General features: G+C 37.0%; 101 protein-coding genes, 2 rRNA genes and 1 pseudogene (1 of these 104 running past the window's edge). 65 read left to right on the plus strand and 39 right to left on the minus strand.

The annotated features are described in order from the left end of the window. A 23S ribosomal RNA gene (locus GWJ01_RS04660) occupies positions 1 to 1,676 on the plus strand; the annotation flags it as partial. Positions 1,677 to 1,793: 117 nt separating this feature from the next. Further along, positions 1,794 to 1,909, plus strand: a 5S ribosomal RNA gene (gene rrf / locus GWJ01_RS04665). Between the two features lie 123 nt (positions 1,910 to 2,032). Here the strand turns inward: rrf and idi are convergent. Beyond that, complete coding sequence (gene idi, locus GWJ01_RS04670) at positions 2,033 to 2,569, minus strand: isopentenyl-diphosphate Delta-isomerase (protein ID WP_109394766.1); 537 nt, start codon at positions 2,567 to 2,569, stop codon at positions 2,033 to 2,035. A gap of 134 nt (positions 2,570 to 2,703) precedes the next feature. After that, positions 2,704 to 3,348, minus strand: a complete 645-nt coding sequence (locus GWJ01_RS04675; RefSeq protein WP_161710753.1) for an epoxyqueuosine reductase QueH — start codon at positions 3,346 to 3,348, stop codon at positions 2,704 to 2,706. A 252-nt stretch (positions 3,349 to 3,600) separates the two neighbouring features. Between GWJ01_RS04675 and GWJ01_RS04680 the strand changes: the two genes are divergently transcribed. Continuing rightward, a complete protein-coding gene (locus GWJ01_RS04680) occupies positions 3,601 to 4,704 on the plus strand; it encodes a glycerol dehydrogenase (RefSeq protein ID WP_109394770.1) in 1,104 nt (367 codons plus the stop codon). A gap of 55 nt (positions 4,705 to 4,759) precedes the next feature. Here GWJ01_RS04680 and metA read toward each other — a convergent pair whose 3' ends face one another. Beyond that, positions 4,760 to 5,689: a homoserine O-acetyltransferase MetA gene (metA, locus tag GWJ01_RS04685; RefSeq protein ID WP_109402793.1), complete on the minus strand. Its 930-nt coding sequence runs from the start codon at positions 5,687 to 5,689 to the stop codon at positions 4,760 to 4,762. 340 nt (positions 5,690 to 6,029) lie between these two features. Here metA and aceB point away from each other — a divergent pair, with 340 nt between their 5' ends. The 3 genes from aceB (at position 6,030) to aceK (ending at position 10,779) form a co-directional block, all read left to right on the plus strand. After that, positions 6,030 to 7,622: a malate synthase A gene (aceB, locus tag GWJ01_RS04690; protein ID WP_161710754.1), complete on the plus strand. Its 1,593-nt coding sequence runs from the start codon at positions 6,030 to 6,032 to the stop codon at positions 7,620 to 7,622. Between the two features lie 68 nt (positions 7,623 to 7,690). Further along, positions 7,691 to 8,998, plus strand: coding sequence for an isocitrate lyase (gene aceA / locus GWJ01_RS04695; protein WP_109394776.1), 1,308 nt, complete (start codon positions 7,691 to 7,693; stop codon positions 8,996 to 8,998). A gap of 71 nt (positions 8,999 to 9,069) precedes the next feature. Continuing rightward, complete coding sequence (gene aceK, locus GWJ01_RS04700; protein ID WP_375804077.1) at positions 9,070 to 10,779, plus strand: bifunctional isocitrate dehydrogenase kinase/phosphatase; 1,710 nt, start codon at positions 9,070 to 9,072, stop codon at positions 10,777 to 10,779. Between the two features lie 89 nt (positions 10,780 to 10,868). Here aceK and GWJ01_RS04705 read toward each other — a convergent pair whose 3' ends face one another. From GWJ01_RS04705 to iclR, 3 genes are all read right to left on the minus strand, one after another. Then, entirely contained in the window at positions 10,869 to 11,510 is a 642-nt protein-coding gene (locus tag GWJ01_RS04705) for a bifunctional 4-hydroxy-2-oxoglutarate aldolase/2-dehydro-3-deoxy-phosphogluconate aldolase (protein WP_075673078.1), read from the minus strand. 78 nt (positions 11,511 to 11,588) lie between these two features. After that, on the minus strand, positions 11,589 to 13,445 hold the full coding sequence (gene edd, locus GWJ01_RS04710; RefSeq protein ID WP_109394780.1) for a phosphogluconate dehydratase: 1,857 nt from the start codon (positions 13,443 to 13,445) through the stop codon (positions 11,589 to 11,591). Between the two features lie 305 nt (positions 13,446 to 13,750). Next, positions 13,751 to 14,587 carry a glyoxylate bypass operon transcriptional repressor IclR gene (gene iclR / locus GWJ01_RS04715; RefSeq protein ID WP_075673076.1) on the minus strand — a complete coding sequence of 279 codons (837 nt, stop codon included), beginning with the start codon at positions 14,585 to 14,587 and terminating at the stop codon, positions 13,751 to 13,753. A 255-nt stretch (positions 14,588 to 14,842) separates the two neighbouring features. Here iclR and metH point away from each other — a divergent pair, with 255 nt between their 5' ends. After that, positions 14,843 to 18,520: a methionine synthase gene (metH, locus tag GWJ01_RS04720; RefSeq protein WP_109402795.1), complete on the plus strand. Its 3,678-nt coding sequence runs from the start codon at positions 14,843 to 14,845 to the stop codon at positions 18,518 to 18,520. A 133-nt stretch (positions 18,521 to 18,653) separates the two neighbouring features. Beyond that, positions 18,654 to 19,232: a hypothetical protein gene (locus GWJ01_RS04725; protein ID WP_202611101.1), complete on the plus strand. Its 579-nt coding sequence runs from the start codon at positions 18,654 to 18,656 to the stop codon at positions 19,230 to 19,232. 76 nt (positions 19,233 to 19,308) lie between these two features. Here GWJ01_RS04725 and GWJ01_RS04730 read toward each other — a convergent pair whose 3' ends face one another. Together GWJ01_RS04730 and lysC are read right to left on the minus strand one after the other, a co-directional pair. After that, a complete protein-coding gene (locus tag GWJ01_RS04730; protein ID WP_161710755.1) occupies positions 19,309 to 20,124 on the minus strand; it encodes a hypothetical protein in 816 nt (271 codons plus the stop codon). Positions 20,125 to 20,273: 149 nt separating this feature from the next. Then, positions 20,274 to 21,653, minus strand: a complete 1,380-nt coding sequence (gene lysC / locus GWJ01_RS04735; protein ID WP_161710756.1) for a lysine-sensitive aspartokinase 3 — start codon at positions 21,651 to 21,653, stop codon at positions 20,274 to 20,276. A 265-nt stretch (positions 21,654 to 21,918) separates the two neighbouring features. On the opposite strand from lysC, the gene pgi reads away from it, so the two are divergent. From pgi to ubiA, 3 genes are all read left to right on the plus strand, one after another. After that, positions 21,919 to 23,565 carry a glucose-6-phosphate isomerase gene (gene pgi / locus GWJ01_RS04740; RefSeq protein ID WP_161710757.1) on the plus strand — a complete coding sequence of 549 codons (1,647 nt, stop codon included), beginning with the start codon at positions 21,919 to 21,921 and terminating at the stop codon, positions 23,563 to 23,565. Between the two features lie 221 nt (positions 23,566 to 23,786). Continuing rightward, on the plus strand, positions 23,787 to 24,296 hold the full coding sequence (gene ubiC, locus GWJ01_RS04745; RefSeq protein ID WP_109394793.1) for a chorismate lyase: 510 nt from the start codon (positions 23,787 to 23,789) through the stop codon (positions 24,294 to 24,296). A 28-nt stretch (positions 24,297 to 24,324) separates the two neighbouring features. Next, entirely contained in the window at positions 24,325 to 25,179 is an 855-nt protein-coding gene (ubiA, locus tag GWJ01_RS04750; protein WP_088494414.1) for a 4-hydroxybenzoate octaprenyltransferase, read from the plus strand. A 102-nt stretch (positions 25,180 to 25,281) separates the two neighbouring features. Here ubiA and plsB read toward each other — a convergent pair whose 3' ends face one another. After that, on the minus strand, positions 25,282 to 27,765 hold the full coding sequence (gene plsB, locus GWJ01_RS04755) for a glycerol-3-phosphate 1-O-acyltransferase PlsB (RefSeq protein ID WP_109402797.1): 2,484 nt from the start codon (positions 27,763 to 27,765) through the stop codon (positions 25,282 to 25,284). A 130-nt stretch (positions 27,766 to 27,895) separates the two neighbouring features. Here plsB and GWJ01_RS04760 point away from each other — a divergent pair, with 130 nt between their 5' ends. Together GWJ01_RS04760 and lexA are read left to right on the plus strand one after the other, a co-directional pair. Beyond that, entirely contained in the window at positions 27,896 to 28,267 is a 372-nt protein-coding gene (locus GWJ01_RS04760) for a diacylglycerol kinase (protein ID WP_006536373.1), read from the plus strand. 127 nt (positions 28,268 to 28,394) lie between these two features. Beyond that, a complete protein-coding gene (gene lexA / locus GWJ01_RS04765) occupies positions 28,395 to 29,006 on the plus strand; it encodes a transcriptional repressor LexA (protein ID WP_069368330.1) in 612 nt (203 codons plus the stop codon). Positions 29,007 to 29,208: 202 nt separating this feature from the next. On the opposite strand, the gene zur is transcribed toward lexA, so the two are convergent. Both zur and ssb1 read right to left on the minus strand, forming a co-directional pair. Then, entirely contained in the window at positions 29,209 to 29,739 is a 531-nt protein-coding gene (gene zur / locus GWJ01_RS04770) for a zinc uptake transcriptional repressor Zur (RefSeq protein ID WP_088494416.1), read from the minus strand. Between the two features lie 358 nt (positions 29,740 to 30,097). Then, positions 30,098 to 30,625 carry a single-stranded DNA-binding protein SSB1 gene (gene ssb1, locus GWJ01_RS04775; protein ID WP_109394797.1) on the minus strand — a complete coding sequence of 176 codons (528 nt, stop codon included), beginning with the start codon at positions 30,623 to 30,625 and terminating at the stop codon, positions 30,098 to 30,100. Positions 30,626 to 30,877: 252 nt separating this feature from the next. On the opposite strand from ssb1, the gene uvrA reads away from it, so the two are divergent. The 3 genes from uvrA to GWJ01_RS04790 all read left to right on the plus strand — a co-directional run bounded on the left by uvrA (position 30,878) and on the right by GWJ01_RS04790 (position 37,127). Continuing rightward, positions 30,878 to 33,712, plus strand: coding sequence for an excinuclease ABC subunit UvrA (gene uvrA, locus GWJ01_RS04780; protein ID WP_075673065.1), 2,835 nt, complete (start codon positions 30,878 to 30,880; stop codon positions 33,710 to 33,712). 669 nt (positions 33,713 to 34,381) lie between these two features. Next, positions 34,382 to 35,713 carry an amino acid permease gene (locus tag GWJ01_RS04785; RefSeq protein WP_075673064.1) on the plus strand — a complete coding sequence of 444 codons (1,332 nt, stop codon included), beginning with the start codon at positions 34,382 to 34,384 and terminating at the stop codon, positions 35,711 to 35,713. A gap of 64 nt (positions 35,714 to 35,777) precedes the next feature. After that, on the plus strand, positions 35,778 to 37,127 hold the full coding sequence (locus tag GWJ01_RS04790; RefSeq protein ID WP_099660506.1) for an L-cysteine desulfidase family protein: 1,350 nt from the start codon (positions 35,778 to 35,780) through the stop codon (positions 37,125 to 37,127). A gap of 104 nt (positions 37,128 to 37,231) precedes the next feature. Here GWJ01_RS04790 and GWJ01_RS04795 read toward each other — a convergent pair whose 3' ends face one another. The 3 genes from GWJ01_RS04795 to dnaB are packed head-to-tail and all read right to left on the minus strand — an operon-like array spanning position 37,232 to position 41,022. Beyond that, positions 37,232 to 38,428 (minus strand): amino acid aminotransferase, encoded by a 1,197-nt coding sequence (locus GWJ01_RS04795; protein WP_109394802.1) that lies wholly within the window; start codon positions 38,426 to 38,428, stop codon positions 37,232 to 37,234. A 52-nt stretch (positions 38,429 to 38,480) separates the two neighbouring features. Then, positions 38,481 to 39,572: an alanine racemase gene (alr, locus tag GWJ01_RS04800; RefSeq protein WP_109402800.1), complete on the minus strand. Its 1,092-nt coding sequence runs from the start codon at positions 39,570 to 39,572 to the stop codon at positions 38,481 to 38,483. A 40-nt stretch (positions 39,573 to 39,612) separates the two neighbouring features. Next, positions 39,613 to 41,022: a replicative DNA helicase gene (gene dnaB, locus GWJ01_RS04805; protein WP_023583065.1), complete on the minus strand. Its 1,410-nt coding sequence runs from the start codon at positions 41,020 to 41,022 to the stop codon at positions 39,613 to 39,615. Between the two features lie 153 nt (positions 41,023 to 41,175). Between dnaB and GWJ01_RS04810 the strand changes: the two genes are divergently transcribed. Next, positions 41,176 to 42,159: a quinone oxidoreductase gene (locus tag GWJ01_RS04810; protein ID WP_161710758.1), complete on the plus strand. Its 984-nt coding sequence runs from the start codon at positions 41,176 to 41,178 to the stop codon at positions 42,157 to 42,159. 67 nt (positions 42,160 to 42,226) lie between these two features. Here GWJ01_RS04810 and dusA read toward each other — a convergent pair whose 3' ends face one another. Beyond that, positions 42,227 to 43,261: a tRNA dihydrouridine(20/20a) synthase DusA gene (dusA, locus tag GWJ01_RS04815; RefSeq protein WP_075673059.1), complete on the minus strand. Its 1,035-nt coding sequence runs from the start codon at positions 43,259 to 43,261 to the stop codon at positions 42,227 to 42,229. A gap of 169 nt (positions 43,262 to 43,430) precedes the next feature. Between dusA and cbrC the strand changes: the two genes are divergently transcribed. The 6 genes from cbrC (at position 43,431) to potD (ending at position 49,900) form a co-directional block, all read left to right on the plus strand. Then, complete coding sequence (gene cbrC, locus GWJ01_RS04820) at positions 43,431 to 44,018, plus strand: PF03691 family colicin E2 tolerance protein CbrC (protein WP_109394808.1); 588 nt, start codon at positions 43,431 to 43,433, stop codon at positions 44,016 to 44,018. Positions 44,019 to 44,178: 160 nt separating this feature from the next. Next, positions 44,179 to 45,465 (plus strand): S8 family peptidase, encoded by a 1,287-nt coding sequence (locus GWJ01_RS04825; protein WP_109402448.1) that lies wholly within the window; start codon positions 44,179 to 44,181, stop codon positions 45,463 to 45,465. 544 nt (positions 45,466 to 46,009) lie between these two features. Further along, positions 46,010 to 47,125, plus strand: coding sequence for a spermidine/putrescine ABC transporter ATP-binding protein PotA (gene potA, locus GWJ01_RS04830; protein WP_075673056.1), 1,116 nt, complete (start codon positions 46,010 to 46,012; stop codon positions 47,123 to 47,125). Beyond that, positions 47,109 to 47,969: a spermidine/putrescine ABC transporter permease PotB gene (gene potB, locus GWJ01_RS04835; RefSeq protein WP_023583058.1), complete on the plus strand. Its 861-nt coding sequence runs from the start codon at positions 47,109 to 47,111 to the stop codon at positions 47,967 to 47,969. Before potA ends, potB begins: the two co-directional genes overlap by 17 nt. Further along, the gene (gene potC, locus GWJ01_RS04840; RefSeq protein WP_161710759.1) at positions 47,966 to 48,745 is read left to right on the plus strand and encodes a spermidine/putrescine ABC transporter permease PotC; all 780 of its coding nucleotides are present in this window, start codon (positions 47,966 to 47,968) and stop codon (positions 48,743 to 48,745) included. Before potB ends, potC begins: the two co-directional genes overlap by 4 nt. 111 nt (positions 48,746 to 48,856) lie before the next feature. Next, on the plus strand, positions 48,857 to 49,900 hold the full coding sequence (potD, locus tag GWJ01_RS04845; protein ID WP_075673054.1) for a spermidine/putrescine ABC transporter substrate-binding protein PotD: 1,044 nt from the start codon (positions 48,857 to 48,859) through the stop codon (positions 49,898 to 49,900). A gap of 136 nt (positions 49,901 to 50,036) precedes the next feature. Here potD and GWJ01_RS04850 read toward each other — a convergent pair whose 3' ends face one another. The 7 genes and pseudogenes from GWJ01_RS04850 to GWJ01_RS04880 all read right to left on the minus strand — a co-directional run bounded on the left by GWJ01_RS04850 (position 50,037) and on the right by GWJ01_RS04880 (position 55,858). After that, a complete protein-coding gene (locus GWJ01_RS04850; protein ID WP_075673053.1) occupies positions 50,037 to 50,348 on the minus strand; it encodes a helix-turn-helix domain-containing protein in 312 nt (103 codons plus the stop codon). A gap of 25 nt (positions 50,349 to 50,373) precedes the next feature. Further along, entirely contained in the window at positions 50,374 to 51,447 is a 1,074-nt protein-coding gene (locus GWJ01_RS04855; RefSeq protein WP_075673052.1) for a fimbrial protein, read from the minus strand. Further along, positions 51,447 to 51,965, minus strand: coding sequence for a fimbrial protein (locus GWJ01_RS04860; protein WP_075673051.1), 519 nt, complete (start codon positions 51,963 to 51,965; stop codon positions 51,447 to 51,449). The genes GWJ01_RS04855 and GWJ01_RS04860 overlap by 1 nt, the downstream gene beginning before the upstream one ends. Next, complete coding sequence (locus tag GWJ01_RS18785) at positions 51,965 to 52,267, minus strand: FimD/PapC C-terminal domain-containing protein (protein WP_337247764.1); 303 nt, start codon at positions 52,265 to 52,267, stop codon at positions 51,965 to 51,967. The genes GWJ01_RS04860 and GWJ01_RS18785 overlap by 1 nt, the downstream gene beginning before the upstream one ends. Then, positions 52,244 to 54,484: pseudogene (locus GWJ01_RS18675) on the minus strand (fimbria/pilus outer membrane usher protein); the annotation flags it as partial. The gene GWJ01_RS18785 and the pseudogene GWJ01_RS18675, both read right to left, overlap by 24 nt. Positions 54,485 to 54,520: 36 nt before the next feature. Continuing rightward, positions 54,521 to 55,201: a fimbrial biogenesis chaperone gene (locus tag GWJ01_RS04875; RefSeq protein ID WP_075673049.1), complete on the minus strand. Its 681-nt coding sequence runs from the start codon at positions 55,199 to 55,201 to the stop codon at positions 54,521 to 54,523. Between the two features lie 96 nt (positions 55,202 to 55,297). Further along, positions 55,298 to 55,858, minus strand: coding sequence for a fimbrial protein (locus GWJ01_RS04880; RefSeq protein WP_075673048.1), 561 nt, complete (start codon positions 55,856 to 55,858; stop codon positions 55,298 to 55,300). Positions 55,859 to 56,735: 877 nt separating this feature from the next. Here GWJ01_RS04880 and yddG point away from each other — a divergent pair. The 19 genes from yddG (at position 56,736) to GWJ01_RS04975 (ending at position 74,317) form a co-directional block, all read left to right on the plus strand. Further along, positions 56,736 to 57,650, plus strand: a complete 915-nt coding sequence (yddG, locus tag GWJ01_RS04885; protein ID WP_109402445.1) for an aromatic amino acid DMT transporter YddG — start codon at positions 56,736 to 56,738, stop codon at positions 57,648 to 57,650. A 263-nt stretch (positions 57,651 to 57,913) separates the two neighbouring features. After that, positions 57,914 to 59,188 carry a bifunctional O-acetylhomoserine aminocarboxypropyltransferase/cysteine synthase gene (locus tag GWJ01_RS04890; RefSeq protein ID WP_161710762.1) on the plus strand — a complete coding sequence of 425 codons (1,275 nt, stop codon included), beginning with the start codon at positions 57,914 to 57,916 and terminating at the stop codon, positions 59,186 to 59,188. A gap of 126 nt (positions 59,189 to 59,314) precedes the next feature. After that, a complete protein-coding gene (locus GWJ01_RS04895) occupies positions 59,315 to 59,917 on the plus strand; it encodes a hypothetical protein (RefSeq protein ID WP_161710763.1) in 603 nt (200 codons plus the stop codon). A 371-nt stretch (positions 59,918 to 60,288) separates the two neighbouring features. After that, positions 60,289 to 60,876, plus strand: coding sequence for a TetR/AcrR family transcriptional regulator (locus GWJ01_RS04900; protein WP_036934524.1), 588 nt, complete (start codon positions 60,289 to 60,291; stop codon positions 60,874 to 60,876). 26 nt (positions 60,877 to 60,902) lie between these two features. Beyond that, the gene (locus GWJ01_RS04905; RefSeq protein ID WP_161710764.1) at positions 60,903 to 61,757 is read left to right on the plus strand and encodes a transcriptional regulator; all 855 of its coding nucleotides are present in this window, start codon (positions 60,903 to 60,905) and stop codon (positions 61,755 to 61,757) included. Next, positions 61,757 to 62,275: a FidL-like protein gene (locus GWJ01_RS04910; RefSeq protein WP_006536331.1), complete on the plus strand. Its 519-nt coding sequence runs from the start codon at positions 61,757 to 61,759 to the stop codon at positions 62,273 to 62,275. Before GWJ01_RS04905 ends, GWJ01_RS04910 begins: the two co-directional genes overlap by 1 nt. Positions 62,276 to 62,951: 676 nt before the next feature. After that, positions 62,952 to 63,230, plus strand: coding sequence for a BMC domain-containing protein (locus GWJ01_RS04915; RefSeq protein WP_004249182.1), 279 nt, complete (start codon positions 62,952 to 62,954; stop codon positions 63,228 to 63,230). A gap of 20 nt (positions 63,231 to 63,250) precedes the next feature. Continuing rightward, positions 63,251 to 63,535, plus strand: a complete 285-nt coding sequence (locus GWJ01_RS04920) for a BMC domain-containing protein (protein ID WP_006536329.1) — start codon at positions 63,251 to 63,253, stop codon at positions 63,533 to 63,535. Positions 63,536 to 63,549: 14 nt separating this feature from the next. After that, the gene (locus tag GWJ01_RS04925) at positions 63,550 to 63,828 is read left to right on the plus strand and encodes a BMC domain-containing protein (RefSeq protein WP_006536328.1); all 279 of its coding nucleotides are present in this window, start codon (positions 63,550 to 63,552) and stop codon (positions 63,826 to 63,828) included. A 73-nt stretch (positions 63,829 to 63,901) separates the two neighbouring features. Then, complete coding sequence (locus tag GWJ01_RS04930) at positions 63,902 to 65,569, plus strand: acetaldehyde dehydrogenase (acetylating) (protein ID WP_109402443.1); 1,668 nt, start codon at positions 63,902 to 63,904, stop codon at positions 65,567 to 65,569. A 26-nt stretch (positions 65,570 to 65,595) separates the two neighbouring features. Next, a complete protein-coding gene (locus tag GWJ01_RS04935; RefSeq protein WP_099660496.1) occupies positions 65,596 to 65,859 on the plus strand; it encodes a EutN/CcmL family microcompartment protein in 264 nt (87 codons plus the stop codon). Positions 65,860 to 65,866: 7 nt separating this feature from the next. Continuing rightward, a complete protein-coding gene (locus GWJ01_RS04940) occupies positions 65,867 to 67,015 on the plus strand; it encodes a 1-propanol dehydrogenase PduQ (RefSeq protein WP_161710765.1) in 1,149 nt (382 codons plus the stop codon). A gap of 56 nt (positions 67,016 to 67,071) precedes the next feature. Beyond that, positions 67,072 to 70,500 carry a choline trimethylamine-lyase gene (gene cutC / locus GWJ01_RS04945; RefSeq protein WP_161710766.1) on the plus strand — a complete coding sequence of 1,143 codons (3,429 nt, stop codon included), beginning with the start codon at positions 67,072 to 67,074 and terminating at the stop codon, positions 70,498 to 70,500. Between the two features lie 100 nt (positions 70,501 to 70,600). Then, positions 70,601 to 71,551: a choline TMA-lyase-activating enzyme gene (cutD, locus tag GWJ01_RS04950; RefSeq protein ID WP_109394840.1), complete on the plus strand. Its 951-nt coding sequence runs from the start codon at positions 70,601 to 70,603 to the stop codon at positions 71,549 to 71,551. Between the two features lie 13 nt (positions 71,552 to 71,564). Next, on the plus strand, positions 71,565 to 72,092 hold the full coding sequence (locus GWJ01_RS04955) for a BMC domain-containing protein (RefSeq protein WP_109394842.1): 528 nt from the start codon (positions 71,565 to 71,567) through the stop codon (positions 72,090 to 72,092). A gap of 56 nt (positions 72,093 to 72,148) precedes the next feature. Continuing rightward, entirely contained in the window at positions 72,149 to 72,736 is a 588-nt protein-coding gene (locus GWJ01_RS04960) for a phosphate propanoyltransferase (protein ID WP_375804073.1), read from the plus strand. Between the two features lie 17 nt (positions 72,737 to 72,753). Beyond that, positions 72,754 to 73,458 (plus strand): hypothetical protein, encoded by a 705-nt coding sequence (locus GWJ01_RS04965; protein WP_109402439.1) that lies wholly within the window; start codon positions 72,754 to 72,756, stop codon positions 73,456 to 73,458. A 35-nt stretch (positions 73,459 to 73,493) separates the two neighbouring features. Further along, complete coding sequence (locus tag GWJ01_RS04970) at positions 73,494 to 73,910, plus strand: DMT family transporter (protein ID WP_109402438.1); 417 nt, start codon at positions 73,494 to 73,496, stop codon at positions 73,908 to 73,910. Positions 73,911 to 73,990: 80 nt separating this feature from the next. Further along, positions 73,991 to 74,317, plus strand: a complete 327-nt coding sequence (locus tag GWJ01_RS04975) for a DMT family transporter (protein WP_004245856.1) — start codon at positions 73,991 to 73,993, stop codon at positions 74,315 to 74,317. Between the two features lie 231 nt (positions 74,318 to 74,548). Here the strand turns inward: GWJ01_RS04975 and GWJ01_RS04980 are convergent, their stop codons facing one another. The 3 genes from GWJ01_RS04980 to GWJ01_RS04990 are packed head-to-tail and all read right to left on the minus strand — an operon-like array spanning position 74,549 to position 79,210. Beyond that, positions 74,549 to 77,626: a MexW/MexI family multidrug efflux RND transporter permease subunit gene (locus GWJ01_RS04980; RefSeq protein WP_109394849.1), complete on the minus strand. Its 3,078-nt coding sequence runs from the start codon at positions 77,624 to 77,626 to the stop codon at positions 74,549 to 74,551. A gap of 12 nt (positions 77,627 to 77,638) precedes the next feature. Beyond that, on the minus strand, positions 77,639 to 78,742 hold the full coding sequence (locus GWJ01_RS04985) for an efflux RND transporter periplasmic adaptor subunit (RefSeq protein ID WP_109394851.1): 1,104 nt from the start codon (positions 78,740 to 78,742) through the stop codon (positions 77,639 to 77,641). 45 nt (positions 78,743 to 78,787) lie between these two features. Continuing rightward, positions 78,788 to 79,210 (minus strand): DoxX family protein, encoded by a 423-nt coding sequence (locus GWJ01_RS04990; RefSeq protein ID WP_109402435.1) that lies wholly within the window; start codon positions 79,208 to 79,210, stop codon positions 78,788 to 78,790. 117 nt (positions 79,211 to 79,327) lie between these two features. On the opposite strand from GWJ01_RS04990, the gene soxR reads away from it, so the two are divergent. Beyond that, a complete protein-coding gene (soxR, locus tag GWJ01_RS04995) occupies positions 79,328 to 79,777 on the plus strand; it encodes a redox-sensitive transcriptional activator SoxR (RefSeq protein WP_006536309.1) in 450 nt (149 codons plus the stop codon). On the opposite strand, the gene GWJ01_RS05000 is transcribed toward soxR, so the two are convergent. From GWJ01_RS05000 to GWJ01_RS05030, 7 genes are read right to left on the minus strand one after another with little or no spacing between them, the layout of a single operon-like run. Beyond that, positions 79,778 to 80,212, minus strand: a complete 435-nt coding sequence (locus tag GWJ01_RS05000) for a hypothetical protein (RefSeq protein WP_227003172.1) — start codon at positions 80,210 to 80,212, stop codon at positions 79,778 to 79,780. It abuts the gene before it with no gap. Next, positions 80,199 to 80,894 (minus strand): type III secretion protein, encoded by a 696-nt coding sequence (locus tag GWJ01_RS05005; RefSeq protein WP_161710767.1) that lies wholly within the window; start codon positions 80,892 to 80,894, stop codon positions 80,199 to 80,201. The genes GWJ01_RS05000 and GWJ01_RS05005 overlap by 14 nt, the downstream gene beginning before the upstream one ends. Then, positions 80,875 to 81,438 (minus strand): type III secretion protein, encoded by a 564-nt coding sequence (locus tag GWJ01_RS05010; protein WP_161710768.1) that lies wholly within the window; start codon positions 81,436 to 81,438, stop codon positions 80,875 to 80,877. Before GWJ01_RS05010 ends, GWJ01_RS05005 begins: the two co-directional genes overlap by 20 nt. Further along, on the minus strand, positions 81,419 to 82,180 hold the full coding sequence (gene sctJ, locus GWJ01_RS05015; protein ID WP_109402431.1) for a type III secretion system inner membrane ring lipoprotein SctJ: 762 nt from the start codon (positions 82,178 to 82,180) through the stop codon (positions 81,419 to 81,421). The genes GWJ01_RS05010 and sctJ overlap by 20 nt, the downstream gene beginning before the upstream one ends. 2 nt (positions 82,181 to 82,182) lie before the next feature. Further along, positions 82,183 to 82,467, minus strand: a complete 285-nt coding sequence (gene sctI / locus GWJ01_RS05020) for a type III secretion system inner rod subunit SctI (RefSeq protein WP_109402430.1) — start codon at positions 82,465 to 82,467, stop codon at positions 82,183 to 82,185. A 24-nt stretch (positions 82,468 to 82,491) separates the two neighbouring features. Further along, entirely contained in the window at positions 82,492 to 82,746 is a 255-nt protein-coding gene (locus GWJ01_RS05025; RefSeq protein ID WP_109402429.1) for an EscF/YscF/HrpA family type III secretion system needle major subunit, read from the minus strand. Positions 82,747 to 82,797: 51 nt separating this feature from the next. Further along, positions 82,798 to 83,874 carry a hypothetical protein gene (locus GWJ01_RS05030; RefSeq protein ID WP_161710769.1) on the minus strand — a complete coding sequence of 359 codons (1,077 nt, stop codon included), beginning with the start codon at positions 83,872 to 83,874 and terminating at the stop codon, positions 82,798 to 82,800. 295 nt (positions 83,875 to 84,169) lie between these two features. Here GWJ01_RS05030 and GWJ01_RS05035 point away from each other — a divergent pair, with 295 nt between their 5' ends. The 18 genes from GWJ01_RS05035 (at position 84,170) to GWJ01_RS05120 (ending at position 102,989) form a co-directional block, all read left to right on the plus strand. Further along, positions 84,170 to 84,925 carry a helix-turn-helix domain-containing protein gene (locus tag GWJ01_RS05035; protein ID WP_161710770.1) on the plus strand — a complete coding sequence of 252 codons (756 nt, stop codon included), beginning with the start codon at positions 84,170 to 84,172 and terminating at the stop codon, positions 84,923 to 84,925. Continuing rightward, the gene (gene sctC / locus GWJ01_RS05040) at positions 84,909 to 86,621 is read left to right on the plus strand and encodes a type III secretion system outer membrane ring subunit SctC (protein WP_161710771.1); all 1,713 of its coding nucleotides are present in this window, start codon (positions 84,909 to 84,911) and stop codon (positions 86,619 to 86,621) included. The genes GWJ01_RS05035 and sctC overlap by 17 nt, the downstream gene beginning before the upstream one ends. A 4-nt stretch (positions 86,622 to 86,625) precedes the next feature. Then, a complete protein-coding gene (gene sctW / locus GWJ01_RS05045) occupies positions 86,626 to 87,702 on the plus strand; it encodes a type III secretion system gatekeeper subunit SctW (protein WP_161710772.1) in 1,077 nt (358 codons plus the stop codon). A 16-nt stretch (positions 87,703 to 87,718) separates the two neighbouring features. Then, a complete protein-coding gene (locus GWJ01_RS05050; protein WP_161710773.1) occupies positions 87,719 to 89,824 on the plus strand; it encodes an EscV/YscV/HrcV family type III secretion system export apparatus protein in 2,106 nt (701 codons plus the stop codon). A gap of 8 nt (positions 89,825 to 89,832) precedes the next feature. Beyond that, positions 89,833 to 90,246 (plus strand): type III secretion protein, encoded by a 414-nt coding sequence (locus GWJ01_RS05055; RefSeq protein ID WP_109402423.1) that lies wholly within the window; start codon positions 89,833 to 89,835, stop codon positions 90,244 to 90,246. A gap of 3 nt (positions 90,247 to 90,249) precedes the next feature. After that, positions 90,250 to 91,551: a type III secretion system ATPase SctN gene (gene sctN, locus GWJ01_RS05060; RefSeq protein WP_109402422.1), complete on the plus strand. Its 1,302-nt coding sequence runs from the start codon at positions 90,250 to 90,252 to the stop codon at positions 91,549 to 91,551. Continuing rightward, the gene (locus GWJ01_RS05065) at positions 91,535 to 91,999 is read left to right on the plus strand and encodes a type III secretion protein (protein WP_109402421.1); all 465 of its coding nucleotides are present in this window, start codon (positions 91,535 to 91,537) and stop codon (positions 91,997 to 91,999) included. The genes sctN and GWJ01_RS05065 overlap by 17 nt, the downstream gene beginning before the upstream one ends. After that, positions 91,977 to 93,185, plus strand: a complete 1,209-nt coding sequence (locus GWJ01_RS05070) for a hypothetical protein (protein ID WP_109402420.1) — start codon at positions 91,977 to 91,979, stop codon at positions 93,183 to 93,185. The genes GWJ01_RS05065 and GWJ01_RS05070 overlap by 23 nt, the downstream gene beginning before the upstream one ends. Further along, a complete protein-coding gene (locus tag GWJ01_RS05075) occupies positions 93,182 to 94,099 on the plus strand; it encodes a FliM/FliN family flagellar motor switch protein (RefSeq protein WP_109402419.1) in 918 nt (305 codons plus the stop codon). Before GWJ01_RS05070 ends, GWJ01_RS05075 begins: the two co-directional genes overlap by 4 nt. A gap of 4 nt (positions 94,100 to 94,103) precedes the next feature. Beyond that, positions 94,104 to 94,763: an EscR/YscR/HrcR family type III secretion system export apparatus protein gene (locus tag GWJ01_RS05080; RefSeq protein WP_109402418.1), complete on the plus strand. Its 660-nt coding sequence runs from the start codon at positions 94,104 to 94,106 to the stop codon at positions 94,761 to 94,763. Beyond that, entirely contained in the window at positions 94,763 to 95,017 is a 255-nt protein-coding gene (gene sctS / locus GWJ01_RS05085; RefSeq protein ID WP_036934456.1) for a type III secretion system export apparatus subunit SctS, read from the plus strand. Before GWJ01_RS05080 ends, sctS begins: the two co-directional genes overlap by 1 nt. A 5-nt stretch (positions 95,018 to 95,022) precedes the next feature. Beyond that, on the plus strand, positions 95,023 to 95,796 hold the full coding sequence (sctT, locus tag GWJ01_RS05090; protein WP_109402417.1) for a type III secretion system export apparatus subunit SctT: 774 nt from the start codon (positions 95,023 to 95,025) through the stop codon (positions 95,794 to 95,796). Then, entirely contained in the window at positions 95,789 to 96,853 is a 1,065-nt protein-coding gene (locus GWJ01_RS05095) for an EscU/YscU/HrcU family type III secretion system export apparatus switch protein (RefSeq protein WP_109402416.1), read from the plus strand. Before sctT ends, GWJ01_RS05095 begins: the two co-directional genes overlap by 8 nt. A 146-nt stretch (positions 96,854 to 96,999) precedes the next feature. Then, positions 97,000 to 97,506, plus strand: a complete 507-nt coding sequence (locus tag GWJ01_RS05100) for a SycD/LcrH family type III secretion system chaperone (protein WP_161710774.1) — start codon at positions 97,000 to 97,002, stop codon at positions 97,504 to 97,506. 1 nt (position 97,507) lies between these two features. Further along, a complete protein-coding gene (sctE, locus tag GWJ01_RS05105) occupies positions 97,508 to 99,706 on the plus strand; it encodes a type III secretion system translocon subunit SctE (RefSeq protein WP_109402414.1) in 2,199 nt (732 codons plus the stop codon). Positions 99,707 to 99,733: 27 nt separating this feature from the next. After that, complete coding sequence (locus GWJ01_RS05110) at positions 99,734 to 100,558, plus strand: type III secretion protein (RefSeq protein ID WP_161710775.1); 825 nt, start codon at positions 99,734 to 99,736, stop codon at positions 100,556 to 100,558. A 12-nt stretch (positions 100,559 to 100,570) separates the two neighbouring features. Then, a complete protein-coding gene (locus tag GWJ01_RS05115; RefSeq protein ID WP_161710776.1) occupies positions 100,571 to 101,818 on the plus strand; it encodes an IpaD/SipD/SspD family type III secretion system needle tip protein in 1,248 nt (415 codons plus the stop codon). A 130-nt stretch (positions 101,819 to 101,948) separates the two neighbouring features. Further along, entirely contained in the window at positions 101,949 to 102,989 is a 1,041-nt protein-coding gene (locus tag GWJ01_RS05120) for an IpaD/SipD/SspD family type III secretion system needle tip protein (protein ID WP_109402410.1), read from the plus strand. Between the two features lie 103 nt (positions 102,990 to 103,092). Here the strand turns inward: GWJ01_RS05120 and GWJ01_RS05125 are convergent, their stop codons facing one another. The 6 genes from GWJ01_RS05125 to GWJ01_RS05150 all read right to left on the minus strand — a co-directional run bounded on the left by GWJ01_RS05125 (position 103,093) and on the right by GWJ01_RS05150 (position 109,794). Next, positions 103,093 to 105,045, minus strand: coding sequence for a TonB-dependent receptor plug domain-containing protein (locus GWJ01_RS05125; RefSeq protein WP_109402451.1), 1,953 nt, complete (start codon positions 105,043 to 105,045; stop codon positions 103,093 to 103,095). Positions 105,046 to 105,320: 275 nt separating this feature from the next. Continuing rightward, positions 105,321 to 106,169 (minus strand): ModD protein, encoded by an 849-nt coding sequence (gene modD / locus GWJ01_RS05130; RefSeq protein WP_109402409.1) that lies wholly within the window; start codon positions 106,167 to 106,169, stop codon positions 105,321 to 105,323. Beyond that, the gene (locus GWJ01_RS05135; protein WP_109402408.1) at positions 106,166 to 106,990 is read right to left on the minus strand and encodes a class I SAM-dependent methyltransferase; all 825 of its coding nucleotides are present in this window, start codon (positions 106,988 to 106,990) and stop codon (positions 106,166 to 106,168) included. The genes modD and GWJ01_RS05135 overlap by 4 nt, the downstream gene beginning before the upstream one ends. Beyond that, the gene (locus GWJ01_RS05140) at positions 106,977 to 107,771 is read right to left on the minus strand and encodes an ABC transporter ATP-binding protein (RefSeq protein WP_109402407.1); all 795 of its coding nucleotides are present in this window, start codon (positions 107,769 to 107,771) and stop codon (positions 106,977 to 106,979) included. Before GWJ01_RS05140 ends, GWJ01_RS05135 begins: the two co-directional genes overlap by 14 nt. Next, positions 107,771 to 108,766 (minus strand): FecCD family ABC transporter permease, encoded by a 996-nt coding sequence (locus GWJ01_RS05145; protein ID WP_109402406.1) that lies wholly within the window; start codon positions 108,764 to 108,766, stop codon positions 107,771 to 107,773. The genes GWJ01_RS05140 and GWJ01_RS05145 overlap by 1 nt, the downstream gene beginning before the upstream one ends. Next, positions 108,763 to 109,794: an iron ABC transporter substrate-binding protein gene (locus GWJ01_RS05150; RefSeq protein ID WP_109402405.1), complete on the minus strand. Its 1,032-nt coding sequence runs from the start codon at positions 109,792 to 109,794 to the stop codon at positions 108,763 to 108,765. The genes GWJ01_RS05145 and GWJ01_RS05150 overlap by 4 nt, the downstream gene beginning before the upstream one ends. Before the next feature lie 231 nt (positions 109,795 to 110,025). Here GWJ01_RS05150 and gntR point away from each other — a divergent pair, with 231 nt between their 5' ends. The 4 genes from gntR (at position 110,026) to GWJ01_RS05170 (ending at position 114,322) form a co-directional block, all read left to right on the plus strand. Continuing rightward, positions 110,026 to 111,021, plus strand: coding sequence for a gluconate operon transcriptional repressor GntR (gene gntR / locus GWJ01_RS05155; protein WP_161710777.1), 996 nt, complete (start codon positions 110,026 to 110,028; stop codon positions 111,019 to 111,021). A 323-nt stretch (positions 111,022 to 111,344) separates the two neighbouring features. Then, positions 111,345 to 111,899 carry a gluconokinase gene (gene gntK, locus GWJ01_RS05160; RefSeq protein ID WP_109402403.1) on the plus strand — a complete coding sequence of 185 codons (555 nt, stop codon included), beginning with the start codon at positions 111,345 to 111,347 and terminating at the stop codon, positions 111,897 to 111,899. Then, positions 111,896 to 113,233 carry a gluconate transporter gene (gene gntU / locus GWJ01_RS05165; RefSeq protein WP_109394911.1) on the plus strand — a complete coding sequence of 446 codons (1,338 nt, stop codon included), beginning with the start codon at positions 111,896 to 111,898 and terminating at the stop codon, positions 113,231 to 113,233. The genes gntK and gntU overlap by 4 nt, the downstream gene beginning before the upstream one ends. 150 nt (positions 113,234 to 113,383) lie before the next feature. Further along, positions 113,384 to 114,322 carry a methyl-accepting chemotaxis protein gene (locus tag GWJ01_RS05170; RefSeq protein ID WP_109402402.1) on the plus strand — a complete coding sequence of 313 codons (939 nt, stop codon included), beginning with the start codon at positions 113,384 to 113,386 and terminating at the stop codon, positions 114,320 to 114,322. Positions 114,323 to 114,391: 69 nt separating this feature from the next. On the opposite strand, the gene GWJ01_RS05175 is transcribed toward GWJ01_RS05170, so the two are convergent. After that, positions 114,392 to 115,343: the 3' portion of an SGNH/GDSL hydrolase family protein gene (locus GWJ01_RS05175; protein WP_161710778.1), read on the minus strand. It continues 281 nt past the right edge of the window; only the last 952 of its 1,233 coding nucleotides appear in the window; the start codon falls outside the window, past its right edge; it ends in the stop codon at positions 114,392 to 114,394.

The following is a 115,343-nucleotide window of genomic DNA, read 5'->3' on the forward strand; positions in this document are numbered from 1 at the left end:
ATGCTGGAGGTATCAGAAGTGCGAATGCTGACATAAGTAACGATAATGCGGGTGAAAAACCCGCACGCCGGAAGACCAAGGGTTCCTGTCCAACGTTAATCGGGGCAGGGTGAGTCGACCCCTAAGGCGAGGCTGAAAAGCGTAGTCGATGGGAAACGGGTTAATATTCCCGTACTGGTGGTAACTGCGATGGGGGAACGGAGAAGGCTAGGTTGTCCGGGCGACGGTCGTCCCGGTTCAAGCATGTAGGCAGAGTGATTAGGCAAATCCGGTCACTTAATGCTGAGGTGTGATGACGAACCACTAAGGTGGTGAAGCAATTGATGCCCTGCTTCCAGGAAAAGCCTCTAAGCTTCAGGTTACCAACAATCGTACCCCAAACCGACACAGGTGGTCAGGTAGAGAATACTCAGGCGCTTGAGAGAACTCGGGTGAAGGAACTAGGCAAAATGGTGCCGTAACTTCGGGAGAAGGCACGCTGGCGGTAAGTGAAGTCCCTCGCGGACGGAGCCGAAGCCAGTCGAAGATACCAGCTGGCTGCAACTGTTTATTAAAAACACAGCACTGTGCAAACACGAAAGTGGACGTATACGGTGTGACGCCTGCCCGGTGCTGGAAGGTTAATTGATGGGGTTATCCTTAGGGAGAAGCTCTTGATCGAAGCCCCAGTAAACGGCGGCCGTAACTATAACGGTCCTAAGGTAGCGAAATTCCTTGTCGGGTAAGTTCCGACCTGCACGAATGGCGTAATGATGGCCAGGCTGTCTCCACCCGAGACTCAGTGAAATTGAACTCGCTGTGAAGATGCAGTGTACCCGCGGCAAGACGGAAAGACCCCGTGAACCTTTACTATAGCTTGACACTGAACATTGAGCCTTGATGTGTAGGATAGGTGGGAGACTATGAAGTGTGGACGCCAGTCTGCATGGAGTCAACCTTGAAATACCACCCTTTAACGTTTGATGTTCTAACCTAGGTCCATAATCTGGATCGGGGACCGTGTCTGGTGGGTAGTTTGACTGGGGCGGTCTCCTCCTAAAGAGTAACGGAGGAGCACGAAGGTTGGCTAAGCATGGTCGGACATCATGCGGTTAGTGCAAAGGCATAAGCCAGCTTGACTGTGAGAGTGACGGCTCGAGCAGGTACGAAAGTAGGTCTTAGTGATCCGGTGGTTCTGAATGGAAGGGCCATCGCTCAACGGATAAAAGGTACTCCGGGGATAACAGGCTGATACCGCCCAAGAGTTCATATCGACGGCGGTGTTTGGCACCTCGATGTCGGCTCATCACATCCTGGGGCTGAAGTAGGTCCCAAGGGTATGGCTGTTCGCCATTTAAAGTGGTACGCGAGCTGGGTTTAGAACGTCGTGAGACAGTTCGGTCCCTATCTGCCGTGGGCGTTGGAAGATTGAGAGGGGTTGCTCCTAGTACGAGAGGACCGGAGTGAACGCACCACTGGTGTTCGGGTTGTCATGCCAATGGCATTGCCCGGTAGCTAAGTGCGGAAGAGATAACCGCTGAAAGCATCTAAGCGGGAAACTTGCCTCGAGATGAGTCTTCCCTGTCACCTTGAGTGACCTAAAGGAACGTTTAAGACTAAGACGTTGATAGGCTGGGTGTGTAAGCGTAGCGATACGTTGAGCTAACCAGTACTAATGAACCGTGAGGCTTAACCTGACAACACCGAAGGTGTTTTGTCTGAGAGACAAAGAGTAGATGAAGTAAGCTTGTTTAAGATTGAAAATTGCTGGTTATGAAGAGAAATCGAAGTAACGGGTAATTAAACAGAATTTGCTTGGCGGCCATAGCGCAGCGGACCCACCTGAATCCATGCCGAACTCAGAAGTGAAACGTTGTAGCGCCGATGGTAGTGTGGGGCCTCCCCATGTGAGAGTAGGGAACTGCCAGGCATTAAATAAGACGAGAAAGCCAACCCAATGGGTTGGCTTTTTTGCGTTTGGGGTTTTATATAACTTAAAAGTCTAAAAACACGAGTTGCTTGTTTTATATTGAGGTTGTTAATAAGATAATTGCTAAATAATACCTTGGCTCCAACGAGAAAATTGCTCAATCCCCATCCTGTTCAATATATAACGAAACCAAACACTGTAATTTTGTGCATTCTCTTCAATATCTTGATAAAGAGAATCAAGAGAGATCCAGCGATAATTCAGTACTTCATCTGGATTGCTATGTGGTAATTCGTTACTAAATCCAAGAAATAGGTGATCAAATTCATGCTCTATCAGATCATCTGTCACTTTTTCGTTATACAGAATAGTTCCAATAGATTGCATATCACACTTCATACCTAATTCTTCATCTAGACGACGATGAATAGCATCTGAAAGTAATTCGTTTGGAAGCGGGTGACTACAACATGTATTTGCCCATAAACCACCAGAGTGATATTTAGATATCGCACGTTGCTGAATAAGTAACTGCTGTTTTGAATTAAAAATAAATATTGAAAAGGCTCGATGTAAGGCGCCTACAATATGAGCTTCAAGCTTTGGCATTGTTCCCAGCTCATTATCATTTTTATCTACGAGAATGACAGCGTCTTCCACAAGAAATCACCTTAATAAAATAATATATTGTTATAGCGTGAATATAACATGACTGTATATCAAATAACGATTTATTGTGTTGTTCTTTTTATGGCATCACAGGAATGATGCCTAGAATAAAAGGAAAGGAAGAGCTAAGGAGTATAATATTGAATACCAATCTTAATAAGTTCTCTGCCTTGTGATTTTCGATGCTTATTTGTATCTCTTAATGAATAAATACAGCCACAATATTCTTGTTGGTAGAATTGTTCACGTTTACTTATTTCGATCATTCTGGCTGAGCCTCCTTTTTTACGCCAATTATAATCCCAATAAACCATATTAGGATAAGGTGCTACTGCTCTTTCACCACAGCCATTTATCTGTTTCATATCTTTCCAACGTGAGATCCCAAGTGAACTGGAAATAACGGAAAAGCCATTTTCAGAGGCATAAAGGGCTGTTCTTTCAAAGCGCATATCAAAACACATTGTGCATCGAATACCACGCTCAGGCTCTTTTTCCATTCCTTTAGCTCTTTCAAACCAATTATTTGTATCATAATCAGCATCAACAAAAGGAATATTATGTTTTTTAGCAAAACGAATATTCTCTTCCTTACGAATTAAATACTCTTTTTGGGGATGAATATTGGGATTATAGAAAAAGATAGTGTAATCAATACCTGAAGCTTGTAATGCTTCCATGACTTCACCAGAACAAGGAGCACAGCAAGAGTGTAGTAAAAGCTTATTTGCATTTGCAGGTAATGTGAGCTTTTCTCGTATAAGAGTCATAGATGATCCTAAATAACATTATTTTAGTTGTAAAATGATGCCTTTATTATAGTGATAAATACGTAGGCAATCTGCTTTTTTAAAATTATTTAAAAATAACCACTTGTTTTATATAAATTAAAAATGATGAACGAAAATGATTTAGGTAATGACTATCAGAGAGTTTACTAGATTCATATTATGATGAGAGGTAAGATGAAATACTAATTCTGCTACTGTTTGTAGCAAAATCTAAAATAAAGGAATTTAGTTATGTCATCTATATTACCTCGCTCTGTAACCTCGCCAAAAAAATTCTTTATTGGTAGCCAATTACTGTCTTCTGTCGGTAAATATGTAAAAGATTTTGGTGATAATGCATTTATTATTAGTGATGAGTTTTTTTTAGAAAAAGTAACTAAAGAAGCAGTTCCTTCTCTAAAAGAAAATGGCATTGTTTCACTGGTTGAAAAATTTAATTATGAATGTACTGAGGCAGAAGTTAATCGCTTAGGTAAAATTGCCGTTGAAAATAAAGCGAACGTTATTATTGGTATTGGGGGTGGTAAGACATTAGATGTGTCTAAAGCAGTTGCTTATTATCAGCACATCCCTGTTATTTTATTCCCAACAATCGCTTCAACGGATGCACCTTGTACTGCATTGTCTGTGCTATATAAAGAAAATGGTGAGTTTGATAAATATTTATTCTTACCACAAAACCCTGATGTTGTTATCGCAGACACCGCTATTATCGCATCAGCTCCACAACGCTTTTTCTCAGCGGGTGTTGGTGATGCGCTAGCAACTTACTTCGAAGCTCGTGCTTGTTATCAAGCTGACGGCTTAAATTTAGTTAATCAACGTCCATCACGTACAGGCCTTGGTTTAGCGCAACTTTGCTTTGAAATGCTAAGTGAAAATATTGATAAAGCAATGGATGCGATTCGCCATAAAATTACCACTCCTGCATTAGAGCAAACTATTGAAGCAACAATCTACCTTAGTGGTGTTGGTGCTGAAGCAGGTGGCTTAGCAGCTGCTCACGCAGTAAATAATGGTATGTCTGCAGTTGAGTCTTTACACCGTGTTCAACATGGTGAAAAAGTAGTATTTGGTTTATTAACTCAACTAGTGTTAGAAAATGCACCACAAGAAGAAATTGATGAAGTGATCCGTATTATCAAAGCGGCGGAATTACCACTGACACTTGAAGATATGGGTATGAAAGAATTCATCGAAAGTGAATGGCGTACTGTTGCTAAAATTGCCTGTGCTGAAGGCGACACAATGGGTAATATGCCAATGAGAGTGACAGAAGAAGATGTTTATAATGCAATGATTGCAGCTAACGCATTGGCTCATCGCTATAAATAATTCTTAGCTTGGCAAATGATTATCTTAAAACCCCAAATTAAGTTTGGGGTTTTTTTTAGTCTAATGTTGGGTTCATTTGGGCAAGATCGAACGGTGTTATCTGATAAACATAGTAGTTCAACCAATTTGCAAACAATAAATGTCCATGACTACGCCAAGAAGCGATAGGTTTTTTGTTCGGATCATTATTAGGAAAATAGTTTTCTGGTAATTGAGGATCTAACCCTGCTTTAACATCACGGTGATATTCATCTGCGAGTGTATTAGGATCGTATTCAGGATGCCCTGTTGCAAAAACAACTCGTTTATCTTTTGATGCAAATAAATAAGCGCCTGCTTCTTCCGAAGTTGCAAGGATCTCCAAATCAGTATTATTTTGAATAAAGTCGATAGGAAAACCTGCATAACGAGAATGGGGAGCAAAGAAAGTCTCATCAAATCCGCGCGTTAACAGTGCATATGGTGAGCAAGTATTATGGGTATATACGCCTGAAATTTTTTGTTCTAGCGTATATTTAGGAAGGTCATATAAGATATTCAACCCAGCTTGAGCCGCCCAACAAATAAAGAGTGTAGAAGTAACATGCTCTTTAGCCCATGTAATCACCTCTTTTATTTCATCCCAATAAGCTACATCTTCAAATTCAACTAACCCTAATGGCGCGCCCGTGACAATAAGGCCATCAAAATTTTGCTCTTTAATTTGGTCAAAATCGCAATAGAAAGTATCGAGATGCTCTACAGGTGTATTTTTAGGAATACGAGAGTCAATACGCAATAATTGAATATCAATTTGAAGAGGGCTATTAGAAAGCAATCGCAGAAATTGATTTTCTGTTTCTATTTTCTTTGGCATTAAATTAAGGATAAGCACTTTTAAAGGGCGAATATCTTGAATACTCGCTCTACTGGATGTCATAACAAAGACATTCTCTTTTTGTAAACAACTGACTGCGGGTAGCTCATCGGGTACTCTAATTGGCATTTCAATAACCTCTAAAAACTTCTAGACATCTAGAGGCCTAAATTTAGCTAATAACCTTTTGAATGTCGAGGTCTTCATGTTGTGTATGAAGAATATTCATATAAGAAAAAGCTATATAGCTAAAATCATCAAGCATTAACCATTCCTTTTCTCTGTTTATTATCGATCTCTTCCAGATCCCTCGAGTTATTTTTGAAATTCTGATTTTTGTACAATAAAAAAACACCGATGTAATCACATTGTTAAAAATTATTTAAATAAAAATGGAATTCATTTTTGATTTTTGTAAAAACTGCATTAGTCTTAATCAGGTGTGCAAAAGCTTTTAGGGGAATGCAGAATGTCACAATCATTAACTACAGAAGAATTAAATTTTACGCAATCTTTTGGCGATCAGGAAAAAGAGATATTAAATCATGATGTTAAATTATTTCTGACTGATTTGGTAAGTCACTTTTCAGATAGACTCCATGCTTTATTAGCTGAAAGGGATAGCTGGAAACATAGAGTTGATAATGGCGAGCTTCCTGATTTTATTTCGGAATCTGATTCCATTATAAAATCAGAATGGAAAGTTAATCCTATACCAAAAGATCTTCAAGACCGTCGTGTTGAAATAACGGGACCTGTTGATCGCAAAATGGTCATTAATGCATTAAATGCTAATGTAAAAGTCTTTATGGCTGATTTTGAAGATTCCTTAGCGCCTACATGGGACAAAGTGATTGATGGTCAAATCAATTTGCGTGACGCCGTCAAAGGCACCATTTCCTATACCAATGAACAAGGCAAATGTTATCAGCTTAAAGCGTCACCTGCGGTATTGATTGCCAGAGTAAGAGGTCTTCACCTTCCTGAGAAGCATGTGTTATGGCAAGGCAAGCCTATTGCAGGGGGATTATTTGATTTTGCTCTGTATTTTTACCATAACCACAAAGCCTTATTAGAAAAAGGGAGTGGCCCTTATTTTTACATTCCTAAATTGCAAACATGGCAAGAGGCTAAATGGTGGAGTGATGTTTTTCATTTCACAGAGAAACGCTTTGGTTTAGCAACAGGAACCATTAAAGCCACGGTATTAATTGAAACCTTACCTGCTGTTTTCCAAATGGAAGAAATTCTATTCCATATGAAAGAGCATATCGTTGGGCTTAACTGTGGTCGTTGGGATTATATTTTTAGTTATATCAAGACATTAAAAAATTATCCTGATCGTGTATTGCCCGATAGACAAGGGATCACGATGACTCAACCTTTCTTAAGTGCTTATTCGCGTTTACTGATCCAGACTTGCCATAAACGTGGTGCTTTTGCGATGGGTGGAATGTCTGCGTTTATTCCAAGTCGAGACCCAGAGCAAAACGGCATTATTTTGAAAAAAGTATTTGATGATAAAGAGTTTGAAGCAACAAATGGCCATGATGGTACTTGGATTGCTCATCCAGGCCTTGCTGAAACAGTATTGTCTGCTTTTGATGCCGTATTAGGGGCTCGCTCAAATCAACTCGATGTGCAACGTAATGAAAAGATAACAGCAGAAATGTTATTGGCACCTTGTACAGGTGAGCGTACAGAAAAGGGTATGAGAGCTAATATCCGCGTTGCTGTGCAATATATCGAAGCTTGGATTTCGGGTAATGGTTGCGTACCTATCTATGGATTAATGGAAGATGCGGCAACAGCAGAAATATCGCGTACCTCTATTTGGCAATGGATCCGCCACCAAAAAACACTGTCTGATGGGCAAGTCGTGACTAAAGATCTCTTTCGTAAAATGCTGAAAGAAGAGCTTGAAGTCATACACCAAGAAGTCGGTGACACTCGTTTTGAAGAAGGGCGTTTTAAAGAAGCGGCTTCTTTGATGGATAAGATTACAACCCAAGATGAATTAGTCGATTTTCTGACTTTACCGGGTTACCAACTTTTAAATTAAAAAAGATACGTCAAACGTATTTATAAACTGCAAACATCATCACTACCGTATTTATAGGAGCTGTTTTTATGACTATTAGTAGATCAGAGCAAATCGCCCAATTAGAGAAAGAGTGGGAACAACCTCGCTGGAAAGGCATTACCCGTCCTTATAGCGCTGAAGATGTCATTAAATTAAGAGGTTCGGTTAACCCAGAACATACCTTAGCAAGACGCGGCGCTCAAAGGCTTTGGTCATCATTAAATGGAAAATCAAAAAAGGGTTATGTTAATGCACTAGGTGCTTTAACGGGTGGACAAGCATTGCAACAAGCAAAAGCAGGGTTAGAAGCTGTTTATCTTTCAGGGTGGCAAGTAGCAGCTGATGCTAACACAGCTGGAAGTATGTATCCTGACCAGTCTTTATATCCGGTTGATTCTGTTCCTAATGTTGTTCAGCGTATCAATAATACGTTTAGACGAGCTGATCAAATTCAGTGGTCAAATGGTATTGGTCCTCAACATAAAGATTATATTGATTTTTTCCTTCCCATTGTGGCTGATGCTGAAGCCGGTTTTGGTGGCGTATTAAATGCCTTTGAATTAATGAAAGCGATGATTGAAGCTGGAGCGGCGGGCGTTCACTTTGAAGATCAGCTAGCTGCGGTAAAAAAATGCGGACATATGGGAGGAAAAGTATTAGTTCCAACTCAAGAAGCGGTACAAAAGCTGGTCGCTGCGCGTTTAGCTGCGGATGTGTCTGATGTGCCTACATTACTTGTTGCGAGAACAGATGCCGATGCTGCCGATCTTTTAACTTCAGATTGCGATCCTTATGATAGCTCGTTCTTAACTGGAGAACGTACGCCTGAAGGTTTCTTCTGTACTCACGCGGGAATTGATCAGGCTATTAGTCGTGGTCTTGCTTATGCGCCTTATGCCGATCTGGTGTGGTGTGAAACATCACTTCCTGATCTGAAAATGGCTGCTAAATTTGCAGAAGCTATTCATGATAAATATCCCGGAAAAATGCTGGCTTATAACTGTTCGCCTTCCTTTAACTGGAAAAAGAATCTCGATGATCGCACGATTGCACATTTCCAAGATGAGCTTTCTGCGATGGGCTATAAATTCCAATTTATTACTTTAGCTGGAATTCACAGCATGTGGTTCAACATGTTCGATCTAGCACATGATTATGCCAAGGGCGAAGGTATGAAACATTATGTTGAGAAGGTACAAGAAAAAGAGTTTGCGGCACTTAATCAAGGCTATACCTTCTCATCGCATCAACAAGAGGTGGGAACCGGATATTTCGATAAAGTAACGACGATTATTCAAGGTGGTATGTCTTCTGTAACAGCATTAACAGGCTCGACAGAAGAGCAACAATTCTAAAATCCCAAAATATCATTATCTGTTTTTTGTGGTGATAATTCAGGAGCAGGATGCTCCTCTTTTTCGTGAGGTTGTTAATGACGCCAGAAGATTTGATTGCTCAAACAATTTTACAAGGCTTTGATGCACAATATGGCCGCTTTCTTGAGATAACGTCAGGGGCACAATATCGTTTTGAGCAAGCAGATTGGCATGGTGTCCAAATTGCGATGAAAGAGCGCATCCGTTTATACGACAATCATGTTGGATTAGTGGTTGAGCAACTAAAATGTATTCGACATGATATTGACAAAGAAAGTCTTTTTCTACAAAAGGTGAAAGAGAATTATACGCAATTATTGCCCAATTACCCTCGATTCGAGATTGCCGAAAGTTTTTTTAATTCTGTTTATTGTCGTCTGTTCTACCATCGTGAATTGAGTAAAAAGAATCTTTTTGTTTTCTCATCACAACCGGCTTATCGCTTTACACAAGCGCCTCGACCATTATCAAAGCAGTTTGTTATTCAGAGTGATTTACCGACATTAGTGCAAGATATTTTATCGCGCTTACCTTTGCGGTTACCGTGGCAAAATAAACAACGCGATATTCACTCTATTTGTAATGTACTTACTGCTCAGTTCTCTTTTGAACAATTGCACAATGCGGTATTTCATATTGCAAACGAACTCTTTTATCGTAATAAAGCGGCTTGGTTGATAGGAAAAATAGTGATTAATGATCAATATATTCCATTCTTATTACCCATTCATAATATTGAGCAACAGTTATTGATTGATACTTGCCTTATCTCTGCGGATGAAGCGAGTATTGTCTTTGGTTTTGCTCGTTCTTATTTTATGGTTTATGCCCCATTTCCTGCGGCATTAGTTGCTTGGCTAAGAGATATATTACCGGGTAAATCTATCGCTGAGCTTTATATGTCTATTGGATGCCAAAAGCATGGTAAAACAGAATATTACCGCGAATATCTTGCCTTTATGAATTTTTCATCAGAGCAATTTATTGAAGCTCCTGGGGTAAAAGGTATGGTTATGTTGGTCTTTACATTACCAACGTATGATCGCGTTTTTAAAGTGATTAAAGATAAATTTGCACCACAAAAAACGATCACTGCAGAGCGAGTAAAAGAGTGCTATCAATTGGTTAAAGAGCATGATCGTGTTGGACGAATGGCGGATACTCAAGAATTTGAAAATTTTGTGATCGATAAGAAAAGAATTAGCCCTGAATTAATGGCGATCCTTGAACAAGAGATCTCCAATAAGTTGGAAGATCTGGGTGATAAAATACTGATCCGCCATCTTTATATGGAACGTAGAATGATACCGCTCAATATCTATATGGAGCAGTGCAATGAAAATCAACTTAAAGCGGTTGTTGAAGATTATGGGCAAGCGTTGAAAGAGCTTATTGCAGCGAATATTTTTCCCGGCGACATGCTGTTTAAAAATTTTGGTGTGACTCGCCACCATCGTGTGATTTTCTATGATTACGATGAAATTAGTTATATGACAGATATGAATTTTCGTGCTATCCCGCCAGCCCGTTATCCTGAAGATGAATTAGCGAGCGAGCCTTGGTATAGCGTTGCGCTCAATGATGTATTTCCTGAAGAATTTCGCTATTTTTTATGTAGTGATAAGCAAGTTTGCCACTATTTTGAAGCTCAACATCGTGAGCTTTTATCCCCAGAATATTGGCAACAACAACAGCAAAAAATTAAAGAAGGGTATATCGAAGATGTTTATGCCTATTCTCAATCTAAGCGATTTACTTAATAAATAGTCCTGAGAAAAGATAAAAATAAAGGTAGATACAAGGGGATACCTACCTTTATTGGATAAAACCTATTTTTATACAGAGATAATTAACGCTGAGTGCCAGCAACGGCTTCTTTAGCTAATTCAGTAATACGTTGGAAATCACCTGCTTTCACTGCATCATTAGGCACTAACCAAGAGCCACCAATGCAAAGCACACTCTCAAGTGCAAGGTAATTACGGTAGTTTTCTGGCGAAATACCGCCTGTTGGGCAGAAGCGGACTTTTGAGAATGGTCCTGCAATTGCTTTTAATGCCTTCACACCACCATTAGCTTCAGCTGGGAAAAATTTAAATTCATTTAACCCGTAGCTCATTCCCAGCATTAATTCAGACACTGTCGAAATACCCGGAATTAAAGGAATAGTTCCCGCAACGGCTGATTTGAGTAACGCTTCTGTTAATCCTGGGCTGATAGCAAATTGAGCACCTGCTTCAGTGACTTGCGCTAATTGTTGAGGATTAATTACTGTGCCTGCGCCCACAATAGCTTCAGGAACTTCTTTGGCAATACGGCGGATTGCCTCAATTGCGCATTCTGTACGTAATGTCACTTCTAAAACTTTTACACCACCGGCGACTAAAGCTTTTGCAACAGGGACGGCATCATCAATATGGTTGATAACAATAACAGGAACAACAGGCCCTGATTTTAGTACAGACTCTGCACTTGTATTCCAATGATCCATGATTGTATTTCCTAATCAGAAAGTGGTGAGCAAATGAATTTAATCTGCTCCTCGTTAAGCCTCAAAAACTTGCCTACATTAAAAATCAATGCAACAAGCACCTTGTTCAGCACCTGATAAATGACGGCGTAAATTAACGAATAACTCACGACCACAGCCTGTATTATTGGCACTTAAATCAGGAATTTCATCTTGGCGAGCATTTAATGTTTGCTCATCAATAAGCAACGTTAACTCACCTGTTTTACCATTAACGCGAATGATATCACCATCACGTACTTTGGATAGTAAACCACCATTTACAGCTTCTGGAGTAACATGAATTGCAGCAGGTACTTTACCTGAAGCCCCTGAAAGTCGACCATCTGTAACTAATGCTACTTTATAGCCTTTATCCATTAATACACCTAAAGGCGGCATAAGTTTATGTAATTCAGGCATACCATTCGCTTGTGGTCCTTGATAACGTACAACGACCACACAATCTTTATTTAGCTCACCAGCTTCAAACTTAGCAGCAATATCATGTTGGCTATTAAACACAACAGCAGGCGCTTCGATGATTTTATTTTCATCAGGTACTGCAGAGGTTTTCATTACGGCTCTACCTAAATTACCTTGCATCACTTGTGTGCCACCATGTGATGAGAATGGGGTATTAATATCCGCAATCACATCTTTATCTAAAGAGCTTATAGCGCCTTCACGCCAATCAAGTTTACCGTTATTTAACCAAGGCTCTAGGGTATAACGCTCAATGCCAAATCCTGCAACAGTGTTCACATCTCGATGGATTAAACCTTTTTTCAGTAGCTCACGAATGATCAGTGCAATACCGCCGGCTGCTTGAAATTGGTTAATATCGGCAGGACCATTAGGATAAATGCGTGCAATAAGAGGAACAACTCGTGATAGTTCAGAAAAATCATCCCAATTAATAATTATACCCGCCGCGCGTGCCATTGCGACTAAGTGCATGGTTAGATTAGTTGAACCACCTGTTGTTAGTAGCGCAACAATGCCGTTTACAATGACTTTCTCATCAACTAATTGGCCGATAGGAAGATAATTACCTGAATTTTCGGTTAGTCGTACAATCTGATTTGCCGCCGCATCAGTTAATGCATCACGTAGTGGTGTATCTGGATGGACAAAGGAAGCGCCGGGTAAATGTAATCCCATCATTTCCATGACCATTTGATTAGAGTTTGCGGTGCCATAAAAAGTACAGGTTCCAATGCTATGATAAGACGCTGCTTCGGCTTCTAATAAAGCATTACGATCAACCTTACCTTCAGCATAAAGTTGACGAATACGAACTTTCTCTTTGTTTGGCAAACCGCTAGTCATAGGGCCTGCTGGAACAAAAATAGCAGGAAGATGACCAAAAGAGAGAGCAGCCATAGTCAGCCCAGGAACAATTTTATCGCAGATCCCTAAATAGAGTGCGCCATCAAACATATTATGAGACAAACCAACCGCAGCAGACATTGCGATAATATCACGACTAAGGAGCGATAACTCCATGCCATCTTGACCCTGAGTAACACCATCGCACATTGCAGGAACACCGCCGGCTACTTGCCCTACTGCACCAACAGCATGTAATGCTGTTTTAATTTTTTGAGGATAATCTTCATACGGCTTATGAGCCGATAACATATCATTGTAAGCAGTGATAATGGCAATATCATTATGAACCATATTTTTCAGACGATTTTTATCTTCTGCCTGACAAGCTGCGAAACCATGAGCCAAATTACCGCAAGCCAATTGAGCACGATGCACGGTTTGGCTTTTTTCTGTTTCAATTTTGTTCAGATAAGCACGACGAGTCGCTTGTGAACGAGCAATAATACGCTCAGTCACTTGTTTTACTGTCTCGTTAAGGGGGACAAAGTCGTTCTGAATTGGGTCATGATTTTTAGGGTTCATAATGATGCTTCCTTTATTCACACAAGGGTGATGAGCGTTACTATTAGCTTTAGAAAAAGAATATTTAAATTCGCTATAGTATTTGTTACCGGTAACATTGTTACGGGTAACAAGAAGAGTTGCAATACTCTTAATAGGTCTTAAACAACATCTGTGATCGACATCAATTTTTTAAAGTGATAAGTAACAGTTTTTTAATATTTGATGGGAATAAAGAGGGAAAAGTCGACTTTTTACCAAGCTGAATCGTTTTATTTTGGAAAATACCTTCCTTGTTGTTGATGACAAGGAAGGTAAAAATTGGATTAACTTTTTACGCCACCGTATTCACGGCTAATTTGTTTTGCCGCTTTGATAACCATCGCACCTAATTCAGTAATGCGTGAATCTGTCATTCTAGAAACTGGACCTGAAAGTGAAATAGCCGCAAAAGGCTGGTGGTGTTCATCATAAATACAAGCACCAATACAGCGAAGACCTAAAGCATGTTCTTCATCATCGAAAGAAAAACCTTGTTTACGAGCTTGCTCTAAGTTTTCTTTTAGAGATGAAGGGAGTGTTCGGGTGTGAGGTGTATAAGCCATTAAGCCTTTTTTCTGGAGCAAAGGCAGTAATTTATTTTCTGGCAAAGTAGAAAGGAATGCTTTACCTGCACCAGATGCATGCATTGGTAATTTACCGCCAATAGGGGCTGACATTCTCATTAGAGCATTACATTGCACTTGATCGACAATCACCGCATCAAATTCAATTTGGTCAAGAATAGCCAGATTAACGGTTTCGCCAGAATCTTCCATTAATTGACGCAAAATAGGATGCACCATTACCAAAAGATTACGGGTTTGTAGAAAACTACTACCAACAATAAAGGCGTGTGTTCCCACAACCCATAAGCCTAAATCCCCGACTTGGCGGACAAAACCATGCTGTTGAAGTGTAGTGAGTAGGCGGTGTGTTGTGGAATTAGGTAATCCAGCTTGAAAGGCGAGATCTGTTAGGGCGATACCACCCGGAGATTCGGAAATATATTCCAATAATGTCAGTCCACGACTTAACGACTGAACAGGGCCTCCTTGTGCGGTGCTTTGAGTGGCAGTTGTTTTCGTCTTACGCACTTTTTTATTTGTAGGGGAAACTGTCATGCATACACTCCAGAAATGCTATCCATATTAATATCTATTATGAACTATCTGGTGTAATAAAACTCCTCCGATCACTGCATTTTTCAAAACAAAATGTGTGATAAGAAATATTTATTAAAAGCGTTTATCACTGAGTGAAAATCTCTCATCTTCGTCTTAGAAATCTTTGCAAAAAGATGTGGTAGGATAAAAAAACAACGAAATAACAATAAAGAAAAACAAGTACAAAAACATTCTCGATTAAGAGGAAACAACGTGGCAAACATAAAACAACAACTGGTCGAAGCATTAGGAAAACGTATCTTAGTACTAGATGGCGCAATGGGTACGATGATCCAGCAATATCAACTTACAGAAGCTGATTATCGAGGTGAGCGTTTTGCTGATTGGGGTTGTGATGTTAAAGGGAATAATGATCTTTTAGTCTTAACACAACCTCAGATTATTGCAGATATACATGATGCTTATTTTCAAGCAGGTGCTGATATTGTTGAAACTAACACTTTTAACTCAACGTCCATTGCGATGGCTGATTATCAGATGGAGTCGCTCTGTTTTGAGCTGAACGAAGAGGCGGCAAAATTAGCGAAAGCCTGTGCAGATAAATGGAGTGCCTTAACACCGGATAAACCTCGCTATGTAGCGGGCGTTTTGGGGCCAACAAATAGAACAGCATCCATATCTCCTGACGTTAATGACCCCGCTTTTCGTAATATTTCATTTGATAAGCTGGTGGAAGCTTATCGAGAAGCAACGCGCGGATTAATTAAAGGCGGTGCTGATTTAATTATGGTCGAAACTATTTTCGACACACTAAATGCGAAAGCAGCTATTTTTGCGATTAAATGTGAATTTGAAGCGCTGAATATTGAATTACCTGTGATGATCTCTGGCACCATTACAGATGCTTCAGGAAGAACTTTAACGGGTCAAACAACAGAAGCGTTTTACCACTCTTTACGTCATGCAGATGCGCTCTCATTTGGTTTAAACTGCGCGTTAGGCCCTAAAGAATTACGCCAATATATTCAAACACTCTCACAAATTTCTGAAACTTATGTCAGTGCTCACCCTAATGCGGGTTTGCCTAACGCATTTGGAGGCTATGATTTAGATGCCCAAGAAATGGCAGAGCAAATTAGAGAGTGGGCACAAGCGGGTTTTCTCAATATTGTCGGTGGATGCTGTGGAACAACCCCTGCGCATATTCTCGCTATTTCACAAGCAGTAGAAGGTATTGCACCAAGAGTATTACCTTCCTTGAAAAAAGCATGTCGTCTTTCAGGTCTTGAACCATTAATCATTGATGAGAATTCACTGTTTGTGAATGTGGGAGAACGTACTAATGTTACTGGCTCTGCTAAGTTTAAGCGCTTGATAAAAGAAGGTAATTATCAAGAAGCGTTAGATGTTGCGCGCCAGCAAGTTGAAAATGGCGCTCAAATCATCGATATCAACATGGACGAAGGCATGTTAGATGCTGTTGAAGCCATGACGCGTTTTCTTAACCTTATTGCTGGTGAGCCTGATATTGCTAAAGTTCCGGTGATGATTGACTCCTCTAAATGGGAAGTGATTGAAGAAGGCTTAAAATGCATTCAAGGCAAAGGAATTGTTAACTCCATTTCGATGAAAGAAGGCGAAATACCGTTTCTTGAACATGCTAAATTGGTACGTAAATACGGTGCTGCTGTTGTCGTTATGGCGTTTGATGAAGTCGGACAAGCTGATACTCGAGAGCGTAAAATTGAAATTTGTCGTCGAGCTTATCAATTATTAACAGAGCAAGCGGGTTTTCCACCTGAAGATATTATTTTTGATCCTAATATATTTGCTGTCGCAACAGGAATTGCAGAGCATAACAATTATGCTGTTGATTTTATTGAAGTCTGTGCAGATATTAAATCTCAACTACCTTATGCCTTAATTTCTGGTGGGGTATCTAACGTTTCCTTCTCATTTCGGGGTAATGATCCTGTTCGTGAAGCAATTCACTCTGTTTTTCTTTATTACGCTGTAAAAAATGGCATGGATATGGGGATTGTAAATGCAGGGCAACTTGCTATTTACGATTCATTACCAGATGAACTGCGTAATGCGGTTGAGGACGTTATTTTAAATCGTCATGAAGAAAGTACAGACAATTTACTCGCGTTGGCAGAGCGTTATCGCGGAACAAAAAGTGATGAACAAAACCATCAATTGGCTGAATGGCGACAATGGGATGTAGAGAAACGTCTAGAGTATGCTTTAGTTAAAGGGATCACCGAATTTATTGTTGAAGATACAGAAGCTTGTCGCCAACAAGCATCAAGCCCCATTGAAGTGATTGAAGGGCCATTGATGAATGGCATGAATATTGTGGGTGATTTATTTGGCGAAGGTAAAATGTTTTTGCCTCAAGTTGTGAAATCAGCAAGAGTGATGAAACAAGCCGTAGCTTACCTTGAACCTTATATTCAAGCGACAAAACAAACAGGCACTTCTGCAGGTAAAATTTTACTGGCTACCGTAAAAGGGGATGTTCACGATATTGGTAAAAATATTGTGGGTGTTGTTTTGCAGTGTAATAACTATGAGATTATCGATCTTGGCGTAATGGTGCCTTGCGATAAGATCCTACAAACAGCGATTGATGAAAAAGTCGATATTATTGGTCTTTCAGGATTGATCACGCCATCACTTGATGAGATGGTGAATGTTGCCAAAGAGATGGAAAGGCGCGGTTTTTCTTTACCCTTAATGATTGGTGGAGCAACAACCTCTAAAGCGCATACCGCAGTAAAAATAGAGCCAAATTACAGCCATCCTACCGTTTATGTACAAAATGCATCGAGAACTGTAGGTGTTGTTGCGGCACTATTATCTGAAACACAAAAAGCCGATTTTGTTGCTAAAACACGTCGTGAATATGAAGTCGTACGCCAGCAATACGCCAGAAAAAAACCTCGTACACCGCCTGTTTCTTTAGAGGTTGCGCGAAAAAATGCGCTACACATTGATTGGCAAAATTATACCCCCCCAAAACCCAATCAATTAGGCGTGCAGGAGATCACTGCAAGTATTGAAAGCTTGCGTGAATATATCGACTGGACGCCTTTCTTTATGACGTGGTCTTTAGCAGGTAAATATCCTCGAATTTTAGAAGATGACGTGGTCGGTGAAGAAGCGAAACGGGTATTCGCTGATGCGAACACGATGCTGGATAAGCTAAGTCGTGAAAAATTATTAACACCTAAAGGAATAATGGGGATCTTCCCTGCTAATCGTTTGGGTGATGATATTATTATTTATCAAGATGAAAGCCGACAGCATGAGTTATTGCACAGCTGCCATTTGCGCCAGCAAACAGAGAAAAAAGAGTTTCCTAACTACTGTTTAGCTGATTTTATTGCGCCAGTGGAAAGTGGTATCCCTGACTATTTTGGTGCTTTTGCAGTCACAGGCGGATTAGAAGAAGATGCCCTCGCGAATGCTTATGATCGTGCTCATGATGATTACAATAAAATTATGGTAAAAGCGTTATCAGATAGATTAGCAGAGGCCTTTGCGGAATATCTTCACCAATTGGTCAGAACAAAGATTTGGGGTTATAGCCCTGATGAGAACCTCTCTAATGACGAACTGATTCGAGAAAAATATCAAGGAACGCGACCTGCGCCGGGATATCCGGCCTGTCCTGAACATACAGAAAAAGCAAAAATTTGGCAATTACTTGATGTTGAAAATCGCATTGGCATGAAACTGACAGATGCTTATGCCATGTGGCCCGGCGCTTCGGTATCGGGTTGGTATTTTAGTCATCCTGAAAGTAAATATTTCGCTGTTGCTCAAATTCAAAAAGATCAGGTTGAAGATTACGCAAAACGCAGAGAAATGAGCGTAAGTGAAGTTGAACGTTGGTTAGCGCCTAATTTAGGATATGAGTCTTAGTTTATTTTTATTTTCAGATCTCAATAATGTAATAAATAGTGAGGGGATAGTAATATCCCCTTGTTATTTTCACTGGTCGATCCCATTAAAGATGTTTAAGCTGTGAACCTGTATCAGAAAAAAGGACATTACAATGAACTATACTTTGTACCTTCAGAAAACCCCACCTGCTGGCGCTGAGGTGCCGTTTCCTTCTTTAGCAAAAGGAAATTATCCATTAAGTGAAGTTTTAATTAATGCTTTTTTAAATCTGATGCAATTAACAGGAAGCTTAGATACTGATGTTATTTTAGATGAAAAAGCCTTTGATAAAATTTGGCTGAAAGCCGAAATGACCCCTGCCCGCATTGAAGAAGTGGGAGACTATATTTATCATAAAATTCCTACCTCTCCAGAACCTGTTGAAGAAGAAATAGAATTATTTAAACAGGCAATGAAAGAAGAAGAAGCGTTATTAGCCAAAGAGAGTGGAAAAGAAGGAAATCTTCCTATCCATAAATTTGCTACTAATGATGGTTGGATTGTCACGCCGAAAGAGTGTGAGATTATTGCTTCTACACTTACCGCTAAACTGCTAGAAGATAACCGCGTTTTTGTCGAAAAAATTGCGAAGATGTCTCATTTATCGCATAAGACTTTAGAGATTGCCTTAATTGATTTCGGTAAATTTAATCAATTTGCGAAAAAATATAACGGTTATCGGGTGTATTAAATTATTAAGAAATAGGCTTCTTATTAGAAGAAGCCTATTAGAAAATTTTAATTTTGTTTTATTTAAAATTAAAGGGTTAATTAATTTGTAAATTCATTTCTTTTAATTTACCTACATGATAATCTACCATTTTTAAAATTTTATCATCAGATAATTTAAAATATTTGTCGCTAAGTATATCTAATTCATTTTTATATCTGTGAGTGATGTTTTTTGCGCTTTCAATAAATTTATCTAGATTATTATCATATTGTTGAAGTTCTTTTATATACTGTCTAAGTTCAGTTGAATCCATTTCTTTTTCATTTTTAATTTCATGGCCATTTATTTTATCAAGAATTTGGTATTTGTATTTGTTATATTCATTTATTTTTTCAGGGATGTTTTTATCATCAATGTTTTCAATTTTTTTTGTTATTTTCTGAAAGTATTGATAATGTATATCAATGAGTTCTTTTATTTTCTCGTTGGGTTCTTTTATTCTATTAAATAGATCTTCTTTAATTTTTAAAAGCGTTTCTTTTTTACTTGTTTCACTTTCTTGACTTATTTTTTTTATATTTTCTTTTTCAAGTTTATTTATTATTTTGTTGTATTGCCATATTGCAAAAATATCTTTATTTTTACACATGTTATTTATTTTCATTATTGATTCAAAACATTGTTTATCTAATGAAGCATTATCTTTTATATCATTAGAATAAATCTTATTTAGCTCAACGTTTTTTAATATAGAGAGTGTATTTTTCTCTGCTGCTGTATAACTTTGATTTGAGTTTTCGATCGAGAAAAGTAGATTTTTTATTTTTTTTAAAACAGCATCTGCGTTAGAATATGTTACTTTTTCTGCATTGTTTTTTATATAATTGCAAAGATTATCATAAACTTTCATTTTTTATTACTCCATTAATAAAGTTAGATTTTGATTCTAATTATTATTAAATGAAGTTCTTTAAAGCTTACACCCTTTCAGCAATAAAGGTTGAATTTTGAGAGAGATAAAATTTTATCTCTCTTTTATATATTGGAATTTGTTATTAATTAAAACAGAGTATCATGCAACTTACGCACAATATTATCTGCATCTTTGCCATCAACTAATAAACATAAATTATGAGTACTTGCACCGTGGCTAATCATACGAATATTGTAATTTTCTAATGTGCCGAAAATCTTAATACCTAAACCATTTACCTGTGAAAGAGAGTTACCAATCACGGCAACTAACGCCAGATCTTCTTCTACTTCAACACGGCATAATGCAGAAAGCTCGGTTAATAAGGCATTCGTTAATAAACTGCCTGATGAATTTGTTGTACCCGTTGTATCGAGGGTTAAAGCAATACTGACTTCAGATGTTGTTATCACATCAACTGAAATATGATGGCGCGATAAAATGGTGAAAATTTCAGCCAAGAAACCACGCGCATGAAGCATTTTCAGGCTATGTAACGTGAGCAATGTTTGCTTTCTACGCAGTGCGATCGCACGGAATACAGGTGGATTTTCTGTTTGTGCACAAACTAAAGTGCCGCCTTCTTCAGGGGCTTTACTTGAGCCAACAAAAACAGGAATACCGCTACGAACTGCAGGCAATAATGTCGCAGGGTGTAATATTTTAGCCCCAAAGGTTGCCATTTCAGCCGCTTCATCAAAGGCGATTTGATCAATACGATGCGCCTCTGGCACTATTCTTGGGTCGGTGCTGTAAATACCGGGTACATCTGTCCAGATATCTACACGGGACATGCCTAGTGCTTCACCAATCAGAGCGGCAGTATAGTCACTTCCACCACGCCCTAGTGTTGTCGTTCTCCCTTTTGGCTCTTGACCAATAAAACCTTGCGTTACGATAACCGTTTCTTCTAGGCGAGGTTGAATAAGGCTTTGTGTGAGTTCAGTAAGCTGCACCATATCGGGTTCGGCGTGACAAAATAGATCATTCGTTTTCATCACTTTTCTGACATCAAACCAATCTGCTTGTATACCTTTTTCACGCAATAACTCAACGAAAAGCAAAGTTGACATTAATTCGCCATGACTGACAAGCTCATCAGTTAATGCGTCAGAAGTTGCTAACGCTGCTGCTTCAGAAAGCATCTCAATATTTTCAAGCAGGCGGTTTATTTCTTGGGAAATAATTTCTGGTTGAGAAAGCTGGTTGATAATCGCGTATTCAATATCACGAACTTGTGAGAGTAAAGCTTCTCGTTGTGAAGGTTCAGTACCTGCTGCAAGTTCAATCAATAAATTAGTAATTCCCGCAGATGCCGAAAGAACGACGACACGAACAGACTTTCGTTTAAGAATAATATCTGCACATTTTTCCATTGCTGAAAAGTTAGCAACACTAGTACCACCAAATTTAGCGATAGTGTATGGCGATGATGAAGATGAAGGCGTAGCAGTATTATCAGTCATTGTCGTATTCCTTTAGGCAAAAATGAGATGTTGGACACACTTAGGAATATCGGTTATTAAGTAGAGAGTCAATGCAGAGTGAAGAATAATCAATTTAATTAATAATCAGCTCCGCATTATCGGTTTTACCTATGTAAGTAATTAGTACTAGATTTGTTGAATGGTTTTGACCAATATCATTAAATGAGAAAGAATTGACTGTAACTATTAAATGTCAGGCTACAATCTGAGAATATTAGATTGTAATCTTAAGAGAGTATTGTGAATGAAAAATGTAAACCCAACCCAAACCTTAGCCTGGAAGGCATTAGAAAACCATTTTTCGGTTATCAAAGATACCGAGATGAAAACACTGTTTGCTCAGGAACCATCACGCTTTGAGCAATTCTCAAAGACGTTTTCAGACCAAATTTTAGTGGATTTTTCAAAAAACCGTATTACGAAAGAAACATTAGAAAAATTGCAGGCTTTGGCTAAGGAATGTGATGTTGAAGGTGCGATAAATAGCATGTTTACGGGTGAAAAAATCAACCGTACTGAAGATCGTGCTGTATTACATACCGCATTACGTAATCGTAGCAATGCTCCCGTTATTGTTGATGGCAAGGATGTCATGCCAGAAGTTAACGCTGTGCTGAATAAAATGAAGAAATTCAGTGAGCGTATTATTAGTGGTGAGTGGAAAGGTTATACAGGTAAGGCGATTACTGATGTTGTAAATATTGGTATTGGTGGTTCTGATCTTGGCCCTTATATGGTGACAGAAGCATTACGCCCGTATAAAAATCATCTTACTATGCATTTTGTTTCTAATGTCGATGGTACGCATATCGCAGAAACGCTGAAAAAATGTGATCCTGAAACAACGTTATTCCTTATCGCATCAAAAACATTTACCACACAAGAAACCATGACAAATGCACATTCAGCAAGAGATTGGTTCTTAGCCTCTGCGAAAGAGAATGCATTTGTTGCTAAACACTTTGTCGCGTTATCGACTAACAGCACCGAAGTGGCAAAATTTGGTATTGATACTGCCAATATGTTTGAATTCTGGGATTGGGTTGGTGGTCGTTATTCATTATGGTCAGCAATTGGTTTATCGATCGCATTATCTGTTGGTTATGACAACTTTGAGCAATTGCTGGAAGGTGCTCATGCTATGGATAACCACTTTAGAACAACAGATGCTGAAAATAACATCCCAATAATCCTCGCTCTTATTGGCATTTGGTATAACAATTTTTTTGGCACAGAAACTGAAGCGATTCTGCCATACGATCAATACATGCATCGTTTTGCTGCTTACTTCCAACAAGGTAATATGGAATCTAATGGTAAGTATATTGATCGTGATGGAAACAAAGTTAATTATCAAACAGGTCCTATCATTTGGGGTGAGCCGGGTACAAATGGTCAACATGCGTTTTACCAACTGATCCACCAAGGAACCAAAATCATCCCTTGTGATTTTATTGCTCCAGCAATTAGCCATAATCCATTATCAGATCATCATGCAAAACTGATGTCTAACTTCTTTGCTCAAACAGAAGCGCTTGCTTTTGGTAAAACACGTGAGCAAGTTGATACTGAATTTGCCGCAGCAGGTAAAGATCCTAAAACCATGGGCTATGTTGCACCTTTCAAAGTGTTCGAAGGTAATCGTCCAACTAACTCTATTCTATTAAAAGAAATTACGCCTTATTCATTAGGTGCATTGATTGCAATGTATGAACATAAGATCTTTGTACAAGGTGTTATTTTCAACATCTTCACCTTTGACCAATGGGGTGTTGAATTAGGTAAACAACTGGCTAATCGTATCCTTCCTGAATTAAAAGGTAAGGAAAGTGTTAACAGCCATGATAGCTCAACAAATAATCTGATTAATCGTTACAAAGCATGGCGTTAATCGAATAAACTGAATATAAGTAGTTGGTTAGATACAAAGGAGGTTTTTATAACCTCCTTTGTTTTTTGATTGTTTTGTGCTCAATCTGATTTTCTTTTAACGCTTTTTTAGATTATTTATGCGAAATGTTATCAGCTTTTAACTTCCATTAGTCACATCATGATATCCTTATGCATCATGACTCACACAAGCTAGGATCATCAAAGCGTGATGATGAATAAATGTTCAAAAAATCAATAATTACCTCTGCACCTATCCATTGGCTACCCAGTGAGGAACATGCAACTATTCAAGAAAGTACATTAAGTTGGTTAATGGAATTAGGCTCAATGACACGGCGATTTGAACAATATTGCCAGAAAGTTACTGTAATGCCTTATCAAGAAGGATTTATTGAGGTTATTGAATCAACTGACGAAAGCGCGTGTTTACCCAAAAGTCAGCGTTATTGGTTAAGAGAAGTGGTATTGTGTGGTGACGATATTCCTTGGTTATTAGGGCGGACGTTAGTACCAGAAGAGACATTGACAGGCGAAGATAGAAAACTAGTCAATCTAAGAACCGTTCCACTTGGGCGTTATCTGTTTCAGGAAACAACCTTAAGTCGCGATTTTATTCATATCGGGCAACAAAATGGGTATTGGCTACGCCGTTCTCGTTTCCAGCTTTCAGATAAACCTTTATTATTAACCGAGATGTTTCTACCTGCATCACCAGTGTATAAGAAGTAATTAGGGGGAGCTAAAATTGGAGGGAAGTATGACGCAAAGTAAATGGCAAGCATATAGCCGTTTAATGCGTATAGATAAACCTATCGGAGCGCTATTATTACTTTGGCCAACTTATTGGGCTTTATGGATTGCTGCTAAAGGCTTTCCAGATTGGCATATTCTGATTGTCTTTACTATTGGCGTGTTCTCTATGCGTGCCGCTGGGTGTGTAATAAACGACTTTGCTGACCGAAAAATTGATGGCAGTGTTGAACGAACTAAAAATCGACCATTACCTAGTGGGGCTGTGACAGAAAAAGAGAGCAAAATTTTATTTATCGTATTGGTGCTCTTGTCCTTTGCATTAGTCCTAACACTTAATACCATGACTATTTGGCTTTCTGTTGCAGGGCTTGCGCTGGCATGGTTTTATCCTTTCGTTAAACGGTTTAGTAATTTACCTCAGCTTATTTTAGGTATGGCTTTTGGCTGGTCAATCCCTATGGGATTTGCTGCCGTTTCTGAAAGCTTGCCGTTAGTGTGTTGGCTATTATTCCTTGTGAATATTGTCTGGTCTGTTGTTTACGATACGCAATATGCAATGGTTGATCGCAATGATGATATAAAAATTGGGGTTAAATCTACCGCTATTCTATTTGGTCGTTATGACAAAATTATTATCGGTATTTTACAACTGGTGATGTTGGCTTTATTAGTGGGTATCGGTATTTTGCTGAATCTGAAAGGTATCTACTACTGGTCGCTATTGTTAGTAACAGCACTGTTTATTTATCAACAGAAGCTTATTGCAGAGCGTGAAAGAGCACCGTGTTTCCAAGCTTTTATGAACAATAACTATGTTGGCTTTGTTTTATTTGCGGGTATTTTATTTAGTTATTTTTAAGATAAGTAAGCGCTGAAGTATTCTCTATTACTGAGTAGAAACAAAAAGGGATAAGCAATGAGCTTATCCCTTTTCTATTTAGGTCATTACACTATTTACTGATTACTCATCAGATTCAGACTCACTTTTTTCATCAGTAGCTTGTACTGAATTGTTATCTTCAGTGATCCCCACGCTTTCAATGGTCAAGCGAATTTCTGGTGACATTAATTTTGCAATCACTTGGTAAAGGGCAGATGCATCTGCTTTTAGGATATCTTCATTATCATTGAGATAGCCTTCTTCACGTAGCGTTGAAACTAAGGTAGAGAATACCGCTTTATCAAAGAATTCAGGTGCGTTGATACCATGTAAGACAGAAAGACGTTGTGCCAAGATACGGCTCTCTTTTTCCAATAATGCACGGCTAATTTCAGGAGCAAAATTGAGTAAGGAAAGCGTAATCCCATAGCGTTGCAATGTTTCTCTGACGCTGGCGGCTAAAAGTTGTAATGGACGAATACGCGCTGGATTAATACGTAGTAAGCCATCACTATCACAACAAATCAGGCGCTGACGGCACAGTTCTGTAATCAAAGTATTAATGACTTCAGGGAGCTCTTCTTTCTCATAACGAATAAATAGTTCCGCTTTAATAAGAGGGAAGATTAGCTCAACTTGTTTCATTAAATCATCACGATGAATTTTTTCATGATGTAAGACGATGCTTGCAATTAATGATGGAGTGATCATTAAGTGGATTGTGTTGTTGCGGTAGTAAGTCATTAATACCGCACTTTCACGAGGGAGCACCACAATATCGCCTAGACTGTCTTTTTCGACTTGGAATTTATCTGATTGCAACGCGTGTTCTAATAAGGCTTCAGCATTTTTATCAGACACAATCATGTCTGTCGAATAAGGCACATTGCGTAATAATTGCAGATAACAATCGACTTGCTCTAACAGTTGCTCTCTAGTGAGAGCACGTTGACGTGATGCCAACAAGGCTGTTGAAACAAGGTTGATTGCATTAATAGACGCCGCATTATTGATATGAACCATAATGTTATCAGCCAGTGTGCTTACTGTTGGGTTTAACCAACTTGGGCGTTGTGGTTCAATTGGGTCAATATCATCACGCCATTGTGGAACAGCCTGATTTAAGTATTGGACAACAGAAATCGGCTCACCAAAGTTCACATAGCCTTGGCCAAGATTACGTAATTTACGTAATCCTCGGACCATCTGCATAAAGCCTTCTTTCTCTTTTGTTGCGCCACGTAACTCTTTGGCATAGGTTGCCACTTCCATAACGTGTTCATATCCAATGTAAATTGGAACAACAGAGATAGGGCGTGTTTCACCGCGTAACATGGCTTGTACTGTCATTGAAAGTGTTCCTGTTTTAGGATCTAACAATCGACCTGTACGAGAACGTCCACCTTCAACGAAATATTCAATCGAGTAACCGCGTGTAAATAGCTCACCTAAATATTCGCGGAAAATGGTGGAGTAAAGCTTGTTACCTTTAAAGGTTCTTCGGATAAAGAAAGCCCCTAAACGGCGGAAAATAGGCCCTGCTGGCCAGAAATTAAGGTTAATACCTGCCGCAATATGTGGCGGTACTAAACCTTGGTGATAAAGCACATAAGAAAGTAGTAAGTAGTCCATGTGGCTACGGTGACAAGGAACATAAACGATTTCATGCCCATCTTGTGCGAGTTTACGTACTCGCTCGGCATTATAAACGTTGATACCTTGGTAGAGCTTATTCCATGTCCAGCTTAATACGCGATCACTAATACGCACCGCTTCATATGAGAAATTAGCTGCAATTTCTTCCATGATATCTGTGGCATTTTTACGCGCTTTATCGAGCGAAATTTTCTTCGCTTTTGATTCATCTTCAATCGCTTTTTCGATGGCTTTCGAGGAAAGCAATTTATTGAAGAGATCTTGGCGTGCTGGCAATTTCGGGCCAACAGCCGCTAAACGCTGACGTGAAAAGTGGATACGCGCAACACGCGCGAGTTTACGGGCTATACTGGTGTCAGTACCGTGTTCGTTCGCCATTTCTCGCATTGAAACCGTAGGTGAAAAGCGAACAAAGCTATCACGACCTAGCCAGAGGATAGCGATAAATTTTTGGATACCGTTAAGCACACGTAAATGTGGAACGCCATTATGGCCTTCACGACCAGGAGAGCGTCCAAACATCACGGAAACCGGCAACATCTCGATATCAAGATGTGGGTTATTACGATGTGCATCAAGATAAGCGTGGAATGTCTTCACGGAATCTTTACGAGGATCGGGCGAGTAGTAACGGAATACTCTTGGGCCGTCATCAATAAAGACATATGCAGGAAGCTTAGTTCCACCGATCTCAATAGGTTGCAGCGGATCAGGCAATCCTAAAGAGAGACACTGCTGTCGTAATGTCAGTAAGTCCGCCTTTGAATGATAGGGCAGAACATAAAGGAAAGATCGCGACGTATCTAACCCTAATTCAGCGATAGGATCAGTCGGAACTCGTTTGCTTTTTACCAATAATTTTAGTGGTAAATTCAATGTGTTATAATATAGTTTACGCCAAGCTGACATAAATAGTTGTAGCCTCTTATTAGCAATACTTCGAAAGCATAACAGAAAGTCTTTCGTAGATCTGTGGTGCTGTGACAATATTAATAGAGAAAAGTGGCAAAATAATCGTTTGTTTTCGATAGAGTTTATTATGGCTAATCAAAATAAAGGTCTTACCCGAATCATCAAAGCTGGTGGCTATTCATACAAAGGCATTCGTGCCGCTTGGATTAATGAAGCCGCTTTTAGACAAGAAGCAATTGTGACCTTGGTTGCAATTATCCTTTCATTTTTCATCGATGTCAGTGGTCTAGAGCGCATTTTACTCATTGGTTCCGTTGTATTGGTTGTGATCTTGGAACTAGTAAATAGTGCAATAGAAGCCGTTGTCGATCGAATTGGATCTGAATACCACGAATTATCCGGACGTGCAAAAGATATGGGTTCTGCCGCCGTTCTGATCGCTATTATATTGGGATTATTTACTTGGGTAACCATTCTTTGGGGGCATTTCTTCGCATAAAGTTAAAAAATTCTATTTTTGTCGAAAAATAATCCAAAGATGCGTGTTTTATATTCATTTAAGGTTTCAAATCGTCATATACCTGTATATACTCACAGTCTGACTGTATAAACAAACAGGGGGCGGAATGAAAGCATTAACTGCAAGGCAGCAGCAGGTTTACGATTTGGTTCGTGATCACATTTCGCAAACGGGTATGCCACCAACACGGGCTGAAATAGCTTCCCAACTTGGGTTTCGCTCACCAAATGCGGCAGAAGAGCACTTAAAAGCTCTTGCTCGTAAAGGCGTGATAGAAATTGTCTCTGGTGCATCCAGAGGTATCCGTTTGCTAATGGAAGAAGAGCCAGAAGGACTGCCATTAATTGGGCGAGTCGCTGCTGGTGAACCACTTTTAGCGCAAGAGCATATTGAAAGCCACTATCAAGTTGACCCAATGCTATTTAAACCAAGTGCAGATTTTTTATTGCGCGTTAATGGCATGTCAATGAAAGATATTGGTATTATGGATGGTGATTTGCTTGCTGTGCATAAAACGCAAGATGTTCACAACGGGCAAGTTATTGTGGCTCGCATCGAAGATGAAGTGACAGTAAAGCGCTTTAAGAAAAGCGGTAATAAAATTGAACTTCATGCAGAAAACCCAGAATTTTCACCTATTATCGTCGATTTACGCGAACAAAACTTTACTGTGGAAGGTTTAGCAGTAGGGGTTATTCGTAACGGCGAATGGCTGTAATTTGTACCAAAGTAAGTCAATACAACTTATTTTATAAAGATGCAGATGATGTGTAAGACCACAAAATCATCTGCATTTTTTATTTCTAATTTGTATAAAAAACACCGTCGCACTACAAATGTAATTACAATATGATGTGTTTTAATTGCGGAAGTGCTTATGACAACGATACAAGTCACCTGGCTTTTTGTATTTTATAAGCTTAACGAGGCTTATAGTCGCCGGTTTTTTTCTGCTTAAGGTTATCATCCATGCTGTGATCATGATGACAACCTTCAGGATGTGTACATTCTTGTGCTTCGTGGCACTGTGAACATAATCCATGAATTTCGATGACGCTATGTCGTAAATGAAATCCACTCTCTTTTGCTAGTAATGAAATTGCATCTTCAATTTTATGGCTATTCTTTTCAGTGACAGATAAACAACGGTCACAAATTAGCATTACTGACGTATGTTCAACATCATCAAAATGATGACAAAGCACATAGCTGTTGGTGGATTCTATTTTGTGGATAAATCCTTGCTCAAGTAAAAACTCTAACCCTCGATAGACAGTAGGTGGTTTTGCTTGTGGCTCAACTTGGCGTAATAAATCCAATAAATCATATGCGCTGATAGCAGAAGGTTGCTGCATTATCAGACGTAATACTGCCAGACGTTGTGAAGTCAGGCGAACACCTCGTTTCTGGCAGATCTTTTCTGCCTGAGCGAGCAATTTCTCTTCATTCATGGGGATAAGATGCTCTCAGACGTTGTTAATGACACAGATCCTATCATATTTTTCAAGAGTAAACCTTTGTGTAAAGTGGGATTTTGTGAAAATAACTGTGGTATTACGTCCTTTTTTAAAAGTATCTGTTATTAGATAAAAGAACATGTTTTCTTTCAATATAAATAATGAGTCTTTAGAAAGAGAGATAAACATATGAAAAGTTTATTGTGTAGAGCGAATTTATTCTATGTAAACCAGATTGGTTTATATGGAGAAAATGGTTTTTCATGATGATAAGCACTGATAATTAGCAACAAAAAACCCAGCCTGAACTGGGTTAGTTTTTTAGGTGATTTTAGATAAACTGTTCTGAAATTTAGAACGGAATATCGTCATCAAAATCCATTGGTGGTTCATTGTTTGGCGCTGGTGTGGCAGCTGGTTGTTGTGCTGGGCGAGATTGTGCACCACCGCTAAATTGTTGTGATGCTTGTGGCTGTTGTGGTTGACCCCAACCGCCTTGACCACCTTGAGAAGGTGCGCCATCTTGGCCACCACGGCCGCCTAACATCTGCATTGAGCCGCCAATGTTAACAACAACTTCAGTGCTATATCTGTCTTGACCACTTTGGTCTTGCCATTTACGTGTTTGTAACTGACCTTCGATATACACTTGTGAACCTTTACGCAGATATTCGCCTGCAATTTCCGCTAATTTGCCGAAAATTACCACACGGTGCCACTCGGTTTTTTCTTTCATTTCACCGGTTTGTTTATCGCGCCAGCTTTCTGATGTTGCCAGTGTTAGATTGGCAACTGCACCGCCACTTGGCATATAACGGATTTCTGGATCCTGCCCTAAATTACCGATAAGAATAACTTTGTTTACGCCTCTGCTCGCCATGTGAGGTACTCCTGCGAAAGTAAATTTTTTGAAATCATAAGCGAATAAGTTTATCACGTACGCTAAAATTTGAATATGACGTGTGATGAATTTCTCAATTGTGAACATTGTCGAAATTTTTCTGTCTCAAAATGACAGAGTTACATCACCATTCAATTTCACTATATATACTGTATATCCATTCAGTTAACTTTGTGTCATAATTATCCGATTCTTTCTTTTTCGGCGACTCTCTCAATCCGGGATATATTCATGGATAAAATCGAAGTACGGGGCGCTCGCACCCATAATCTAAAAAATATCAACTTGATCATTCCTCGCGATAAACTGATTGTTATTACGGGGCTTTCTGGCTCAGGTAAATCTTCTTTAGCCTTTGATACGCTTTATGCAGAAGGGCAGCGACGCTATGTGGAATCGCTTTCTGCTTATGCTCGTCAGTTTCTTTCGTTGATGGAAAAACCTGATGTTGACCATATTGAAGGCTTATCTCCCGCTATTTCGATTGAGCAGAAATCTACGTCGCACAACCCACGTTCGACAGTGGGAACGATTACAGAAATTCACGACTACCTACGTCTCTTATTTGCGCGTGTTGGTGAGCCTCGTTGTCCTGATCACGATATTCCGCTCGCCGCTCAGACGGTCAGCCAAATGGTTGATAATGTGCTTGAACAACCTGAAGGCAAGCGCTTAATGCTTTTAGCGCCTGTGGTTAAAGAGCGTAAAGGTGAGCATATTAAGTTACTCAATAATCTTGCTGCTCAAGGTTATATTCGTGCGCGTATTGATGGTGAAGTGTGTGATCTCTCCGATCCACCAACATTAGAGTTACAGAAGAAACATACCATTGAAGTGGTTATTGACCGTTTTAAGGTTCGTGACGATCTGGCTCAACGTTTAGCTGAATCTTTTGAAACCGCATTAGAGCTTTCTGGTGGTACCGCTGTTATCTCTGATATGGATGATAGCAATGCAGACGATATTGTTTTTTCTGCCAACTTTGCTTGCCCTGTTTGTGGTTACAGCATGAGCGAATTAGAGCCTCGTTTATTCTCCTTTAATAACCCTGCTGGTGCTTGCCCAACGTGTGATGGTTTAGGTGTTCAGCAATTTTTTGATCCTGAATTAGTGATCCAAAATAGAGAAATCTCTCTTGCCGGTGGTGCAATTAAAGGGTGGGATCGCCGTAACTTCTACTATTTCCAGATGCTTCGCTCATTGGGTGAACACTATCATTTTGATGTTGAAGCGCCATTTGATTCGTTACCAGATAATATCCAGAAAGTTATTTTAACGGGGTCAGGCAAAGAGAATATTGAATTTAAATACACAAACGATCGTGGCGATGTTGTTGTTCGTCATCATCCTTTTGAAGGTGTATTAAATAATATGGAACGCCGTTACCGCGAGACAGAATCTAGTGCGGTACGTGAAGAGCTTTCTAAATATATTAGTAATCGCTCATGTGCTTCTTGTGGTGGTACGCGTTTACGCCGAGAAGCGCGTCATGTGTATGTTGAAAATACAACATTGCCAGAAATAGCCGATTACAGCATTGGTCATGCAATGACCTTTTTCCAAAATCTGAAATTGAGCGGTCAACGCGCGAAGATTGCAGAAAAAGTCTTAAAAGAGATTGGTGACCGACTAAAATTCTTGGTAAATGTAGGATTAAATTACCTCACACTTTCTCGTTCAGCTGAAACATTATCAGGTGGTGAAGCACAACGTATTCGTTTAGCAAGCCAGATTGGTGCGGGATTAGTTGGCGTTATGTATGTGTTGGATGAGCCTTCAATTGGTTTACATCAACGAGATAATGATCGCTTACTTGAAACGCTGATCCACTTACGTAATTTGGGTAACACAGTGATCGTTGTTGAGCATGACGAAGATGCTATCCGTGCAGCTGATCATGTTATTGATATTGGACCTGGTGCGGGTGTTCATGGTGGTGAAATTGTCGCTCAAGGAACTCTTGAAGATATCATTAATAACCCGAATTCATTAACGGGGAAATTTTTAAGTGGTGAGCGCCGTATCGCAATTCCAGAGCAACGTGTACCAGTTGATCGCGAAAAAATGCTGACCATTCTTGGCGCAAAAGGCAATAACTTAAAAAATGTCAATCTGAAATTACCAGTAGGTTTATTTACCTGCATTACAGGCGTTTCAGGATCAGGTAAATCAACGCTTATCAACGATACTTTATTCCCTATTGCCCAACGCCAATTAAATGGGGCTACAAATAGTGTACCAGCGCCTTATTTAGATGTTGAAGGGTTAGAGTATTTCGATAAAGTTATTGATATCAACCAAAGCCCAATCGGTCGTACTCCTCGTTCAAATCCTGCAACTTATACGGGGGTCTTTACACCTATTCGTGAGTTATTTGCGGGTGTACCTGAATCTCGTACTCGTGGTTATACGCCGGGTCGTTTCAGTTTCAACGTCAAAGGTGGTCGTTGTGAAGCTTGCCAAGGCGACGGCGTCTTAAAAGTTGAAATGCATTTCTTACCTGATGTGTATGTACCGTGTGATCAATGTAAAGGTCAGCGTTATAACCGTGAAACCCTTGAGGTTAAATACAAAGGAAAAAATATTCACGAAGCGTTGGATATGACCATTGAAGAGGCGAGAGAATTCTTTGATGCAGTGCCGGCATTGGCTCGTAAACTACAAACATTGATTGATGTTGGTCTTTCTTATATTCGTTTAGGGCAATCAGCAACGACTTTATCGGGCGGTGAAGCGCAGCGGGTTAAGTTAGCAAAAGAGTTGTCAAAACGAGGAACAGGACAGACTCTCTATATTCTCGATGAACCGACAACAGGGCTTCACTTTGCTGATATTGAGTTGTTGCTTGAAGTTCTTCATCAGTTACGTAACCAAGGTAATACTATTGTTGTCATTGAGCACAATCTTGATGTGATCAAAACAGCAGACTGGATTGTAGATCTTGGCCCTGAAGGCGGAAGTGGTGGTGGTCAAATTTTAGTGTCAGGCACACCAGAGCAAGTTGCAGAATTTGAAGGTTCACATACTGCAAAATTCTTAAAACCAATCTTAGAGCGTGGTTATTAAGATTACGTCACTTATTCCCTTATGATCTAAGCGCTACAGACAATAAATACTTTACTGTTTGTAGCGCGCTTTCTTCAAGAAAAGTAAATCCGCGGAGTATGATAGAATTTAATTCTATTGAAAAAAGTATTCTCTTTTGGCTATTCACTTCCTTATCGATTTTTTATCTTATTAACTGCCTATTTTTATAAAAAGCAGATTAAATGGTTAATTATGCTATTTTGTAACAGTATTTTAACCAAATACGAGATAACAAAGCTAAATAGAAAGGATTATCATAGTATATCGTGATGGACAGCACAGTTTATTTGGTGATTTGTTTCAATTGTTATACTTGACTACTATTGTATAACAATAAGTATTTTTCTTTATTAATCAATTGATTGGTTGGTTATAGAGGTTACAATAGAGGGAAGGTTATTATTTACTGTGCTCTTTGAACAGATAATCCTACTTTTCTCCTTACGATAGAATTTTTTTCCAAATCATTTCGGGCTATCACGATTTATAACAACTTTTTTCTCCGTAATATTCCCTATCATTTACCCATAATAAATAATACCTGCAAAGAGTAAGGCTATTTCGACATCGCAATGTTAGATAGACTTTTTTTACCCCCAAAAATTCGTTTTGCTATTAACAATTACAATATAAAAAGTGAGTACTAATATGGAAACGGCTTCCTCAAAAACAGAGACAACAAGCTATCCCGCAACTAGTGCTGGCGCTCGCCGCGCAGGTATGACTGAACAAGAATGGCGTGCAGCAATTAAATTCGACGGCAATGATGTGGGCTGGGTTATCATGAGTATCGGTATGGCTATCGGTGCAGGCATTGTGTTTTTACCTGTACAGGTAGGTCTGATGGGATTATGGGTTTTCCTATTATCCTCAATCATTGGTTATCCAGCGATGTACCTTTTCCAACGTCTATTTATTAATACGTTGGCTGAATCCCCGGAGTGTAAAGACTACCCAAGCGTTATCACCGGTTATCTCGGTAAAAACTGGGGCATCTTATTAGGTGCGCTCTACTTTGTGATGTTAGTCATTTGGATGTTTGTTTACTCAACAGCAATCACTAATGACAGTGCTTCTTACTTACAAACATTTGGTGTTACTGAAGGTTTACTGTCAGAAAACCCATTCTATGGTTTGATCCTGATTTGTGCGTTAGTGGCTATCTCTTCTCGTGGTGAACAATTACTGTTTAAAGTATCAAGCTTTATGGTACTGACTAAACTGTTTGTTGTTGCAGCGTTAGGGCTCTCCATGATTGGTATGTGGCATCTTTATAACGTAGGTGCATTACCACCGGCTGGACGTTTAATCAAAGAAGCAATCATTACATTACCTTTTACACTGACTTCAATTCTGTTTATCCAAACATTAAGCCCAATGGTTATCTCTTACCGTGGTCGTAATAAAAACCGTGAAGTTGCTCGTCACAAAGCATTACGTGCAATGAATATCGCGTTCGGTGTGTTGTTCTGTACTGTTTTCTTCTATGCAATCTCATTCACATTGGCAATGGGTCACGATGAAGCAGTTAAAGCGTATGAGCAAAATATCTCTGCATTAGCGATTGCTGCGAAATTCTTCCCTGGTGGTTGGGTAACCGTTGTAAGCGTAATGCTGAACATCTTTGCCGTAATGACTGCATTCTTTGGTGTTTACTTAGGTTTCCGTGAAGCGACACAAGGGATCGTGATGAACATCCTGCAACGTTATCTTCCAACAGAGAAAATCAACCAAAAATGGGTACAAAACGGCATCATGATTTTCGCTGTGTTACTGGCATGGGGCGCAATCATCCTTAATGCACCAGTATTGAGCTTCACTTCAATTTGTAGCCCAATCTTCGGTATGGTGGGTTGTCTTATCCCTGCATACTTAGTGTACAAAGTGCCAATGTTACATAAATACAAAGGTGCGTCACTTTACCTGATTATCTTTACCGGTTTACTGCTCGTTATCTCTCCGTTCTTGGCATTCTCATAGTCGCCAACTTCGGTTCTAGTTAGGAGTTGTTTTTAAAAACTAAATTAATCCAAGGTGTTAGATTATGAGCCAGAACAAAAATTCTCATTTATGGTCACAGTTTGTTCGCCAGTTACGTGAAGGTGTTAAGCCCGCAGTCGGTTGTACTGAGCCAATTTCATTAGCATTGGCAGCAGCGAAAGCAACCGCACTTTTAGGCGAGCCTGTTGTTCGTATCGAAGCTTGGGTTTCACCAAACTTGATGAAAAACGGAATGGGCGTAACAGTGCCGGGAACGGGAATGGCTGGGCTACCTATTGCAGTAGCATTAGGTGCAACAGGAGGAGAGCCTGATGCAGGGCTGGAGGTCTTGTTAAAAGCATCCGCTGATGCAGTTGCTCAAGCAAAAACACTGGTTGCTGAAGGTAAAGTCACAGTAGGTGTAAAAGCACCCTGTGAAGATGTTCTTTACTCTGAAGCGAAAGTGTATAGCCAATCTGGTTATGCCATCGTCAGTATTGCAAGAGAGCATACACACGTTGTTCGTTGTGAATGTAACGGTAACGTTGTTTTTGAGGAAGATAAATCAGCGCTTACCAATAATTGCGAATGTACTGATGAAAAACCTTTTACTGATGTTTGTGCTGAAGATATTTATAACTTTGCACTTAATGTGCCAGTGAGTGAAATTGAATTTATGCTCAATGCCGCTCGTTTAAATGGCGCTTTATCGGAAGAGGGGCTACAAAATACCTATGGATTAGCCATTGGTCGTACCTTAATTCTGCAACAAGAGAAAGGTTTGTTAGGTAAAGACTTACTTAATGAAATCATGATCAGAGCATCAGCCGCATCTGATGCTCGCATGGGGGGAGCAGTATTACCCGCAATGAGTAATTCAGGCTCAGGCAATCAGGGAATTGCTGCAACATTGCCTGTGATGGTTGTTGCTGAATTTATCAAAGCAGATGATGAAACCTTACTGCGTGCGTTGGTTTTATCTCACTTAATGGCAATTTATGTTCATAGCCATTTTCCACCCCTTTCCGCTCTTTGTGCTGCAACAACCGCTTCAATGGGAGCAGCTGCAGGAATGGCATGGTTACTCACAAAAGATTTCACCACTGTCAGTATGTCTATTAACAGTATGATTGGTGATATCAGTGGCATTATCTGTGATGGCGCATCGAATAGCTGTGCAATGAAAGTATCAAGTAGTGCAGCGAGTGCTTATAAAGCCGTATTAATGGCGATGCAAAATCAAAGCGTTGCAGGAACTGATGGTATTGTCAGTGACGATGTCGATAGCTCAATAGCGAATCTCTGTGCATTAGCCAGTCGTGCAATGCAACATACAGATATTCAAATCATTGAGATTATGGAAGAAAAAGCGCGTCGTAATGCTGGGGAAAAGAAGCAAGCTGTCAATATATAAAAGGCGAAAACCTAAAGTGATAGTGATGTTGTGATGCAGTAAAAAGAAATACCTGCTTATGAGAATAGGCAGGTATTTTTTATTATGAAATCACGTTGATTGCCTTAGATACTCACAGCAGCAAAGGCTTGGGCAATGCGTTGAACATTACCTGTATTAACACCTGCCATACAAACACGACCCGTACCGACAAGATAAATGCCAAATTCGTCACGTAATCTATCAACTTGTGCTTGTGTAAAGCCGGTGTAGCTAAACATACCGCGTTGAGTTAATAGATGATCAAAATTCTTTTCAGGCAGAGCAACTTTTAAAGCTTCGACTAAAGTCACGCGCATTTCTTTAATACGGTCACGCATATGCGCGACTTCTTTTTGCCATTGTGCAGTTAAAACTTGGTCTGATAGCACTTTATTGACAATTTGCGCACCATAGTTTGCAGGGCTTGAATAGATACGGCGTACACCTGCTTTTAGCTGACCTAATACGTGTTCGCACTCAGTGGCATTATCACAAACAATGGATAATCCGCCTGCACGTTCACCGTAGATCCCAAATATTTTTGAAAAAGAGTTACTGATAAGTATCGGTAATCCTGCTTTTGCCATAGTACGAATAGCATAAGCATCTTCATCTAAATTTTCGGCAAAACCTTGATAAGCAATATCTAAGAATGGAATGGCTTGGCGAGCTTTCAATACTTCAGTAACTTGATCCCATTGATCTTTAGTTAGGTCTGAGCCTGTTGGGTTGTGGCAACAAGGGTGCATCAATACAATGCTTTTTTCAGGTAGTTTTTTAAAGCAATCTAGCAGCGCTTCAAATTTTACACCTTTGGTTTCAGGATCAAAGTAAGGGTAGTGATTCACGTTGAAGCCTGAGCCCGCAAAAATAGAACCATGATTATCCCAAGTTGGATCACTTATCCACACTTCTGATCCTGGGAAATAGCGATGCAGAAAATCAGCACCCACTTTTAATGCACCTGATCCACCTAATGTTTGGATTGTGGCAATTTTCTTTTCTGCAATTAGAGGATTATCTGCACCGAAAAGGAGATCTTGAATTTCGCTACGATAAGGTGCCAGCCCTTCCATTGGTAAATAAAGTGTTGCGGTGGGGGTCATGGCATTGAGTTGCTGACGTGCAACTGAAACTGTTCCTAAAATAGGGGTCTTGCCTTCTTCGTCATAATAAAGACCAATGCTTAAATTAATTTTATCCTGACGTGGGTCTTTGTTATAAACATCCATCAATGAGAGAATCGGATCTCCCGGAAACGCTTCAACCTGTTGAAACACGGCTCTTCTCCAATCACTTTTAGTGTGTCATAGGGATACAATATCGTGTGTATTATTGTTCGTCTAGGTATTCCATGATGACGCGCGAGGTTAATTTGGTAATCAACTCATAGGCGCTAATACCACTATATTTGGCAATTTCTTCTACCGGCAACACATCTCCCCATAAAATAGCTTCATCACCAACACTATCAATCAGTTCAGTCCCCAAATCGACGCTGATCATATCCATCGAAACACGACCAACAATGGGTACTTTTCGACCATTTATCCACACAGGAGTACCTGAAGGTGCGCTGCGAGGATAACCATCGCCGTAGCCAATTGCGATCACACCAAGATAAGTGTCTTTTTCACTTACCCATGTGCCACCATAACCAACAGGCTCATCGGCTTTATGCTTACGAACAGCAATCAGGCTTGTTTTTAGCGTCATTGCAGGGGTTAAGCCAAAGTCTTTTCCCGTTCTTTCATCACCAGTAGGAGAGATACCATAAGTGATAATGCCGGGGCGAACCCACTGATAATGGACTTGAGGCCAAAATAAAATACCAGCAGAAGCTGCGATAGACTTATCACCGGCTTTATTTTGAATAAAATCTTGAAATAGCGAGATTTGTTTTTGTGTCGCCTCAGGAACATCGGGTTCATCAGCACGACTAAAATGGCTCACAATATTGACAGGTTGTTGTACATTTTTGCAGGCGGAAAGACGTAAATAGAAGGCTTGTGCGTCTTCAGGACGTACCCCTAAGCGGTGCATACCCGTATCGATTTTCATCCATACTTTGACGGGTTCATCTAAGTCAGCCTGTTCTAATGCTTCTAATTGTTCTTGGCTATGAACAACGGTTTCAATGTGGTTGACGACTAAAATAGGCAGGTCAACGACATCAAAAAAGCCTTCTAACAGGAGAATGGGTTTTACAATACCCCCACTTCGTAAGGTTAATGCTTCACCAATACGTGCAACACCAAAACAATCGGCATTATCCATTAGGGTATATGCTGTTTCTAATAACCCATGACCATAAGCGTTTGCTTTCACGACAGCTATCAGGTGGCTATGTGGGGCATAGTCTCTCACATGCTGAAAATTGTGACGCAGAGCGCGGCGATCTATCACTGCGGTTGCCGCTTTCATATTATTCCAATACTTCCTTTAATTAAGTCAAGGTTAGTGATTATTCATCGTCGTAAGCAGGGCCAGCATAGTTATCAAAGCGTGACCATTGGCCGTTAAAGGTCAGTCTTACTGTACCAATTGGGCCGTTACGTTGTTTACCAATGATGATTTCTGCAACACCTTTTAAATCGCTACTTTCGTGGTAAACCTCGTCACGGTAAATAAACATGATAAGGTCAGCATCTTGCTCAATAGAGCCTGATTCACGTAAGTCGGAGTTAACAGGACGTTTATCAGCACGTTGTTCCAAACTACGGTTTAACTGTGATAGTGCAACCACAGGAACTTGTAATTCTTTAGCTAATGCTTTTAAAGAACGAGAAATTTCAGCAATTTCTAGTGTTCTGTTTTCAGATAATGAAGGTACTCTCATTAGCTGCAAGTAGTCAATCATGATAAGGCTTAAACCGCCATGTTCACGATAAATTCGACGAGCACGAGAGCGTACTTCTGTTGGGGTTAAACCTGATGAGTCATCGATATACATATTGCGTTTTTCAAGCAAAATGCCCATGGTGCTTGAAATACGAGCCCAATCCTCATCATCAAGCTGGCCTGTACGAATTCTTGTCTGATCGACACGAGATAATGATGCCAACATACGCATCATGATTTGGTTACCGGGCATCTCTAAGCTGAAGATAAGTACAGGTTTTTCTTCGGTCATTGCCGCATTTTCACATAAGTTCATGGCAAATGTGGTTTTACCCATAGAAGGACGTGCTGCGACAATAATTAAATCTGACTTTTGTAATCCTGCAGTTTTTTTATCAAGATCTTGATAACCACTCGAAACCCCAGTGACACCATCATGAGGTTTTTGATAGAGCTGTTCTATTTTTTCAACAGTTTCTTCTAAAATTGCATCTATTGCTTTAGGGCCTTCGTCTTTATTGGCTCGGGTTTCAGCGATTTGGAATACTCTAGATTCGGCAAAATCGAGTAGATCTTCACTGGTGCGTCCCTGGGGATCAAAACCTGCATCTGCAATTTCGTTGGCAACTTTTATCATATCGCGAACAACCGCACGTTCTCGGACGATATCCGCATAAGCGTTAATGTTCGCTGCGCTTGGGGTATTTTTTGAAAGCTCAGCTAAATAAGCAAAACCCCCCACGCTGTCTAATTCGGCATTTTGTTCTAATGCTTCTGATAGCGTAATAAGATCGATAGGTTTACCTAATTCCAGCAAGCGTTGCATTTGCGAGAAAATAGTACGATGAGGTCGGCTATAAAAGTCTTCCGCGGTGACTCGTTCAGAAACATTATCCCAACGTTCATTATCTATCATCAGACCGCCTAACACGGACTGCTCTGCTTCCAGCGAATGGGGAGGTAGCTTTAATCCCTCCATTTGTCGGTCTTTGATATCAGACATCAGCTTGTCAGTGGTCTTATTTCTGGCCATAAATCCTGCATAAAAATCGAAAAAGTGTCATTACGCTCTAGTATACGCTAACCCAATTATCTGTGCCTTGTAGAAATAGCTATCCTTTGTCATTATCACTAAAGGTCTTTAGAGCTTGCTTATTTAACCCCTCATCCTATAAAGGAGAAAGTAATGGCTAAACGTATTCAATTTGCAACTCATGGCGATGCAGATGTTCTTGAGTTAGTAACATTTACACCTGCTCCTCTTGGCGATCATGAAGTTCAGGTTGTGAATAAGGCAATTGGTATTAACTATATTGATACTTATGTACGTAGTGGGTTATATCCTGTAAGCCAATTCCCTAGTGGATTAGGCACTGAAGCTGCGGGTATTATTATCAAAACAGGCGCTAAAGTGACTTCACTAAAAGAAGGGGACAGAGTTGTGTATGCGCAATCTTCGCTAGGGGCTTATAGCGATACGCATAATGTACCAGAAAATAAAGTGGCACGTCTGCCTGATAATATCTCTTTTGAACAAGCAGCAGCCTCTTTCTTAAAAGGATTAACGGTTTATTATCTTTTCAATGAAACCTATAAATTACAAGCAGGTGAAACTTTCTTATTCCACGCAGCGGCTGGTGGTGTTGGTTTAATTGCAAGCCAGTGGGCGAAAGCTATTGGTGCAAAAATGATTGGTACAGCAGGTAGTGATCAAAAGGTCGCCAAAGCAAAAGCGGCAGGTGCATGGGAAGTCATTAATTACCAGACTGAGTCTATTGTAGAACGTGTCTTGGCGTTGACTAATAACCAAAAAGTACCCGTTGTTTATGACTCTGTTGGTAAAGCAACTTGGTTAGATTCATTAGACTGTTTACAACGTCGTGGCTTAATGGTGAGTTTTGGTAACGCATCAGGTGCAGTAACTGGCGTTGATTTAGGTATCCTCAATAAAAAAGGTTCTTTGTATGTCACGCGCCCATCTATTTCAGGTTATATCACAACGCGTGAAGAGCTAGATGCTGCAAGTGAAGCGTTATTTGCATTAATTGGTAGCGGTAAAATTAATGTAAGTGTACCTGATAATCAGAAATTTGCTTTAGCAGATGCGAAAGATGCACACCGTTATCTTGAAAGTAGACAATCCCAAGGATCAAGCTTACTTATTCCTTAATTATTATTTGTAAGATTTAAAACCTGTTTGAAATAAAGTAGACAGGTTTTAAATACTTATTCTTCAATTATTTTTCAGTGACAAATTTAAGAGCATTTTCTAAAACAGATAAATCAGCACCTTGTTTATGGGCATTTTCACTTAAATGACGACGCCATTGTCTAGCACCTGGAATACCTTGGAAAATTCCCAACATATGACGAGTTACATGACCTAAATAAGTGCCTTGTGAAAGCTCTTTTTCAATATAAGGATACATTGCTCTTACTGCCGCGACGGCATCAGCAATAGGCAACTGATTATCAAAAAGCTCATGATCAACATGCGCTAGAATAGATGGGTTTTGATAAGCTTCACGACCAACCATAACACCATCCATATATTTTAAATGTTCCTTCGCTTCTTCTAGTGACTTAATACCACCATTAATCGCCATAGTGAGATGCGAGAAATCACGCTTTAACTGATAAACACGAGGATAATCTAAAGGTGGAACCTCACGATTCTCTTTTGGACTTAAACCTGATAGCCATGCTTTACGTGCATGAATAATAAAGGTATCACAGTTATTATCACGGCTAACCGTATCAATAAAATCACATAGAAATTCATAGCTATCTTGATCATCAATACCAATACGTGTTTTTACTGTGACAGGAATATCAACGACATCGCGCATCGCTTTCACACAATCAGCGACGAGTTGCGCATCTCCCATTAAACAAGCACCAAAGCGCCCATTTTGTACGCGATCTGAAGGACAACCCACATTTAAATTAATTTCATCATAGCCACGCTCTTGTGCCAATTTTGCACATTGCGCCAAAGCTTGGGGATCGCTTCCACCTAGCTGTAAAGAAACTGGGTGTTCTTCTTCACTGTATTTTAGATAGTCACCTTTACCGTGAATAATGGCACCTGTTGTGACCATTTCAGTATAAAGCAACGTATTTTTACTTAATTGACGAAAGAAATAACGACAATGACGATCAGTCCAGTCTAGCATCGGCGCAACAGAGAAGCGGTTCAAACTATATTCTTTTGAATTGCTATTAACATCATGATTTTCTGTTGATTTATTAAGTTCTATATTTTCTAACATGTTGTAATTCTTTCGTCTATTTAGGCGGTGATTATCTCTAAATTGTTAAGGAGATAAAATGAGCGCGCATTATAGCATAGAGGATAGCTTACACATGCTGGATCTGATGCTAGGATGATTTTATAAAGCTGAAGATAAGTGATAATAAACTATAAAATAGGAAAACATAATGCCAACAGAAAAAAGAGCATTACCTTATTTCAAATATCATCCTGAACCGATAAAAACAGGTGCTTTTATCACAGATGATACCGTTATATGTGATTGTTGTGGAAAGGAAACCAATATTTATTACGAAGGGCCTTTTTTTAGTGTTGATGATATTGAAGCGCTTTGTCCTTGGTGTATTGCAGATGGCTCTGCCAGTGAGAAATTTGAAGGTGATTTTCAAGATCTCTCTTCTGTTGAAGGAATATTATCAACCTATGATAGTAACGGTGAATATTCAGGTTATCAGTCAGGTGTACCTAAAGAAAATCTTGAAGAGTTGATCCGTAGAACGCCGGGATATCAAGGATGGCAACAAGAACATTGGCTTACACATTGTGGCGATCTTTGTGCATTTGTTGGTTATGTTGGATGGGAAAATATTGCTGATAAATTAGATGAATTTGTTTCTTTGGCAGAAGATATTGGTGAGATAGGTATGAATATGGATGATTTACCTAATAATTTAACTAATGAAGGCCATTGCCAAGGTTATTTATTTAAGTGTTGCTGTTGCGGAAAACTACGTCTACATATCGATTTTAGTTAAAAACATCACTCAATTAATATTAAGTCTATATTTATAATATAGATTTAATATTGATTTTTTTAAAAATAACCTATTTATATTATCTCTATTAAAAATGGAAATAGTCACTGCTCAATATTTTACGCTATAAAGCAAAAAAATAAAAAGAGGAGCATTGATTATGAATATTAAAAGAAAGATCCTTATAAAATTAAACAATCTTGATTGTGATAATAAAAAATTGTCACTTCCTACTTCCCATGAAATACATCATTCCCTTTTAAATAATATACCTTTAATTCCGGTGATATCATCTGTTCATCAATTACCACCAAAAAGTTATATTGATTCTATTTCAATAAACTTTAATGACCTAAATAAATATTATTATTTAAATTTACCGGAGAATAATCATTATACTTTAGATGAAGTTATTAAAGCATTAAGACAACACCCTGACATTGAATATGTACAAACAGTACCTATACAGCCTATTGAACCTCCTAATATTACGCCTGATTTTACTCAATATCAGCAATATCTAAATACACCAGAAAAAACGGTGAATATTAATAAAATTAAAGGGCTAGGGATTTGTGAAGCATGGAAACAAGAAGCATGCGGTCAAGGAATACAAGTCGCTGATATTGAATGGGATTTTAATCTTTCTCATCATGATTTATCAACGGATAACATTACATCATTATTACCTTTTAATGAAAAAACTAGTCAGGCAGATCATGGAACAGCAGTAGCTGGCTTAATTATGGGGAAAAATGATGGCAAAGGGATCACTGGACTCGCTTATAAATTAGATATGTTTTATGCCATCTCTGAATTAACTTGTGGACGTATTGATGCGATCATTGCGAGTAAACGCATACTACATGCTGGTGATATTGTTTTATATGAAATGCAGACAATCTGTGAGCATCAAGCGTACGTACCTGCGGATTATGAAATGCATATTTGGGAAGCGACTCGTGCCTTAACCGATGCTGGGATCATAGTGATTATGGCTGCAGGTAATGGAGGGGTAGATCTAGATTTGCCTGCTTATGAAAGTTATCGACAACGTCATGATAATAATTCAATACGTGTTGGTGCTGGTTCACCTTATACATTAAATCGATTACCTTTCTCAACACATGGTTCACCTATTCATGTACAAGCATGGGGAGAGGATGTTGCAACTGCGGGTTATGGTGATCTATTTCGAAGTGATGATAACCATACTTATACGGCTAATTTTAGTGGTACATCGTCAGCCAGTGCTTTAGTTGCGGGAGCTGCCGCTGTGATCCAATCTTGGTATAAAGACCATACAAACAGTGTGTTAACGCCGATACAAATGCGTGACTTATTAATTAGAACAGGCACTTTTCCACTGTTAAATGGCAAAATTGGACCTTTACCCAATGTGAATAACGCCATTCTGTATTTAAAAAAACTAATAAAACGTCATTAAGTACAATAGTGTTAATTCCTTTAGCACCTCCTAAATATTAGGGGGTGTTATTTAAATTTCATCTATATGATATATAAAGTTTTTATCATCCTAATAAGATTGGGATCTAAAAATAAGCACAATTTAATCCACTTTTTGTGTAAATAATAATCATAAAATTGTGTTGCAAATAAACGTGATAATAAGTTTGTATAGGAAAATAAGGCGATTAGATAACTTCTGAGAGAAAATTTATTTAATCATAAACTTAAGTGATTTTTGTGATTTATATAAATTAATAGCATTTTGATTTTACTGTATTTTTAGCATAAACCCTAAAGAGCATAGTTTATGATGAAAAACTTAAATATGAATAGTTTTTCATTGTTTATGCGCCTTTTTGCTTTCAATTTCACGCCACTGCGTTTATCATTTTCCGCTTGTACTATACATACGGCGTCGCTGGTTTTGGGCTTCTGTGGAGCATAATGCTCCGGCAGCTCACACAGTCTTTTCCAGTGGCGGTTCTATCTGCATTATTCTTCGGGATAGAGTATTACCTTAAATGACTGAGAAAACATCTCTGATACCAGTTGTCGAATTAAAATCCTTAAGTAAAGGTTTCGACGGAAAACAAATTATTTCCCGCCTCGATCTCACTATCAACCATGGCGAGTTTTTAACCATCCTCGGCCCCTCGGGCTGTGGTAAGACGACGGTTTTGCGTTTAATTGCGGGTTTAGAAGACGTTGACGATGGGCAAATTATCCTTGATGGGCAAGATATTACGGATATTCCAGCGGAACAACGTTTTGTAAATACGGTTTTTCAAAGTTACGCGCTTTTCCCACATATGACTGTTTTTGAAAACGTCGCATTTGGTCTTCGTATGCAGAAAACACCTGCTGATGAGATTAACATCCGCGTTGAAGAAGCTTTGCGTATGGTGCAACTTGAAGATTTCGCACAACGTCGCCCTGCACATCTTTCTGGTGGGCAACAACAACGTGTCGCGATTGCGCGTGCTGTGGTGAATAAACCAAAGGTCTTATTGCTTGATGAATCATTATCTGCACTGGATTACAAATTACGTAAACAGATGCAAAATGAATTAAAAGCCTTACAACGTAAATTAGGGATCACCTTTATTTTCGTGACTCATGACCAAGAAGAGGCGCTGACGATGTCAGACCGGATCGTGGTGATGCGTGAAGGACGTATTGAGCAAGATGGTACTCCGCGTGAAATTTATGAAGAGCCAACAAATCTGTTTGTTGCGCAATTTATAGGTGAAATTAATATTTTTGATGCTCGCGTTCTTCATCGTATTGATGAAACGCGTATCCGTGCTGATGTTGAAGGCCATGAATGTGATATTTATACCACATTACCTGTGACACAAAACCAGCAACTCAAAGTATTGCTTCGACCTGAAGATCTCCGTGTTGAAGAAATTCACGATCTCGAAAACCTTCCAGGGCTAATTGGTTATGTTCGTGAACGTAACTATAAAGGCATGACGCTAGATTCCGTTGTTGAAATGGAAAATGGCAAGGTGGTGATGGTCAGTGAGTTCTTTAATGAAGATGATCCAGATGTTGATCACTCGTTAGACCAAAAAATCGCAGTAACTTGGGTTGAAAGCTGGGAGGTCGTGCTGGCAGATGAAGAAAACACGTAAACTATTTCAAAACATCGTAATTACCGGTGTTGTGGGTTGGTTGATGGTGTTCGTCTTCTTGCCGAATATCATGATCATTGCGACCAGTTTTTTAACGCGTGATGATGCCAATCTTGTCGAGATGGTCTTTACACTCGATAACTATTATCGCTTATTTGATCCTATGTATGCAGAAGTATTACTGCATTCTATTAATATGGCGGTGGTCGCAACGTTAGCTTGTTTATTATTAGGTTATCCCTTTGCATATTTCCTTGCAAAAATGCCTAAAAAAATACAGCCACTGATGTTGTTTTTATTGATTGTGCCTTTTTGGACAAACTCGCTTATTCGTATTTATGGATTAAAGATATTCCTAAGTACCAAAGGTTATTTTAACGAATTCCTGTTGTGGATTGGACTTATTGATAAACCACTCAGAATTATTTATACCCCAGAAGCGGTTGTACTGGGGCTGGTTTATATTTTATTACCTTTTATGGTATTACCGTTATATTCCAGCATTGAAAAGTTAGACAAACCTTGTTTAGAAGCGGCGCGTGATCTAGGTGCTAATAAATTTCAGACCTTTATTCGTATCATTATTCCATTAACAATGCCGGGGATTATTGCGGGTTGTTTACTCGTAATGCTACCTGCTATGGGCTTATTCTTTGTTGCTGATCTAATGGGTGGCGCGAAAAATTTATTAATTGGTAACGTAATTAAGAGCCAATTCTTAAATATTCGTGACTGGCCTTTCGGTGCAGCCACCAGTATTTGCTTAACATTAGTGATGGGATTAATGCTGTTTGTGTATTACCGAGCTGTGAAGTTACTGCATAAGAAGGTAGAAATAGAATGATAGGACGGTTATTGCGTGGTGGATTTATGTCCATTATTTACGCGTATCTTTATATCCCGATCATCATTCTGATAGTTAACTCTTTTAACTCATCACGTTTCGGGATTAATTGGAAAGGATTTACCACAGATTGGTACACCATTTTATTTAATAATGACAGTCTGCTTCAAGCAGCTGGACATTCATTAGCAATGGCGGTCACTTCTGCAACGTTTGCGACATTAATTGGTTCATTAGCGGCAGTTGCTCTTTATCGCTACCGTTTTCGTGGTAAAAAATTTGTCGGTGGTATGCTGTTTGTTGTGATGATGTCGCCAGATATTGTTATGGCGATTTCGTTGCTTGTACTGTTTATGATCCTAGGTGTTTCATTAGGATTTTGGTCGCTTCTATTTTCACATATTACATTTTGCCTACCTTTTGTTGTGGTCACAGTGTATTCACGATTAAGTGGATTTGATGTGAAAATGTTGGAAGCGGCGAAAGACTTAGGGGCAGGTGAATTTACTATTTTACGTAAAATCATTATGCCTCTGGCGATGCCAGCAGTAGCTTCAGGTTGGTTATTAAGCTTTACGTTATCTATGGACGACGTTGTAGTTTCCTCTTTTGTGACGGGCCCAAGCTATGAAATTTTACCACTGAAAATTTACTCAATGGTAAAAGTCGGGGTTTCACCGGAAGTGAATGCGCTTGCAACCATCCTTTTAGGTCTATCATTAATATTAGTATTAATTAGTCAGTTGATTTTGAAAGACAGAACTGGCAAAGCGTAATCATGTATTAGTGCGAGTTTCTCGCACTTTTGGGGTCTTAAAGACCAATCTGTTGGAGGTAGGCTCGCTGCCTATTTGATATTAACGCATCAACCACTGAAGGAAACATAAATGAAAAAGTGGTCCTCAGTACTTGCTGCCAGCGTAATGGCATTAAGTATCGGCACAGCATCGGCTGATGATGGTAAGACATTATATTTCTACAACTGGACGGAGTATGTGCCGCCTGGTTTGCTTGAACAGTTTACGAAAGAAACTGGGATTAAGGTGATTTACTCCACCTATGAATCCAACGAAAGCATGTATACCAAGTTAAAGACCTACAAAGAGGGTGCTTATGACTTGGTGGTTCCTTCCACTTATTTTATTTCTAAAATGAGCCATGAAGGAATGCTACAAAAAATCGATAAATCAAAATTAACGCATTTTGATAATCTCGATCCTAGTTTATTACATAAGTCATTCGACCCAGAAAATGATTATTCCATCCCTTATATTTGGGGTGCGACCGCTATTGGTATTAATAGTGATGAAGTTGATGTCAGTAGCATTACTTCATGGGCAGATTTATGGAAACCTGAATATAAAGATAGCCTGCTATTAACCGATGATGCCCGTGAAGTTTTCCAGATGGCATTATTAAAATTAGGCTATTCAGGTAATACAACCGATCCTAAAGAGATTGAAGAAGCTTATAAAGAGCTACAAAAGCTGATGCCAAACGTATTAGCCTTCAATTCAGATAACCCCGCTAACCCTTATATGCAAGGGGAAGTTAATTTAGGGATGATTTGGAATGGCTCGGCATTTATTGCTCGCGATGCGGGTGCTCCTATTGAAATGGTGTGGCCAAAAGAAGGGGGCATATTCTGGATGGATAGCTTAGCTATTCCTGCCAATGCCAAGAATGTTGAAGGTGCTCATAAACTTATCGACTTCTTATTACGCCCAGAAATAGCAGCCAAAGTTGCGGAGAATATTGGTTATCCGACACCAAACCTAGCTGCACAAAAATTACTGCCAAATGTGATCACTAAAGATAATTCTCTTTATCCAACAGAAGAAATTATCAACAAAGGTGAATGGCAAAATGATGTTGGTGATGCGACCGTGTTATATGAAAGTTATTACCAGAAACTAAAAGCGGGTCGTTAATAAATTTCATGTTTTATGCTAAAGCCACCTTTAAGGTGGCTTTTTTATAACAGAAGAGAATACATTTTTTATTTAATTAAAAATAAAGAGAAGTAAAAGAGAGTCGGTGATAAGGAAAAGTGTAAATAGACTACGCTTAATTAAAATCATTCTTAATACAACTTTCGGCAATTAACCGATTATTTTTTTCTTGAGTTTTTCTTCGTTGTTCAATACTTGTAGTATGATTACTTTGTAAGAAATAGCTAATATGAACATCAAATTTCTCAGAGATACGATAAATTAACTCGATACTGATTCTATTTGTTCCGCGTTCATAACGAGAAAGCTGTTGCTGGCTTATCTCTAATCTTTTAGCAAATACAGTTCCCGAACATTTTAATTTTTTTCGTAAATGGCGTATTCGCTGGCCTATACGAAAATTAATGGTTTTGCTGTTATCTATCATTTATCAGCCTTAAAAATTCAAATCATTATTGATAAGAAAAAGTCAGACTGGCTAACCCGTTTGCTTTTCCAGGTTTTAGTGTTCCAGTCGTGATATACCGAGTTGACAGGTTTAATGTGTAGTTTTCGTTATTAGATGTTGTTATATGAAGTAAGCGTTGGTTAGGTTGTCCTGTAGCACTAATGTCAGGCCCATAAGTTACTGGAGTCGGGTTATCATTAAAGAAAAATTGAATACCAATACCTGATGCATCTGAATCTGATGTTAATGTAAGAACATCCGTATTATTAGAATAAGTAGATTGATCGGTCATGCTGGCATACAAGTGAACATTAGTATCACAAGTTACTGAAATGGGTTTTGTTTGTGTTTTTGAGGTTGAGCCGATAGCACTCATATCTCTCATTGAGATATCACCTAATTCATAAGTAAGATTTTTGGTATTTACGGTGCAACCACGAGCTTTAATGGTGATTGTTACAGGATTTATTGCGACAAGTGATGTGTTATTTCCTTTATGCCCTCCGCCATATTCAGACCAAGTATTGGCAATTACGGTGTAAGGAATATTATAAACACCCGTTTCTAAGTGTTCGTCAGTAACAACAAAGACAACTTTTGCTTTTAATGAAACACGGTCTACACCTTTATTTACGGTAGAGCCTACAGCTGGATAAATAATAGTTGCACTAGAGCCAGTGCCGACATCAATAGGGACATAAGAAACATTGTCATTGTTATCTTTTAAACCAAAGGCGTAACCAATACCTTTTACACCAGCTAGCGAATAAACCGGATATCGATTACTCCCTTCGTAATAATAGATCCCACTTATTTTTGAACCCAGTGCATTAGCATAGAGCGTTTCAACCCAGCATTTTTGTAGAAATTTATTCTCACATTTAAAGCCGTTATGAACAGATGTCTCTCCAATCCATGTTGACGTGATGGGGGTACCAGCGGGTGTTCCGTCTGCTGCACCATCAAAATTCATCGGTACAGGTGATACAATAAGAGGATCTGCCACTGCCCATGCCATCTTTTCAGGAGTAAACACTAAAAAAACCAGTAATGATAAGAAAGAAAGGGAATATTTCATTATTGGTACTCCAGTAAAAAGGTTGTAGTCGCATTAGCTTGCCCTGAACTGACTGGCAAATGTGTTGCGATGTATCGGGCGTAGAATTGCAAGGTATTATCTTGATTAGGCAATAACAGGTAAGGTTGGCTTTTTTCATTGATGGCAATAGGTGTGCCTGACTTATCCATAAGTGCAATAGCAACGCCTTGAGCACCATCCTTATTAACTGCAAGTAATGTATTATCAGATGCAGAAGGTGTTCCTTTAAAGCTGACTTTTACGCCGCTGGCTTCGGGTTGGCAATCTACCAACTTAATACTAAAAGGGATAATAGGTGTACGTTGTTGAGCAATTGTCGTTGAAGTGAAATCTTTAGTCGCGATATCACCTAGTTTTACTGTAATTGTTTTTGAGTTGGTTTCTACCGTGCAAGTGTTGCCAGTTACTCGAGCATTAATTTGAACTAAAGTGTCATAAGTATTGCCTTTACTTATAGAAAGCATCAATAAAGCCAAAATAAGCATTAATCTGCGCATTATTGGCACTCCTGTGTCATTTTTACAAAGGGCTCATTAAGTTGCTCAAGAGGTAGTTGATAGCGCACTTGGCAATGTTTGGACGATCCATTGCCCCAACGAACATCTAATAGGCCTGAGAGTGGTACACCAGAGAGGTAGAGCAAACCATCATCGCCCACAATACCGGAGAGATTATTTAGCTTATCGGTGGCAATTGCACCGAAAGGTAAAGGTCGTCCTTGTTGCCTTAATGTCAGTAATAAGCGATATCCTGTTTTGGCGTCAAAGCTAACTTTAATAACTGCACCTTGAGTAGGAATAACTTGCTGAATATTTTGCTCAATTTCAACATTGTCAGGGAGGGCAGTGGTATCAAGAGCAACTTTGTTTTGGCGATAAGCTGTGGCATAGGGAATGACCGCGAATCCACGCCAATCGGTATAAATCCCCGTTGCATTATCAATAGGTACATCTGCTGTTTTGCCAGCATCGACTAAAATAGTATTTGAACTTAATGGCTGACTTAATGTGATCCCTTCACTATGTAACAACATACCACCTGCAAGGCTATAATTGAGTTGTTGAGCATCTTGATGGTAGTTATAACCTGCATTGAGATTGCCATATCGGCTTTGATATCCAAGGGATGCACTTCCTGTATAACTGCCACCTTGATTGCTATATCCCTGTTGGACACTGTAATTTAATGTATTGTCGTCGAGTAAAGTGCCTGCAACACCTGCATTATGAGCAGAATAGCCGTTATTATTATGGCTGTAGTTATAAGTGAGATAGGCACTATTGACGGGTTGATAACCGGAAGGCATAAGAAGTTGTAACGGAATAGAAATTCCAAGAGAGAGAGTTTGATCTCGTTCTCCACTATTCATCATGCGGTTATAACTATAAATAATGTTGTAAGAAAGTCCTTTGATATTGCCGTTATAACCCGTTTGTATTAATACATTTTTCTCATTTGTTCCCCAATAGTTTTGCCAGTGTGTTGTCATAAAAACAGAGCCATAATCGGCAAGTTGTTGTGACAAATTGATCTGGAGACTGCCTTTTTTATGATTACGCAGATCAAAATAACGTGAAGGTGTTTGTTGATTATCCTCATAGAGATAACCAGACATACGCGTGTTGAGCGTCTCTTCTAATGTGTAAAATCCAGCAGTAGAGTAGCGATAGCCTAATAATTGAAAATTAGTGCCAAATTGGTTAAGTGATTTTGCGTAGAGAAAACGTAAAGAGTAGCCCTCAGATATCGAATCATCAGGTAGTCTGCTATGAGCAAAAGTGATATCCGTTGATAATGCGCCCAAGGTGCCCATATTTTTACCGGCCCCAAGTGCATAAGATTGATAATCCGCTGTAACTAAAGCTCCACTATATACTGTTGTGTCATAAGGCAATCCATAAATTAGGTGACCTTGTAAAAAGCGTGGCTTTTTATTTTGGTTATTTTGGCGAATTTCACCCGCTTGAATAACAAATTATTTTTGACCTTCTCGCTGTAAAATGGGGACTGCAGAATACGGCACAACATAATCATGTTTTCCGCCGTCATTTTCTTCAATAGAAACATAGAGATCTCCGCTATTTGATGTTGGATAGAGATCCTTAATTTCAAATGCTCCAGGAGCGACAAAGGTTTGGTAAATAATATAGCCATTTTGTCTTATAACGACTTTGGCATTACTATTCGCTATTCCTCTAACAATAGGAGCAAAACCTCTTTGACTATCAGGCAACATGGTGTCGTCGCTTTCTAAGGAAATACCTCGGAAATTAATGCTGTCAAAAAGTGTTGATGACGTATAACTGTCGCCAATTTGTAATTGGCTTTTTAGCGATACAATATTGCGTTGAAGATAAGTATTGATGTGGTTCCACTGGTTTTTTCCATTTGATGAATTCCAAGTGGAATAATCTCTTAATCGCCAAGCACCAATATTGATCCCACTACGTAGATTTAGATAGTAACTATTATTATGGGAGTTTCCCCAACTATTGGCTCCACTAAAGGTATAATTTAATATTCCCGCAGTAATACCGTTATCCCATTTCTCTGGTGGAATATAACCACGAGCTTTAAGATCTAAAGCGGCTTGAGGAATTTGAATTTTTAATGCTTGCTTCTCAATATCATAATTAACAATAGAGTCAGGAATAATGTCTTCAATATTAATACATTGATTATCTAAGGCATTTTCAATTTTAGAAAATATTTTAGTATTAATGGCTAATGATTGATAAAAAGATTTATTTAAACAAGGGATTACATTTTTATCTTGGCTAATAAAACGGATGTTTTCTGTTCTCAGATATTCATGATTAAAAATAATATCAAGAGGATAATCCCCTGGTTTGATACTATTTCCGGCTTCAAAATAGCTTAAATCAGCGACAGAATCGGGAGAGTCAGCCAAAAATGCAGGATTAAATCGGTTTGCACCGTGTGCTAAAAATGGCAAAGCCATTGATATAGTAATAGCACCAGAAAAGAAAAAATAAACTGTATTTTTATTAATCATGTTTTTTGACCAAAAAGCTTGGAGCCGATGTAATCATTAATGAGAAATTTCTTTTTTTAATACAGCTGTCTGTGCGCCATAATCATTGATTGTTTGGAATGAAATTAGCTTCGCATTACTCTTTATTTTTCCTAACATTAATTGAGATAACGGATTGATCATGATGCTTGCTGGAAGTTGATTATCCACTACTGCTAAATTCACCATAGTTATATGATAAGGTGTTGGATTATTCGCAATAAGCTCACCATTTTGGTAAGAAAAAGAAATCTCATTTGCAAATTTTTCATTATATGCAGGTAAATTTCCTGGACGATAGAAAAGCTTTATTCGGCTCTGTATTGCGATTTGTAGTGTATTTTCCTTAGCAAGTTCATCTTGTAATGAAGGGATCACTTTTACATTCATCCAAAATAAACTTTCTCTATCTTCAGGTAATGGTGCTCCGGTATACATAATTCTTAATGCATTTTCTTTATTGGCATCAAGAATATATAAAGGAGGTGTTACTATAAAATCATTATTTTTAATTCCTTGATTATCAGAAACCCATGATTGAATTAAAAAGCTATTTTCTTTATCTGAGTTAGTAATAACAAGATTGGTTTGTTTAATATTCGAGTTATAAATAATACGTGTGGCACCTAATGAAACACCATTAGAGTAAGATAATAATGGAAAGAGAAAAATAATAAGGAATGTAAGTATTTTTTTCATAATAGAAATACATTAGATAATGAATATAGGACAATTATTTTTTGATAAAAATATGCCGTCCTTGGCAATAAGATATCAATCAAAAATGATTAGCAATTAAGAGTAAGTAACCATAAAGTTTGTGGTAACGTTTGCGCTACCTGCCTTAACAGTATCATCAGTTGAAACTAGAGATGCGTTATAATTTAATTGGTTTTCGCCCTCAATTAACTTTTGAGTCGTTGATGGTTGCCCTGGAATAACATTTTTACTGCTTGAGTCAGTAATTTTTAATGCTACATTTGTAGCCGCACCACTACCTTGTAATGCAAATGCATTTGCATCGCCATCAGAAGCAGTGCCATTAAAAGTAATTGCCGCTAATGTTGAAACTGTAATATCGCAGTTATTTAATTTAATACTAAAAGGAATACGACCTGTTTCGTCACCTTTTTTGGTAAATTCGGCAACGCGGAATTGACCTAAACGAACAGTTTGATTTGCTGAGCTACTATCAACACCACAGGCTGCATTTACAACAGAACCTTCAAAGTTAACAGTACCGCCATTGACTGTTACTTCTGTTGGTGCAGGAGTACCAGTATCTTCTGCAAATGCAGGTGCTGCAATAACTGCCATTGCAGAAGTAATAATTGCAGATAATAATAACTTTTTCATTAATTGTTCCTATTTTTTAAATATATATCTAACCGTTAACTTAATAAATTAAGCTAACAGTTAACTCTATTTATTTCCTATTCTTAGATAGAGAATAAAAGGGGATAAATTATTTTTAGACGTGTAACGTAAGACTATTTATATATATTTAACAGAGCGCTGATTACCGCAATTATCGTAAAAACGATAAAACAGTCATATTCACACCTAAGTCAAATTTTCAAAAATTATAGATGTGCTAAAAAAAATAGAGAAATCGTTTTAAACGATCGTTTTTAGCTTGTTTTATAGGTGGTATCTATTGATGTCGTGATAACTATCGGTAATAGTTAGTGTTAAAAAGTGGATAAATATATTACTTTATCTAATGATTTTTATGTTTTCTTGTATCGTGTTGATATTTATCATTTTTTTACTTTTTGTTTTTACTCTGTTATTTGACTCTAATAGAGAGCATCTTAAAAAGATGATGTAAATATACTTATAAGATGATGTTTCATAAAATATATTTCATAGTGAAACTATTTATAGAATGATACAAAAAATAACACTTTTTGTGTTCAAAAAAGACAATATTGTCTGTTTCTTTATTCAAATATAAATTTTAAATTTATATTTTATAAAAAAAGTAGAAATATTATTTATTCATTTTAAGTTGAAATTAAAAGACATATTTTAAAAATATAAAATTGATGATACTTTTTTCACTACCTATGGGAGTAGATCAATGTGTTTTCTGCTTGATATTAATTGTAACAAAATGTTTCACCATTCAATTTTTTCTTTATTATTTTTGCATAAAAGTGATTAAAGCAATTATGCTGGTTTTATTTTAATATCGGTTCTAATGATAAAATCTTAAATCTGAAGGCACAAAATGATATCTAGCTCATCAAAAGGGACGTTATATGGCATTGTTGCTATTCTTCTTTGGAGCACCATTGTTGGCTTAATTCGTAATATTAGTGAGTATTTTGGTGCTGTAGGAGGTGCTGCACTGATTTATACCACAGGCACACTCTTTCTTATTTTGATCTTAGGAGTACCTAAGTTATCACGCTTTCCTAAACGCTATCTCTTCTGGGGTGGGCTATTATTTGTTACTTATGAAGTGTGCTTATCTCTGGCTTTAGGATTTGCAACAGACAGAACACAAGCCATAGAGCTAGGAATGGTTAACTATTTATGGCCTAGTTTTACGTTAGCCCTTGCTGTAATACTTAATAAGCAACGATTCTCTATTTTACTGATTGTCGGATTATTATGTGCATTTAGTGGATTAGTCTGGGTTGTTAGTGGTGATAATCCGCTAACAATTGACGGTTTATGGAAGAATATTCAAAGTAATCCATTAAGCTATATATTGGCATTTTCAGGTGCCATTTTATGGGCGTTTTATAGTAATTTAACGCGCCTTATGTCTGGCGGGAATAACGGTATTGTGCCTTTCTTCTTATTAACGTCACTTGCCTTGTGGGGGCAATACCTATTCTCCGCGCCAGTAGAGTGGATCGTTAATACAAAAAGTATCACGCTATTGTTAATAACTGGTGCCGCTATTGGGCTTGCAAATGCTGCTTGGACAATCGGTATGATCAGGGGCAATGTGACCTTATTAGCCACACTTTCTTATTTCACTCCCGTTATTTCTACTGCATTCTCATCAATATTGTTGTCTACCGCACTCTCTTTCTCATTTTGGCAAGGGGTAATGATGGTGACAGGGGGCTCTTTAATTTGCTGGTTAGCAACTCGTCAAAAAACGATAAAACCACTTAAAACGGCAAAATAATGCAAAATAGAGGGTTATTAAGTTAAATATTGATGTAAATAGAGATCATTGGCTTAATAAGCTCTATTTAAAAAAGAAGCATTTGTGCAAGTTGAAATTTTTTCACTATGCGGTGAGAGGAATATCGGCTTATCTATACTCATCATATTTCAATTTGTAGCTTTACTGATTAGTGACTTATTCACTTGCTGTCTAGCCACATCTCGAATTATTTAGAGTATAAGTAATACTATAAGAACAAATGCAACAAAAAAGGAATTGCTATGAAACTTGAGACACTCTCTGTTCACGCGGGTTATTCACCTGATCCAACTACAAAAGCCGTTGCTGTACCTATTTATCAAACAACATCTTATGCATTTGATGATACGCAGCATGGTGCGGATCTCTTTGACTTAAAAGTGCCCGGTAATATTTATACCCGCATAATGAATCCAACCAATGACGTATTAGAAAAACGTGTTGCAGCATTAGAGGGCGGAATTGCGGCAGTTGCCGTAGCATCGGGCATGGCTGCTATCACTTATGCAATTCAAACTATTGCACAAGTGGGGGATAATATTGTTTCTGTCGCTAAGCTTTATGGCGGTACTTATAACTTAATGGCGCACACATTTCCTCGTATTGGTATTGAGGCACGCTTTGCTCCTCATGATGATATTGCCGCTCTTGAAGCGTTAATTGACGATAAAACAAAAGCGATATTTTGTGAAACCATCACAAATCCAAGTGGAAATATTGTCGATATCCAAGCATTGGCCGATGTCGCTCATCGTCATGGCGTACCTTTAATTGTTGATAATACGGTTGCCACACCTTATTTATGTCGCCCTTTTGAACATGGTGCGGATATTATTATTCACTCTTTAACCAAATATATTGGCGGTCATGGTAATTCTATCGGAGGCATTGTTGTTGATTCCGGTAAATTCCCTTGGGCTGAGCATAAAGATCGTTTTGAGATTTTAAATACACCTGATGTTTCTTATCACGGGGTAAATTATGTCGAGCACTTTGGTGCGGCGGCTTATATAGCAAGATGTCGTGTTGCGCCTTTGCGTGGAACTGGTGCGGCTCTATCACCTTTTAATGCATTTTTGATCCTACAAGGGTTAGAAACGCTGGCACTACGTATGGATCGCCACACTGAAAATGCACAGAAAGTAGCAGAATATTTGCAAAACCATCCTCAAGTTGCATGGGTTAAATATGCAGGTTTAAGCAATCACCCTGAGCATGATTTAGCGGTACGTTATATGTCAGGTAAACCAGCCGGTATTCTCTCTTTTGGTATTAAAGGGGGCGCAGAAGCTGGAGCAAAATTTATTGATGCACTGCAACTCATTGTTCGCCTTGTGAATATTGGTGATGCAAAATCATTAGCATGTCATCCAGCTTCAACCACTCATCGTCAATTAAATGATGAAGAATTAGAACGCGCTGGTGTTTCACGAGATTTGATCCGTTTATCTATTGGTATTGAACATATCGACGATATTCTTGCAGATTTAGAACAAGCATTAAAAGCCAGCATTTAATTACAGTTATCAATTATCAATTTAAAACCTTCTTTATTTAAAGGAGGTTTTTTTATATTTTAAGATCTTAATTTCAATATTATCGGCAATCAATTTAAATTTATTTTAATTAATATAAGGATATAAATGAATATTAATTCTATATTTAGAGATACAGTGAATCAACTGACAACAGGAGCAGGAAAAGCAATAAACAGTGTTATCGATTTTTTTTCTAGTCTTCGTTCGGGTATAACGGGTTTATTTAATAGTAATACTTCTTTTAGACAAGCTGCAACAGATCTGAGTCTTATTAATTATAATGATCCAAAAAAAACTTCACTCGGTAATTTAAAGGATTTTTTAAATGAAAAATGTGGAATGAATACGACAGAAGATCAAGTAAATGGAGAAATAGATAATATAGAAAACGACATATATGAAGGGGGAAATATATATGAAGAAATGAATAATAAAGAAGACCCTATATATTATGAAATAAATGAAGATATTTTAGATTTAATAGGAAAACTCCTTGAGTCAAGGAATGAAAATAAATCACCAGCAATTGAAGATGAATATAGTATTGTTATTGATTGCGTAAATATACCTAGTGAGGAAATTTATTCTGATCCTTACGAGGCTCCTCTTTCTGATGGAAATATTCGTAATACTCTTCCGACAGGAAATAAAAATATGGAATTATTGAGTTCTTCACCTAAAGATAAAACCAAATTTAATACCATTTAACTGGTGGTGATTCTATTTTTAATAAAAAACAGCAGTATAAAGATATAATGATTCAGATGAAAAAATAAGCGTAATTAAAAATAAAGAAATTAATTAAATATTGATTTCTTTATTTTTGCTAAATTGGTTTTTTAATTAAGATTATAAACATATTTGTTTTTTGATAAAAATCAAATTTTAGATCCCTTTAATTTTTAAATTAATTATTTAGATCAATCTTGTAAAATAAGTTTAATTTTTTAAATTAAATTTGATTGGGAAATAAAGGAATGTGAAGTCAACTGCATTATTTACATATAATAAGCCTCAGTCGAAATCAGATTGATTTCGATCAATAAGGAACATACCGACTGGTCGGTATCATCCTGTGCATGAATACAACTGCGCATCACCGAAAAAAAGACCCTATCCGAGTTCAAGAGCAATTATTGGAAGCGGCAAGTATTATTGTGGCTAATGAAGGAATAGCTTCTCTCTCTTTAAATGCTGTAGCAAAAGAAGCGGGTGTAAGTAAAGGTGGTCTACTTCATCATTTCCCCGGAAAATTAGAATTAGTGCAGGCAGTATTTAAACGGCTATTAGGTATTATGGATAGTCGCATTGCAGTTATTATGGAAAATGATCCTATTGAAGCGGGGCGTTTTTCTCGCGCATATTTAACTTATATTTCTGATTTAAAACAGTCAGACGAAAGTCGCCAATTAGCTATACTGTCTTTAGCAATGCCAAACGAGCCTATTATGCGTAAATGTTGGCGAGATTGGATGTTAGATCATTTAGCCAAAGGCGATAAATTAGATAATAGTTATTTAGGTACATTAATTCGTTATGCTGCAGATGGTCTTTGGTTATCTGAATTAACAGAAGGCCCTACGATTTCACAAGAAGAGCGTAACGCATTAGTTGAAAGATTATCTGAGATGACATTTGACTATATGGCAAACACAGCAAATCAGTAATTTTAATCAGGATGAATGAGGGCACAATGAAATACAAAATAAATGCCTTAATTTATTACGACGCAACGGATGGCGCGATATCGTTAGAAAAAGAGAGTGTTGATACACATCTTTCTATTACCGCAAATGCGTTACTGTTTTATTTTATTCAGCATCCAGGTGTTGTTAATCGTGATGAAGTATTAAAACGTGTTTGGGATGATAATGGGCTGGTTTCATCAAACAGTAATTTAAACCAATATTTGAGTTTATTACGAAAAACATTTCGTCATTATGGTATTGAAAATATCATTGTCACTATTGCGAAAGGGCGATTAGAGTTCAATCCGGATATTTCAGTTGAACTTATTGATGATTCAACGTTATTACCTTCAACTCAAACAAATGAAGAAGAACCTATTTTAGTTAAGGATGAAAACAAAATAGCCGTTGAAACAACGACACCTTTATCTTTAACGCAAACACCTTTAGAGCCTACACAAGAAGAAGTACCGCAACAAAAACAGAAACCAGAAATTTGTTGGTATTTAGCCAGCATTGGTTTTTTATTAGGTGCGGTATTTCTTGCGGTGATCATCTTTTTTAATCAACATCAATCAAAGCCAATTTCACTGACACCATTAACACATAATGATTGTGAATTACTTTCTAATGAAGCGATGATTAATTCTGCGGTAAGTGATAATTATGTTCGCAATTTTGACGCAGTAAGAAAGAAGCTTAATTTACAGTGTGTGAAAGGTGAGCGATTTGTTTTCTTCTATGGTGATAAATTACAAACAAATGGATTAGGGCGCGTATTTTTAGCGCACTGTGCAAAGAACGAAGATAATCCATTTAGTTATTGCGACAATTACTTTTACTATTCTTGGAAATACTAATGAAAATCTCAGGGAAACTTTTATGTTTTTTATCGGCCCTGATTTTTATCTTGGTCGCCACTTATGCAGCAACAAGATTATTAACCATTAAAAATGAAGGTGTCATGGTTTGTTCAACTAAAGGCATTATGCGTTTTGAAAATATGGAAGATGAAAATGTAAATGGCAATATTCATTTTTCATTTGGTGCCAATGGTAAAGGATCAATTGTTGTTGAAGGCTATACCACCTCAAAAGCAGGATGGTTGTATTTACAACGTTATGTGAAATTTGATTATACGACCAAACGTGTTTCACCAACCGAACGTCACTATTTTGTTAGCCAATGGGATGCGAGTGCATCATCAATCGATGAATCTCCAGACGTTATTTTTGACTATTTTATGCGTGAAATGTCAGATAGCCATGATGGGCTATTTATTAATGCACAGAAGCTAAATGAAAAAACATTACTATTAAGCTCGCTCAATTCACCACTCTATATTTGTACCTTAAAACCGGGTAGTAAATTCGATTAATCGTCCTGATTATCTGATTCTATTTTTGCAAGGTGGCTTCTATATAGTCGCCTTTTTGTTTATCTAACACGCAATACATCCCATCCTTCTAATTAACTTTCTATTCTCACATAGCCTTAGGTTTAGCTCTTAGATTTAGTGCTTTGCTTATTGCGTAATTTGAACAGATTGTCTGCATGATTTTTATCACATAAGAGTGCTCACCTTTATTTTTATACATCGCAGTGAAGGTTTAGATTTAATAAATATGTTATCAACAAAAAAATAGCACGATTTGTATATAGACTTGATTTAGCCTTTTTCAATTATTGATCTCACATTGAAATATCAGTGATATCTCGCACATCTTTCTCGTCAATATGTACTGCCTTTTTGCACCTTTTCAACATCCTCCTAACAAAGTTAATTCGCCTATCTTTTCATCTTTTTTTTGTGAAGATTAATAAATTTATAACGATGAAAAAAGCAAATTAACAGAATAGATATGTAAAAATAGACATAAAAAACACTAAATCACAGAGTTAAATTCTATATGTTTCCATATCATGGATTTATATTTTGTTTTAGTTTTTACGCGTTATAGTGATTTTGAAACCAACGTCTGCGTTTAAAAAATCACCACGCAGACACAATGGGCAAACGTAAACCGTTAAACGGCTTCTCGGAGGAAATGAAAATGGGTGATGCATTAGGTCTGATCGAAACCAAAGGTCTGGTGGCATGTATTGAAGCCGCTGACGCTATGTGTAAAGCCGCGAACGTTGAACTTATTGGCTATGAAAATGTAGGTTCAGGTCTCGTGACTGCGATGGTGAAAGGCGACGTAGGCGCAGTGAAAGCTGCAGTAGATTCAGGTGTGGAGTCAGCACAGCGCGTAGGTGAAGTTGTTACATCGCTCGTGATTGCTCGTCCTCACAATGACATCAACAAGATTGTTATCAAACACAAGGCATAGTTTTTGCCTTAGGAGAACGTATGGGTGATGCATTAGGACTTATTGAAACTCAAGGGCTGGTTGCTTGTATTGAAGCAGCTGACGCGATGTGTAAAGCGGCAAATGTTGAGTTAATCGGCTACGAAAATGTGGGTTCAGGTTTAGTTACTGCAATGGTGAAAGGTGATGTAGGTGCCGTTAAAGCCGCTGTGGAATCTGGCTTAGAAGCTGCTCAACGTGTTGGTACTGTTGTGACTTCATTAGTTATCGCTCGTCCACATAACGATATTCAAAAAATCGTTGCCCAGTACAAAGTGACTGAATAACGAAGGAAATAAATATGAAAGAAGCACTAGGTCTAGTTGAAACCAAAGGTCTTGTCGCTTGCATTGAAGCTGCTGATGCAATGTGCAAAGCAGCCAATGTTGAACTGATTGGTTATGAAAACGTCGGTTCAGGTTTAGTGACAGCAATGGTGAAAGGCGATGTCGGTGCAGTCAATGCAGCGGTTGAGTCAGGTGTTGAAGCGGCAAAACGTATCGGCACCGTGGTGACTTCTCGTGTTATTGCAAGACCGCATAACGATATCGAGAAAATCGCACAACAGCACAAAGCCTGATTTTTCAGGCGTGCTGTAAAGCAAAGAAATAAGTTATTCAGCTAAATTTTTTAACTCCTGTATGGGGGAAGACATGGTTGCATTAGATAAAGATTTGCAATCCAGACAACTGGCTCGTGAGCTAGTTCGTAACGCGAAAAATGCACAACTTGTTTATGCTAAGTTTTCGCAGGAAAAAATCGACAGTATTGTAAAACACATTGCATTTGAAGCTGCTCGTCATGCAGAAGAGCTGGCAAAAATGGCGAACGAAGAAACAGGCTTTGGCAAGTGGGAAGACAAAGTTCTGAAAAATACCTTCGCGTCATTGCGTGTGTATGAACATATGAAAGACATGAAGACCGTTGGCATTATCAATGACGATAAAGTGAAAAAAGTCATGGATGTCGGCGTACCTTTAGGTGTTATCACGGCGTTAGTTCCTTCAACTAACCCAACATCAACCATTATCTATAAAACCCTAATTGCACTGAAAGCGGGCAATGCGATTATTTTCTCTCCGCATCCAAATGCAAAACAGTGTAGTTTCCGTGCGTTAGAAATTGTTAAAAAAGCTGCACTAGAAGCCGGTGCGCCAGCAGGGATCGTTGATGGTGTGACATTACTAACACTGGAAGCGACAAAAGAATTAATGCACAGCAAAGATGTGTCATTAATTTTAGCGACTGGCGGTGAAGGTATGGTGCGTGCAGCTTATGCATCAGGCACACCGACAATCAGTGGTGGCCCAGGTAATGGCCCTGCCTTTATCGAACGTAGCGCTGATATCAAAAAAGCAGTTAGCGATATCATCACCAGTAAAACATTCGACAATGGGGTTATCTGTGCATCAGAGCAATCCATTATCGTTGAACGTTGCATTTATAACGAAGTTCACCGCGAGCTATTAGCGCAAGGTGCTTACTTTATGAATGACGAAGAAGCAACAAAAGTGGCTTCAATGTTACTGCGTGCTAACGGCACAATTAACCCAGCGGTTGTGGGTAAAGATGCGATTTATTTAAGTCAGCGTGCAGGTTTTAGCGTACCCGCAAATACGCGTGTACTAATCGCATTACAAGACACCGTATCACCAAAAAATCCGTATTCACGTGAAAAACTATGCCCAATCTTAGGGATGTATATCGAAGAAGATTGGAAATCAGCGTGCGATCGCGTGGTGCAATTACTGACTAACGAAGGTTTAGGTCATACCTTAGTTATTCACACCAAAAATGAAGATGTTATTCGTCAATTCTCTTTAGAAAAACCCGTTAACCGTATTCTGATTAATACCCCTGCGGCATTAGGCGGTATCGGTGCAACAACCAATATTACTCCTGCACTTACTTTAGGTTGCGGTGCTGTTGGTGGCGGTTCTAGCTCTGACAACGTTGGCCCAATGAATCTACTGAATATTCGTAAAGTAGGTTATGGCGTGCGTACCGTTGAAGAGTTGAAACAACCTTGTCCTTTAGCACAAGAAGCTGCTCAACCTGCTGTTTCTGCTTGTGCTGTTTCTAGCACAAATCACCAGACCAGCATTCTTGATGATGATCGTTTTCGTTCACCTTCTTTAACTCCAGTTCATGCTGAATGCGCAACTGCACAACGTCAAACTCAAGGTGATGATCGTTTTGGTACATCTCCTTATGCAACGACGGTCAGTGCTTGTGCGCAACAAGTGATTGAACAAGGTGATATTACCGAAGAAAACGTGGAACGCATTATCAAGGAAGTTCTCGGACGTCTGAGTAAATAACTCATTGATATAAGGCGATATAAACCATGATCCTCGCAAAGGTAATCGGACACATAGTAGCGACACAAAAAAGCCCAGAACTTAAAGGGAGCAATTTATTAATGATAGCGACCTTAGATGATGAGCTTAAGCCACTGAAGAACAAAACGTATGTTGCAGTGGATAGTGTAGGTGCAGGTATCAACGATGTTGTGTTGGCTGAAGAATACTTCGCACTGAACAAAGAACGTTACAAAGCGATGTCAGTGGTTGCCATTGTTGAGAAGGTTTATCGGGACAGTAAGGAGTAATAACGACATGAGTGAGTTTCTGATAAAACCCAAAATTCAGTTTGGCACCAATGCGCTGGATTTTCTTTCTGGGTTAACTGCCCGCCGCGCATTTGTGGTGACAGATAAAGCAATGGTGAAGTTTGGCTTTGCAAATAAAGTCACTGACAAGTTAATGCAACGGGGTATCGAGTTCCAAGTTTACGATGATGTAGCTTCAGATCCGGATATTTCAGCCATCGTAAGTGGTATGAAGATGATGGATGCGCATTATCCAGATTTGGTTATCGCACTCGGTGGTGGATCAGTGATTGATGCCGCGAAAGCCGTTATGTACTCCCTCTGGCATACCCGTAAAGAGAGCAACAGAACAAAACCACAATTTATTGCTATCCCAACCACGAGTGGTACGGGCTCTGAAGTGACCTCTTTTTCAGTGATCAAATCACGCAGTGAAAAATTGGTCTTGGTTGATGAGTTTATGTTGCCTGATGTCGCCATTCTCGATCCTGAGTTGGTGAAATCTGTACCTCCTGCAATTACGGCAGATACAGGTATGGATGTCCTTTGTCATGCACTAGAAGCTTATGTTTCTAAAGCTGCATCTGATTTTTCTGATGCGATGGCAGAAAAAGCCGTCAAGTTAGTATTTGGTCATCTTATTGATTGCCACCATCAAGGTGACAACTTATCTGCTCGCGAAAAAATGCATAACGCATCTTGTATTGCAGGCATGGCATTTACTAACGCCTCGTTGGGTATTACTCACAGTCTTGCCCATGCATTAGGTGGTGTATTCCACGTACCTCACGGTCGTGCAAATGCGTTATTGATGACACATGTCGTCGCCTTTAACGCCAATCTTCATGGTGATTGTAATAGTGAAGCAGCAAAACGTTACGCCTATCTTGCTCAAAGCTTAGGACTTCCAGCTAACACAGTAAGAGAAGGGGTAACCAGTTTAATCGTCGCCATTAATGTATTGAAAGATGAAATGGGTATGCCGAAGAGTATTCGCGATACCGGTGTCAGTGAAGCGGATTTTTATGCCCGTTTAACGGAAATGGTCGGACAGGCTTTACGAGATAGTTGTACGCCGACAAATCCACGTGACGTGAACACACACCAATTAGAAACATTGTATCGTCAGGCATTTGCCGGTGTATCACACAGTTAATGCTCAACCGAATTAATACCGATTAGGTCAAGTAAAGAACATCAGGAGAGCCTCACATGGCCAAATATTCTTTGACGCCACGCGTAAAAATGCTGGCAGAACGTTTAGTTTCACGTAATAGCTCAATCAGTACAGAGCGTGCGACAATTTTTGATTCATTAGACAACAGCATTGCAGGTGTTCCACAAGCGATTAAGCCTGCACAACGTTTTTATGAGTTTATCCGCCATTTTCCAAGCTATATTGCACAAGATGAACTGATTATCGGCAGCCAGTCATCAACACCACGCGGTGCGATTTTCCATACCGAAGAAGAAGTACGTAGTGACTCTATCTACCGTTTCTTAAGTATTAATAATAGCGTTGCATCACCTGATTACATGCTGGTGGTAAACCAAGGTTTCTTAGCAATCAAAGCACAGCTTGAAGACAGAATTAGAAGCATTGGTAGTGCCGTGAATCGTAGCAGTATGGATGAAGCTAATTACTGTAAATCAGCTATTTATGCATGTGATGCAGCACTGTATTTTGCACAAATTCTGTCTGCAAAAGCAGAGAATTTAGCTGCAATGGAAGGTAACCCATATCGTAAAGCGGAATTATTAGATAGCGCAGCGGTATTACGTAAAGTACCTGCAAAACCAGCAGAAACCTTTAAAGAAGCGGTTCAAGTATTCTATTTATTGCAATTAGTCTTACATCTGGAAAATGGTAGCTATGCCATTAATCCAATGGGATTTGATAAAGCACTTTATCCATTCTATCAACGTGATATCGACCAAGGTCGTTTAACACAAGCACAAGCGTATGAAATTGTTGAAAGTGTATGGCTGAAATTAGCTGAGCTTTCAGAAGTGCGTGCGACCAAAGAAGTTGATGGTTATCCAATGTTTGATGCCATGACGCAAGGTGTTGATATCAACGATCCACGTGTCAGCATTAACGAATTATCAGAAATGTTGCTATCAGCTCGCGCTAGCTTGTCAACTTTACACAGTTCACTGCAAGTGCGTTTATACAATGGTCGTATGAATTCACAGCCTCAATATGCTGCACCTTCTGCAAACGTTGTTGCACCAACGGCAGACGTGAGCGAATTCAAGGTGATGGAAGGTTTAACACCTCGCTTACAGCGTTTACGTAATCGCTATTTAGAAGCACGCCCAAGTGTTTCTATCTATAGAGCATTAGCATTTACTGAAATTACACGCGAGAATCCAGGTTTACCACCAATCTTACTGCGCGCTAAAGCATTCCGTCGTGCATGTGAAACTGCACCTATCTTAATTCAAGATGAAGAACTAATTGTTGGACATCCTTGTGGAAAACCGCGTGCGGGTGCTTTCTCTCCTGATATCGCATGGCGTTGGGTTCGTGATGAACTTGATACCATGAGCACACGTCCACAAGATCCATTCCAAATTTCAGAAGAAGACAAAAAAGTTATTCGTGAAGAGATTGTTCCATTCTGGGAAGGGCGTTCTCTGGATGAGATCTGTGAAGCACAATATCGCGAAGCAGGTGTGTGGGAGTTTAGTGGTGAAACCTTTGTCAGTGACCTTTCTTATCACCAAATAAACGGTGGTGGTGATACTTGCCCAGGTTATGACGTACTACTTTTCACCAAAGGTATGAACGGTATTAAAGCCGATGCGCAAGCAAAACTGGCTGAATTAAGCATGGAAAATCCTGCTGATATCGACCGTATCTACTTCTACAAAGCGTCTATTGAAAGCTGTGAAGGTGTGATTGCTTACGCCCATCGCATTGCAGAACATGCACGTGAATTAGCATCAAAAGAGAGCAATCCACAACGTCGTGAAGAGTTAATGACGATTGCTCAAGTTAACGAAAACGTACCTGCTAATCCACCAAAAACACTGCAAGAAGCACTGCAAAGTATCTGGACGGTTGAGTCACTGTTTGAAGTTGAAGAGAACCAAACGGGTCTTTCTTTAGGTCGTTTAGACCAATACTGCTTCCCAATGTATGAAAACGATATCAAATCAGGTCGTTTAACGCGTGAACAAGCACTGGAAATGATGCAAGCCTTTATCATCAAATGTGCTGAGTTAATGTGGATGTCGAGTGAGCTAGGAGCGAAATATTTCGCAGGTTATCAGCCATTTATTAACTTAACCATTGGTGGACAAAAACGCTCTGGTGGCGACGCGTGTAACGACTTAACTTACTTGATTATGGATGCAGTGCGCTTTGTGAAAGTGTATCAACCATCACTAGCATGTCGTATTCATAACCAATCACCACAGCAATATATGGAAAAAATTGTTGATGTAGTTAAAGCCGGTATGGGCTTCCCTGCATGTCACTTCGATGACTCCCATATCAAGATGATGCTACGTAAAGGCTTCGATTTTGAAGATGCTCGTGATTATTGCTTGATGGGTTGTGTTGAACCACAAAAATCAGGTCGTATTTATCAATGGACATCAACAGGCTATACCCAATGGCCTATCGCGATTGAGTTTGTATTAAATCGTGGTCGTATGGTGTTGTTCGATAGCTATCAAGGTTTAGACACTGGTGATTTAAGAGATCTACGTACTTATGAAGATTTCGATCGCGCCGTAAAAGAACAAGTGGCACATATCGTTCGTTTATCCGCAATTGGTACTGTGATAAGTCAACGTGTTCACCGTGATGTAGCACCAAAACCATTAATGTCTCTGCTGGTTGAAGGCTGTATGGAACAAGGTAAAGACGTGACCGCGGGTGGTGCAATGGTGAACCATGGTCCAGGTCTGATCTTCTCCGGTTTAGCGACTTATGTGGACTCAATGGCCGCTATTCGCAAGCTTGTTTATGAAGATAAAAAATACACCTTAGAACAAATTCGCGACGGTCTATTGGCGAATTTTGAAGGCCAAGAAGAGTTATTACGTGACTGCTTGAACGCACCGAAATTTGGTAACGATGATGATGTTGTTGACCAATATGCGCTAGATATTACGGAATGGACTGAGCGTGAATGTCGTAAATACAAAATGCTCTATTCCACATTCAGTCACGGTACGCTGTCTATCTCTAACAATACGCCAATTGGTGAGTTAACAGCAGCCACACCAAATGGCCGCTTAGCATGGAAACCATTATCAGATGGTATCAGCCCAACACAAGGTGCTGATAAACATGGTCCAACTGCGATTATCAAATCAATTAGTAAGATGAATGTTGAAACTATGAACATCGGTATGGTTCATAACTTCAAATTCCTGAAAGGGTTGTTAGATACCAATGAAGGACGCCAAGGTTTAATTACTTTATTAAGAACGGCTTCAATTCTGGGTAACGGCCAGATGCAATTTAGCTATGTCGATAATGAAGTACTGAAAAAAGCGCAATTAGAGCCTGAAAAATACCGTGACTTAATTGTCCGTGTTGCTGGCTACAGTGCTTACTTCGTTGAATTATGTAAAGAAGTTCAGGATGAAATTATCAGTCGTACTGTGATTGAGAAGTTCTAATTACAGCCATAGGGATGGCGTAGGCTATCCCTTTTAATCGACAAGACAAGATTTAAATTTATCGAACAGGGATGTTTGATGCAGATTTGGAGGCGTAAAGATGGAGACGGCGGCAGAAATAAGAGGGCGGATATTTAATATCCAGAAATACTCTATTTATGACGGTGATGGTATTCGTACTCTCGTTTTTTTAAAAGGCTGTAATATCCGCTGCCCTTGGTGTTCAAATCCAGAAGGTCTCAGCAGTGAATTTCAGGTGATGTACTCTCACGACAAATGTGTGGATTGTGGTAAATGTGTTGATGTTTGTCCTGCTGGTGTGCATTACATGACAACCAATGAAAGTGGCAAACAAGTTCATCGTGTTGATCGCGCTGTTGATTGTATTGGTTGTCGTAAATGTGAAGAAGTCTGTATCTCTGATGCCCTTGATATTATCGGAAAAGATGTTTCAGTCTCAGAGCTAATGAAAATCATCATGCAAGATTATGACTTTTACATCTCTTCAGGAGGTGGTGTCACAATCGGTGGCGGTGAAATGAGTCTACAAACTGATTTTGCGGTCGCGCTTTTACGAGAATGTAAAAAAATGATGATCAATACTGCTGTGGAAACACAAGCGACCACTAATGTGGCGAATTATGAAAAATTAGCGGAAGTGGTTGATCAATTTCTGATTGATATCAAACACATTGATACCACTCAGCATAAAGCACTGTTTGGTATTGGTAATGAGAATGTTCGTCGTAACCTAGAACGTTTGATGGATCTCGGTGCAAATGTGGTGATCCGTATGCCTTTAGTACGAGGCTATAACGACTCTTATGACGCGATCACTGGGGCGATTAACTACGCAATGGAACTCTCAAAACGCGGAAATATTCAGCGTATCGATATTCTTCCTTATCACCAATTTGGGCGTAACAAATACGAAAAATTGGAAATGATCTACCCGATAAAAACCGATCCAAGTTATACGCCAGAAGAGTTAGACAGTTTAGAAGCCTTCTTTAAGAAATTTGATTTCGATATCCGTCTTGTCCGTCACTAAGTAGGAGAGAAAGATGAACAGTTTAGGTGTGATAGAAACACGAGGATTAACCGCAGCCATTCAAGCCGCTGATGCGGCTTGTAAAGCAGCAAACGTGGAAATTATAGGATACCGAAAAGTAGGATCTGGGTTGGTATCAATCTGTTTTCAAGGCGAGATCAGTGCAGTAAGAACAGCAATTGATCATGGCGTTGATGTGGTGAGTCAAAAAGAGCTGGTGATTGGTTCATTGGTTATCGCAAGACCAGAGCCAAGCGTTATTACTAAGCTGCTTACAGTTAAAGGTAAGAAAAAAGCCCCTATTGTTGCTGAAAAAGTGCAAGAGGCGGCTATTGAAAAAGTTGTTGAAACCACCGTTGAAACAGTCGTTGAGACAAGAGCTGAAGCTCCTGTTAAAAACAAAATTGAGCACATTGAAGTCACAAAAGAAGTTGCAGATTTGAAGGCTCAAAATATTGCTTCTGAAACTAAAGCTGTAACAGATAAAGCACAAAGCAGTAAAAAAGAGATCAAACCAGAAAGCCGTAAAGGTAAAAAATAATGATTAATCAACAACTCATGGGAAAAATTCTCTCTCGTTTGCCCGTTCATGGAGTGATGTTGGGAGAAACGCAAGGAATGGCTATCCCTGTTGGTATTTCTAATCGTCATGTGCATCTTTCACAACAAGATGTTGAAGCGTTATTTGGTAAAGGTTATCAACTCACCCCATTTAAAGATCTTAAACAACCGGGTCAGTTTGCAGCAAAAGAGTGTGTGATGGTTGTGGGACCAAAAGGCTCGATCAGTAAAGTTCGAGTTTTAGGGCCGGTTCGTCCACAAAGTCAGTTAGAAATCTCAAAAGCAGACTGTTTTGTATTAGGTGTAAAAGCACCAGTACGTGAATCAGGTGATTTAGTCGGTTCAGGTCAAGCTGTATTAATGGGGCCTGCGGGTCATGTTGAATTACAAGAGCAAGTGATCTGTGCTCAACGCCATATTCATATGAGTGAAATTGACGCCAGAATGTTAAATGTCACCAATGGGCAAAAAGTACACGTTAAAACAGAAGGTGAGCGTAGCCTGATTTTTGATGAAGTTGTTGTTCGTGTTAGTGAAAAATTTGCTTTGGAATTTCATATAGATACTGATGAAGCTAATGCTGCAGGGCTTCGTAACAACGATAGCGTATTTATTGTCAGCTAAGACAATGAGGTGGCGTAATGGACAATCAGTTAATTGAAAGGATAGTGGCTGAAATAGAAAAAAGAATGAAAAAGTCAGTGTTGTTGGCACTTACACCTGCACCGGGATACCAAGATGAAATCTGTCAGCGTATCAACACTTTTTCTCATATTCGATTTTCTCTTTTTGTTACAACATCGGCACAAATCAGTCATGATTTGTCGAAATGGCGTCATCTAGGGGAAATATATAATGCGAGCGAGTTCGATTGCCAGCAGTTATCGACTTACCACGCACTGTTTGTTCCTTATTTTGATAAAAAGCTGGTGGGTGAAATTATTAACGGATTATTTATAAGTGAAGAAGGAAAGCTAATTCATTCTGCACTTGCTCAAAATATTCCTGTTATTGCATTACCTTATTTTTGCCAACCAGAAAGTGAGTTAAATGAGATTTTAGGTTTAAATAAAAATAAAGAGTACAACCTGCTTATTCAGGAAAATATTAGTCGATTAAAATCAATGGGTATTATGTTTCACTCTATAAATGATGTTGAAGATAATTTAATAAACCATGATGTTAAGCATCAAACTAAATCTGAATATAAACCTGAAATTAAACAAGAGAATAATAATCGCTATATTACTTTGAAAGAAGTAATGAATAAGCCTGGAGAATATCATTTATCGCAAGATAAATTGACGGATTCTGCTATTGAATATTTAAAAAGTTTGAAAAATTAATCTTAAATTATATCTGATAACTCAGGAGTCTTATTATGTCACCAAAAGCTAAATCATGGCTTTGGATGCTGGCGGTTATTATTTCAGAAACCTCAGCAACCTCTACTTTAAAAATGTTTGATAATAGCGAAGGAACAACCAAAACATTATTGTTAGGCTTAATTGTTGTTTTATACGTTATTTGTTATTACTCATTATCACGAGCAGTTAAAAATATTCCTGTTGGTCTGGCTTATGCAACGTGGTCAGGTACAGGTATTTTAGTGGTTTCTTCTTTAGGTATGCTGTTTTATGGCCAACACCCTGATACCGCTGCAATGATTGGTATGGCTGTTATTGCCAGTGGTATTGTGATTATGAATCTCTTCTCTAAAATGGGTTCTGAAGAAGAGGAAGAAGAAATAACAGAAACCTCTAATATTAAACAAACTGCATCGCCAGTTAATAAATAAGTCTATTTCTTGATAAATATTTTTTAATAAATCTATTTTTAATAATAGTTATTTTATTAAAACAAATAAGGATAACAATTATGTTTACCGGATTCTTATGGCTGGCGCTGTCTATTGGTTCTGAAATCACTGGTACATCAATGATTAAAAAGACCAACGGCTTTAGTAAATTAGCCCCTTCTGTTTTAGTTATTGCTGCTTACTGTATTTGTTATTTCGCTTTAACACGCGCAATGGGATATATTCCTGTTGGTGTTGCTTATTCACTCTGGTGTGGATTTGGTATTGTCGGTGTGACCTTGGTTGCAATGATTTTATATAAGCAAAAACCAGATTTACCAGCCATATTCTCTATGGCATTGATTATCTCTGGTGGGATAATTATGAATACATTCTCTACTATGTAGTCGCATATTAATTATTTTTAATAGAAACACTGAGTGTTAGGTGAAATAGACTCAGTGTTTTTATTTTTTGAAATATAAAAATCACGATATGATATTTTTATACAATGATTTCAGTTAACGATTTTATTTCAAAACGGATCTGAGTTTATCTTGATAACTTTAAAGATAAAATCCCCACTGCATTCACAATGGGGATTGGTTTACGACATTACTGCTTTTTATTTTTTAGTTTTACTGCTCACTAACTTGCTGTAACTGTTTTTGACGCTCAGTTTGAGCGCTGATTTGATGGTTTCTAGCTAAGAAGCTGTACATTGTTGGTAACACAAACAGGGTAAATAGTGTGCCGACTAACATACCTGACACAATAATCAGCCCTAATCCATAGCGACTATTCGCCCCAGCACCACTGGCAAATAAAAGTGGAATAAGCCCAATAACCATTGCCGCTGTGGTCATTAATACAGGACGCAATCGGATTTTTGCAGCTTCAATAATGGCATCCCGACGGTTTAGATTTTTATGAACTTGCAATTCATTAGCGAATTCCACCATTAAAATACCGTGCTTACTAATAAGTCCTATTAGTGTGACTAAACCAATTTGAGTGTAGATATTTAGCGTCACCATCCCTAAAGCGAGAGGGACTAATGCACCACAAATTGATAGCGGTACAGTAATTAAGATAATCAAAGGATCAACCAAACTTTCATACTGTGCAGCTAACACTAAATAAATAATGATAAGTGCGGCAATAAAAGCAAAGACTAACGTATTTCCTTCTTGGGTAAATTGGCGAGAATCAGATTGCCAATCATGACTAAAGCCCGCTGGTAATGAATCTGCTACAGTTTCAAGAAACGCGACTGCTTGTCCCATCGTGACACCAGGCGCGGGGATCGCTTGAAATATGGCTGCATTTTGTTGATTAAACTGTGTCAGTTTATTGGGTTCAACTTGAGTTGTGATATTCACAACTGTTGATAATGGGATCAACACGTTATCTTGAGTGCGAATATAGTGCCCAGCAAGAGCTGCAGGCGTTAAACGTTGGTGACGTACACTTTGTGGAATAACATCATAAGAGCGACCATCCATACCAAAACGATTGATATAGTGTTCACCGACTAATAATGAAAGTGATTCACCAATATCCTGCATGCGAATACCTAAACTATTGGCCTTAGCTCTGTCTATGGCAACTTGAACGACAGGATTGTTGTAATCTAAATCGCTATCCACCACGACAAACAAACCACTTTCTCTCGCTTGCTGTTTAATGTTTTCCATTGTTTCAAATAAAACGGGATAACCTAACGGGCTACGTAAAACCATTTGTACAGGTAACCCACCTACCGAACCGGGTAAAGAAGCTAATTGGAAAGCAAAAATACTAGTACCTTCAACATTATTGACGCGGTTTTGTAAGTCGGCTTGAATTTGATCTGCATTGCGATCGCGGAGATCCCAACCATCAAAGTTAATACCACCAAAGCTGGCTGAAGGCCCATCTGTACCGTTAATTATCCATGTGCTGTCTGTTTCAGGCAGACTCATATAAATTTCATCAAGCTTTTGATTAAAGCGTTCAGCATAAGCAAGATTTGCATGTTGCGGTGCTTTTACGGCGGTTAATACACTCGCTTGATCTTCTGAAGGAGCCAGCTCTTGTTTTGTCTGACTATACAAAAACGGTAAGCTGACAAACACTGCTAAGGCAAAAACAATGGTTAGCCAGCGATTAGCTAAAGAAAAATTGAGTACGTAACCATAATAATGAGCCAGTTTATCAAAGATATATTCGGCTATTTTAGCCATTCTGCCTTCATTTTCTTTTGGTTTTAGCATTAACGAGCTCATCACTGGCGACAAGGTTAATGCCACAATACCGGATACAATCACACTACCTGCCAATGTTATGGCAAATTCTTTAAATAATGCCCCCGTTAATCCAGCCATTAAACCAATAGGAGCATAAACGGCGGCTAACGTGATCGTCATTGCAATAACAGGACCAGCAACTTCTCTCGCACCGACTAAAGCGGCTTGAACAGGCGATAACCCTTCTTCAATATGGCGATGTACGTTTTCAACAACCACTATCGCATCATCCACAACTAATCCGATTGCTAAAACCATTGCTAGCAAGGTGAGCAAGTTAATACTAAAGCCAAAGGCAAGCATTAATCCGGCAGCACCTAGCATCGATAACGGAATGGCAAGTACAGGAATAAGAACAGAACGGAACGATCCCAAACAGAGATAAATAACCGCGATAACGATTAAAATCGCTTCAATTAAGGTTTGTACTACTTGATTAATAGAGGCTTTGATAAAACGTGAAGTTTCAAATGCCAGTTCTACATCGACGCTTGGCGGTAAGGTTTTTTGAATATCAACAAGATGCTCGCGAATGCCATCAACAATCACAAGTGGGTTACCTGTTGGAGTCGGGAATAAACCCAAAAATACCGCTTTTTTACCATTCATAATACCGCTGGTTTCAGTAGCCGCAGCACCTAATTCGACAGTACCGACATCACGTAAACGAACAAGGTTATTGCCATCATTAATGATAACCATGTCTTTAAATTCTTCGACATTAGTGAGATCAGTATTGACATAAACATTGGCAATCACAAACTCGCCTTCGACTTTCCCGGGGGCAGCTTGATAGTTATTACGGCGTACTGCATTTGCAACATCGCTTGCCGTTAAGTTACGACCAGCCAGTTTGTCTGCATCTAACCACAAACGCATTGCTAATTGTTGTCCACCAAAAACCTGTACTTTAGCAACACCATTGATGGATGAGAACATAGGTTCCACAACACGAGAAAGGTAGTCAGTGAGTTCAGGGATAGAAAGCTGTTCACTTGAAAATCCGACATAAGCCACCGCAGTAGATTCGCCAGATGAAAGCTCGATAACGGGATCATAAGCTTGCTCAGGTAACTTATAACGTACCTGATTCACTTTCGCCATTACCTGCGTTAAGGCTTGAGTTGGATCGCGGTTTAATTCCATTCTGACGGTGACTAAGCTTTTTCCTTGAACAGAAGAAGAGGAAATATAATCAACGCCCTCAACAGAGGAAACGGCTTGAGTGATCGGTTGTGTCACAAATCCTTGCATCAGTTCAGATGATGCTCCGGGATAGTCTGTTGCAATCGTAATAGTTGAATTTTGCAACATAGGGTACTGGCGAATAGGCAGTTTACTGAACGCAAATGCGCCCAGTAAAAAAATCAGTGTGCTAACAACTAATGCCAAAACAGGGCGCCGAACAAAAATATCGGTAAATTTCATTATTAACTCCCGTTATGGCTTAATTGTCGCTGATTGAGCTAACGCTAATGTATCTTGCTCAATAGGTTCAATTGAGATGCCATCACTTAACTTAACTTGCCCTGAGGAAACAATTTGATCCCCAAGGGTTAAACCTTCTTTTATTTCGATCATGCCGTTGTAGCGCAATCCAACTTTCACAGAGACACGCTTAGCGATAAGGTTTTTTTGATTGTCAGATTGCGCTACAAACACGGTATCTCCATAGGCAGTATAAGTGACTGCCGTTTCCGGTACGGTTAATACCATAGGACTATCAGGAGAAGTAACTTGAACACGAGCAAACATGCCCGCTTTTAATTTATTGTCAGCATTTGGTAAAACAGCCTGTATTTGTACTGTACGAGAAGAGCCAATAAGAGGATCAATCGCATTTATTGAACCAGTAAAAATGATATCTGGGTAAGCATCGACTTCGATATTGATTGGCTGTTTTGTTGAAATTTTTGGTGCGGCTTGTTCATCAAGTGAAAAATTGAGTTTTAAATGGCTCGCATCGACAAGTGAAGCCACACGTTCACCAGCATTGAGATATTGGCCTTCATGAACAAGTTTTATCCCAACGATACCGTCAAAAGGGGCTTTAATTGCTTTTTGTGCAATTCGCGCTTTCACTTCTCGAATAGAGGCCACAATCATGTCGCGCTCTGATAAGGTGCTATCTAATTGCGCGGCAGCTGCGACATTTTTACTATAAAGTTGTCTTGTTCGAGAATAGAGTTTTTCTGCATTGGTTAATTGTGCTTGTAAGCGTAATAACTCGGCTTGTTCTGGCTCATCATTTAATTTAGCTAAAACTTGGCCTGCTTTAACAGTTTGCCCTGACTCAAAATTAATCACAGCAATTCGACCATTGGTTTCAGCGGCTAAATAGACTTGGCGTGCAGCTTCTAATTCCCCAACACCTTGCATATTGTTTGGTAATTTTGATGATTGTACAGTTGCCAATGCGACTTTTGTCGGAGGATAAGCAAATTGCTGTGTTTCATCATCTGATGATGTGGTTGCGTAAACCATTGCACCTGCACTGAGTAAAAAGAGTGAGGCACATACCGTAATAGTAAGTTTTTTATTCATTTTATTGCCGATCCCATAGTGAAAGTTTTTATATTTTTTATCGTTTTATGCGTTATTCTTTTTCCATAACGCTCTGAAATGACTAGCCATTGCCGTAGTGATTAATCCACCAATAACAGCGAGATGTTCTATTGCAAAAAACATCGACAACATGGCCTTGTCTCCCGTCATATTCCAAAAAGTATGAACAACCACGATAGTTAAAAATAAAAAGAGAGCTAAAGCGCCAGCACCTAGCCATAAATAGCGATCGAAAAGCACTAAAAGTGAGCCACAAAATAAGACGATCGCAGTGGCAATATTAAAAAACCAATCAGGTTCCAATCCCGCAGCGCGCATTTCCGCCAAACTATTCTCGTAATCAAAGACTTTGGCAAAGCCAGAAGAAAGAAATAAAACAAGGATAAGTAATCTAGCGATAAACCATAAAGAATGGCTTTCGAGAATACGTGCAATTGAATTTGGCATTCATCTGACCTCAATAATCTTAAAAAATAAGAACCAGCATCCCACTGACTTGACTTAATTTGAGGAGGGGACTATAAAACCTCAAGTTAAGTTGAGGTCAAGAGGGAAAAGTAAAAAATGAAAAAAGAAAAAATAGATTTCAATAGAGCACTTACCGTCGGTGAGGTAGCAAAAAGAAGTGGCGTTGCAATTTCAACGTTACATTTTTATGAAGAAAAAGGGTTGATAGAAAGTTATCGAAGTGCAGGTAATCAGCGCCGTTACCCACCAGTTGTATTACGTTACGTAGCGATTATAAAAGCTGCGCAAAGTACAGGTATTCCGTTAAAAGAAATTCAGGAAATACTAGGAAAATATCCACCAAACAGTAAATTGACCGCAGAACAATGGCACGAAATATCAACGGATTGGAAAGTAAGGTTAGATGAACGTATTCGCCGCCTTAAGAGACTACGTAATGGGTTAGATCATTGTATTGGCTGTGGTTGTTTATCGTTAAGTGATTGCCCATTACGTAATCCTGATGATATTTTAGGTGAAAAAGGGGCCGGTCCTCAGATCCTGTAATCAAAATGAAAACGAAGCGCTATCTGGTTTGAAAAAGCCTTCATAATCATCTTGGTTATCGGTCATACCTAATAAGTCGAGTGTAAATTGATGATAAAAACCTTGATAAGAAAGAAGTGAAATTAGTGCCTGATTAATGGCATCTTTATTATTATTATTTTCTAGTTCACTTGTTTGGCGAGCATAGATTAATAATGCAACTTGGCGCTTTTCTTTTAGAGTTTGATTGCCTTCATTTTTGACATCAAATTGGTTTAATAACGCCAATACATCTTTGGCACTATTAATTCTGGATCCTTTTAAGTATTGATAAAAAGAAGAATTCAATATGGCTATTAAAGGATCAGACTCTTTATTGTCGATCTGTTTTGATTCAGGTAAAGAGGGTTGTTCTCCATATAACACTTGTGGTTTTAAAGCATCAATCTTCATCATTATTATCCTCACTGAAGGTGCCACTTTGAGGGGGGACATTATCTAGTGTATCGAATGTATTAATAAATTTTATTAGGTTTTCTTTAATTTCTTGAGTAAAAACAGGTTGATAAGATTCAGTGTAAGGACGATGGAATTGTGCTTTAAGATCATCAATTAATAGGTTGGGATCAAAAAATGTAATTTGATCACCAGCATGAACAGCAATTGTTTTACTTTCATGAGAGAGCAATTCAATATCAAGCTTATTGAGCTTATTCCCAAGATAACGGCGTAATGTCACAGGAATGTCGAGTGTAATTTTTTTTTCTGAAGGTATTGTTGAAATTAAACGGTGTGTAATTTCAGTTTGAATTTCAGGTGAATCAAAAAATTGAGCAATCGTTGCCGTTAATTGTTCTCTTTGCTGAAACTCATATTGTGTCAGTTTCTCTTGATATTGAACTACAAAATTTAAGATATCCCCTAATAATACCCATAATCCTTTGCTATAGGCTTGGTTTGCTATTTCTTTATGATGTTCTTCTAGTTTGTTATTAAAATCTCGAATTATTTTTTTTGCCGCCTGCTTGGCAGCTAATTCTGTTTTATAAATATTATCAAGCTGTCGAACATAGCGAGCTCGTATTAATATACCTTCACAAGCGTATGTTAAAAGATCTTCAGGCAGAGAGCGCAGCATAATCTAGTACCAAAAGAAAAAGTGAATGAGATAAATAAAGTGATTGAGGAAGTTCAATCGATGAGGATTGAGGCGCAAAAAGTAATGTAAAACGCTGAGAAAGTGCGGTTGAAATTGAATTAATAAAATCAAATAGCAATTGATAGCCGATATTTATTGGTGCGATATTTTTCTGTAGGGTAATTATCTTTTTATCTATATTTAAAACAGGGTAGAGTGATAAAAACGCTTTTAATTGTGGCTCTAGTTGATAGTAATCATCCGATAACAAAAGTGTTTCTCTAGAGTGCAAATAACCTAAAAATAGAGCACAACGAGGAAGTAATGCCCAATGGGTAAAAATTTTTTCTACAATGATATCGATATCACAATCAAGCTGATTAATAAGTTGATATTGCTGAATTAACTGGCGATTAGCTAATTTCTGCCAGATTACACTTTCTTCTTTTGAAGCCAATACTTTGTAATCTGCATGGAGATAACTAAGGGGGTCATACATCACATTAGATATCATTTCGAATTGTTCAGACGTCAGATTTGTCATTATTCTCTTCTTTCAGTGCTTTTTTGCGTCGAAATATTATCAATGAAACTGTAATGATAGCGACGATCACAGCCAATACTAAGCTTAGAAATAACCAAGAATTAAAGAATGAATCAGAATTATTTTGATAATTCTGATTGTTTATCATATTGAATTTATTTATGTTTCTTGGGTATAACAAAACGGTAATATTATCCTCATTCATATCGTTAAAGGCATTATGAATAAAAGCACGAACATCGTCAGTTAGCTGGTTATTATCAAGCATACCCTCTTCATAAAAAACCAATGCTGAAGCATGAGGTGTTGGAATAATACGTTCAGTAGGAGAGATGGGATAACTCACATGAACTCTAGCATCAATAATATGATCAATAGTGAGTAATGATTGTTCTAATCGTTGCTCAATGGCTGAAATTAAACGTGCTTTTTCGGCTTGTGGCGATGATACTAATGCGTCTGATGGAAATAGCTGTGTGACTTCAATTCGAGATAGTGTGGGCAATTGATATTCTTCTAGAATTTGAATTGCAATTCCCATATCTTCTTTTTTAACAGAAACATCAAATAATCCTTTTCCTAATGCTTTACGCGTGCTGGTTATTTGGTGCTTCTGTAAAACAGCTTGAATTTCTGTTGCTTGCCTCTGATCCAAATTAGTGAGTAGTGATTGATCTTTACAACCACTTAATAATGGAAATAGGCAACATAATAATGCCAATAACAAATATCGCATTTTCATTACTATTGAGCCTTGAGTAATGTTTCAACAATATTCAGTGATTTTCTGGCTAAAGTACTCGCTAAATTCATTGTAATTGTATAGTTATTAAGCTTGGTTTGTAGCAGGGTATAACTTTGAACATCATTTAATTGACTTAATATCTTTAGCTTTTCTTGGGTCTGTTTTTCATACTGAAAGCTACTTGTAATCGTATTTATCATCATTGATGATAAATTATCATCACTATTATTGTTATCATTTGCTAATGTTGTTAAATTCACAGGAACAACAGGGGTAATTGCCATATATTATCTCCATTATATAAAAAATTAACGCATATTCCCGATAATGCTCATTGCTAAATCTTTCACAACTTTGATCGATGTGGATTGAGCATTACGTGTAATATTATATTCAGCAAGCTTGGCTTGATAATCAGCCAATGCAGCAGCATTTGATGTATCTGCTTTCAATGCATCTAGTGCAACTTTTAGTGCATCACTTTGGTTTTTAACTGGCTCTTGAAAATAGTCATCAATCTTATCAATAGAGCTTACATCGTCGGCAACAGGATAGGCTGGCATAATATTATTCCTCTAATTTCAATTTTAAGTTATTGCTTACAATTATCACTATTAACCTTGAGGGAAATAGCGATGTTGATTATCAAGAAAGATATATCCATTATCTTCTTGTAAGGTTGCTTTATTTTTCAATATTGGATTACTTATATTTTCACGGTAAAAGAGAAACTTTCTTCCAAAAATGGCCGTTTGTTTTTTGATATAAGTATCAAGTTTTCCTTTGTTATTTCTGTCTAATACATCATCAAAAATAAAGATTAAACCATTGTTTTTTTCTTCAATGGTATAACCTATTGTTTTTGTTAACTCTAGCGTGTTTATATCATTAATGATGTTTGGAATCGAAATTTCTTTAATTGTAGGATAACAATTTTTAGAAAAATGACTATTTATTGCATCAATGATTTTTAATTTCTCATTATCATTATAGTAAATAAAGTTGATAATGGGTTTAGCTTTATCTTTTAAAATTAAATGTATCTTTTTATTATTATTTCCAATTGCTAAATTTTCTATTTTTCTTTTATCTATATAAAAAACTTTATTTTCTGAATCACTATTTACTTTGGATGTAACGTATGAATCATCAAAAATACAATAATATCCATTTTCTCCTTGAAAACCTTTAAAATTTAAACTTTTTGATATGATGGGAGTGGTTGACTTTGCTATTGGTTTATTTATATAAAATATAAATACCATGAAAAATGGAATCAATAATGCCAATGATATAAGTATTTTTTTGCTAGTAATCCATCTCTTTTTATTATTTTTAAAATGAGATGGTTCAAGTGGAAAATCACTTTTATTACTGACTAAAAAGATAGGAATATCATTGAAATACACCGGTGTGTTTAGAGGTAATAAATATTCTTTACCGACTTCTTCTGGTATGAAGCTATGCTCAATTATATATTTATTATTTTCACTACTATTTTCATCAAGTATAATAGCGAGCTTTTTTTTACACACCTTATTATCACAAGGAATATAAATTACCATTTTTTCATTTTCTTCTTTCTTATCATTGATTTCTTCATTTTGTAAAAAAAATGAATAGTGATTAGGCGGTAAAGGAACAATGGCTCCTTTTAATGGACCAGAAAGAATATAAATGTAATACAGCATAGATTTAGCCTAATGATAAAATGTTATTAATTCATAATGTAAATATAGTTTAGTAAAATAGTCATTAAATTTCTTTTAAAAAAAAGCACATGTTTTTTATTTGATAGTGGGTATTAATATATTACTAGTACTTTTTTTAAATAATAAACCGAAAAAATTTGTTATTTATCTTTATAGTTAATAATTAGTAATATTATTGTAGTGTTATATAAGATGAAAACATAAGAATAAGTTTGTTGATAGTTTACTATCTTTAACTTTTTATTATTTAACAAGATAAGATGAGGTATTTTTTATGTTAATAAATGATATAAAAATAAGCGGTGATAAAAATATATTACTGGGGAATTCATTATTCTTTTGCATTCCTCTGAAGGATGATTATCCAGTCAAGATATATGATGAAAAAAAGACTAAAATTATAAAAGGAAAGGCTTTTATTTATAATTCAAAAAATGAAGATGTTATTTTTCAATCTGAAAATCAGTCATGGAAAATTGAGAAACGATCATTTTTTATTTGTGCAAGATTATTAGCATTTATTGATTATGCACGCGATTTTTCCAAAATGACGGCAATAGGATCAGAATTTGATATTAATCAGCAGATTTTTTATATAGAAGATACTAATAAATCCCTAGAATACGTATTAATAAATGAAGCAATAAAAGCAGAAAGCCAATTAGAACCTCTATTTGTCACAATAAGACATAGTGAAAGTTATTGGCTTATTTTACATCTTATTAGTTATTTAGATGAGAAGAAAAGTAATATTGCACAAATTGGAGAGCGCTATGGGGTATCAGGTACACATTTTAGACGACTATGTAAACGCTATTTAGGTAATTGTGGAAAAAGTCAATTACGTTCATGGCGTGCGGCATCTTCCATTTTAACCACGCTATCAACTGATGAATCATTAACACAAATTGCCGTCGATAATGGATTTAGCTCAGCGTCTCATTTCTCAAATGAAATCAAGACGCTATTTGGTATTACACCAACAGAATTTCGTCGAATTGGTCAGCATCTTTATGAAAATAAAAAATAAGATTTATTGTGTCATTGGGCTAGTACTTTGTTGTGGTTTTTCTTTTCAAATCCAAGCTGCGCAAGGAAAGGTTATCTATACACATCAGGTAAAAAAACCTGATGTGTTTATCGCTGTTGATACTCGAGTAGAACAGTTCTTTCTTGTGTTATCAGATAAATTAAATAAACCTTTTATTCTGAGTAGTGCTGTAAAAAAGGAGAGAGTAACTGGAAATTTTGATATTTCTTCACCAGAAGAAGCATTTGAATTGATGGTGAAACGTTTGTCATTACTCTATTTTAATGATGGAAAATCAATCTATATCTATGAGAGTAGTGAGATTTTACAAGAACTCTTTCAAGTAAAAAATATAAGCTTAGTCGAGTTAAAAGAGTATTTACAAGATGTGGGATTATATGATCCCCGTTATCCGTTACGTGCTGGGCGAGACCAACGTACTTTCTATATTTCTGGTCCTCCTGTTTATATTAAATTAGTCAAAGCTGCCGCTGAGTTTTTAGATAATGATGTACAAGAGCAAATTAATGAAAATACAAATAACCAAGTACCAGTGGGAAGTTCTCGTTATGGTGATGAATTTGTACAGATATTTCCATTAAAAAATACTTTTGTACAAGACAGAACTTATACCTTACGTGATGATAAAGTGGTACTGCCAGGAATTACTACTGTTTTACAGCAGTTATTTATGTCTTCTAGAGAAATAAAAAGAACAACCGTAGAGCCTCGTGAAACCCCAGAAAGTAACGATAGCCAGAAATACGATGAAGAGATAAATGATATTGAAGAAACTAATGCTCCTATTATCACTAAAGTAGGGCAATATAACGTCGAATTAGTGCCTTTACCGGGTTCAAATAGCCTTTTAGTGAAAACAAGTCGGGAAGGTTTGGCATTAATAGGTTCACTTATTACTCAATTAGATAAACCTAAAAGACAAGTTGAATTGTCATTATGGATAATCGATATCTCTAAAAATAAAGCAGATAGTCTAGGTGTTAATTGGCAAGCAAGTTATGGATCTGGTAAAGGCAGTTTCTTTTTTAATACAGCAAGTTTAAGTGCTGCATCTGGTTTTAACTTTTTAGGCAAAATTAAAGCATTGAGTGAAGATGGCGAAGCTCAAATGGTCTCTCGTCCGATCTTATTAACACAAGAAAATACTCCCGCTATTTTTGATAACAACACGACTTTTTATACTCAAATAAAAGGTGAACGAGTTGCTTCATTAGAATCAACAACATTTGGCACGATGATCAGTGTATTACCGCGTATCGGTAACTCAAATAAAGATATTGAGATGATCATTAATCTTGAAGATGGTGCAGAAAAAAAAGATGACAGCGGTGCTGATGAAAATGTTGAAAAACTACCAGTGATTAATCGTACCAATATTAGCACTGTTGCTCGTGTATCAGAGGGAGGAAGCTTATTAATTGGTGGATATACACGAGAAGATAATGTGAAAGCAGAAAGTAAAGTTCCTTTTCTTAGCGCTATCCCTTTAATAGGCGGAGCATTCAAATATGAATCTGACAATAATAAAAAGATGATACGTATTTTTATGCTACAACCCCGTTTATTAGAAAAAACACAAACTGAATTGTTAGGCTCTATCACTGAAAATCCATTTGAACCGATGGACAACAAAACATCTCAGGCATTAAAACAACTTCAGGCTTTTATGAGGTAATATCATGATTGCACCAATTAATACCTCTACTTTGACACATTCAACACCTAGTAGTATTGGTAAAAAAAGCCAACAAGAAACTGAGTACAAACAACCTAAAGTTAATGAAAATCAAAATTATCAAAATCAATTAATAGAGATATCTGACGATATGTCTATGGTTGCTACTCTTTTTTCTCAACGTTTTGGTCAACTATTAGATAAAAAAGCAAATAGAGGGCAAAGTACATTATATATTGCAGAAGAGGGCGCCGATAAAAAACTTGATAAAGTTATGATGTTATTTAGAAAATCAGGACGAAGTTTGCAAGAATTGCTTCAATATTTACGTAAAATGTTCCCTGATGAAAGTGATCTCGTTATGGTTTTACGAGAATTACTCAGGAAAAAAAAATTAGGGGCGCAATTAGATGCAGGAATTGAGAATGAGATAAATCATCTTCTTGAGGGAGAAAATGGGAAGCAAATTAGAGCCGGCATTAATATTGCTTTGCAAGCAAAAGCATTTGCTAAATTACTTTCTCTCGATGCTTCAACATTAAGAAATCTTTATCGTAGCTATATTAATCTTGATCTTGAGCCTATCTATTTTTTTAAAATGTGGATTGAAGATTATGACCTTAAACAATGTACTATTATTTTAAGTTTTCTAACACAAAGCTTAATTTGTGATATGCAATCACTTATGCCAAGTTGTTCTCAAAGTTCGGAGTTTGGTTATTTTCTTAATAGAGTTAATAAATTACGTACTTTATATAGCTTTATAGAAATAAATATAAAGAGATTAGAAACAAAAGATTTAAAAAATACAATAACTGAAAAAGATCTTTATCAATTGATTTTTTATGGTATGACATTTCCTGATGAAATGGAAAAGTACCTAATTTCTCTTTTAGAAAATGAATGGCTTAATTATTTAGTTAATATAAAAATGAAGTTATTGCAAGGGCTAAAAACAATGTTTAATAAATACCCTGAATCATTGTATTTATCTGATGATTTTAGAGATGAATGCCAAATAATTATACAGAAGTTTATAGATAATTATCTTCGACTAGAACAGTATCAACAAAGAAAATAATTTACGGATAATTTCTATGATTTATAGATTTCTATTGGCAATAAAAAATAGACCAGAGTTAATCGTATTGTCGGTTATGATTTTGGTTATTATTATGTTAATCATACCTTTGCCGACTTATATTGTAGACTTTCTTATTGGGCTGAATATTACTATTTCTTTACTTATTTTCATGAGTTCATTTTATATTACTCGAATATTGAACTTTATGACCTTTCCTGCATTATTACTGATCACAACACTTTTTCGACTTGCTCTTTCTATTAGTACAAGTCGATTAATATTATTAGATGCAGATGCAGGTGAGATAATTACTTCATTTGGTGAGTTTGTTATCGGTGAAAATTTAGTTGTTGGTTTCGTTGTTTTCTCTATTGTCACCATAGTGCAATTTTTGGTTATTACTAAAGGTTCAGAGCGAGTTGCAGAAGTTGCTGCTCGTTTTTCTTTGGATGGAATGCCCGGAAAACAGATGAGTATCGATGCTGATTTAAAGTCTGGCATTATTAATAACGAAGAAGTGAAAATAAGAAGAAAAGAATTAGGACAAGAAAGTCAGTTATATGGTTCTTTTGATGGTGCAATGAAGTTTATTAAAGGTGATGCAATTGCTGGCATTGTGATTATCTTTGTTAACTTAATTGGAGGGATCTCTGTTGGTATGGCTCAAATGGATCTCTCAATTTCACAGGCACTACATACTTATACACTTTTAACCATTGGTGATGGGCTTGTTGCACAAATTCCAGCATTGCTGATTTCTATTAGTGCTGGCTTTATTGTCACTCGTGTTGGCGGTGAAAATAATAATCTTGGTTTTAGCATTATGAACGAGCTACTTGCACAAGATTTTGCTCTATTAGTGACTGCAATCCTCGCTTTTGTCATCGGATTTTTGCCTGGATTCCCAACCCCCGTATTTCTTATCTTATCTGTGATATTGGGTGGATATTTCTTTAAAAAACAATGGAAAAGTAGGAGAAAAGAAACGATAACAGATAATAAAAAAGATAAGAATGAAGATAATGATTCAGATACTGATGGTAAAAAAGGGCTTATTTCAAATTTGTTTTCAAATAAAAATGAGTCAGAAGATGAAAATAGTTTATTAAAAGAGAATATCACATTATCTCAAGCAGAAACATTGCCCTTAATTATTACGATTTCTTCTAAAAAGAAAGCATATCTTTCAAAGCTCGTTTTTGAAAAATGGTTAAAGAAAGAATTTATTTTACAATATGGTGTATTGCTTCCTGATATTATTATTCATTATTCAGATAAAATTGATGATAATAAAATAATTATTTTAATAAATGAAGTTAAGGCAGATGAATTTTATTGTCCTTTCCCATTTATTCATATTGCAAATCCTAATGATGAATTTTTTTCTTTAGGTTTTAAATCGATAAGGATAGAGGATAATAATATTGAACATTATTGGGTTAATAAAAATGATAAAGAAAAGTTAGAATTAATAGGTTATCAATTAGAACTAGCAGAAGATTACTTTTATAAAAAATTCTCTAATTTGATTACGTTGAATATTGTTGAGTTTTTAGGTATACAAGAAACAAAAAATATTCTTGATAAAATAGAAGAGAATTCTCCAGAGCTTTTAAAAGAGTGTTATAGACAAGTTTCTATTCAACGAATTAATGATGTTTTACAACGTTTAGTGCAAGAAAAAATCCCTATTAGGAATATAAAAACTATTATAGGTGGTTTAGTACAGTGGGGAAGTAAAGAGAAGGATCCAATGCTTTTAACAGAACATATTCGTGCTCTACTTTCGCGTTATATTAGTTATTTTTTTTCAAACGATGGCAGACTTAATGCAATTATTTTATCTCATAATGTAGAAGAGATAATTCGAGGTGGAATAAGACAAAGTTCTTCAGGAACCTTTTTAAATTTAGAAACTGCTGAACTTGATATGATCATAGAAAAAATATCTACAGCTGTTGATGAAATTAAATATGTACAAAGTTATATATTTTTAACAGCAATAGATATAAGGCGATTTGTTAAAAAACTAATAGAAACACAATATCCACAATTATCCGTTTTATCTTATGATGAAATTACATCAGATATTGAAATTAACGTTTTACAATCTATTTAGGAGAAGTTATGTCTTTTGATCTAGCAAGTTTAATTATGGATGCTATGAATGTAATTGGGAGAAATGATTTATTCTCAGAAGGGAAATCTGTTGATAATCATTCAACAATCACAATTAGCTTGGGAGATATGCCGGATATAAATTTATTAGTTGTTGATGAAGTTCCGATGGTCTGGTCTGTGCTTGGTGAATATAATGAAAATTTGTTATCACAATGTAGTGCGCCATTATTATTAACTAGCATTAATAATCAAACGGAAAGCTTTTATCCTGGTCAACCTGCTTTAGTGAAAGTTGAATCTGAATTAGAGTTGCGAGCTTCATTTATGCCTATTGCTTTGCAAAATGGTGAGTCAATGGCAAAAGCAATAGATGAGTATTTTCAAATGATGAATACCATCCACCAACAATTCATTAATTAAAAAATGAATAACGTATTTTCAATATTTCATCATGCAGCTCATCCTATACGAATACAAGGCAATATTCTTGAAGTGATGTTGCATGGTGTATTTATTGGAGAAATTTGCCTATTAAAAGATTCTATTATTAATGGGGAAATCGTTGGTGAAGCGATTGTAATTGGCTTTCGCAACGGTATTACGATTTTAAGTATGATGGGAAGCTCACAAGGTTATTCTTTGCAAATAATCGTAGTACCAACTGGTAATGCATTTTCTGTCGCTTTAAGCCCTAATATTTTAGGGAGTATGATTGATATAAAAGGTAATTATTTATTACGCTTCAATGATAAAAAAATGGTAGAGGAAAACTTCTATTCATATTTGCCTATTGATGGTCATCCTCCCTCATTTAGTGATCGTCGCCCTATCACAGAAATATTTGAATCTGGTGTTCGAGCAGTTGATGGTTTATTAAGCTGTGGATTAGGACAGAGAATGGGGATCTTTGCCAGTGCAGGAACAGGTAAGACTATGTTGATGAACATGTTTATCCGTTTCTCTCAGGCTGATATTTTTGTTATTGGACTTATTGGTGAAAGAGGCCGAGAAGTTACCGAATTCGTCGAGGAATTAAAAAAAGACAAACGATGTGAAAAAACGGTATTAATTTGTTCTACCTCCGATCAACCTGCAATAGAACGTTGTAATGCGGCATTAGTTGCCACTACGGTTGCTGAATATTTCAGAGAACAAGGTAAAAACGTCGTATTATTTATTGATTCTATGACGCGTTACTGTAGAGCATTAAGAGATGTAGCTCTTACAGCGGGCGAACTTCCTGTTCGTAAAGGTTATCCTGCTTCTGTCTTTGATAAATTACCCGCAATTTTAGAAAGACCAGGCGTGACTCATCAAGGCTCCATTACGGCATTTTATACTGTCTTGCTCGAAAGTGATGATGAACCAGATGCCATCGGTGAGGAAATCCGTTCTATCCTTGATGGACATATCTATCTTTCACGAAAAATAGCTGCTTCAGGCCATTATCCAGCTATTGATATTTTAGGAAGTGTAAGTCGTATTTTTCAGCAAATAACGGATACTGAACAACAAAAAGCCGCATTAAAAATAAGACAAATATTGATGCGTTTGCAGGATATTAAATTATTACAAGAATTGGGCGAATATCGTGTAGGTGAGAATGAGTTAAATGATATGGCCGTCAATAAGCAATCAGCAATAGAGGCTTTTCTTATTCAGTCATTTAAAGAAAAGGCAGAATATCAACAAACACTAAAGCAACTTTATGCGCTTACCTCTTAATCAGCAATATTTGATAAATGCCATTGCAAAGCGCCAGCAAAGAATAGAGAAAGAACAACAAAAGTATCAAAAATTAATAAAAGAAGCAGAAATTAAAAAAGAAGAACAAGCCTCACTGGCATCGGCATTAGAAAAAGAGATCCCATTTTATGAAAAAGCAGGAAGTTATTCGACGCTCTCTTTAAATCAACAGAAACGTAAACAAGCGATTGTACTAGCTTCGTTAAATATATCTATTACGCAAATTAAAGAAATAGAGCATCAATTAGAAAAGCTAAAAAAAGGGAGTTTATTTTTAAAAAAAGAAAGAGAAGTGGTAATCAAAAAACAAAATAAAATGAAGCGTTATCTTGAAAGAAAAGCATTAGAAAAAGAGTTATATATTGAAAGATTAGAAAAAAATGAAATTCAGGAGATGGTGTTGTATGATATTCATAAAGACAGATAATTTAATATTAAATAGATGTTTAATAAATGAACAAAGTAATGAGGTTAAATCTACTTTTTCTAAAAAATCATCACCATTCTCTATAGTTGTTGAGTTGTTGAATATTGAAAAAGAGAAATTTTCCTCTGAAGAGTTTAGTAAAATAAAACAAAAACTAGATTTTTTTCATAATCTTAATTATAAGAGAACTACTGATATAAAAGAAATTTCAAAAATAAACTCTAATAAATCAGTTGATGAATTAGAAGATAAAAAAGAAAAAAGAGAAGAAAGTGAATATTTGAATATAGAGGGGTTATTATTAACTCAAAGAAAGATATATTCACAAATTTGCTCCTTTGAAAAAGGATGTAAAATAGAAAAAAAAAGCTTATTTCATTATGGAAATAAACCAAATCATGTCGCTAATAATGTTATAATTGAAAATGATTTAAATCTACCGATAAGTTTAAAATCTAAGCAAGAAAAAAAAACTGATATTTCTGCAGATAAAAACGAATTAAAAATAAATCCTAATAATTTAACTCATAGAGCAAAGGACGAAAAAGTTAATCAAAAAGCAGAGAAGCAAAACGAGACTAATAAAATTAATGAGCATATTGAAAATGAACGTTATCCTAATGAATTAAAAACGAAAAAAATTAAAAATAAAATCACATTAAAAATTGAAGAGAATAAATTAAATACTAAAAATGATTTAATTGTTGAAAATAACAATCTCTTTGAAAAAGATAACTATCAGAATAATAAAGAAATAAATAACAAATCCATTAAAAAAGATGTTGAAAATAGAAATTCAAATGTAGAAAATCTAAGTGGCATTCTCCCAGCTAGTTACATAAAACCTGAATTTCAACAAGCTTCATCAGGATCATCATCTTTTAAAAGAATACTTGATATACCCGCCTTTAGTATTCTTTATAAAAAAGTATCCGTAGTATCTCAGCCTCCTAGTATTACTTATGTTTTTAAAAAATGGGGAAGTGAATTTCATCAAATGAAAGTGAATTTTGATATTGACAAAAAGATCCAATTAATTGCTTCTACTGGGCGAGTTTATCAATCTTCTTTAGAAAATTTTAACCAATATCAAGGTCGATTATCTCTTTTATTAGAGAATGATAATAGTCACTGGCATATTAATGCGATAGATCCTTCTTCTGAAAATAAAGAAGATGATAAATGATAAAGTTAGATCTTAAAAATAGTATTAACAAGAAAGAAGATAGCTATTTAATGAATATTTTATCATCTTTATATACATCTCAGTTACCTATTTCTTCGGCTCATTACTTTAAAATAAAGGGTAATAATACATTAGGTTCATTTACAGGTATTGTCGAAGTTAGTCAAGTAATGGATAAAGTTTATCCGGAGAAGAAAATAGATTGGGAGCTTATTCCGGAAGCTTATCTCTATACACTGTTCTCACAAAAATGTTCACAAATATTGTTTCCTTTTTCGAAAGAGCCTGTGTCATTAATCGTTGATAATATCTGTTTAGGAGATCAAGAAAAATCTAGCTATCCCGTTATTAATACTGAAATTGGTGACATATTTATTAGTTCCTTTGATCAATATTATGAATGGATATTGTCATCAAAAAATAAAGTTAGTGCTATTGCTCAATATCAGTTTGGCAAAAGCACAATGTCATTTTCATTATTAAAAACGCTCTCTTTGGGCGATATCGTGCTGATTGATAGCGTGGATTTTTCACTCATTATTGGTGAAAAAAAATGGATGCGTTATCGGTGGCAAGAAGGAGAAAATACTGTGACTTTAGATGAAAAGTTATTTGCTAATGAAGCAGAACATGAAGAGTTAGTTGAAGATACGGAAATTACATTACAAAAAAATATAGAGCTAAAAGCGATTAAATCTATTCCAGTGACTCTCTCTTTTTTGCTTGCAAGTAAAATGATGTTACTTGAACAAATTGAAGAATTAACACCGGGACAACAAATTATTTTACCTGATAATGCATTACGTCATATTACATTAATTGCTAATGGCGTTGCTATTGCTCAAGGGGAATTAATTAAAGTTGGTGAGCGATTTGCTGTTGAAATTCAACGTGCTTATTTAAAGCAAGATTAAAGATATGGAAAGTTCAACAACACTCATTTTAACATTAGCATTAGCCACATTAGCACCTTTCATCATTGCTGCTGGGACTTGCTATTTAAAATTTTCTATTGTGCTTGTTATGACTCGTAACGCTTTAGGGGTTCAACAAGTACCTTCAAATATGGTGCTTAATGCGATTGCATTAATGATGGCTCTATTTGTGATGACGCCAATAGCAAAAAATACCTATCAATATCTTATTGAAAATCCAATTGATATAACTTCTCCGAATTCATTTGAACAATTTTCAGATGATGCGTTAGTGGAATACAAGCGATATTTATACAAATATTCTGAGCCTGAATTATTAGATTTTTTTGAACAAGCACAAGGTAATCGACCTGATAGTTATGGTGATAAAGAAAACATAGAAAACTCGTTATTATCGTTGCTTCCCGCTTATGCATTAAGTGAAATAAAATCTGCTTTTATCATTGGATTTTATCTCTATTTACCTTTTATTGTTATTGATTTGGTCGTTTCCTGCATTCTATTAGCTTTAGGTATGATGATGATGAGTCCAATTACATTATCCGTACCTTTGAAATTAATTTTATTTATCGCTATGGATGGTTGGACTCTTCTGGCTAAGGGATTAATTAATCAATATCTTGACCTCATGGCGGTAAGATAATGGATATGGTCTATGCTGCAAATAAAGCTGTTTATTTAGTGATATTACTTTCAGCTGCACCTATTGCAATAGCAACATTTATCGGATTGGCAATAGGCCTTTTACAAACCATCACCCAAGTCCAGGAACAAACATTACCTTTTGGTGTAAAGCTTGTTGGTGTTTTTGTTTGCCTGTTAGTTACTATGGGTTGGATGGGTGATAAAATATTAGTGTATGCCAAAGAGATGATGACGTTAGGATTAGCAGGATAAATGAAATGTTAATACTGCTAGGGTATATACAGGTTTATTTAGTTGATCTCTTTCTCCTTGTTGCTAGGTTATTTCCTACTTTTCTTTTTATTCCTTTTTTAAATAGTCGGGTACTCAATAGCCAGCTTTTAAAGTATATTATTATTTTTTATATTGCTATGGGAATCAAGCCAAGTATTCTAATTACTGATGAAATAAGAAATACATGGGAAATAATAATTTTAAGTGAGTTAATTCTTGGGATCTTAATTGGACTTCTGTTTGCTACACCTTTTTGGATTGCATCTGCTTTTGGTGAATTTGTTGATAACCAGAGAGGAGCGAGTATCGGGGATACAATTAATCCAACAACAGGAATTGAATCTTCTGAATTTGCTTCATTGACTGGGTTATTTTGTGCGGCTTATTTTTTATCGGTAGGAGGACTAACCTCATTAATGAGTACGATAAAAGATAGCTATGATGTATTTCCACTTGGTTATTTTAATAAAGAGATTGGTTATTCTTTTATTGGTCATTGGCTGAATGACATGATCCGCACTGCAATTATTTTAGTATCGCCAGTTCTTATTATTATGTTTTTAAGTGAAGTTGCGTTGGGTGTTTATTCTCTCTTTTGCCCTCAATTAAATGCTTTTTCTCTGTCATTATGTATAAAAGGAATTATCGCATTTATATCTCTACTTTTGTTCTTTGCTTCAGCAATGACAACAGAGCTGTATGAATTTTTTAATAATAGATATTTTTATACTATTTTCATGAGTATTTATCATGGCTGAAAAAACAGAGAAACCCACCCAGAAAAAACTCGATGATTCTGCAAAGAAAGGGCAAAGTTTTAAAAGTAAAGAATTAACATCAGGGCTTGTTTATCTTATTGGTATTATGTATTTATTTCATCAAGTTAATTTAGATGAATTTAGTCATTTTTATCAATCTCTTTTGCTTCATCCAACAAATATTACGCTAAAAAGTTATATTAATGTAATATCAAAATTATTCTTTGATATTATATTACCAATACTTGCTGTTACTTTTTTATCTGGAGCAATTCCTTCCTTATTTGAGTCGCGTTTTAAGCTTGCTACTGAAGCTATTAAACTGGATCTTAATCATATAAATCCTATCTCTGGATTTAAAAAAATATTTAGCATAAGAACAGTTAAAGACTTTTTAAAAACATTATTATTTATAGTTATATTTTTAGTGACTTGTTATGTTTTTATTATTTTACATGGTTCTGAAATATTTATATTATATCGTACTAATTTAAATATTATTATTGATAAGTGGTGTTCACTTGTCATTAGCTTTATATTTGTTTTTTTTATTCTCTCAATACCTATTCTTATTCTAAATATTATTGCTGATTTTTTTATTTTTATGAAAGATATGATGATGGAAAAACATGAAGTTAAGCAAGAAAATAAGAATATGGAAGGCGATCCTGAAATAAAATCAACACGCCGACAGCTACATCAAGAATTATTGGATGAGCCGATGAAAAAAGTGATCCGTGATTCATCAGCCGTTATTGTTAATCCTACTCATGTGGCAGTAGGTATTTATTTTGATCCCGAAAATGGCATCATGCCATTGGTATCATTAAGTTGTATTAATGATAAAGCATTAGCCGTGAAAGCTTATGCTAAGAAAGTGGGTATACCCGTTATTCGCTATCCTGAATTAGCGAGAAAAATTTATCATAAATATCATTTATTTGAAGTAATGATAGATCAAGATCTATTAGATGTCATGGATATTCTTATTTGGCTTAAGAGAATTGAGATTGACGGATTATTAAGAGAGGAAATGGATTATATAAATCACCAATAAATCCATTGAATGCATTCATAATTTAATTATAAAAATAATATATTTATATTTGTAAATATAGGCGTGTGTTTTATTAAAGAAATTAAATAATGAATAAATTATTATTTAATTATTAATTATTCATCATAGATGAAAGGATTAACATCATGTCAGCATATAAAAAAATGTCAGAAAAAGAGCTTGATCAATTAGCAAGCTATATTGTTTCTATTGCTCAAAACGGGGCTTCACTCAAGGATGAGAGCACGATCCCAGAAGGATTTATGGAAGGAATTTATTCATTTGCATATGACTTTTACCAGAAAGGAAAACTGGATGAAGCCGAAGCTATTTTTAAATTTTTATGCCTCTACGATTTTTATAATGTTGACTATATTATGGGGCTCGCCGCGGTTAAACAATTAAAAAAACAGTATCAAGTCGCCATTGATCTTTATGCATTAGCTTATTTGAATGCAAAGGATGATTACAGACCAGTCTTTTATGCGGGGCAATGTAATTTATCATTAGGTGAAAAAGAAAAAGCTAAATATTGTTTCGATCAGGTGTCAAAAAATATCAATGATCTCTCTATAAAAGAGAGAGCCGATGTTTACTTAGGATCTTTAAAAGATGTGCCTCTTGTTGTTTTGAATACCGAGAAGGAAGAATAGCATGATTAAGGTTTATGATAACACAATATTATCTACACCTTTAACTTCTAAAGAGATAGATAAAATTACTAAAGATAACGTACAGCAAGCACAACAAATTAATGCGGCAAGTGAGCATCTTGTCGCATCACAATTCAAAGAAAAAGAAAATAATTTTTTAGCACCTTCACTTCGTGTGCCATTAGAGCAAAAAAAGAATAATCAAAGAATTAATATTAAAGATGATATTAAATATAAAATAAATGTTTTTTCAGAACAAAATGAAAATAATAATGAGACATTAAATTTTAATGAGATAAATAAAGTTAATAAAAGAAACAAAAAACTTAATATTCTTAGTGAGGAGAAATATCTATATAACAAAAAAGTAGAGGGAAAATTAAATACATATAAAAATAAATCATTACTACCTATACCTTCAGAGCCAATTAAATTAGAAAATAATAAAACAAGTAAAGATTATGATTTTTTATTCTTACAATTATCTTATCAAAATGTGATCCATCAAAATGTTTTAAATAACATTAAAGATCCAGATAAACTTGAGTACTATCTGGATAAGTTAGATAAACTATCTAAAGGCATTGATGGTTTAAAAGAACAAATTAATTCAGTTTTAGATGAAGTAAAAAATACTAAAAATGCTTATGTTGATTATTGGATGGAAATTTATAATCAGCTAAAAGATAATAATTTCAAAACAGAAGCAGAAGTTGAAAAGTTTTTAAAAAACAACAATATCCCAAGCTCATTAATTAAAGAATTACTCTCTGGAAATATTAAATCGAAAGAAGATACGGAAAAGTTACTTGAAAAAGCTTTTCCATTTATGAAGTTGCCTGATGATCTTTCAAAAATGTCATTAGATGAATTAGATAAATTATATGGAAAACTATCTGATTTTTTTGATGAAGCTTTTAAATATATGCCTAACGTGCCTATAAGCGACGATAAGATAAATAAAATTACGTCACATAGAGAAGAATTAAAAGCATTAATAAATAAGAAAGAAAATGAGTCAATTAAAGAAAAGCTGGAACAAATAAAAGATACCTATAGAACATTAACGCTTTCACAAAGTGCATTAGAGCTTGAAATAATGTCTGACTCATTATCAGGAATGGCATTGTTAACTTTTTTGTTGGCGAAAACAAGAGAATTAACATTAAAAGTAATGTTACAGCGAACTGAAAGTGAGCAAAAACTCTTTGAAGAAATGCAGGAAGTCACTGAAAAAACATTAAAAGATAAAATAGAAGATCAAAAAGCTCAAATTAAAAAGCAAGAGGAGATTCAATTTTGGGCTGGCATTGGTTTAAAAATTTTAGGTGGATTACTCGCACTTGTCGCAGGTATTGCTTCTATTTTTACAGCAGGTGCTTCAATGGCATTAATGGCTGTTGCGGTAACATTATTTGTCGCTGATGTGGCGTTAACTGTCGCTGATGAAGTATATCAAGCTATACATGATAAATCGTTTATGGACGAAATAATGGCACCTGTTTCAGAAGCTATTATGAAAGCGATAGATTCCATTGTTGATTTTTTAGCTGATGTAATTAATAGCACTATAGATGGATTAAAGGGATTGGGCTTAGATAAGAAAATGATTGAGGAGATGAAAAATTCAATTCAAGAAAAACTGAAAATGGCACTAAAAATAGCTATTACTGTTATTTTATTTGTTGCTGCAATGGCATTAAGCTTTGTAATTGGTCCTGCAATGAAAGGTATGACCAATGTTGCAAATAAAATATTTAATCAACAACTCAGAGATACATTAAAAAGAATATTGCATGATGCATTAGAATCTATGATGGGAAAAATGATTAAAGAAATCATTGTGCAAGCACTTGAAGAAGTAATGGAGAAAATTAATAAACAACTGACTAAGGATATTTCACAGAAAGCTATCACCATGTTAAATCGTACGGTGGTTATTTCTAAATTGGTAAACTCAACGGCAACAAATGCAGTTAATATTTATAGTAGCATTATTTCTGCAAAAATTTTGCAATCTATGGCAGATAGTAAAAAGTTGGAAGCCATATTAAATCTAATTCAAAAATTGATGGATAAGATAATGGAAAGTTATCATGAAAATATTGATACTTTAACTGAGATTTTAAAAAGCATGAGTGATAAATCTTCAGTGAGTAATAAATTAAAGTCAGATATTATAAAAAATATATCTATTTAATAAAGTCTATTTTTTCGAGGTTTATATATGAATATGAAAGTCAATAATGATTTTAAATTATTTAATAACTCTAAATTAGAATCGAGTGATATTAATGAGACTAAAAACTCTCTTAATGAAGAACAGTTACAAAGATTAATTGAACCTAAAGTAAAAGAATTTATAGAAAAAACAAAAGAAAATATAATACCAATTTTGTCAGAGCCAGAAGTAAAAACACCCACTATAAAAGACATATTAAAATCACTTGAAGTAGATAATGATAATGATATTTATGATCATATTAAAACTGAAAGCCTAGGAACGTTTGATTTTTTATCTGATGATATGATGAAATTAATTAATTTAATGGTTAGATATTTAGAAGCAATGATTAAGAAGTTTGAAGCATCTAGAGAAATGGGTGTTATGTTAATGAATGTAGAATTAAATATAGCAGAACAAATAAAAGATAATTTAAATAAAAAAGCAAATATTATGGTAGGTGCAGCCATTACTAGCGCAGGTATTTCAATGGCAATACATGGTATGGGAGCATTTGTTTCAATTAAAGGGATGGGAAAAAATCTAATAGGACACTCTAACCCTACTATGATTACTGGTAATCTAGTGACTACAACAGCAGATCCTTTGGCAAGAGTTGCAGATCAAACGATGCAGTCTCAAGGGATCATACTTGATGGTAAACAAAAAGTATTAGAAGCGAGAGGAAGTATTAACAATCATGTTATTAATAATAATAATGAAATGCAAAGAGAAGTTACTGAAATTATCAAAGCCTTAGTACAAGCTATTGAAGCTGTTATTCATGCTCAGCAAGATGTTGCTTCTGCTATTGCTTCAAAAGTATAAGAGGATAATTTTATGTCTAAAGCTATTGATTCAGGGATGTCTAATATAGCTGAGTATTTGGAAGTATCTTTATCAACGAGTGATGGTATTTCCATTCCTAAACGTAAAATAAAAAATTTCGATGAAATGGAAAGTTTACTTATAAATATAAGACGAGATTATAAAAATTTTGATCTTAATAGCTGGCTGATATGTAATGATTTAAAAGGAAAAACAGAGAGAGAAATATTTATCTCTCTCTCTGAACAATATAATAAAAATATTATTGGGAATAAAAAATGTTTGAATTCCATAGATAAATTATCACCACTGATAAAAGAAAAACTTTCTAATGATAACTATCCTACTGATTCATTGAGTGATTTCTTTCATGAAGTCAAACAATCCATTATTGTTGGTAAAAATGATTATTTAGATGTATTTAAATCTATTTTTTCTAATTATATGGATTATGTAAGAGAATTAAGAACGGCGATAACATCACTAAGTAAATATACCAAGGCAGGGAAAAAAGATGGGTATATTGCTGTTAATTTCATTGAATTCACAAGAGTATTAGAAAGTTTTAAAAATGAATATAATAGAAAAAATAAAGAGAAATTATTTTTTAACACTAAATTGTTTTTTGAATATCAGTATGATGGTAGTTATATAAGACACTTAAATAATCATAAAATAAATTATTCAAATAAAAAGCAAGTTGATCATGCTTTAAATGCAATAAGTAAATTGTTAATGGATGTAAAAGGAATTATACCAGCGAAAAAAGAAAATTTATTATCAGAGTGGAATAATATTGATGTGGATTTTTTTTATTATATTTCATTAAATGAATTAAATAAGATCTTAGATATAGTTAATGATAAAATAAGTAAAGAAAAAGAAATGACGAATGATGAAATAGAAAGTAAAAGAGAAGGTTTTATAAATGAGTATGTTAATAAATATCCAAAAATGGTTTTAAATTTTATTAATATGGATAAAAAAACAATTCTAAAACAAGCTGAATTCTATGCTAATGAAAATATAGAAAAATTAAAAAAAGAAAGAGATGAGAAGAGATTTAAAAATATCTTACAAACGGAATTTGATCTATTTAAAAAATCACTTGATGCTTTAGAAAAAAAGATAAATACTAATTTGGATGAACTTTCTAAAAAATATAGTTCAGCAAATAGTAATTATGATAACTTTGTGAAAATTGTCAGCAGTACAATTAATACATTACTAGAGATGGCAAAAGGTTTTTTGCGATTCTAAATTTTATATATTTAAAATTAAAAATTATTTATTAGAGAAAATTGTCCAATAATGCTAACACAGTATGTGATTTTAAATTCCTGTTTAAAATGACTTACTTTATTTAATTAATATTAAGAAGGTTAATGCTATGGATGCTACTATTGATTGTAATTTTTCTAAAAATAATAAAGTATACTTAAATTCTCAATTGTCTAATTTAATAGAATGTAATCAAGATGAATTTTTAATTAATTCTCGTTTATTATTCGAGTATATAAAAAGAGAGTATCAATATTTTTTTCTTAATGATTCTAAAGAAAATAAAAAATTAGAAAATAAATCTCAAAAAGGAAAATATCTTTCTCTTGATGAAGACTATGTGAAAAATTATATTAATAAAAAAAAGTGTTTAGATGAAATTAATGATATCTCTCGAGATATAAAAAATGCTCAATTAAAGAAAAATTATCCAACAGATTCATTGCATGATCTCTTTAATGATGTAAAACAATCCATTGCCGTGGGTAAAAATGACTACTTAGATGTATTTAAAGAAATATTCTCTAAATATATGGATTTTGTAAGAGAGTTAAGAGAAATATTATCTGAATTAGGTAATGCTACTAAGGCTGGAAGTAAAGATGGATATATCAATATAAATATTGATGAATTGCTTTATAAATTGAATGTATTAAAAAGCAAGTTGAATAAACCTGGGTTTTTTAGCGTATGGATGTTTTTTAATAAGGATGATGATGGCCGATTTTTTAGAATAATCAATGGTGAAAAAGTCTATTATGAAAGTAATACCGATGCTGATAACGCTGTGGACGCAGTAGATAAATTACTGAGTCAAATCAAAGGCATTACATCACAAAAAAATGATAATTCAGGAACGACTAGACCTAATATTTCTTTTTTATTTAATGTTGGATTAGATTTATCAGGGCTAGATAAATTAATTGATTATTTAAAACAAATGCCGCAAGGTGAGCATGATATATTACAAACTGAGTTTGATTTATTGAAGAAAACGTTAGATGCCTTTGAAAAAGGTGTTAATACAAATCTTGATGAACTTTCCAAAAAATATAGTGCAGCCAATAGTAACTATGATAATTTTGTGAAAATAGTGAGTAGTACCATGAATACATTATTAGAAATGGCAAGAGGATTTCTTAAATTTTAATTTTATATAAAGTAATTTTATGGAAAGTCAATTTATTTTAGGGATAAGAACGAGCTGATAGAGTATGAATATCAGCTCTTTACTTTATAACGAATGGTTTAAATTAGAATTTATATTCTACACCTAACCAGTAATTACGACCATCTTCCATATAACCTTGAGTATATTCATAAGATTTATCAAAAAGGTTATTAATAGAAGCATTAGCAGAAACGCCATAACCAAATTCATAATCTAAACGAAGATCAGTTTTTACATAACCTGCTAACTTGTCATTTTCATCAATGCGATTATAAGTCCAACCTTGTGCTTCTTCGATAATGGTAAAACGGACTTGTTCAACAGGAATAAATGTCATCCACATATAGGCTTTATGTTTTGGTAAACCTTCAACATGCGCTACTTGTTTTGGATCGCTATGAATATAGCTGTAGTTTAAGCCAAGCTCTAACCAATCAACCACATTACCTTTAGTACCTAAATCAAGACCAACATAGTCAACACGTCCGCTATTTTGGTTTTGGAAGAATGCTTTGCCATTACGATAAACCGTGTGTGCCATAATCGCATCACTGATACGGTTATAGTAAATGCTGGTTTGGTAACCCCATTTATCTGTAATGTGTCCTTCATAGGTTAGGTCGAAAGATAATGCACGTTCAGGATCTAAATCTGGATTGATAATTCCTTTTGATCCATCTTTTGGTTTTTCAGTGGTGTAACGCTCTTTTTGTGTCGGGAAGCGGCTGCGATCAGAAACAGAGAAACGAACGTTATCATTATTGGCTAATGAATATTTAGCCATTATCTCCCAGTTAAAGGCGGTTTGCTTATTATCATCAGCCCCTTTATCAGTATCAACACTGTCACGCCAGTCGTAGCTAATTGCACCTACTAAATCGAGATCATTAGTAGCTGCCCATTGATATTCTGTCGCTAAAGACCATGTTCTGTCTTTATAACGCATCCAATCACCATTTTTTTCTTTTTGAGAACGGTGAACGTCATCTTTCCAGTGTGCAGCAAAAGAGAGGAGGTCACTTTCACGTGTATCTATACCTAACTGTAATGCAGCACCGGTGCTGTAATCGTCATAGTGACTATAGTCTACGGTATTACCTTTTTTAGGGTACATATAGAGGGTATTTTCGAACTTATCGTGGTATGCACGGCTTTGCAGATTAATACCATCAGTGATTTGAGTGATACCGCTATAGTAGTAACTCTCTTTGTTGTAATCTGGCCATGCCCAATATTTATATTTACCTTTTGCATTAGCAGAAGTATTTGGTGGGCTATTTTTTTCACCGTCCTGTTTTACATAAGTCAGGGTATATTCGTCAGAAGCGCGTGGTGTCCAACCCACTTTGATCATGCCACGTTTATCATCAGTTGCCGAATTATCACGACGTCCATGAGTACCCGCAGCTGCATTATTTTCATCAGCACCAGGAATTGGCGTAAAGCGTTGTTTTAATTGACTACCACTGATTTGAATAAAGCCTAGATCATTGCGTGCTCCTAAACGGGCACTCATGTTATGGGCATAATCAGCACCACGAGCAAAACCTTGAGAATAAGCAATGCTTCCTTCTAATGGTTTTTTAGGCGTCGCCGTAGTGATATTAATTGCACCACCCATTAAGTTAGGGCCTTGTAGTAATGAGGTATAACCTTTGTTAACTTCAATACTGGCTAGATCGTTAGTGGTAAAACGCGCTAAGTCTAAGTTGCCATCATAAGGAACATACGTTGGAATACCATCAAAGAATACAGGTACTTGGCGGCTATCAAAGCCACGTACTTTAATGGTGTATTCATTACGATTGCCAGATTTTTGCATAACAACACCGGGTAATGTTGCAATGGCTTGTGCCGCATTCACTTTATTTTGTTCAAGCATCTGCTCTTGTGTTAACACGTCTGGGTTTGCCGCGATAGGACTACTCCAAACGGTTAATAAATCAGGCGTTGATTGCCCATAAGTGGTGTCAGCAAGTGCAATACTAGGCAGTAGAGCAAGAGATAAACAGTAGCATAGAGGTTTTAATTTCATCATTCCAATCTCAATTTACAATCTATATATAATCTTTTATATAACGATATGTGTAAAAATAAATGAATAAATTGAGTACTAACAAAGTGTTAGTACTCGGTCTTGTTATAAAATAAAGCAACAGACTCAAACAAAAGATGTTTAGCAAAGATGTTCCTCTATGCCACTACAACTATTCCCTTGTTATAACTTCTTTTACATTGAGTTGATGTTGTCTCTATTTATTGTTGATTAAATATGTAAATACTCACTTACAAATAAATTGCTGTTTTTATTTAATCTTTTGGATAAAGGCGAACTTTAATATCTGTCGGTGATGCATAATAAGGCGCAGACGTTACCATTAAGGTAATGCCTGTTTGTGCATATTTCTCGATAGTATTGAGGTTAATACCGCCAGCTACAGATAAGTGACAATGAGGTGCAATTTGAGGCGCTTCTTGTTGTAACAGTGAGATATCTTCAGTTGAGAATTTATCGAGCTGTAAAATATCAGGCTGTGCTTTTAACGCTTCTCTTGCTTGTTCAATATCGTCAGCTTCTACAACAATGCATTTTTCAGGCGCCGCTTGGCGTAACAGCTTAATGTGTTGTGCCCAATTATCAGGCTCTGATAAAAATCGACGATGATTAGCAAAGAGTAAAATAGTTTCAGAGCAACCTTGGCGATGAATAACACCACCACCTGCAAGTACCGCTTGAGTTGCTAGTAACTTTGTATTAGGGATATTTTTACGTGTACACGCAATTTGCCCTTTAGGTTGATAACGGTGATAGATTTCTAGCATTCTTGCCATATAGTCACTCACGCCACAACTCCACTCAAGCACGTTTTGCACAACTTTCCAGCCTTGGTGTAGTGCATCAGCACGGCCTTCGGCGGTGATTAAGCAATCGCCTTTATCGGCAAAATCACCATCTTGTAGATGTGCTGTTACTACCAATCCTAGTTTTTCTAGTAAACGACAACCTAGTGTGATCCCACTGACACAACCGGGTTCACGACGTGTAAATGTCATTATACCTAGCTGATCACTAATATTGAGTGCCCGACTGGTGAGATCGCCATATTGGATATCTTCCATCAATAAATTATCAAGAAAGGCATCAGGATAATAAATCATAGGTTTAACTCGCTTTCAGGAACGACATCCCAAGAAACCATTGCCCAATCACGAGTTGGTGAAATCAGTGAAACTCCTTTTTCAATACTTTCATGATAGTAATTAGTTAGACGTACAATTTCGTCCTTGCTTAAAGGCCCTACGGAGAAATTAATGCCTTCAATAAATTGCTCGAGGCTATTGAAATTACTCTGGCAATTACGGCTACGGATATAATCTACTTTAGGGTGAATACCCATTTGGTTTAGCATATTCACAGCATAAATGTACGTTGGGAGCGTAGGAACCTCACGACCCAATAAGCGAATAATACGTTGGTCAACGAAGGTTGGAGAAACCGTGTGAGTAGTATAAACACGTAATTTAGCTTGGCGATTCAGTTTTAAGAGTGCGGCTTGTAAATCCATCACTAATGTTGAGCGTGAAGCAACGGCGATATCACATTGAGGAAGTTGGTCCCAGCTATCTTCCCATGAGCAAGTGATAAATTCAGCGTGGTTGATACCTGCTTGCTCAGCTCTGCGTTTAGCAACAGCTAACATACCTGTACTGTAATCAATCCCAATGGTTTTTTTGAATTTATCTGCCACATGAATGCTGATAGAGCCGGGGCCACAACCCACATCTAATAGGGTTTCAGCACCCGTAAAATCCATCATTTCACGAAATTTTATTAAATAAGGATCATTAGGGTTGGCACAAGTTTCTGCCATTTTTTCAGCACGTTTATCCCAATGTTCAGGCTCTTTTTTGGTTCTTTCAGCCTGTACCATGTGGTTTTTATAAAGTTCAGCAAAATCTGTGGTTTCAATAGTGTTCATATTCTTGCCTATAGTCATTTTTATTATCAGAGTAGGCGTGAAAATGCGCCTGAATATCTGTTGGTTGTACACCATAAAGGTGCGCTAAATTATCGGGTGTCAGCAAAACTTCAGGGCTGTTTTGCAAAACAGGGGTATGCGGTGTCAGTAAAATAACATCATCCGCCAAAGAGGCAGCATGTTGAGGGTGATGTGTAGACATAAAAACGCTGATCCCTAAAGCTTTTAGTGCCTTAACTTGGGTAAGCAGTTTGATTTGATTACCGAAATCAAGGCTTGCAGCAGGTTCATCCATGATCAGCAACTTGGGTTGTTGCACTAAAGCACGAGCAATCAAAACCATCTGTTTTTCACCACCACTTAAAGTATCAAAAGTTCGGTGAGCAAGATGAGAAAGCGAGAGCAATTCTAAGGTTCCCATTGCCATCGCTTTATCTTGCGAGCTAGGCATAGAGAAAAAGGAGAGATGTGCACCTCGCCCCATTACAACCATATCGATGACATTAAAAGAAAAGGGGATATGTGTGGCTTGAGGAACATAGGCAACTACTTTGGCAAGTTCGGTTGGTGACCACTCACTTAATGTTTTTCCCGCAATATTGATCTCACCATCAATACAAGGTATTAGCCCTAATAGTGTTCGCATTAGCGTCGTTTTACCGCAGCCATTGGCACCTAATAAGCAGATGATTTGTCCTTGTTCGATGTGGAATGTAAGATCTCTAATTAAGGTTTTGCCTTTATAACCAATGGTGAGTTGCTTTGCATTAGCAATGATCATCAGCCTTTCCTCGTTCTAAGTAACAACATTAAGAAGAATGGCGCACCAATGGCAGATGTTAAAATGCCTAGTGGAAGTTCAATATTGGCAATTGTGCGAGCCAATGTATCTGTAATTAACAACATTATAGCTCCCACAAGTAAGGAAACAGGAAGTTGTTGGCTAAAGTTAGCGCCCACTAACAATCTTGCGATGTGAGGAACAATTAAGCCTAGCCACCCAATAATACCCGCGATAGAAACCGCACTTGCGGTGATTAGTGTGGCTGACAAAATAAAGACAAGTCGGGTTACTTCGACGTTTAAACCTAATGCTCTGGCTTCTTCATCAGATAAACTGAGAATATTCATACGCCAGCGTAATAAAATGAGTGGAATAAAACCAACTAACATTAAAGGTGCGACAGAAACTAAATCAGAAGCAGTAATGGTCGAAAGCCCGCCTAAGAGCCAAAAGGTAATGGAAGGCAATTGAGTATAAGGATCAGCAAGAATTTTCATTAATGAGATTGCTGAGCCACATAATGCACTAATAGCAATACCAACCAACACAAGGGAAAGCACCGGATCGTGTTGTTTCGCAAGCCTCGCAATAAAGTAGACTAGGGCCACTGTTGTTAAGCCGCCAGCAAAGGCAAAAAGCTGGATCGACAACATGGATTGCCCAAGAAAAATACCGAATACAGCACCCACTCCAGCACCTGATGAAACGCCGAGAATATCGGGTGATACCAAAGGATTACGGAACATGCCTTGATAAGCTGCTCCAGCAATCGCAAGTCCTCCACCAATTAAAATTGCCGCCAGAACGCGGGGAAATCTTATTTGCCAGAAGACAGTTTCAGTGCGGTTATACTCTATATTGCCCGTTAATTTATTACTTACCAGTGTCCACAGCTCGTTACCAGTAAGTGAATACTTACCACTAGTAATCGCAATTAACGTAACGATGGAGAATAATGCAAATAAAAGCGTGATGCGTACGGATTGACTCATGAATACCCCAGCAATTGCTGACATAGTTCAGCACTTAATTGCGTATGATAAAAATGAGCAAAGTAATTTTGCAGATCTTGAGCGACTTGTTTTTCTATTCGAGCGTCAAAATGGCTTTGTAAGCGACGCATTCCCATTAAACGGTTGATCCCCGGAGGACCATCTAACCAACCAAATGGTAAGCCTTTAAACAGTAGCACTTTGTTGTTTTTAACGGCTTGAATACTTTTCCATACAGAGTCTTGCATAATTTGCTGATAGGCATTTTCATCTTGTGTGATGATAATTTCAGGATCCCACATCAGAAGCTGCTCTGGTGAAACATCCGTTAATCCAGTGAAATTCGGAATATCTACTACGTTTTCAAAGCCTAATGTTTCAATCGCTTCGGTATGGATAGAGTTTCTTGCACCTGTTTGTAACCCTTTTGCACCACGCGCAAGGTAAAAACGAGGGTTTGTTTTTTGTGTAGAAGCAAATAAGGCAGCATCACTAAGATATTGCTCTGCAATAAGCGCTAATGTTTCTGCTCTTTCTGTAACACCTAATAAAGCACCTGTTTGGCGTAACTGAGCTGGACTATCTTTTAATGTGCCATCAATTAACACATAAGGTACACCCGTTTGATCAGAAACACGTTTCGCTAATGAACGATAGGTTTCATCGACATTGCCACTATCAATAATGAGATCTGGCTCTAACGTCAGTAAAGCTTCTAAAGAGAGTGTACTTCCTCGTCCTGATAAGCGCCCTAAACGCGGTAATTTACGTAGTTCATCTGAAAACAAAGGGCTTTTTTCTAAATTAAGTGAAGAAAAACCCAATAATTTTTCAGGCGCTAATGCAAGTAACAATTGATCAGTAGGAGGCCCTGCACTTATTACGCGATGGATCGCGGTTGATGCTGGAACATGACCGAATTGTGCTGCAATACGTGAGGTTATTGCTGCTCTTACAGAATGCGGAAGCGCTGATAATGTCGCAATTGTTGTGAGGTAAGTTAGAAATTGTCGTCTACGGATCGCCATAAGTTCACACTGTTTATTGTTTTATATTGGTATCGTTGTTTCATTTATTATATAGCGATGAATACTATATTTCCTTTGGCTTAAGTCAAGGGATCATCAGTCAAAATCAAATCTAAGTACACATCTGAAAAACTTTATTCGAAATAGTGTATAACCTAGGGCTATAATCAGCGTTCTTGGAAAATTAAAGCGCGTATTAATACGAGTGTTTTTGGATAGTTGCGATATAAAATGAAGAAAAAACGCCCCTCATTACAGGATGTCGCTTCACGAGTTGGTGTTACCAAAATGACAGTGAGTCGTTTTTTGCGTAATCCCGAACAAGTCTCTGAAGCTTTACGAGAAAAAATTGCGCGCGAATTAGATAGCCTCAATTATATTCCTAATCGTGCCCCTGATATTTTATCGAATTCAACCAGTCATGCGATTGGGGTATTGCTGCCTTCTTTAACTAACCAAGTTTTTGCTGAAGTTATTCGTGGCATTGAATCAGTGACCGATAAATACGGTTATCAAACCATGTTAGCGCACTACGGATATCGTGCTGAAAAAGAAGAAGAACGCCTACTTTCATTACTCTCTTATAATATCGATGGGCTTATTCTCGCTGAAAGAACGCACACACCAAAGACAATGAAAATGTTAGAAACTGCGGGCATTCCTGTGGTAGAAATCATGGATAGCGTTTCGCCTTGTTTTGACTCGGCAGTAGGATTAGATAACGTTGACGCTTCAGAACAGATGGTCAATGAGATGCTCAAACGTGGATGCAAACGGGTTATCTATCTTGGTGCTAGACAGGACGAAAGAACCTTAATGCGTTTACAAGGTTATGAAAACGCAATGCAAAATGCGGGTTTACCTATTGGCAATGTGATGACACCAAAAAGCTCATCTTATTCGTTAGGGGCTGAATTATTACATGCTGCACGTAAGCAATATCCTGATTTAGACGGACTTTATTGTACCAATGACGATATTGCAATTGGTGCCATTTTTGAGTGTCAACGTTTAGGCATTTCTGTGCCGGAGGATATTGCGATATCGGGTTTCCACGGGCACGATGTTGGACAAGTGATGACGCCTCGTTTGGCGAGTATCTTTACCCCTCGTGATGAAATGGGGCAACAAGCTGCTGATTTATTGCTTAAGCGAATGAAAGGCAAAATTGCTCGAGGCCAAGTGATTGATGTTGGTTTCCGCATTATTACGGGTGAAAGTATATAATTAATTAACTTGCTGATAATTTTAGAAAATAATATTTTTTGAAGCCCTATTGTTATGTTTGTAACAGTAGGGTTTTTTATTGAAAAGTCTTCTCTCTTTCAGTGTTATTACTCGTAATTTGACTGTGAATAAAAAAGATGTTGGTCAGATATTTTGTTGTCATTTTGTAGATCATCTTACTTTCATTTGAGAGTCGCTTCACATTTTCACTTCTTAGTTGATCTTCGTTGTTGTATTTACCTTGCCACTTCGGATATGTTACCCGTAACAGTTACGGGTAACATTACAAAAAAGACTTAATATCTGCCTTAAAGGAGCATTCTATGAACGATACCCAATCCCTACACCATGTTTTCATCTTAATGGGGGTATCAGGCAGCGGTAAATCTGCGGTCGCAAGTGGTGTAGCACAACGTACAGGTGCTGCATTTTTGGACGGTGATTTCCTCCATCCTCGCTCAAATATTACTAAAATGGCATCTGGCCATGCTTTAAATGATGAAGATCGTAAACCTTGGCTACAAGCATTAAATGATGCCGCATTTGCAATGCAAAGAACCAATAGTGTTTCGTTAATTGTTTGTTCTGCATTGAAAAAACAGTATCGCGATATGTTAAGAGACGGCAATCAATGCCTGCACTTTTTATATTTAAAAGGTGACTATGCGCTGATTGAAAGTCGTTTAAAAGCGCGTAAAGGACACTTCTTTAAACCTCAAATGTTAGTGACACAATTTGAAACCCTAGAAGAGCCAACAACAGCTGAAAACGATGTGTATGAAATTGATATTTCAATGCCACTTGATGATGTGATTGAAAGTGTAATTAATAAGATAAATTCAGTCACTCAAGGGACTTTTGAAGGGGAAATGGTATGAGTACATTAACACTTGTGCTAACGGCAGTTGGCTCTGTTTTATTACTGCTCTTTTTTGTTATGTATGCACGTTTACATGCTTTTATTGCATTAATGATTGTTGCCATTGGTGCGGGTATTTTCTCAGGCATGCCTTTGGAAAAAATCACACAAACCATGCAAAACGGAATGGGAGGTACTTTAGGTTTCCTCTCTATTGTCGTCGCACTGGGAGCAATGTTTGGTAAGGTGCTACATGAAACAGGGGCATTAGACCAAATCGCAGTACGATTATTAAAATATTTTGGTGAGAAACGTGCCAACTACGCATTAGGTATCGCAGGTTTAATTTGTGCTCTACCTCTGTTCTTTGATGTAGCCGTTGTTTTATTAATTGGTGTTGTATTTGCTGTTGCTCGCCGTACAGGTGGCAATGTAGTGAAAATGGCAATCCCTTTATTTGCGGGTGTTGCAGGTGCTGCAGCCTTCTTATTACCGGGGCCAACACCGATGTTGTTAGCTGACCAGATGAACGCAGATTTTGGTTGGATGATCTTAATTGGTCTGTGTGCGGCTATTCCGGGAATGTTATTAGCAGGTCCTATCTTTGGTAACTTTATCAGCCGTTACGTTACCTTAGATTTACCAAAAGATTTGTCTGAACCAAGTTTAGGTCAGAACAAAATGCCTTCCTTTGGTTTCAGCCTTGCATTGGTGTTATTACCTTTAGTGTTAGTGGGATGCAAAACTATTGGTGCGCGTTTCGTTGAGAAAGGTTCAGAGCTGTATAACATTCTTGAATTTGTTGGTCATCCATTTATCGCTATTCTTGTCGCGTGTTTAGTGGCTATTTACGGCTTAGCAATCCGCCGTGGTATGAGTAAAGAAAAAGTGATGGAGATTTGTTCTGCTGCAATCCAACCCGCAGGGATCATTTTACTGGTAACAGGTGCTGGCGGTGTCTTTAAACAAGTGCTGGTAGATTCTGGTGTCGGCCCTGCATTGGGTAATGCTTTAATTGGTGCCGGTATGCCAATTGCAGTCGCATGTTTTATTTTGGCTGGTGCAGTGCGTGTTATTCAAGGTTCAGCAACAGTTGCTTGTTTAACTGCTGTCGGTTTAGTTTTGCCTGTTATCAATGAGCTGGGTTACAGCGGTGCTCAAATGGCTGCATTATCAATCTGTATTGCGGGTGGCTCTATTATTCTTAGCCACGTTAATGACTCTGGTTTCTGGCTATTTGGTAAATTTACAGGTGCAACAGAAGCTCAAACCTTAAAAACATGGTCATTAATGGAAACTATTCTTGGCACAACAGGTGCTGTGATCGGTATGATTTTCTTCACATTCCTTTGATATCTAATCTTTATTTTTCATATTATTAGCGCGTCCTTTGACGCGCTTTTTTCATTGCTATAAATGACTATCAAATATGACAGAAAATACCTTGTGTCTCATTAACCTATAGGTTTCTTTATTCGGTGGGCATATTGGGGTTGTCATATTATGGTTGACTATAATTCGCTTTTTATTAAACACACAGATTGTAATATTCACACAATCACACTTATACGTGATTCGATTTTAGCATCAAGCAATAAGCTACAAGATAAGCTTAATTTGCTCGATGAGATGGAACATCTATTTAGCAAGATGCTGGATAATTCCCGCTTATTAACTCAATTTTTAAATGAGGTTGATACCCATTTTACGCATAGCCGAGAAGAGATAGAAAATTTCTCTAGTTGGTTAAAAAAGATTAAAGAGAGCGCCAGCAATATCGATAGGCTTTCCAGTCAGGCGAATCTTTTATCGATAAATTCAGCGATTGAAGCAGGGCATATAGGGCGAGAAGGCGCGGGATTTTCAGTTTTAGCTCAAGAGATGAAAAAGTTGTCATTAGAAATCCAGAAACAAGCTTCTTCTATTGCCAGCATAAATAATAATTTAGGTGCTCGTTTTATTCCTGTTAAAGAAACGACAGAAAAAAACCAAGAACAGGTTCAACAAATCAAAATACAGGTAGAAGAAGGACATCAAAATTTAACGTCATTGTCAGAACAAGTGAGCGAGCTTAAACATATTTTTACTTTTATTTCGATGCAACAGTTTTTTAATACCGTCAAACTCGATCATGTTTTATGGAAAGAATCTATTTATATTCATTTATTAAATAATGATGATGAGCACTGTGTTAATCAACACACTGAATGCCGATTAGGGAAATGGTATTATCAAGGTGATGGTCGGAAATTTGCTGGTACAGAGGCTTTTCGTCGTTTAGAAGAGCCACATAAATTAGTACATGAATGTGGGCGTTTAGCGCTAAGTGCTAATATAAACGGTGATCAAGAAGCGGTAACTCAATATATAGAGCGAATGGAACAGGCCAGTGTCGATGTTATCAAGTATGTAGATGTTTTATTAAACTCAGTGAGTTACTAATTAGCTAAATAAAAACCAGAAATGCAAAAAGGAGCTTATCGCTCCTTTTTGTGTATTGAAAAGAGAGAACTAGCCTTTGTTCATTAATGTGTTCAATTGGCTATAAAGTGTGTTGGCACTGCTTTCATAACCTTCACGAGAAAGATGAACACCATCAGGTCTTGCTAAATCATACAATGCCCACGCTTTTATAGAGCACTCTCCACCCATATAGTCACGCCAATCCCAGAACAGCGTTTTCTCTTGTTGGGCAACTTCCTTTTGAATTCTGACTATATCACTTAGCCATTGAGGCTGTTGTGAACGGCAGTCAGGGGCTTCTTTATTTTTGATTGAGTCAGACGGCCCAATTAATAAAATAGCGCTATTAGGGGCTTGCTGGCGAATTTGGCGAATTTTATCTGTAAGTTGCTGGCGATAAGCATTTAAATCGAAAGTATCATTAAAGGCTTCGTTTGTACCATAAGCCAAAATAACCATATCAGGATGTAATTGTCCTAACGTCTCAGTCCACTGCGCACCCCATCTATCCATCATATTAATAGTGGCTCCATTAATACCTAATGAGGAAAGCATAACACCGGGCTGTTGATTGGTGATCAACCAACCGCCTAATTTAACTGGCTGGTTTTTGCTAACTGTAATGCTGACGGGGAATGTCATGGCTGTTGGATCCGAAAATTGCCATTTACCTTGTGTTTGCGATAGTGAAAGAACTTTACTTGTCGATGACTGTACATTCACTTGCACTGTCGTTGGTGTTTTATAAAGTGCTTGTAATTGATAGCGTTGCTGAGTTACTGGGTTTTCAGATAACTGCAATTTTGCCCATTTAGCTTGAGGTTCACTAATAAAACCTCCTAATGGGAAATCAGGATCGCTATCTTTCCTGCTTGAAAGCAGTGCCCAAGCTTTTTTGTCACTTTGGTATTGTACGTTCGCAATACGCTGGCCTGCGATATTCGTCGGAGGGATAAAACCAATACCGCCATTACCATAGTCAGCCTGAAAACGTTCACGC

The sequence above is a fragment of the Proteus sp. G2618 genome, assembly GCF_009915995.1.
GTDB lineage: Bacteria > Pseudomonadota > Gammaproteobacteria > Enterobacterales > Enterobacteriaceae > Proteus > Proteus terrae.

Coding starts and splice junctions, on each gene's coding strand:
- GWJ01_RS04905 (WP_161710764.1), top strand. CDS start 60,903: ATGAAATACAAAATAAATGCCTTAATTTATTACGACGCAACGGATGGC.
- GWJ01_RS04900 (WP_036934524.1), top strand. CDS start 60,289: ATGAATACAACTGCGCATCACCGAAAAAAAGACCCTATCCGAGTTCAA.
- GWJ01_RS05025 (WP_109402429.1), bottom strand. CDS start 82,746: ATGCCAGCCTATCCTGTTGCCGACGATGTAAGCTCTATTGATAAGATT.
- GWJ01_RS04875 (WP_075673049.1), bottom strand. CDS start 55,201: ATGAAAAAAATACTTACATTCCTTATTATTTTTCTCTTTCCATTATTA.
- GWJ01_RS04985 (WP_109394851.1), bottom strand. CDS start 78,742: ATGAATAAAAAACTTACTATTACGGTATGTGCCTCACTCTTTTTACTC.
- GWJ01_RS05065 (WP_109402421.1), top strand. CDS start 91,535: ATGCGCTTACCTCTTAATCAGCAATATTTGATAAATGCCATTGCAAAG.
- GWJ01_RS04860 (WP_075673051.1), bottom strand. CDS start 51,965: ATGCGCAGATTAATGCTTATTTTGGCTTTATTGATGCTTTCTATAAGT.
- GWJ01_RS04935 (WP_099660496.1), top strand. CDS start 65,596: ATGATCCTCGCAAAGGTAATCGGACACATAGTAGCGACACAAAAAAGC.
- GWJ01_RS04940 (WP_161710765.1), top strand. CDS start 65,867: ATGAGTGAGTTTCTGATAAAACCCAAAATTCAGTTTGGCACCAATGCG.
- GWJ01_RS04675 (WP_161710753.1), bottom strand. CDS start 3,348: ATGACTCTTATACGAGAAAAGCTCACATTACCTGCAAATGCAAATAAG.
- GWJ01_RS04680 (WP_109394770.1), top strand. CDS start 3,601: ATGTCATCTATATTACCTCGCTCTGTAACCTCGCCAAAAAAATTCTTT.
- GWJ01_RS05075 (WP_109402419.1), top strand. CDS start 93,182: ATGATAAAGTTAGATCTTAAAAATAGTATTAACAAGAAAGAAGATAGC.
- GWJ01_RS05035 (WP_161710770.1), top strand. CDS start 84,170: ATGTTAATAAATGATATAAAAATAAGCGGTGATAAAAATATATTACTG.
- GWJ01_RS04895 (WP_161710763.1), top strand. CDS start 59,315: ATGAATATTAATTCTATATTTAGAGATACAGTGAATCAACTGACAACA.
- modD (WP_109402409.1), bottom strand. CDS start 106,169: ATGATTTATTATCCTGATGCCTTTCTTGATAATTTATTGATGGAAGAT.
- GWJ01_RS05005 (WP_161710767.1), bottom strand. CDS start 80,894: ATGCTGCGCTCTCTGCCTGAAGATCTTTTAACATACGCTTGTGAAGGT.
- GWJ01_RS05030 (WP_161710769.1), bottom strand. CDS start 83,874: ATGCTGTATTACATTTATATTCTTTCTGGTCCATTAAAAGGAGCCATT.
- lexA (WP_069368330.1), top strand. CDS start 28,395: ATGAAAGCATTAACTGCAAGGCAGCAGCAGGTTTACGATTTGGTTCGT.
- gntU (WP_109394911.1), top strand. CDS start 111,896: ATGAGTACATTAACACTTGTGCTAACGGCAGTTGGCTCTGTTTTATTA.
- GWJ01_RS04760 (WP_006536373.1), top strand. CDS start 27,896: ATGGCTAATCAAAATAAAGGTCTTACCCGAATCATCAAAGCTGGTGGC.
- GWJ01_RS05080 (WP_109402418.1), top strand. CDS start 94,104: ATGGAAAGTTCAACAACACTCATTTTAACATTAGCATTAGCCACATTA.
- GWJ01_RS05120 (WP_109402410.1), top strand. CDS start 101,949: ATGGATGCTACTATTGATTGTAATTTTTCTAAAAATAATAAAGTATAC.
- aceA (WP_109394776.1), top strand. CDS start 7,691: ATGACTATTAGTAGATCAGAGCAAATCGCCCAATTAGAGAAAGAGTGG.
- GWJ01_RS05145 (WP_109402406.1), bottom strand. CDS start 108,766: ATGAGTCAATCCGTACGCATCACGCTTTTATTTGCATTATTCTCCATC.
- GWJ01_RS05050 (WP_161710773.1), top strand. CDS start 87,719: ATGATTTATAGATTTCTATTGGCAATAAAAAATAGACCAGAGTTAATC.
- GWJ01_RS04960 (WP_375804073.1), top strand. CDS start 72,149: ATGTTGGGAGAAACGCAAGGAATGGCTATCCCTGTTGGTATTTCTAAT.
- GWJ01_RS05170 (WP_109402402.1), top strand. CDS start 113,384: ATGGTTGACTATAATTCGCTTTTTATTAAACACACAGATTGTAATATT.
- GWJ01_RS04965 (WP_109402439.1), top strand. CDS start 72,754: ATGGACAATCAGTTAATTGAAAGGATAGTGGCTGAAATAGAAAAAAGA.
- cbrC (WP_109394808.1), top strand. CDS start 43,431: ATGCCAACAGAAAAAAGAGCATTACCTTATTTCAAATATCATCCTGAA.
- GWJ01_RS05100 (WP_161710774.1), top strand. CDS start 97,000: ATGTCAGCATATAAAAAAATGTCAGAAAAAGAGCTTGATCAATTAGCA.
- alr (WP_109402800.1), bottom strand. CDS start 39,572: ATGAAAGCGGCAACCGCAGTGATAGATCGCCGCGCTCTGCGTCACAAT.
- GWJ01_RS05135 (WP_109402408.1), bottom strand. CDS start 106,990: ATGAACACTATTGAAACCACAGATTTTGCTGAACTTTATAAAAACCAC.
- GWJ01_RS04705 (WP_075673078.1), bottom strand. CDS start 11,510: ATGGATCATTGGAATACAAGTGCAGAGTCTGTACTAAAATCAGGGCCT.
- dnaB (WP_023583065.1), bottom strand. CDS start 41,022: ATGGCCAGAAATAAGACCACTGACAAGCTGATGTCTGATATCAAAGAC.
- gntK (WP_109402403.1), top strand. CDS start 111,345: ATGAACGATACCCAATCCCTACACCATGTTTTCATCTTAATGGGGGTA.
- GWJ01_RS05110 (WP_161710775.1), top strand. CDS start 99,734: ATGAATATGAAAGTCAATAATGATTTTAAATTATTTAATAACTCTAAA.
- iclR (WP_075673076.1), bottom strand. CDS start 14,587: ATGACAGTTTCCCCTACAAATAAAAAAGTGCGTAAGACGAAAACAACT.
- GWJ01_RS04825 (WP_109402448.1), top strand. CDS start 44,179: ATGAATATTAAAAGAAAGATCCTTATAAAATTAAACAATCTTGATTGT.
- edd (WP_109394780.1), bottom strand. CDS start 13,445: ATGAACCCTAAAAATCATGACCCAATTCAGAACGACTTTGTCCCCCTT.
- sctE (WP_109402414.1), top strand. CDS start 97,508: ATGATTAAGGTTTATGATAACACAATATTATCTACACCTTTAACTTCT.
- soxR (WP_006536309.1), top strand. CDS start 79,328: ATGAAAAAAGAAAAAATAGATTTCAATAGAGCACTTACCGTCGGTGAG.
- uvrA (WP_075673065.1), top strand. CDS start 30,878: ATGGATAAAATCGAAGTACGGGGCGCTCGCACCCATAATCTAAAAAAT.
- GWJ01_RS05000 (WP_227003172.1), bottom strand. CDS start 80,212: ATGATGAAGATTGATGCTTTAAAACCACAAGTGTTATATGGAGAACAA.
- potD (WP_075673054.1), top strand. CDS start 48,857: ATGAAAAAGTGGTCCTCAGTACTTGCTGCCAGCGTAATGGCATTAAGT.
- GWJ01_RS05070 (WP_109402420.1), top strand. CDS start 91,977: ATGATATTCATAAAGACAGATAATTTAATATTAAATAGATGTTTAATA.
- GWJ01_RS04850 (WP_075673053.1), bottom strand. CDS start 50,348: ATGATAGATAACAGCAAAACCATTAATTTTCGTATAGGCCAGCGAATA.
- GWJ01_RS04975 (WP_004245856.1), top strand. CDS start 73,991: ATGTTTACCGGATTCTTATGGCTGGCGCTGTCTATTGGTTCTGAAATC.
- pgi (WP_161710757.1), top strand. CDS start 21,919: ATGAAAAATGTAAACCCAACCCAAACCTTAGCCTGGAAGGCATTAGAA.
- cutD (WP_109394840.1), top strand. CDS start 70,601: ATGGAGACGGCGGCAGAAATAAGAGGGCGGATATTTAATATCCAGAAA.
- GWJ01_RS04890 (WP_161710762.1), top strand. CDS start 57,914: ATGAAACTTGAGACACTCTCTGTTCACGCGGGTTATTCACCTGATCCA.
- ubiC (WP_109394793.1), top strand. CDS start 23,787: ATGTTCAAAAAATCAATAATTACCTCTGCACCTATCCATTGGCTACCC.
- GWJ01_RS05055 (WP_109402423.1), top strand. CDS start 89,833: ATGTCTTTTGATCTAGCAAGTTTAATTATGGATGCTATGAATGTAATT.
- GWJ01_RS04920 (WP_006536329.1), top strand. CDS start 63,251: ATGGGTGATGCATTAGGACTTATTGAAACTCAAGGGCTGGTTGCTTGT.
- GWJ01_RS04915 (WP_004249182.1), top strand. CDS start 62,952: ATGGGTGATGCATTAGGTCTGATCGAAACCAAAGGTCTGGTGGCATGT.
- GWJ01_RS04810 (WP_161710758.1), top strand. CDS start 41,176: ATGGCTAAACGTATTCAATTTGCAACTCATGGCGATGCAGATGTTCTT.
- GWJ01_RS04925 (WP_006536328.1), top strand. CDS start 63,550: ATGAAAGAAGCACTAGGTCTAGTTGAAACCAAAGGTCTTGTCGCTTGC.
- sctI (WP_109402430.1), bottom strand. CDS start 82,467: ATGGCAATTACCCCTGTTGTTCCTGTGAATTTAACAACATTAGCAAAT.
- potB (WP_023583058.1), top strand. CDS start 47,109: ATGAAGAAAACACGTAAACTATTTCAAAACATCGTAATTACCGGTGTT.
- dusA (WP_075673059.1), bottom strand. CDS start 43,261: ATGTTAGAAAATATAGAACTTAATAAATCAACAGAAAATCATGATGTT.
- sctS (WP_036934456.1), top strand. CDS start 94,763: ATGGATATGGTCTATGCTGCAAATAAAGCTGTTTATTTAGTGATATTA.
- ubiA (WP_088494414.1), top strand. CDS start 24,325: ATGACGCAAAGTAAATGGCAAGCATATAGCCGTTTAATGCGTATAGAT.
- sctN (WP_109402422.1), top strand. CDS start 90,250: ATGAATAACGTATTTTCAATATTTCATCATGCAGCTCATCCTATACGA.
- cutC (WP_161710766.1), top strand. CDS start 67,072: ATGGCCAAATATTCTTTGACGCCACGCGTAAAAATGCTGGCAGAACGT.
- plsB (WP_109402797.1), bottom strand. CDS start 27,765: ATGTCAGCTTGGCGTAAACTATATTATAACACATTGAATTTACCACTA.
- gntR (WP_161710777.1), top strand. CDS start 110,026: ATGAAGAAAAAACGCCCCTCATTACAGGATGTCGCTTCACGAGTTGGT.
- GWJ01_RS05115 (WP_161710776.1), top strand. CDS start 100,571: ATGTCTAAAGCTATTGATTCAGGGATGTCTAATATAGCTGAGTATTTG.
- GWJ01_RS05150 (WP_109402405.1), bottom strand. CDS start 109,794: ATGGCGATCCGTAGACGACAATTTCTAACTTACCTCACAACAATTGCG.
- GWJ01_RS04955 (WP_109394842.1), top strand. CDS start 71,565: ATGAACAGTTTAGGTGTGATAGAAACACGAGGATTAACCGCAGCCATT.
- GWJ01_RS05095 (WP_109402416.1), top strand. CDS start 95,789: ATGGCTGAAAAAACAGAGAAACCCACCCAGAAAAAACTCGATGATTCT.
- GWJ01_RS04980 (WP_109394849.1), bottom strand. CDS start 77,626: ATGAAATTTACCGATATTTTTGTTCGGCGCCCTGTTTTGGCATTAGTT.
- sctJ (WP_109402431.1), bottom strand. CDS start 82,180: ATGAAAATGCGATATTTGTTATTGGCATTATTATGTTGCCTATTTCCA.
- yddG (WP_109402445.1), top strand. CDS start 56,736: ATGATATCTAGCTCATCAAAAGGGACGTTATATGGCATTGTTGCTATT.
- sctC (WP_161710771.1), top strand. CDS start 84,909: ATGAAAATAAAAAATAAGATTTATTGTGTCATTGGGCTAGTACTTTGT.
- potA (WP_075673056.1), top strand. CDS start 46,010: ATGACTGAGAAAACATCTCTGATACCAGTTGTCGAATTAAAATCCTTA.
- ssb1 (WP_109394797.1), bottom strand. CDS start 30,625: ATGGCGAGCAGAGGCGTAAACAAAGTTATTCTTATCGGTAATTTAGGG.
- GWJ01_RS04990 (WP_109402435.1), bottom strand. CDS start 79,210: ATGCCAAATTCAATTGCACGTATTCTCGAAAGCCATTCTTTATGGTTT.
- GWJ01_RS04855 (WP_075673052.1), bottom strand. CDS start 51,447: ATGAAATATTCCCTTTCTTTCTTATCATTACTGGTTTTTTTAGTGTTT.
- GWJ01_RS04730 (WP_161710755.1), bottom strand. CDS start 20,124: ATGAAAGTTTATGATAATCTTTGCAATTATATAAAAAACAATGCAGAA.
- GWJ01_RS05125 (WP_109402451.1), bottom strand. CDS start 105,045: ATGAAATTAAAACCTCTATGCTACTGTTTATCTCTTGCTCTACTGCCT.
- aceB (WP_161710754.1), top strand. CDS start 6,030: ATGTCACAATCATTAACTACAGAAGAATTAAATTTTACGCAATCTTTT.
- GWJ01_RS04910 (WP_006536331.1), top strand. CDS start 61,757: ATGAAAATCTCAGGGAAACTTTTATGTTTTTTATCGGCCCTGATTTTT.
- GWJ01_RS04790 (WP_099660506.1), top strand. CDS start 35,778: ATGAGCCAGAACAAAAATTCTCATTTATGGTCACAGTTTGTTCGCCAG.
- potC (WP_161710759.1), top strand. CDS start 47,966: ATGATAGGACGGTTATTGCGTGGTGGATTTATGTCCATTATTTACGCG.
- sctW (WP_161710772.1), top strand. CDS start 86,626: ATGATTGCACCAATTAATACCTCTACTTTGACACATTCAACACCTAGT.
- GWJ01_RS05140 (WP_109402407.1), bottom strand. CDS start 107,771: ATGATCATTGCTAATGCAAAGCAACTCACCATTGGTTATAAAGGCAAA.
- GWJ01_RS04930 (WP_109402443.1), top strand. CDS start 63,902: ATGGTTGCATTAGATAAAGATTTGCAATCCAGACAACTGGCTCGTGAG.
- sctT (WP_109402417.1), top strand. CDS start 95,023: ATGTTAATACTGCTAGGGTATATACAGGTTTATTTAGTTGATCTCTTT.
- zur (WP_088494416.1), bottom strand. CDS start 29,739: ATGAATGAAGAGAAATTGCTCGCTCAGGCAGAAAAGATCTGCCAGAAA.
- lysC (WP_161710756.1), bottom strand. CDS start 21,653: ATGACTGATAATACTGCTACGCCTTCATCTTCATCATCGCCATACACT.
- GWJ01_RS04785 (WP_075673064.1), top strand. CDS start 34,382: ATGGAAACGGCTTCCTCAAAAACAGAGACAACAAGCTATCCCGCAACT.
- GWJ01_RS05010 (WP_161710768.1), bottom strand. CDS start 81,438: ATGACAAATCTGACGTCTGAACAATTCGAAATGATATCTAATGTGATG.
- GWJ01_RS04880 (WP_075673048.1), bottom strand. CDS start 55,858: ATGAAAAAGTTATTATTATCTGCAATTATTACTTCTGCAATGGCAGTT.
- metA (WP_109402793.1), bottom strand. CDS start 5,689: ATGCCAATTAGAGTACCCGATGAGCTACCCGCAGTCAGTTGTTTACAA.
- GWJ01_RS04725 (WP_202611101.1), top strand. CDS start 18,654: ATGAACTATACTTTGTACCTTCAGAAAACCCCACCTGCTGGCGCTGAG.
- GWJ01_RS04970 (WP_109402438.1), top strand. CDS start 73,494: ATGTCACCAAAAGCTAAATCATGGCTTTGGATGCTGGCGGTTATTATT.